Below are 114273 nucleotides of genomic sequence, written 5' to 3'. Positions count from 1 at the left end.
CGCCGATCGCATCGGCGAAATCGCCCGCATCCTGCGCCGCGATCATCCGGCGGTGCATGTCCTCCAGCGCATCGATATCCCCGGGCGCGGCCACCCGCGCCGCCTCGGCCGCGGCATTGCCCTCCAGATGCTCGCGGATGCTGCGGATCTCCATCAGGATGCCGCGGGTCAGATGCGGCACGCAGGTCCGCCCCCGCGCATCGAGCCGCAGCGCATTCTCGGCCACCAGCCGCATCAGCGCCTCGCGCATCGGTGTCGCGCTGATCCCGAATCGCTGGGACAGCGGGCGCAGCGTCAGCACCGTGCCGGGCTGCAACTCGCCCCGCATCAGCGCCTGACGCAATCCCCTATAGGCCTGTTCGCTCAGGCTTTGTTTCTCGACCGGCCTGATCCAGGCCCCTGTATCGGCCTCGCTCATCGCGTCCTCACCTCCGCTCCTCCCCGAAACTGTGTTGACATGTTGTTATAACAAATTACACATAACGTCGCAGGGCGGAAGGGGAGCCGCCGACGGCAAACGGGAGGTTGCATGTTCAAACTGTCACAGTCGCTGGAAACCGGGAAGGCAAAGCGCCACGCCCCTGACGGACCCGCCCGATGACCGGCGTCCTGTCCGTGACCGCCCCCGTTCCGGGGGGCCCCGAGGCGCTGACCCTTGAAACCCGGACCCTGCCCGCCCCCGGGCCGGGCGAGATGCGGGTCCGTGTCCATGGCGCGGGCGTGAACCGCCCCGATGCGATGCAGCGCGAGGGCAATTACCCGCCGCCGCCCGGGGCCTCCGACGTGCTGGGGCTGGAGCTGTCGGGCGAGGTCATCGAGACCGGCCCCGGCGTGACCCGCTATGCCCCCGGCGACCGGGTGATGGCGCTGGTCGCGGGCGGCGCCTATGCCGAAGAGGCCATCGTGCAGGCCGATGTCGCGCTGCCGGTGCCCGAGGGCCTGTCGATGACCGAGGCCGCGGGCATCCCCGAGACCTATTTCACCGTCTGGTCGAACCTCTTCATCCGCGCCGGGCTGAAACCCGGGGAAACCGCGCTGATCCATGGCGGGACCTCGGGCATCGGCGTCACCGCGACGCTGCTGGCCCGGGCGATCGGCGCCGAGGTGATCACCACCTGCGGCAGCGACGAGAAATGCCGCGCCTCGGCGCAGCTGGGCGCCAGGGCCTCGGTCAATTACCGCGACACCGATTTCGTCGCCGCGGTGCGCGATCTGACCGGCGGCAAGGGCCCCGAGGTGATCCTCGACATGGTCGGCGGCCCCTACATGCAGCGCAATCTCGATCTGGTGGCCGAAGACGGGCGGATCGCCCAGATCGCCTTCCAGCAGGGCTCGCGCGCCGATCTGGACATGGGCCCGGTGCTGTTCAAGCGCCTGACGCTCTGCGGCTCGACGCTTCGGGCGCGGCCGCTGGCGATGAAGGCCGAACTGGCCCGCGAGGTCGAGGCGGAGGTGCTGCCCCTGATCCTCGAGCAGGGCGCGCGGCCGGTGATCGATTCAACCTTTGCGCTGGACCGGGTGCAGGACGCCCATGCCCGGCTCGAAGCCTCGGCCCATACCGGCAAGATCGTCCTGCTGACCCCGGCCGCCTGAGCCGGGGACGCCCCCGAAACCCGGGCCGACCGGCCGCGCGATCCGACATGCCCGGGCGCGCCACCGGCCCCCACATGACGTCAATCGAAACGGGAGGAACCACCATGACCACCAGATCCATCCTGCTGGGCACAGCGCTCGGCCTGAGCCTTGCCAGCGGCGCATTCGCCGATGTCAAGATCGGCTCGCTTTACCCCTTCAGCGGCCCGCTGGCGCTTCTGGGCGAGGAAAGCGCGCGCGGGCTCGACCTTGCGGTCGACCAGATCAATGCCGCGGGCGGCCTTCACGGCGACCGGATCGTGCTCGAGCGCGGCGATGCCGTCGACAACAACCAGGCCATCGGCGAGGCCCGCCGGCTGATCTCGCTCGAAGGCGTCAAGGCGGTCTTCGGCACCTATTCCTCGTCGCGGGTGATCGCGGCCTCGCAGGTGACCGAACTGGCCGGCATCCCCTATTTCGAGCTCGGCGCCGTCGCCGACGAGGTCACCGGGCGCGGCATGACCTATCTGTTCCGCACCAACCCCACGGCCGAGAACATGGGCATCGCCGTCATCGACATGCTGGCCGACCAGATCGCCCCCGCCGCCGGCAAGGCGCCCGAGGATCTCAAGATCGGCATCATCTACGAAGACAGCTCCTACGGCACCTCGGTCGCCGGTCACGAGGTCGCCCATGCCAAGGAGCGCGGGCTGAACGTGGTGCTGAAATCGGGCTACCCGGCCAATATCGTCGACATGTCCTCGCTGGTGCTCGACCTCAAGGGCAAGGGCGTCGACGTGGTGCTGCAGACCTCGTATCAGAACGACACGGTGCTGTTCCTGCAGCAGGCCAACGAGGCGGGTTACAAGCCGATGGCGATCATCGGCGGCGGCGGCGGCTATTCGATGCAGCCGACGGCCGATGCGGTCGGCACCGATGTGATCGACGGCGTCTATGACGTCGATTTCACCCAATACGCCATCAACCCCGACTTCACCCCCGGCATCGAGACCTTCCTCGACGCCTATCGCGCCAAATATGGCGAAGAGCCGCGCTCGGGCCATTCGCTGACCAACTATGTCGGCGCGCTCGCGGTGCTTCAGGCCATCGGCGAGGGCGAGGGCTTCGAACCCGACCAGATCGTCGCCTCGGTCAAGGCGATGGACATTCCCGATGGCTCCACCGCGGCGGGCTATGGCGTCAAGTTCGACGACACCAACCAGAACGAGCGCGCGCGGATGATGGGCATGCAATGGCAGGACGGCAAGCTCCTGACGGTCTATCCGCCGGATGCCGCCGTCGCCGAGATCCGCCAGTCCGAGTGACCGTGTCGCGGTTGGCCGGCCCGGCGGACGGGTTCGGCTGACCGCATCGGGGGCCGACCGGCGGACCGGTCCGGCCCCCGGCTCCGGCCCTGTCGCCGGACGTCTTCCAGGATCTGCCCCGGCCCCGCTGGCCGCGCTGGCAGCGAACACCCCCCGAAACCGGCGGGGGCGGGTGCCGCCCGCCCTCCGAACGTGGCGGAGCCGACATGACGACATTCCTGCAAATCCTTCTGAACGGCCTGATGCTGGGCGGCCTCTTCGCCATCGTCAGCATCGGGCTGACGCTGATCTTCGGCATCATCAAGGTGGTCAACTTCGCCCATGGCGAATTCCTGATGGGCGGCATGTTCATCACCTGGCTGATCACCACCCAGATGGGGCTGCACCCCTATGCGGCGGTGATCGTCGTCGTGCCGGTGCTGTTCGTGATGGGCGCGCTGACGCAAAGACTGTTGATCCAGCCGCTGATGTCGGCCCGCGACGACCATATCCAGATCTTCGCCACCGTCGGCCTGTCGACCGCGCTGATCAACCTCGCGCTCCTGATCTTCGGCGCCGACATCGCCAACACCCCGCCGCATGGCCTGCGCGCGCCGCTCGAATTCGGCGAGCTGCGGCTGCTGACCGGGCAGGTGATGATCTTCGGCGCGGCCATCGTGCTGGTGATCGGGCTCGAGCTGTTCCTGAAATACACCCAGACCGGACGCGCCATCCGCGCCGTCGCCCAGAACCGCGGCGCGGCCGAGCTGATGGGCATCAATGTCAACCACATCTACGTGCTGACCTTCGGGCTCGGCGCCGCCTGCGTGGGCCTTGCCGCCGTGCTGATCGCGCCGCTTTACCCGACCTCGTCCAATATCGGCACCTATTTCGTGCTGACCGCCTTCGTGGTGGTGGTGCTGGGCGGGCTCGGCTCGATCCCCGGCGCCTTCCTCGGCGCGCTGATCATCGGCGAGGTCGATGCGCTGTCGGGCTATTACATCGGCTCGGACCTGCGCGAGGCCGTCGTCTTCGGCCTGTTCCTGCTGATCCTGATCCTGAGGCCCTCGGGCCTGTTCGGCGCCCGGCAAAACCTGTCGCACCTGTCCTGAGGCCTGTCCCATGAGCAACGAAACGACCTCCGGTCCCTCCGTGCCCGCCCCGTCGCTGCCCTGGCCCGCCATCGGCGTGGTCCTGGTGCTGGCCTCGCTCCTGCTGATCCCGCTGGGGATCGGCAACGCCTTCGTCACCCATATCTTCGTCACCATCTGCCTGATGGCGGCGCTGTCCTCGGCCTGGAACCTGGTCGGCGGCTTTGCCGGACAGCTCTCGCTGGGGCACGCCACCTTCTACGGCATCGGCGCCTATACCGCGGTGATCCTCGTCAATCTCGGCATCACCCCCTGGATCGGCATGTTCGCGGGCGCGGGCATCGCGGCGATCGTCGGCATGGCAATCTCCTATCCCTGCTTCCGTCTCAAGGGGCCCTTCTTCTCGCTGGCCTCGATCGCCTTTCTCGAGGTGTTCCGGGTCCTGACGCTGCATTTCTCGGACTTCACCGGCGGCGCCACCGGCAAGATGATCCCGCTGAAACTGGGCTGGACCTGGATGGTCTTCCGCGAACGCTGGCCGTCCCTGCTGATCATCTTCGGCATGCTCTGCGCGGTGCTGGTCGTGGTCTGGGCGGTGCGCCGTTCGCGGCTCGGCTTCTACCTGATCGCCACCCGCGAACGCGAATCCGCCGCCAAGGCCGCGGGCGTGAAGACCGTGCAGGTGCGGCTGGTCGCGGTCGCCATCTCCTCGGCGCTCTGCGCGATGCTGGGCACCTTCCACGCCATGTACCTGACCTTCATCGAGCCCTCGGCGATGTTCTCGCTGACCTTCTCGATCCAGATCGCGATGTTCGCGCTGATCGGCGGGCTCGGCACCGTCTCGGGTCCGCTTCTGGGCGCCGTCCTGCTGGTGCCGCTGACCGAATGGGCGCGGGCCTCGTTCGGCGCCTCGGCGCTGGGGCTGCATGGCTTCGTCTATGGCGTCGTGCTGCTCCTGGCGGTGCTGTTCATGCCGAACGGCATCATCGGCCTGTTGCAGAAGTTCCGCCGCGCGCCGCATCACGAGCTGGACGAGGACGAGCAGACCACCCAGACCGACAGCATCAAGGCCCCCGCACAGGCCACGACGCCCCCCTCGCCCGACCGTGAGGGCATCGGCCGCGACGTGATGCGGGTTCAGAACCTCAACAAGCGCTTCGGCGGGCTGCATGTCACGAAGAACGTCAACTTCACCCTGCGCGAGGGCGAGGTGCTGGGGCTGATCGGGCCGAATGGCGCGGGCAAGACCACGCTGTTCAACATGCTCTCGGGTTTCCTGACCCCGAATGAGGGCTCGGTCACCGTGCGTGGCCCCGATGGCGGCTATCACACCCCGGTCAACCCGGCAGATTTCGCGGCCCTCGGCGTCGGCCGGACCTTCCAGATCGTCCAGCCCTTCGCGGCGATGACGGTCGAGGAGAACATCATGGTCGGCGCCTTCTACCGCCACCATGACGAACACGACGCCCGCGAGGCCGCGCGCCAGACCGCCTGGCGGATGGGTCTCGGCCCGCTGCTGCAGGACGAGGCGCGCGGGCTGACCATCGGCGGGCTCAAGCGGCTCGAGGTCGCCCGGGTCATGGCGATGGAGCCGCGCATCCTGCTGCTCGACGAGGTGATGGCGGGCATCAACCAGACCGATGTGCGCCGCGCCATCGACCTGATGCTGTCGATCCGCGACAGCGGCGTGTCGATCATCGCCATCGAGCATGTGATGCAGGCGGTGATGTCCCTCTCTGACCGGGTGCTGGTCTTGGCCGCGGGCGAGGTCATTGCCGAGGGCGACCCCCATGAGGTGGTCCGCGACCCGCATGTGATCGAGGCCTATCTGGGCAAGGAGTTCGCCAATGCTCACCGTTGAAAACATCCATGCCGGCTACGGCCCGACCTCGATCCTGCAGGATGTCAGCCTCGACGTGAAGGAAGGCGAGATCGTCACCATTGTCGGCGCCAATGGCGCCGGCAAGACGACGACGCTTCGCACCATCGCCGGGCTGATCACGCCGACCTCGGGCAGGATCACCTTCTGCGGCGAGGACATCACCCGCCTCAGGGGCGATCAGGTCGTCGACCGGGGCATCACCCTGATCCCCGAGGGGCGCCAGCTTTTCCCCGACATGACCGTGCGCGAGAACCTTCTGATGGGCGCCTATCGCCGCGCCGCGCGCGATTTTCAGGACGAACGTCTGGAGGAGGTGCTGGACATCTTCCCCCGCGTCCGCGAGCGGCTGCACCAGACCGCCTCCTCGCTGTCGGGGGGCGAACAGCAGATGGTCGCCATCGCCCGGGGCATGATGGCCAATCCGCGGCTTCTGATGTTCGACGAACCCTCGCTGGGGCTTGCGCCGATCATCGTCTCGCAGGTCTTCGAGGTGGTGCAGCAGATCGCCGCCAAGGGCACCACCGTGCTGATCGTAGAACAGAACGTCTATTCGACGCTCAAGGTCGCGCAGCGGGGCTATGTTCTTGAAAACGGGCGCGTCGTCATTTCCGAAAGCGCCGAAGACCTGCTGCAGGACGACTATGTCCGGCAGGCCTATCTGGGGATATGACCATGACCCGCAGCGAAACTGTCCGCCCCGACTTCCGCACCCGCCTGTCGCATCAGGGCCGCCGCGTGCTGGTCACCGGCGGCGCCCGGGGCATCGGGCTGGCCATTGCCGAAGCCTTCGCCGCCCGCGGCGCGACTGTCGCGCTTTGCGATCTCGACCCCGAAGCCGTGGCCCAAGCGACCACGCAGATCGCGGCCTCCGGCACCGCCGGATCGGTCCTGCCCGTGACCTGCGATGTCTCGGATTACACCGCGCTTTCCGCCGCGCTCGAGGCCGCCGGAGGCAATTTCGACACCGTCATCAACAATGCGGGCATCTCGCCCAAGCATGACGGCGTCGCCCACAAGGTCTGGCAAATGGACCCGGCCGAGTTCCGCCGCGTGCTCGACGTGAACCTCACCGGCAGCTTCAACACCGTCCGCGCGCTGGCGCCGGGCATGGTCGCGGCCCGGCGCGGCTGGATCGTCAACATGTCCTCGGTCGCGGGCAAGACCTTCATGCCGGTGGTCGCCTGCCATTACGCCGCAACCAAATCCGCGATCCTCGGCTTCACCCGCCATCTGGCGGGCGAGCTGGGCCCCCATGGCATCCGCGTCAACGCGCTGGCCCCGGGCCGGATCGAGACGCCGATGGTGCTGGGCGTCGCCCCCGAGGTCAACGCGGCCCAGGTCGAGATGACGCCTCTGGGGCGTCTGGGCGAGCCCGCCGAGGTGGCCGAGGCCGCGCTCTGGCTCACGGATGCGGAATCGAGCTTCGTCACCGGCCAGACGATCGACGTCGCCGGCGGCCTTCTGATGACATGAGGGAAACGATGATCACCGGCAAGACCAGGGTCTGGTCCATTCTCGCCGATCCCATCGGCCATGTGAAAACGCCTCAGGAAATCAACGCGCTCTGCGCGGCCGAGGGGATCGACGGGGTGATGGTGCCGATGCAGGTCCATCCCGAGAACCTCGCCACCGTCGTCGCGGGCCTGAAGGGCATCGAAAGCCTTGGCGGCTTCGTCGTCACCGTGCCGCACAAGACGAAGATCGTCGCGCTCTGCGACCGGCTGCTGGGTGACGCGGGCCGGATCGGCGCGGTCAATGTGGTGCGGCGCGAGGCCGACGGCACGCTGACCGGCGCCATTCTCGACGGGCTCGGCTTCGTCGAGGGGCTGCGCTCGGAAGGGATCGAGCCGCGCGGCAGGAATGCCTGCCTTCTGGGCGCGGGCGGCGCGGGGGCTGCCATCGCCTTTGCCCTGGCCGAGGCCGGGGTCGCGCGCCTGACCATCGTCAACCGCTCGCACGGCAAGGCCGAGGATCTCGCCGCCCGGGTGGCCCTGGCCTATCCGGACGTGCCCGTCGCCGCCGGGGCGCCCGAGACGGCAAGCCGCGATCTGATCGTCAACGCCACCTCGCTGGGGCTGAAACCGGAAGATCCGCTGCCGCTCGGGGATACCGCCTTCCATGCCGGTCAGGTCGTGGCCGACGCGATCATGGACCCGGTCGAGACCCGGCTTCTGGCCGCCGCCCGCGCGGCGGGGGCGCGGGTCCATCCCGGCCTGCCGATGCTGCGCCAGCAGATCCGGCTGATGGCCGAGCATCTGGGCGCCCTTCCCGGCGCGGCCCGCGATGCATAAGCCCCTGCCCGACCGCAGCCGCTTCGATTACGTCATCGTCGGCGGCGGCACGGCGGGGTGCATCCTCGCCGAGGCGCTCAGCCGCTCGGGCCGCGCCTCTGTGCTTCTGTGCGAGGCGGGCGGCGAGGCCCGGTCGCCCTGGATCACCATCCCCGCCGGGTTCTACAAGCTTCTGACCAACCCCGCCTATAACTGGGGCTTCTGGTCCGAGGCCGAGCCCGCCACCCGGAACCGCCGGATCGCCATTCCGCGCGGCAAGGGGCTGGGCGGCTCGACCCTGATCAACGGCATGATCTACGTGCGCGGCCAGCCGCAGGATTACGACCTCTGGGCGGCGCGCGGCTGCACCGGCTGGGGCTGGGCCGATGTGCTGCCGCATTTCCGCGCGCTCGAACGCTGGGCGGGGCCCGACCCGGACGGCATGCGCGGCAAGGACGGCCCCCTGCCCGTCTGCGAGGTGGTCGAGAAAAACCCCGTCGGACAGGCCTTCCTCGACGCCGCCGCGGCCCAGGGCCAGCGCTTCAACCCCGACTATAACGGCGCGGGGCAAGAGGGCGTCGGCTGGTATCAGGTCAACCAGGAGCGCGGCGAGCGTCACTCGGCCGCCCGCGCCTGGCTGGCGCAGGCGCGCCGCCGCCCCAACTTGACCGTCCTGACCCATGCCCGCGCCACCCGCATCCTGCTGGAGGGCCGCCGCGCCACCGGCGTCACCCTGGCCCGCCCCGGCGGCCCGCTGACCATCCTGGCAAGCGAGGTGATCCTGACCGCAGGCGCCGTCCAGACCCCGCAACTCTTGGAACTGTCGGGCATCGGCGATGCCGACCGGCTGCGCGCGCTTGGCATCGAGGTCGTCCACGACCTGCCCGGCATCGGCGAGAACTATCTCGACCATTTCTGCACCCGGATGAACTGGCGCGTCTCGCACCCCGTCACGCTGAACGAGCTGACGCGCTTTCCCAAGGTGCTGGGCGAGGTCGCGAAATATGCGCTGAACCGGCGGGGCGTCCTGACCTACGGCACCGGGCTCGCGCATGGCTTCCTGCGCTCGCGCGAGGGTCTCGACCGGCCCGACGTGCAGTATTTCTTCATGCATGCCAGCTACGCCAATGCCGCCGAGCGCAAGCTCGACCGCTTCCCCGGCATGACGCTGGGCGTGACCCAGCTGCGCCCGCAATCGCGCGGCTCGATCCATGCCACCTCGCCCGACATCGCGGTGCAACCCAGGATCCGGCCGAATTTCCTCGATGCCGAAGAGGACCGCCGCGCCATGGTCGACGGCATGAAGCTGGGCCGCGCCATCGTCGGGCAGGCCCCCATGGATGCCTACCGGGTGCGCGAACTCAGCCCGGGACCCGATTGCCAGGGCGATGCCGACTGGCTGGAATTCGCGCGCGCCAACGGGCAGACCATCTATCACGCCGCCGGAACCTGCCGCATGGGCACCGACCCGGGCGCGGTGGTCGCTCCCGACCTGACGGTCCGGGGCATCGCCGGGCTGCGCGTGGCCGATGCCTCGGTCATGCCCGAGATGGTGTCGGGCAACACCCAGGCGGCGGTGATGATGATCGCGCAGAAGGCCGCCCAAGACCTGATCCCGGCGGGCTGAGCCCCGAAACAGCCCCCGAAACCGGATGGAGACCCATATGTATCCCGACCTGACCCTCATCCTCGGCGGCGAGGCCCGCGCCACCGCCAGCGAAGGCACGATGACCGTGTCGAACCCCGCCAACGGGCAGGACCTCGCGACGATCCCGCGCGCGGGCCGGGCCGAGGCCGAAGAGGCCGCGCGCCTGTCGCTGAAGGGCTTTGCCGACTGGTCGACGCTGTCGCCCTACGACCGCTCGAAGGTGATGCGCCGCGCCGCCGACCTGATGCGCGAGCGCGCCGACCGGGCCGCCCGTGTGATGACGCTCGAACAGGGCAAGCCGCTGGCCGAGGCCCGGGGCGAATGGCTGGGCTCGGCCGATCTTCTGGACTGGTTCGCCGAAGAGGGCCGCCGCGTCTATGGCCGGATCGTGCCCTCGCGCGCGCCCTCGATCCACATCAGCGTGCTGAAGAAGCCCGCCGGGCCGGTGGCCTGCTTCACGCCCTGGAACTTCCCGGCCTGGAACACCATGCAGAAGGTCGCCCCGGCGCTTGGTGCGGGCTGTTCGGTGGTGATCAAGCCGGCCTCGGAAACCCCCGGCAGCGCCTGGATGATCGGCCAGGCGCTGCTCGATGCGGGCCTGCCCCCGGCCACGATCTCGGTCGTCTGGGGCAAGACCTCCGAGATTTCCGACGCGCTGATCGCGGCCCCCGAAATCCGCAAGGTCTCGCTGACCGGCTCGACCCGGGTCGGCCGCATCGTCGCGGCCCAGGCGGGCCAGCACCTCAAGAAGGTGACGATGGAGCTCGGCGGCCATGGTCCCGTCATCGTCGCGGCCGATGCCGATCTCGACCGGCTGGTGCCGATGGCGGTGCAGTGGAAATACCGCAACGCGGGCCAGGTCTGCGTCTCGCCCACCCGCTTCATCGTCGACGATGCGGTGCATGACGCCTTCGTTGCCCGTCTGGCCGAGGGCGCGGCCGCGCTCAAACTGGGCGACGGGCTGGAAGAGGGCACCCAGATGGGGCCGCTGACCCAGAAGGCCCAGCTGACCCAGGTGGCCGAGATGGTCGCCGATGCCGAAGCCAAGGGCGCGAAGGTCGAAACCGGCGGCGCGCGCGTCGGCAATATCGGCAATTTCTTCGCCCCCACCGTGGTCTCGGGCATGACCCCCGAGATGCTGGCGATGACCGAGGAACCCTTCGGCCCGATCGCGCTGGTGATCCGCAGCGAGGGCCTTGAGGCATCGCTGGCCGAGGCCAACCGGCTGCCGGTGGGGCTGGGCGCCTATCTCTTCACCCGCTCGATGGAGGTTTCGCAAGCGGTGCAGGACCGGCTGAAATCGGGAATGCTGGGCATCAACCATTTCGCCCTCGCCCTGCCCGAAACCCCGTTCGGCGGCGTGCTCGATTCGGGCTACGGCTCGGAAGGCGGGATCGAGGGGATCGAGGCCTATCTCTCGACCATGACCGTCACCGCCGCGATCTGATCGCGGCCGGCAAACGGGCCAAAGCGGCGCGGCGCTCCCTCCCGGCCCGACCGGGCTTTCCGCGCCCCGGCCCGTCCCCCGGCGCCGTCCTTCCGACAGGGAGGGCGGCGCCCCCTTCCGGAGCTCACTCCGCGCCCGGCAGCCCCGCAAGCCGGGGGGCGTGCTCCAGCGCATCCTCCCAGACCGCGCGATCGGCCCAGCAGATATGCGCCCCGGGCGCGATCCCCGGATGGCCGTCAAGGCATCCGGCCGGCACCGCCAGCCCCGCGCCCTCGGTCTCCAGCGGCAAAGCCGAGCCGCAGCGCCCGCAAAAGGCCCGCCCATGGCGGGTACCCTCCAGCCGGAAGGTCCGCACCTGTTCCCGCCCGGCCAGCCAGTCGAGCCGCGCCGCCCCCGAGAACAGCGTCGCCGCGAAGGCCGAGCCGCTGTCATGGCGGCAGCGCGCGCAATGGCACAGGAAGAAATGCTCGAAGTCGCCGGTGACGCGGAACCGCACCGCGCCGCAGAGGCAGCCGCCCTCATGCACCCCGCTCATGCGCCGCGCTCCCGGTGCCGGTAAAGCTGGGTCCGTTCGGCCGCATTGCGCAGATGGCGCGCGGCGGCGGCGGCGGCGGCGTCCGGATCGCCCTCGGCAATGGCGCGGTAGATCGCCTGATGCTCGGCCTGCACCGCGTCCAGCAGATCCGACAGGTTGGCGCGGGTATTGGCGCGGGCCTTCCGGATCACGTCGCGCGCGCCGAATTCCAGATGCTTGCAGAGCGACACGAAATGCGGGTTATGGGTGGCCTCGACGATGGCCTGATGAAAGGCGAAATCCTCCTCGTCGCCCAGCTCGTCGCTGGCGATGGCATATTCCATCCCGATCAGCGCCCGCCGGATCGCCTTCAGATCCGCCGCGTCCCGGTGCAGCGCGGCCGAGCGCGTCGCCGCCACCTCGACCGCCTCGAGCAGTTCCATCACCTGCGCCAGCGCCTCGGTGCCATCGAGATCGACCCCGGCCATCCGGAACGCCCGCGCCTCGCGATTCCCGGTGACGAAGACGCCCGACCCCGCCCGGGCCTCGACCAGCCCGTCGGATTTCAGATGCGACAGCGCCTCGCGCACCACCGCCCGCGACACCCCGTATTCGGCCGCCAGCGCGCGTTCGCTCGGCAGCCGTTCCCCGGCCCCGAATTCGCCGCCCGCAAGCCTCTGGCCCAGCCGTGCCGCGATATCGTCCGGCAGGTCCCTGCCCATGCCACCGTCCTTCCTTCGCTGTGCCGTGCCAACCGGTCAGACCGGATCGGCCAAGCCTAACACCCTTGTTGCATTGGATGAAGATACAGTCTCCCGCCGGTCTTCCCGCAAAAGGACGCAGGAGCCATGTTGACTGGTCCGACCAATTTATGCAACTGTCCCGACCAACGGCAGCCATCAGGGAGGATCGGCGATGCCCGACCGCCACCGCACGCCCCGGGCGCGCGCAACCACCTCATTCGATTTCACCGGACGGTCGCTGATCCTGACCGGCGCCAATGGCGGCATCGGCCGCGAGGTCGCCCGGATCTTCGCCGCAGGCGGCGCGCATCTTCTTCTGGCCGATCGCGATCTCGCGCCGCTCGAGGCCTTCGCCGCCACCCTGCCCGGACCGGGCGCGCGGATCTGCCAGCAGATCGACGCCGCCGATCCCGATGCCGCCCAGGCGCTGGTCGACGAGGCCGTGGCCGCGTTCGGCGGCATCGACCACATCGTGCCATCGGCCGGCATCTACCTGGCCGAACCCTTCGCGGACATGACCGATGCCGCCTGGCGCCGGACGCTGTCGATCAATCTCGACGGGGTGTTCTACCTGCTGCGCCGCGCGGTGCCGCATCTGCGCGATGGCTCTTCCATCGTCACGCTCTCGTCGATGGCAGCCTATCGCGGCGCGCTGACCAATGCGCATTACGCCGCCTCGAAGGGCGCGATGGTGTCGCTGACCCGCAGCCTCGCCCACGAGCTGGGGCCCACGACCCGCGTGAACGGCATCGCGCCCGGCATCATCGAGACCCCGATGATCGGCGATTACATGAAGACCCGGGCCGAGGCGACGCTGGCCAACACGCCCCTGAAGCGGCTCGGCCAGCCCGGGGAAGTGGCCGCCGCCATCGCCTTTCTCTGTTCCGACGCGGCCGGGTTCATCACCGGCGAGACGCTGCAGGTCAATGGCGGCCTGCACATGGCCTGAGGAGAGACCCATGACCGATTTCCAGGGAAAAAGGGTGCTTGTCACCGGCGCGGGCCGGGGCCTTGGCGCCGCCATCGCCGAAGGCTTCGCCCAAGCCGGGGCCGAAACGCTTCTGGCCGATATCGAACCGGCAACGCTGGCCGCCACCGCCGAGGCGCTCAGCGCCCGTGGGCTGACGGCCCGCGCAATCCCGCTCGATGTCACCGACCGCGCGGCCGTCGAGGCGCTGGCGGCAACGCTTGACGGGCTCGACGTTCTGGTCAGCAATGCGGGCGTCGCGGGCCGCGCCACCTTCGACGACCCCGCGCAGGCCGAGGTCTGGGACCGGGTCATCGCCGTCAATCTGGGCGGCGCCTTCAACGTCGCGCGCGCCCTGACCCCGGCCCTGATCGCCCGGCGCGGCAATGTGGTGCAGCTGTCTTCCGTCGCGGGCTTCGTCGCGGGCGGCTCGACCGCCGGTTACGTGACCTCGAAGGGCGCGATCCGCTCGCTGACCCAGGCCATGGCGCGCGATCTGGCCCCGCACGGGGTCCGCGTCAACGCCGTCGCCCCCGGCATCATGGACAGCGAGATGGCCAATGCCCAGCTCGCCCGCCCCGGCGGCGCCGACTGGTTCCTGACCCGCGCCATGCTGGGCCGGATCGGGACGCAGGCCGAACTGGTCGCCCCCATCCTCTTCCTCGCCTCGGACCGCGCAAGCTTCATCACCGGCACCGTGCTGCCCGTCGATGGCGGCTTCCTCGCCGCCTGACCCCAATTTCCCGGAGCCCCCTCATGCCCGATTTCACCGACCTCACCCCGCTGGCCCCCTGGCGCGAGATCCGCGCGACCGAGGCCGACCGCACTGCGCTCGACCCCGAGACCGGGCGCACCATGCTGTCGCAGCTCTGCCTGATCCGCGCCTTCGAGGAGAAGGTGCTGGACCTCGCCGGACGCGGCCTCGTCCACGGCCCCGCCCATTCCGCCATCGGGCAGGAAGGCGGCGCTGTCGGCTCGGCGCTGGCGATGCGGCCGACCGACCAGGTCAACGGCTCGCACCGGGCGCATCACCAGTTCCTGGCCAAGGCGCTAGCCTATGTCGCCGAGGCGGGGATCGACCCCGAGGCCGAGTTCGACGGCGAGATCCGCGACCTGTCGAAGAAGACCCTGGCCGAGATCATGGGGCTGTCGCAGGGCTTCTGCCGGGGCCGGGGCGGCTCGATGCATCTTCGCTGGGCCGAGGCCGGCAATCTCGGCACCAATGCCATTGTCGGCGGCGGCGTGCCGATGGCCGCGGGCGCGGCTTGGGCGCATCAGCAGGCCGGAACCGGCGATGTCGTCTACACCTATTTCGGCGATGGCGCGGTCAATATCGGGTCGGTTCTCGAAACCATGAACCTGGCCGCCGCCTGGAAACTGCCGATCTGTTTCTTCATAGAAAACAACCGCTACGCCGTCTCGACCCATGTCAGCGAGGCCACCGCCGAGCCGCGGCTTTCGGCCCGGGGCCTCGCCTTCGGCATCCCCGCCTTCAAGGTCGACGGGATGGATGCGCTGTCGGTCCTGATCGCCTCGCATGAGGCCAACCGGATCATGCGCGCGGGCGAGGGCCCGGTGGTGATCGAGGCCGACCTTTACCGCTATTTCCACCAGAACGGCCCCCTGCCCGGCTCGGCCTTCGGCTATCGCGACAAGGCCGAAGAGGCCGAATGGCGCGCCCGCGACCCGATCGAGGGGCTGGCCGGGCTGTTGCAGACCCGCCAGATCATCGGCGAGGACGCGGTGGCGGGGCTGCGGGCCCGCTGCGCGGCGATGATGGAAGAGATCGCGGGCGAGCTGACCGAGACCGTCGAGGGCAAGACCCGGGTCATCCCGTCGCTCTGGCCCGAGGAAAGCTTCCGCGATGCCGGGCTGCGCGGCGATCTGAGCGAGATGGACGGCGCCCGCTACGAGGAAGAAGACAGCTTCTCGGGCGCGCTCGATGCCAATGCCAAATTCATCGACGCGGTGGCCAATGTCATGCACCGGCGGATGGACACCGACGAGCGCATCGTCGTGCTGGGCGAGGATGTGCACCGGCTGAAGGGCGGCACCAACGGCGCGACGCGGGGGCTGTCGCAAGACTTCCCCGACCGCTGCCTCGGCACCCCCATCGCCGAGAACGCCTTTACCGGGCTGGCCGCCGGCATGGCCGCCGATGGCCGCGTGCGCCCGGTGATCGAGTTCATGTATCCCGACTTCATGTGGGTCGCGGCCGATCAGGTCTTCAACCAGATCGGCAAGGCCCGGCACATGTTCGGCGGCGACAGCCCGATGCCGCTGGTGCTGCGCACCAAGGTCGCGATGGGCACGGGCTACGGCTCGCAGCATTCGATGGACCCGGCGGGCATCTTCGCCACCGCCCCGGGCTGGCGCATCGTCGCGCCCTCGACGCCCTTCGACTATGTCGGGCTGATGAATTCGGCGCTGCGCTGCGACGACCCGGTCTTGGTGATCGAACATGTCGATCTCTACGCCTCGAAAGGCGCGGCGCCGGTCGACGATCTCGATTACTGCATCCCGCTCGGCAAGGCCAAGGTCGTGCGTCCCGGCAACCGGCTGACGATCCTGACCTATCTGGCCATGGTCGAGAAGACCCGTGCCGTGGTCGAAGACCTCGGCGTCGATGCCGAGATCATCGATCTGCGCAGCCTCGACCGCGCCAGCCTCGACTGGGAAACCATCGAGGCCTCGATCCGCAAGACCAACAACGTGCTGATCGTCGAGCAGGGCGCGCGCGGCACCTCCTATGGCGGGATGCTGGCCGACGAGCTGCAGCGCCGGGTCTTCGACTGGCTCGACCAGCCGGTGCAGCGGGTGACGGGCGGCGAGGCCTCTCCCTCGATCTCGAAGGTGCTCGAGGCCGCGGCCTGTGCCCGCCCCGCCGATATCGTCCAGGCGATCCGGGCGGCGATGGCCGATCAGGGCCGCCCGCTCGCCGCCGAATGACCGCCCGCGCCCACAGAGCCTGAACCCACAGAGCCTGAGCCCACGGACAAGGAGACCGACATGGCCACCGAGCTTACGTTGCCCGCGCTTTCGGCCGGGATGGAAGATGCCGTCATCGCCGCCTGGCTGGTCGGCCCCGGCGACCGGGTCGAGAAGGGCCAACCTCTGGCCGAGGTCGAGACCGACAAGGCCACGATGGAGCTTGAGGCCGAGGCCCCGGGCCGCGTCGGCCGCCTCGCCGTCAAGGCGGGCACCCGGGCCGATGTCGGCCAGGTGATCGCGGTCCTGCTGGCCGAGGGCGAAACCCTGCCCGCGCCAGCCCCCGAGGCCGCTGCTTCTGCCCCTGCCCCCGCTCCTGCTTCTGCGCCCGCCGCGATGGCCCCCGCCATGGGTCCGGCGGCGGAGCCCGACCGCCCCCGCGCCTCGCCGCTGGCCCGGCGGCTGGCGACGCAGGCCGGGCTGACACTCGACGGGCTGTCGGGCTCGGGGCCGAAGGGCCGCATCGTCCGGGTCGATATCGAGCGGCTGATCGCCAGTGCGCCGAAGGAAACCACGGCCGAACCGGCGCCCGAACCAACAACGGCAACAGCCCCGATCCCGCCCGGCCTCGGCCCCTATGAGGCGCGGCCCGTCTCGCAGATGCGCCGCACCATCGCCCGCCGCCTCGTCGAGGCCAAGCAGACCATCCCGCATTTCTACCTCGAAGCCGAGGCCGATCTCGAGGCGCTGCTGACCCTGCGCACGCAGGTCAACGATGGCCGCGAGGGCGCTGCGCGGATCTCGGTCAACGACTTCATCGTCAAGGCCGCGGCCCGTGCGCTCGCCCGGCTGCCCGAGGCCAATGTGATCTGGCGCGGCGACGAGCTCTGGCAGCTTTCGACCATCGACATCGCGGTCGCGGTCGCCACCGATGGCGGGCTGATGACGCCGATCCTGCGCGGCGCCGACCGGATGAGCCTCGGCACGCTCTCGGCCGAGATGAAGGACCTGGCCGCCCGCGCCCGCGCAGGCAGCCTGAAACCCGAGGAGTATCAGGGCGGCGGCTTCTCGGTCTCGAATCTCGGCATGTACGGGGTGCGCAGCTTCTCGGCCATCGTCAATCCGCCGCAAAGCTGCATCCTCGCGGCGGGCGCGGCCGAACGGCGCCCCATGGGGCGGGGCGATCAGATCGTGCTGGCCCCGGTGATGAGCCTGACGCTGTCGGTCGATCACCGCTCGGTCGACGGCGCGCTCGGGGCGCAGCTTCTGGCCGAAATCCGGAAGGGGCTCGAAGACCCGATGTCGCTTTTGCTCTGAGCGGCCCCGGCCGATCAGACCGAGCCGGTCAGACCCCGTCGATCAGGATGTCGAGCGCGCGCTTCAGCGCGTCGCGCGCCTCGGCCAGCGACCCGACGCGGTCGCGCAGCTCGGCCCCCGGAACCGCGGCCAGTTCCTGCACCCGGACGATATAGGCCGCGCCCGCGATCTCGACGCGCGGCGTCAGGCCCGGAAAGGCGGCATAGCGCCCCGCCTCGCGCAGGGGCGCCACAAGGCGCGACGCCTCGATCCCGATCAGATCGGTCTGCAGATCGACCACAAGCAGGCCGCCCGCCAGGCGGTAGACATCGAACTGCGCCATCCCCTGCCCCGCTCAGAAGCTGCGGTAGCGCGCCAGCGGCAGCCCGGCCGTGCCGACCTCGTCCGCATAGGCCTCGATGGCGGCGCGGTTCTCTTCGCGCCAGTGCCGGTTGCGCTCGGCGCGCGCGGCGGCGGCGATGGCCTCTTCGGCCAGCCGCGACATGTTCAGCCCCAGCGCCCGCGCCTCTTCGGACACCGCCGCATCGATGGTCAAATTCACCTTGACGCGCCCCATCTATCCTCTCGCTTCATACGTATGGCCTGCAAGCATCCTACAGGCGTCCGCCGCGTCAGGCAAGATCCGCGCAAGATCGGGGCCGCGCCCCCCCGCCGCCGAAAACCTTCCCCGCGGGGAAGGTCCCTGCCCTGCCGCCGGGGTCACTCCAGCCGGTCCAGCATCTGCCGCACGGCCTCTTCCAGCCGCCGCCGGTCGATGGTCGAGAAGTCCCGGGGCAGGCGGATCTCCAGCCGCCCGTCGGCGGCGGTGCAGCGCGCCCGCCCCTCCTTGCGGTTCAGCTGAAAGCTGGTCTTGGCCTTGCTGCCGCCCGCCCGTTTCGGCGCGGGCTTCGGGGCGGCGCGCGGGTCCTCCTCGGCCCCGGCCTCGACACCAAGCTGCTGCCGGATCGCGGCCAGCTCGTCGGCCACGGTGCGCCCCTCCCAGCCCTTCAGCGTCTCGGCGATGGCGGCGCGGCACTCGGGGTCCTCCTCCAGCCGCTGCGCCAGCGCCAGCCCCAGCGCGCGCGGCAGCTCCTCGGGATAGGCCAGGATGCCCTTCATCCGCTCGACCACCTTGATGAAGCCGCGGATATAGCTGCGCTTCTGGTAGCGGGCCGACTTGAACAGCAAGGCCACCGCGCGGTCGGGATCGGTCTCGGGGGTCGCGGGATCGGCGGCGTAATCGACCGCAAGCTGGGCCATCTCGTAGAACGAGATGTCCTTGCGCACCAGGTTCTCGTCGACCATCCGGCGATAAAGCGTCTCGATCCCCTCGCCCTCCGGCATGACCGCGGCCGGGATCGTGCCCCAGGCCTCGGCATCGCCGGTCTCGGCCAGCAGCGCCTTGTAGGCCGCGAGACGCCGGTAGCCCTGGATCAGTTCATACCGCCCCTGCCCCGCCGCCTCGACCCGGATCGGGTTCGACAGCCCGATCGAGACGATCGAGGCCTTCAGATCCTCCAGCTCGGGGTCCGCGCCGGGCTTGCGGTCGCGCACCAGCTTGGCGGTATCGACCGCCTCCAGCGGAATGCTCTCCAGCACCAGGCCAAGCCGTTTCAGCCGCACATGCTCATGGGCCAGCGCGTCGTTCTCGGCCCGGATCCGGGCCTCGATCTCTTGCCGTTCGCGGGCTGAATGGGCGGTTTCGCCGATCGCCGTGGCCATCGGACCGCGGCGGCGCGCGGCCCCGGACGGGTCACCGACCTTCCCCGCGGGGAAGGTTTTCGTCTCTGGCGCGGCCGCGGGCGGTTCGGCGCCCGGCGGGTTCGGGACCTCGGCCGACCGTTCGGCGGGCATGTCCTCGGGCATGTCGATATCGAACATGCGGCGTTTCTTCCTGACCATCGGCGTCTCCTCAGATCTTGTCCCAGCCGGCCAGCACGGTACCGCGGAACTCTTCATAGGCGCGGTCGAAACTGGCCCTGGCGCGGCGCCAGGTTTCGCGGGTCATGTTGCGGTAGTCGATCTCGTAGACCGAACTCAGGAACCGCCCCGACTGCTCGACCGCGCGGGTCATCTCGACCGGATGCGTGGTCACATGATCGCCGAAAACCTTGCGGAAGGCTTCCAGCATCGCGCGGTGCAGGTCGTTGCCGGGCTCGTAGCGGGTCATCAGAAAGCGGATGTCGACGAAGGATTTCGGCAGCGAAACCTTCCCCGCGGGGAAGGTGCTTCCGAACCCGGCGGCCAGATCTTCGAGCGCCTCGGACAGCTGCCCGATAAAGGACGTGGTGCTGTCATATTCCCAGTAGCCCGGCCCCGAGGGGATATACAGCATGTCGGCCGCGAAGACCGCGTTCATCGACTGATAGCCGATGGCGGGCGGACAGTCGAAAAGGATCAGGTCGTAATCGTCGTCCGCGATCCCGTCGAGATAGCGCGAGACGGCGGCGAAGAAGGTCCATTCCGGGTTCAGGTGGCGGTACTGGGCGCTGGCGAATTCGACGAAGGCCGCGTTGGCACAGGAGGGCACGATGTCGATCGTCGACCAGCAGGTCTTCTGGATGAAATCGGCATGGCGCAGCTCGTCGAGCCCCATGTCGCGCAGCGAGGCGGGCAGCTTGCGCTCGGGCAGGGCGGTGCCGCTGGCCGCCCCCGTGACGGCCGAGTTCATCCGGTCGGTCTCGCGGATCAGGTCGCGCGCCATGATCCCCCAGACGGTGTAATCCTCGCTGACATCGGTCAGCCCCATCGAATGGCTCAGCGTCGCCTGCGGGTCGAAATCGACGACCAGCACCCGGTAGCCGTCGAGCGCCGCCGCATGCGCCAGATGCAGCGCCACGGTCGACTTGCCCGCGCCGCCCTTGAAGTTCGCGACCGCGGCGCGGAAGGCGCGCTTGCCCGCCGGGCGCGGCGGCATCAGGCTTTTCCGGTTGGCCTTCATCCGGCGGCGCAGCTCGTTGATCTCCTCGAGCGAGAACCAGCGCTGGCGCCCGTCCTCCTCGACCTCGCCGCCGGGAAGGCTCGGATCGGCGGCCAGTTTGCCGCGAAAGGTCGACTGGTTGATCTTCAGGATCAGCTCGGCCACCTCCCAGGACGAGAAGCGGCGCAACTGCTTGGAGTTCTCCGGGCTGAAGGTGTGCTGCCGGATCCATCCCTGCATCTTCAGGGACTGGGACTGGAGCCGGGCCAGATCCGTATGGGTGTACATGCTCTGCCTCAACGCAAATTGGGTTCTTATCCTGAAATACGCCCAATCTTGCAAAAATGCAAAATCCAAGTTACCTCTGTCGCAACCTTCCCCGCGGGGAAGGTTTGGCCTGTCGGTTGGGCACGGCCCCCGCGGCTCCGGGCGAATCGGCGTCCCGGCCGACCGGGGCAGCCGCCCGCCAAAGCGCGGCCGATCTAGGGGACAGCCGCGTGGCGACCTCTACGGATTGGGGGACAAAACCGCGATTCAAGGGGACAGTCTGGATGACCCCCAATACCAGAGATACCCTGAGTCAGTCTTTCGAAATCGGGATCGCAGGCCACCGTCGCGCCCGCCGCTTGACAGAATCGAAACCCCGGACGTAAATGGGCGACATCAATGAAAGAGCGTTGAATACGCCGTCGAAAACCAGAGGCACCACGCCCGGAGCAGTCGGACCCCCGTCGAAGATCCGGGGGCGAACAGGTAAGGCCATGCAGAGTGTCAAGCCCGTCGGAGTGCAGGCCGCATCGCGGAAGTACGATCTGTTGTCGGCCCTTGCCGCCCATGGCCTGGCGGGCGACAGGGCCACGCAGACCCGCACGCTGCGCCTCATGGCCCTGATCACCACGCGCTACAACTGGCAACGTGACGAGCTGTGCGTCGGCCAGCGCGAGATCGCGCGGCTCTGGTCCTGCGACGAGCGCACCGTCAAGCGCGAGATGGCCCGCCTGCGCGCCGCAGGCTGGCTGGTGCAGAAGACCCGGGGCAGCCGGGGCCGGATCAGCACCTACCGGCTCGACACGCTGCAGATCGCCGAGGACACCCGGCCGTGCTGGCCGCTGATCGGCGAGGATTTCGTCGCCCGTCTGGGCGCCCGTCCGCCCGAACCGGACCCCGCCGGCAAGGTCGTGCCGCTGCGGCCCGCGGTCAGTCTTACCGAAGAGGCAGAGGGGGTCTGGGGCCGCGCTCGGGCGATCCTGTCCGAGGAACAGCCCGCGATCTTCCGCGCCTGGCTCGCGCGGCTGACCGAGGTCGAAAGAGGGCAGGGGACCCTGGTGCTGTCGGCACCCTCGGCCTTCTGCCAGAGCTATATCGCGACCCATCTGATCCAGGCGCTGACCGCCGCGGTACGCCGGGCCGACCCGAGTATCGCCCGGGTCGAGGTCATCCATTGACCGGCCGGACCTTCCCCGCGGGGAAGGTCGGGGCAGAAAGCCGGGCAGAAACCGCGGGAATCGCGCTATCCTGCCCCCGGGAAACAGGGAGGGACAGGATGGAGAGGGAACCGCCCGCCCCGGAAGCGGGGCGTCGCATGACCCGGCGGCTGGTGCTGGGGGCCGGTGCTGGCCTGATCGCGGCCCGCGCCGCACCGGTCTTCGGGCAGGGGGCCGACGACTATCGCGCCCTGGCGCTGGCCATCGAAGAGGCGCGCAGGGTCCGGGATTTCGCGGTCGGGATCGCGCTTGAGGAAATCGACTTCGCCCTCATCGACTTCCTGAAGACCGATTTCGACGCGCGACGGCAGACATTGGCTCTGGCCCGCGAGACCGGCCGGTTCGCCACCGCCGACACGGCCACGGCCTATCTGGCGGGCCTTCCCGAAGCCTTGCCCGACCTCGTTCCGCTTGGCTTCGACCAAGGCGGGCTGGCCGCGCAGCGGACCGTGGTCGCGATGCTGGCCGCCGAGGGCGTGCCGCTGGCGCCGTCGCCCGATCTCGTGACCCCGGCAAGCATTCCCGCCATCCCGGCCTATGCCGGGCCCGTGGCCGGACGGCCCGATACCGATCTGATCGTCGCGGCCGATATCCTTCTGGAAACCATGGGCATTTCCATCGGCGATGCCAGCCTGATCGTTTCGCTGATCGACAGCGACCCGGGGTTGCGCACGGCGCTGGAAGACCTGGTCGCGCGTATTTCCAGCAAGGACTGGCAGGAGGTCGTCGAACTGGGCGAGGGGGTCTTCAAGCTGTTCGTCGCCAGCGCGGCCTGGGCCGAGATCAAGCGCCGGGCGATCCGGAAGCTTTCGTGGCGGCTGGCGCTGAAGGCCGTTCCGGTGGTCGGATGGCTGTATTGCGGGGCGGCCTTCATCGTGTCGGTGAAGAAGAACTATCACCGCTTCTCCTTCGCCTGAGCGCCGGAGGACCCCGGGATGACAGCGAGATGAAAACCGGCCGGGCATCGACCGTCAGGGCGGTCTTCCTGTCCGCCGCCGTCGTCGCGGCGGGGCATGCCCTTCTGTCCGGGGGCGCGGACCCGGCCGCCTCGGTGAGCTTCGGACTCGCGGGCGGCTTTGGCGCGCTGGTGCTTGATATCTGGCGCACGCTGGCCGCAGGGCGGTGCGGCCGCCGGAACGGCCCCTAGCCCGGCCGCGCCGGGGCAGGCGAGGGGAGGGGGGCCACAGGGACCCGCCCCCCGGGGCCGATCAGAAGGCGTAATGCTTTTCCAGATCGTCGAAGAAGTCCTTCCGGACCACGCGCTGGCGTTCGAGGAAGCCCGCGAGCGGGCCCGATTCGTCCATCCGCCCCTGTTCGCGCAGCTGACCCAGCGCCTTTTGCATGCCGTAGACCGCCGATTGCAGCGCGACATTGGCGTACAGCACCAGCTTGAAGCCCATCCCGTCCAGCTCGGCCAGATCGAGGATCGGGGTCTTGCCGCCGACCACCAGATTGACGATCTGCGGCGTGCCGGGCAGGGCCTTGGGGATACCGGCCAGTTCCTCGACGCTTTGCGGGGCCTCGACGAAGGTGATGTCGGCGCCGTCCTCGACAAAGGCCGCGGCCCGGTCCAGCGCCTCGGTATAGCCGTCGGTGGCGCGGGCATCGGTGCGGGCGACGATCAGCGTGTTCGCATCCTGCCGGGCATCGACCGCGGCCTTGATCCGCGAGCGGGCCTCGGCCAGCGGCACGACCTCCTTGCCCGAGAAATGGCCGCAGCGCTTGGGCGTCTTCTGGTCCTCGAGCTGGATCGCGCTGGCGCCCGCGCGTTCGAGGGTGCGGATCGTGTGGCGCACGTTCAGCGCGTTGCCGAAGCCGTTATCGGCATCGACCACGATCGGCAGGTCGGTCGCGTCGCGGATCGTCGCCGTATGCTGGGCGATCTCGGGCAGGCTGACGAAGGCCAGATCGGGCATGCCCAGATAGGTATTGGTCAGGCCCGCGCCGGACAGATAGACCGCCTCGAAGCCGAGATCCTCGATGATCCGCGCGGCCAGCGCATTGGCCGCGCCCGGCAGGAGCAGGGCGCCGCCCTGTGCGATCCGGTTCCGGAAGCCGCGGTTGACGTCGTGATTGAGCATGGTGCCTCGTCTTTCTGTGGTCTCTGTGCCTGGGAGCGGTGGGTCTTGGGGGGTGTCAGGTCCTGGCGGCGGGGCAGGGGGCGTAGACCCTGCCATCCATCAACCGCCGCTGGGTGCGCAGGATGCGCGCGGCAAGGATCTGGCCGCTGGCGGGGTCGCGGGTCGCGCCGACGGTGACGATGCCGCTGGGGGTGCCGATCCGCAGCTTCTCGGGGTCGGCCGCGGGGCCGCATTGCCCGGCCACCACCGACCCCGGCAGCACCGCCGCCGAGGCCAGCGCCAGCGCGCCGGTGACCGGCACCGCGCGATGCGCCTGTCCGGCCGAAATCATCCGGATCTGGAGGTCATGGCCCTCGGCGGGATGGATTTGCCCCGACAGGTCGCGATAGGCGGCCGGGGGTCCCACCATCGCGACCTTGGGCGTCGCGATGCGCGCCGCGGCGGCCGCCATGTCGGGGGCAAGCCGCATCGCGACCGAGGCGCGCTGGCGGATCTCTTCCAGCCGGTCCATCAGCGCGGTATCGGCGTCGATGGCCTCGGGATGGGCGCAGGTGTCGCCGCCCGGATCGGCGGCGGCCACGAAGACCGAGGGCACGGCGGCGTCGATCATCGTCACCGCCACCGCGCGCCCGTCCGACAGGACCATCCGGTCGCAGATGCGCCCGGTCGGCAGGGCGCCATGGCCGCACGTGTTCGCGGGGTCGAGGAAATCGAGCGCGACCGGGGCGCCGGTGCCGGTGACGCCGGGGATTTCCAGATCGCCCGAGACCGTTGCGCGGCCGCCCGCCACGGCGAACCGGGCGCGGATGATCTTGCCGGAATTGGTGTTGTGGATGCGCACCACGGCCTCGCCGTCGCGGGGGCCCGCGACCAGCCCCTCGTCATAGGCGAAGGGGCCCATGGCGGAACTCATGTTGCCGCAATTGCCCGAGAAATCGACGGCGTCGGTGGTCACGCCGATCTGCGCGAAGGTATAGTCGATATCGGCATCCTCGCGGGTCGGCGGGCCGATCACGCAGACCTTGCTGAGCGACGAGATCCCGCCGCCCATGCCGTTCAGCTGCCGCTTGTTCGGGTCGGGCGAGCCCATGATCCCGGCGAAAAGCGCGGGCCAGGCGGTTTCGTCCGCAGGCAGGTCGGCGCGTTTCAGCACCACGGCTTTCGAGGTGCCGCCGCGGAGGAAGGCGGCGGGAATGGCGGTCTGGGTCAACGATCTTCCTCCTCGGGGCCGGACAGTTGCGCCTCGAGCGCGGCCCAGCTGTTCTGGATATGGCGGTGCATCAGGATGCCCGCGACCTCGGCATCGCCCGCGGCGATGGCCTCGGAGATGCGTTCGTGTTCGCGCAGCGCGGTGGCGCCCCGGCCGGTCACGTTGCGATGCTTGAGCCGCAGCAGCAGAAGCTGCGGATAGAGCTCGCGGGTCAGGTAGCGCAGGATGATCGGGTTGCCGGCGACGCGGGCGATGACGATGTGAAAGTCCCGGTCGCCGCTGCCCTGCAGATAGGCGCCCTCGGGATGGGCGGCCACGTCGCGGGCGTGCTGGTCCAGCAGGGCGCGGAACGACCCGGCGCTGACGGCATCGGCGCGGGCGGCGGCCAGCCGGGCGGCCTCGGCCTCGAGGGCGGCGCGCACCTGATAAAGCGCGCGGGCATCCTCGCGCCCGACCTCGCGCACCCGCGCGCCGCTGTTCGGCACGATGGCGACGAGCCCGCTTTCGCAGAGGTCCTGCAACGCGGCACGCACCGGGCCGCGGCTGACCTGAAACCGGCCCGCAAGCGCCACCTCGCCCAGACGGGCGCCCGGTTGCAGCGTGCCGGACAGGATCTCGGCCCGCAGGGAGGCCGCCACGCGCTCTGTCGCCATGACCTTGCTTTCCGCCGTCTGCATGGGGGTCTGCCGTCCTTGTCCTGGGTGGACCCTTGCATGGGTCCGCGCTGCATGCGCGCAAAAATTGTACTACAAACTTGTCCATTGCAAGGCGCATGTCAACATGAACGGGTTGCTTGACAAGCGGATTGTAATACGTTCGAGTGACGAAATCGGCTTATAGTCAGAAAATTGTGCTACAAAATCTGGCGCAATCGGAGGAGGATCATCCATGAACATGAAACGCCGGCAGTTTGCCGCCGCGGCGCTCGGGCTGTCGCTGGCCACCGCCCTTGCCCCGCTGGGCGCGAGCGCGGACACCGCCTGGCCGCCCCGCAAGATCACCTTTGTCGTGGCGCTTGGCCCCGGCGGGTCGGCGGACCGGACGGCCCGGGCGCTGGCGCAGCGGATGCAGCAGGAACTGGGGGTGCCGATCTCGGTCGTGAACCAGGAAGGCGGCGGCGGCCATGTCGGGCATACCTATTTCATGAACATGCCCGATGACGGCAGCTACTTCCTGGCCTCGTCGATCCATCCCTATATCTCGAACGCGATCCTGCGCTTCGATGCGGATTATTCGCTGAAGGATTTCGCCTTCATCAACGCCCAGTGGAACGATTACGACCTGTTCGCGGTCAACGCCAAGACGCCCTACGAGAGCCTCGGGGCGTTCATGCAGGCGGCGAAGGACAATCCGGGCACGCTGAAAGCCTCGGTGGTGCCGAACTCGACCGGGGCGATCAACCTGGCGCTGGCGATGGAGGCCTTCGGCCTGTCCGAGGGCGATATCAACGTCGTGACCTACCAGTCGGGCGGGTCGGCGCGCACCGCGGTCGCGGGCGGGCAGGTCGACCTGACGGTGCTGGCCGCGGACGGGACGCTGTCGATCGCGGAATATGTGCGCCCGCTGGCGGTGGCGGCCGATGCGCCGCTGAAGGACTGGGACGCGCCGACGCTGAACGCGGTGCTGACCGAGAACGGGCTCGACAAGGCGCCGGTGCTGGCCGGGTCGATGCGCGGCCTCGCAGCCCATGCGAGCTTCCGCGACAAGAACCCCGAGGCCTTCGAGAAGATGGTCGAGGCCTATCACACCGTGCTGCAGGACCCGGACTTCGTCGCGAGCCTCGAGGCCCAGGACATCGGGACGGAGTGGCTTGGCCCCGAGCGGACCACCGAGATCATCGAGTCGAACTTCGAGATCCTCAAGCGGTTCCAGCCGACCGAGTGATCCGGCCCGCCTGACCCGCTTGTCCGACCCGGACAGCCGCGGGGGCCCTGCGCCCTCGCGGCGTTACCGCCCCGAATTCGGAGACCGTCCATGATCCGGCGCTTCGCCCCGACCCATGCCATCACGCTTGGCCTCGTGCTTTGCGTCACGGGCTATATCACCTGGAGCGCGGTCTCGGCCTCCAGCACGCTGAACAACCTTGTCGTCGTGGCGCCGGTCGCGGTGCTGCTGGTGGTGCTGTGCCTGATCATCGTGGCGACCGCGCTGCTGAGGCCCGAGCCCGACCCGCAGGAGGCGCATTATTCGGCCTGGGGCGATCTGGCCTTGCTGGCGGGCTTCGCGGTGTTCTGCTTCGGGCTGACGACGGTCGGCTTCGATGTCGCGACCTTCCTGTTCGTCTGGGCAGGCGTCGTGGTGTCGGGCGGGCAGGGCAAGTGGCAGCCGCCGCTTTACGCCGCCCTCTTCACGGTGCTGATGGTCGAGGGCTTCGGCGCGCTCTTTCCCTATCCGATGACGACGCTGGTGCTGTGACATGATCGACCATTTCGCGCTGTCCCAGGCTTTCGATCTGCTGTTTTCCAGCTTCTCGCCCTGGCTCTGGGTGATCCCGGGCCTGCTGATCGGGCTGATCTTCGGGTCGATCCCGGGGCTTCAGATCTCGATGGCGATGGCGATCTTCCTGCCGGTGACCTTCGGCATGGATTTCCTGCAGGCGATGCTGTTCCTGACCTCGATCTTCACCGGCGGCGCCTATGGCGGAGGGGTGACGGCGATCCTGATGAACATTCCCGGGTCGTCCTCGTCCATCGCCACCGCCTTCGACGGCTATCCGATGGCGCGGCAGGGCAAGCATAACGAGGCGCTGGGGCTGGGGCTTGCGGCCTCGGTCGTGGGCGCCTTCGTGGGCTATATCCTGCTTCTGTTCCTGATCGACCCGCTGGCCGCCTTCGTGCTGAAGATCGGCCCGATGGAGATGGTCGTCGTGGTGCTTTGGGGGCTGACGCTGATCGCGACGCTGAACACCACCAGCATGCCCAAGGGGCTGCTGGCGGGGATGTTCGGGCTGATGCTGAGCCAGATCGGCATGTCGACGACGGGCGTCATGCGCACGACCATCGGCAATCCCTATCTGATCGACGGCATTCCGGTCGTGCCCGCGATGATCGGGATCTTCGCGGCCTCGGAACTGTTGCGCCTGCGCGGCAGCAATTTCCTGGTCGAGGACAAGGCCCAGCGGGACATCTCGATGCGCCGGATCCTGCTGGGCGGCGCGCAGATCTTCCGCCATCCCGGCGTGCTGATCCGGGGCAGCCTGATCGGCGCGCTGATCGGGGCGATCCCGGGCGTCGGGTCCTCGGTCGCGAACCTCGTGTCCTATGGCGAGGCGCGGCGCAGTTCGCGCCATCCCGAGCAGTTCGGCAAGGGCGCGCCCGAGGGCGTGATCGCGGCCGAGTCGGCCAATTCCAGTTCCGAGGGCGGGTCGATGACCGCGCTGCTGGCGCTGGGGATTCCCGGCGGGGCGGCGACCGCGGTGCTGCTGGCGGCCTTCTCGTTTCACAACATCGTGGGCGGGCCGTCCTTCATCCGCAACCAGACAGACGTGGTCTATTCGATCATCATCGGCAATCTGGGGCAGGTGGTGTTGCTGGCCATTGTCGGGTTGCTGATGCTGCGGGTGCTGGGGCTCGTCGTGCGGGTGCCGCTGCCCTATCTGGTGCCCTCTGTGCTGGCGCTCTGCGCCTGGGGCGGCTACGGTATCACCGGCACGATCGCCGGGCCGCTGACCGTCGCGGTCTTTGCCGGGATCGGCTGGCTGATGCGGCGGAACGGCTATCCGGTGGCGGCCACGGTGATCGGGCTGCTGCTGGGGCGGATGATGGAGGGCGAGGTGGTGCGCACGTTGCAGATCTCGGGCCGTCATCCGATGGCCTACCTGCTGGAGCGGCCGATCGCGCTGGTGCTGTTCGTGATCATGGTGCTGGTGCTGGTGGGCGTGCCGGTGCTGAAAGCCTGGCGCAGGCGCCGCGCGGCCGCCGCATGAGCCTCGCGGGTCTGTCCGCGCCCGCGCGCGGGGCCGTCACGCTGGGCATCGGGGCGCTTGGCGGGGGGCTGTTCTTCGCGCTCGACCTGCCGCTCCCCTGGGTTCTGGGCAGTCTCGCGGCGACGGCGCTGGCCGCGCAGGCGACCCGGTTCCAGCCGGTCCTGCCCCGGCCCTGGCGCGGTTATGCCATGGTCGGCATCGGCACCATGCTGGGCACCGGTTTCACTCCCGAGGTGGTCGCGCGCGCCGGAACCTGGTGGTCGAGCCTGCTGGTCATGTCGGCGCTGTCTTTGGCCGTCTGCCTGGTCGCCTTCGGCGTGTTCCTGCGCTGGGGCCGGATGGACCGGACCACCGCGCTGTTCGCCTCGATGCCCGGGGGGCTGTCGGTGGTGTCGATCCTGGTCGAGGACTATCCGGCCGAGATCAACCGCGTGGCGCTGTGCCATACCGCCCGGCTGCTGGTGCTGCTGGTGCTGACGCCCGTGATCATCCAGCTTCTGTCCGGCACCGATCTTGCCGATGCGAACCGCGCGGCCTTCGCCCATGCCGAGGCGCTGGACCCGCTGCGCCATGGCGCGCTGGCGCTGGCAGCGCTGGCAAGCTGGGCGGTGGCGCGGCGGATCAACTTTCCCTCGGCGCTGCTGCTGATCCCGCTGTTCGCCTCGGCGGCCTTGCATGCGACCGGGCTGCTCGACGTGCATGTGCCCGCGGTGCTGTCCTGCGCCGCCCAGATCGTGATCGGGGCGGGCGTCGGCGGCCGCTTCGCCGCCTATACGATGCGCGAGATCGCCCGCGACGGCTGGCTGGCGGCGCTGGTGGGGGGCTTCATGGCGCTGGGGGCTCTGGTCGCAGCGGTCGCCTTCGCCCCGGTGGCCGGAGCGGACGTGTCGGCGTTGTTTCTGGCCTATCTGCCGGGTGGGGCGCCCGAGCTGGGCGTGGTGGCGCTGGCGCTGATGATCGACCCGGCGATGGTCATCGCGCATCATGTGCTGCGGGTCTTCCTGATCGTCGCGCTGCTGCCTGCCGCCGCGAACCTGACCCGACGGGGGCGCGGAGGTCCCGGACGATAGCCGCGGGGCAGGGGGCACGGGTCTTGCCGCCAAGCGCAGGTGCCGGTGACGCGGCAATGGCGCCGCCGGACCTCGCGCTCGGGCAATCCGGGTTGGGAAGAAGAGGCGGGCCAAGCCCATGAAAGACGGCCGGATCGTTCCGCTGGCGCGGGTGATCCGTGAGCCGCGCCGCGCAGTCCAGATTGTGGCCGGGGACTGCAGGCAGCGTGCCGATGTCCGGAAGCCCGCCGCTTCGATGTGCGGAAAGGAAGATTGTCCGGGCAATGCGCCATCTCGAGCGTCCTCGGCTCGCCCGGGACCGCGCTGGTTCCCTCTGCCGGGGTCGGATCTCGCCACGAGGCGAAGGCCGCGCCGTTCGAAGGCGTCGCCATCTCCGGCATTGGCTTTCGGCCTGGAGAGCCGCGTGGCATCGGCAATCTCCGTCCGGCTCGAAGGGGGACGGATCCGGCGCCTTGCCGAAGCGTCGCTGGCGAAGGGAAGGTCATCGACATCTTCCGCCCCGGTCGCCCCCGCGCAGGGTTGGCGCGGCGCGGGGCCGGGATGGCCCAAACCGGCGGACGGTCCCTTGACAGATCGCGTTCGTCTAGCCATCTGTCTAGCCAGATGATGCGGAGGTCCGTCCCATGTGGACATTGCAGGATGCCAAGAACCGGTTCAGCGCGGTCGTCGAGGCGGCTCTGGCCGGGGTGCCCCAGGAAGTCACCCGCCGCGGCAAGCCCGCGGTCGTGGTGCTGTCGGCCGATGACTACCGGCGCCTTTTGAAAGGCGCCGCCGCCGCCCGCGAGAGCTTTGCCGAACATCTGCTGGCCTTCCCCGCCCCGGAGAGCGAGACCACCGGGATCGGGCGCGCCGAGGCCCGCCCGCGCGATGTCCGCTTCTGATGTATCTGATCGACACCAATGTCATTTCCGCGGTGCGCCGCCCCGACCGCGCGCCGCAGGTTCGCGCCTGGCTGGCCGCACGGCCCGAGCCCGAGCTGTTTCTCAGCGTCATCACCCTGGGCGAGATCGAGCGCGGCATCCGCCAGCAGGAGGCCCGCGACCCCGGTTTCGCCCGCGACCTGCGGGTCTGGCTCGACCGGACCATGCTGGTCTTCGCCGACCGCCTGCTGCCCTTCGGCGCCGCCGAGGCGCGGATCTGGGGCCGGCTTTCGGCCGAGATCGGCCATCCGGGGGCCGACCTGATGATCGCGGCGACCGCGCTTCAGCACGGCGCGACCGTGGTCACCGGCAATGTCGCGGATTTCGAACCGACCGGGGTGCGGATCGAGAACCCGTTCTGAGCCCCGGCACAAGTCGGGCCCGTCACAGGGGCCCGGGTGCGGCGCTTTCCGGAAGGCGGCGTGACATGGCCGGACGCCGCACGCAGCAAGCGCCGCCGGCCGGGGAGCTGAACCGGATCGAGGAGGCGTGTCGCCGACAAACCGGGGCAGGGGCGGCGGCCCGGTCTGCGCGATCCCGCCCATTGCGGCGGCATCCGGCGGCAAACCCTTGCACCCGGGCGTTGCGGCGATAGCTTGCGTATCGCGGACTGGGACGAGACGAGTGGGGACGGTCATGGCAGCATTTTTCGATCAGAAGGCGCGGATGGGGCGGCTCGAGACCGCCCTTGGCGAGAACGAGCTGGTGCTTCAGCGCGTCGAGGGCAGCGAGCGGGTCAACGGGCTGTTCGATTTCGAAGTGGGGTGCCTTGGCGCCCGCGCCGATCTGGATTTCGACGCCTTGCTGGGCACCCATGCCACGGTGACGCTGGTCGCGCATGACCGGGCCGAGCGCGATTTCGACGGCATCGTCACCGAGGCGCGCTGGCTCGGGGCGGGCGAGAACGGGCATCGCTACCGGCTGCGGCTGCGCCCCTGGCTGTGGCTGGCCGGGCTCAGGCGCAACCAGCGGATCTTTCACAACCGGACCGTGGTCGAGATCCTCGAGGAGCTGTTCGGGTCCTATGCCTCGGCGGGCCGGCTGTCGGTCGAGCTGTCGGGCGAGTATCCCGAGCTGGAATATACCGTGCAATATGGCGAAACCGATCTGGCCTTCGCCTGCCGGATGATGGAGCGGCACGGGATTTCCTATCATTTCCGCCATGCGCGCGGCAGCCACGAGATGGTGCTGACCGACATGGCCGAGGCCCATGGCGCGATCGGCGCGCGGCCGTTCCGGCCGGTCGACGGGCATCATCAGGAGGATGTCGAGCATTTCTGGGAGTGGCGCCCGGCGCGGCGGATCACGACCGGCGCGATCCGGCTGACCGATTACAACTTCAAGACCCCGGTCGCGGCGATGGAGACCGACCGCACGGGCGATGCGGGCTTCGAGCATGGCCAGATCGAAAGCTTCGACTGGCCGGGCGATTATCTCGATCAGGGCCGCGGCCAGCAGGTGGCCGAGCTGCGGCTGGGCGCCGAACGCGGCCAGGACCGCCGCTTCGAGGCGGTGGGTGACATTCCGGCGCTGGCGGCGGGGATGCGGGTCACGCTGGAGGGCGATGACGTGCCCGGCACCGGCGAGGACTATCTCTGTCTCGTGGCGACCCACAGCTACACCTCGGACAATTACGGCTCGGGCGGCGAGGGCAGCAACGGCTATGCCTATACCGGGCGCTATGTGCTGATGCCCGCCGAGGCGCCGCTTCTGCCCGAACTGAAGACCCCGCGCGCCGATGTGCGCGGCCCCCAGACCGCGACGGTGGCGGGCGAGGGCGAGGTCGATTGCGACGAATACGGACGGATCCTGGTGCGGTTCCACTGGGATCTCGACGAGGATCTGTCGATGCGCTGCCGGGTCAGCCAGAGCTGGGCCGGGCCGGGCTGGGGCGGCATGGTGATCCCGCGCGTGGGGATGGAGGTGGTGGTCGAGTTCCTCGACGGCGATCCCGACAAGCCGCTGGTCACGGGATGCGTCTATAACGGCCGCAACGCCCCGCCCGCCGCGCTGCCCGAACACAAGTCGCGGTCGGTCTTCAAGACCAAGAGCCACGAGGGCGAGGGCTTCAACGAGCTGACCTTCGAGGATCAGGCGGGCGAAGAGTTCATCTACATGCATGCGCAGAAGAATCTGGACGTGCATGTCGAGAATTCGGCGCAGCGGCGGGTCGAATTCGACGATACCGTCTCGGTCGGCAACGATTCGATGCTGGCGGTCGCGGCAAACCGGACCGAGACTGTCGAGGGCCGGATGGATGTCACCGTGACCGGCGCGGTCAGCGAGAAGACCGAGGCCGGGCGCGGCATGGATGTGGCGGCCGATCTGGCGGTCCGGGCCGGGGGCGATCTGACGCTGAAGGCGGGCGGCGAGATCGTGATCGACGCGTCCAAGATCACGCTGGTCGCGGGCGGCGCGGCGCTGACGCTGGAGGGCGGCGCGGTCAATGCGGTGCCGGTCCTGAATGTGGGCTCGGCCTCGCCCGGGGCGGCGGCGGTTCCGGCGATCCCCGAGGTCTTGAAGGCGGCGGCGGGCGAGGGCACCCCCTTCGTCAGCCATTGTCCGCTGGCGGATGCATGAGAAGGATCAGGCGATGAAACCTGTGGCGCGGCTGGGCGATCTGCATGTCTGCCCCAAGCATGGCAAGGGCGAGATCGTGACCGCCTCGGGCAAGACCTTCTGCGACGGTCGCCCGGTGGCGCTGGTCGGCGACAAGATCAGCTGCGGCGCGGTCATCGTCGACGGTTCGGATGTGGCGTTCTGCGACGGGCGTCCGGTGGCGCGGATCGGGTCGCGCACCGATCATGGCGGCCAGATCACCACCGGGTCCGAGCTGAAGACCTGCTGACGGGCCGGGCGCGGGGGCGGACCTGCGCGCAGGACGCTCTGGAACGAGCGGCGGGGCCGGGGTATCTGGAGATCCGATGATGTTGATCTTGCGGATAGAGAATGCCGAGCGGCTGGCCGATGGCAGCCCGACCTGGATCGGGCTGGACGGGCGCGATCTGTGCGTCGGACGGCGGCGCGGCATGGACTGGGTGCTGCCCGATCCGGCGCGGCATGTCTCGGGCCATCATTTCGACCTGAAATTCAGCGAGGGGCGCTATTGGCTGGTCGATCTGTCGACCAACGGCACCTTTCTCGACGGGCATCCCCATCGGCTGCAGGGGCCGCATCCGCTGGTGCCGGGCGACCGGTTCCGGGTCGGCCCCTATGTGATCGCGGTGGCGGAGGGGGCCGAGGGCCCGGCGACCGGCGCGGGGGGCGGTGGCGCCCTGCCGGCCGAGGACGACCCCTGGGATTTCGGCGCGCTGGCCGCCGCCCCGGTCGCGTCTCCGGTGTCGGGGCCCGCGCGTGCCCCGTTCGGGCCGGTGGCCGGGCGCGATGACGGTCTGCACGGCTTCGTGCCGCTGGCGCCTGCCGCTCCTGCGGCGCCGGGTCCGTTCGCGCCCGCCGGGACTGGCGCAGGCGCAGGCGCCGGGGCTGGGGCTGGTGGGCACGCACCCCGGCGCCCGCCCTCGGGCACCCCGCCGGTCGCGCCCGAGCCGCAGCCCTTCCACCCGCCGGGCCGCGATCCGGCCGCCGCCGCGTCGCCGTCTTCGTCTGCGGCGGGTTCCGGGCGGGACGAGGCCTTCCTGCGGGCGTTCTGCGAGGGGGCGGGGCTTGACCCGGATCTGGCGCAGGGCGCGGATGCCGAGGCGCTGGCGCGCGATCTGGGCCGGGTCGCGCGGGTCGCGACCGGGGGCGTGATGCGGATGCTGCGCGACCGCGCCAGCGTCAAGCAGTTCACCCGGTCGGGCGAACGCACCATGCGCAGCGCCAGCGGCAACAATCCGATGAAGTTCCTGCCCGATACCGACGCGGCGCTGGAGGTGCTGTTTCTGGTCCCGCGCGACGGCTTTCTGGCCGGGCCCGAGGGATTCGAGACCGCTCTGGCGGATCTTGCCCGCCATCAGCAGGGCATTTTCGCGGCGATTCAGCCGGCGCTGGCCGCGGTTCTGGAGGGTCTGGCGCCCGAGGCGGTCGAAGCCGGGACGACCGGCGGAAATCTGCTGGCCGGCTCGCGCAAGGCGCGAGCCTGGGACAGCTATGTCGCGCGGTGGGATGCCCTTGCCGGGAAAGGCGAAAATGGCATGCTCGACGCCTTCCTCGATGCCTTTGCCGAAGCCTATGCCCGGGCGCAGGGGGCAATGCCGGATTAGCGTAGGTTGATCTGGTGCAAGCTCGCCTACATATCTGTGCTGACGGTCTTGCCAATGGATTTGGGTCGCAAAGCGCGGTCGACGGAAATTTTAAGAGGTGCCTCATGGGTCTTGATTCCCTCGCGGAACCGATGGTCGACGACGGCCCCTGCGGGCCCGATCTCAACGCGCGGATGGATCCGGATTTCGACGCCTATTATTTCGCGGCGCTCGGCCGTCTTCCCGATGCCTATGCCCGTCCGGGGGTGACCCGGCCCGATGGCTCGGTCTCGCCCGACAGGGTCTTCGATCCCGGCACGCTGGATCTGGCCGCGGAGCTGCGCCAGATCGATGCGCTGCTGGGGCGCAGCCGCGATCTGCGGCTGTTGGCGCTGCGGGTGCAATGGCTGGCGCTGGCGGGGCGGGTTCCCGACGTGGCCGAGACGCTCGAGACGGTGGCGCTGCTGCTGGAACGCTATCCGCGCGAGGTGCATCCCGGGGCCGAGGGCGATCCGGCCGAACGGCGCGAGGCGCTGGCCGAGCTGGCCGCTCCGGCGACGGTGATCCAGCCGCTGACCTGGGCCGGGCTGGCCGGAAGCGCCGAGGTGACGCTGCGCAAGCTGCGGGTGGCGGCCGGGCAGGCGACGCCGCTGCAGGGCGAAAGCGGGCTGTCGACCGAGTCGCTGACCGCGGTGCTGGCCGATCCGGGCAACGGGGCGCGGCTGACGCGGACCCTCACCGCGCTCGACCGGGCGATGGCGGCGGTGACGCGGATCGTTGCCGCCTGCGCGGCCGATCCCGAGGCGCCCTTCACCCCGCATCTGGACCCGCTGACGGGCGTTCTGGCCGAGATGCGGGGGGCGATCGTCGCGGTCCGCCCCGATCTGGCCGCGCCGGTGCCGATCCCCGAGGCGCCTGCGCCCGAGCCGGTGCCGCACAGCGCCCCGGTGCAGGTGCCGCCGCGTGATCGCGCGCTTCCGGCCGGGGCGCCCGAGGTGCGCGACCAGGACCATGCAAGGCGGCTGCTGGAGGCCTGCGAGGCCTATTACCGCCGCGCCGAGCCGTCCTCGCCCGCGCTGCTGCTGGTGACGCAGGCGCGGCTGCTGATCGGGCGGCCGCTGATCGAGGCGCTGGAGGTGCTGATGCCCGGCCGCGCGGCCGAGGCGCAGATCGGCTTCGGTCCCGAGACCGGCTTTGTGCTGGACAGCGCGCGGCTGCGCAGCCTGACCGAGGAGGCCGGGCCCGCCGACCCGGCCCCGGCGCGGGCCGAATCGACCCTGCGCCCGCCGCCGCCGGCCATCGACAGCGCCGAACAGGCCGCAGGAACGATGCGCGCGGTCGAGGATCATTTCCGCCGCACCGAACGTTCAAGCCCGGTCCCGATGCTGCTGGAGCGGGCGCAAGCCTATCTAGGTAAGGATTTCCCGTCCATCCTGCGGGAATTGCTGCCATCGGCGGAGGGAGGACGTTAAGGTATGTTGAAATGGTCGAAGTTCCGCCGATCTTCTGACGCAGTGCATCTCTGCGTTGACAATTTCGATCAGGAACGGTTCCAAGCAACAGGCGGCGCGTTCCGGTGGAATGACGACAAGAGACTGATAAAGGAAGGAAAATAATGTCATCGAACTCCGGTTCCGGTTTCATCAAGCGCAATCGTCCGCCGCGGGTCCAGATCCAGTATCAAGACCCCTACGATAGCGAGAAGATGGTCGAGCTGCCCTTTGTCATGGGGGTGATGTCGGACCTGTCTGGCAACAATCCGGGGGTCGAGAAACCGGCGGTCGAGGATCGCAGCTTTACCGATGTGACCAAGGACACGCTGGACGATTACATGGCCTCGGTCGCGCCGGGCGTCACCTTCACCGTCGAGAACCGGCTGCAGCCGGGGTCGGGCGAGAAGCTGGCGGTGAACCTCCAGTTCGAGAAGATGGAGGATCTGGAACCGGCCGCGGTGGCCCGTCAGGTGCCCGCGCTGCGCCAGCTTCTGGAAGCGCGCGAACAGCTTGCCAACCTGCAGCGCTACATGGGCACCAAGCCCCGCGCCCAGGAACATATCAAACGTCTGCTGGCCGATCCCGAACTGATGGCGGCGCTGGCGGACCGGGCGGCGCGCGACGACGCGTCGTCGGAAGACACGTGAGCTTCCGGGGGGAATGGGGTAAATGACTCAGAACGCAGAACGGCAGGCGGGTGCGGCCGAAGGCGCGCTCGACGAGCTTTCGGAATTCCAGGACATCCTGAAGCAGACCATCAAGCCGCGCAGCGACATTGCCGCGCGCGAGGTCGACAATGCGGTGACGGCGCTGGCGCGCGAGGCGCTGGGGTCGAGCGAGCTGATCGCCGAGGACGTGATCGACACGCTGGACGCGATGATCGCGCGGCTCGACGAGAAGCTGAGCGATCAGGTCAACGAGATCCTGCATGCGGCCGAGTTCCAGCAGATCGAGGCTTCGTGGCGCGGGCTGGCCTACACGCTGAACAATGCCGAGACCGATGCCTCGCTGCGGGTCAAGGTGCTGAACATCTCGAAACCCGAGCTGCAGGCGATGATGCGGCGCTATCCCGGCGCCAAATGGGACAAGTCGCCCCTGCACACGATGATCTACGAGCAGAACCTGGGCACGCTGGGCGGCAAGCCGTTCGGCGCGCTGGTGGGCGATTACTATTTCGACCATTCCTCGCCCGACGTGAACCTGCTGCAATCGGTGGCCAAGATCGCCGAGGCGTCGCTGGCGCCCTTCATCTCGGGCGCGGCGCCCGATCTGCTGGGACTGGACAGCTGGAACGAGATCTCGGTGCCGCCGGATCTGTCCGAGATCTTCGAGACGCCGGAATACGCGCAGTGGAACAGCCTGCGCGACAGCGAGAATTCGCGCTTCGTGGCGCTGGTCGCGCCGCGCGTGCTGGCGCGCGAGCCCTACGGGCCGAATTCCAACTCGGTGGTCGAGGAGTTCAACTTCGTCGAGGAAACCGACGGCCATGACGGCAAGCGGTACGCCTGGATGAACGCGGCCCATGCGATGGCGGCGAACATCAACCGGGCGTTCAAGGAATATGGCTGGACGGTGCGGATCCGGGGCGTGACCTCGGGCGGCGAGGTGGCGAACCTGCCGACCCATCTGTTCGATACCGGCGACGGCGCCAAGGACATGAAATGTCCGACCGAGGTGTCGATCACCGACCGGCGCGAGGGCGAACTGTCCAAGGCCGGGCTGATCGGGCTGATCCACCGCCAGCATACCGACAAGGCCGCATTCATTGGCGCCCAGTCCCTTTACCGTCCAAAGAAATATGTCGATGACCGGGCGACCGCCTCGGACAACATGTCCTCGCGGATCCCCTATATTTTCGCAGTGTCGCGCTTTGCCCATTACCTGAAGGTCATGGTGCGCGACAAGATCGGCCAGAGCCCCGACCGGCTGCAGCTTGAAAAGGACCTGCAGGCCTGGATCAACAAGTATGTCTCGGGCAATCCCGAGAGCGCCAGCGAGATGGAGAAGGCTCGCAAACCGCTGGCGGGGGCAAAGGTCGAAGTGATCGAGGATGAACTGAACCCCGGATATTACCAGGGCAAGTTCTATCTCAGGCCGCATTTCCAGCTGGAAGGCATGGATATCGGCATGAGCCTCGTGTCGAGGCTGCCAGTCGGCAAATAACCGGCCGGCAAATAAAAGGCCTCGACCCCGACCGCCATCCCTGAACGCGCAATTAGAGTGAGGTACCGCGCAATGGCCATCGATTGCTTCCTAAAGCTCGAGAACAACATCAAGGGCGAATCCCTTGATGACAAACACAAGGACTGGATCGACGTGCTGTCCTGGAACTGGGGCCTGAGCCAGTCGGGCACGACCCACATGGGTCACGGCGGCGGCGGCGGCAAGGTCGATGTCCAGGACATCACCCTGACCAAATACGTCGATGCCGCCACCCATGACCTGATCAAGCGCTGCTGCTCGGGCGAGCATATCACCGGCGGTCAGCTGGTGGTGCGCAAGTCGGGCGGCTCTGCTCCGGTCGACTATCTCAAGATCGACCTCAAGGACGTGATGATCACGTCCTATGTCACCGGCGGCTCGAAGGACGGTCTGGACCGCGTGCAGGAAACCCTGACGCTGAACTTCCGTGCCTTCCAGGTGACCTACACCATGCAGGAGGAAACCGGCGGCGCCGGTCCCGAAAGCACCGCCGGCTGGGAGATCGCCGAGAACAAGGAATGGGCGGCCTGAGGCGGAAACGCCCCAGCGACAGCCGCGGAGGCCGGAGTTCCGGCCTTCGCCTTTCGCCCTGACCGGCCGCGGGCCGGGTCTTGCAACCAGCATCGGGAGAGGCAATGGCCGGACCTCCGCAGGAGACCGGGCCCGGGGCCCGTGAGGCCTGGCGCGACCGGGACCGCGCCAAGATCTCGATTTTCCAGATCTTCCGTTCGGCCCATGAGGACCATGACGCCCGCCGCGCGAACCGGCCCGCCGAGGATGGCGAGACCGAGGTTTCGGCCCGTGCCAAGCCGCGCCGCGAGGGCATATCGGCCAGCATCCTGCGCGCCCATCTGCAGGCCGATCTGGATGCGCTGCTGAACACCATCCGGCTCGATGCCGCGATCGATCTGAGCGATGCGCCGCATGTGGCGAACTCGATCCTGAATTACGGCTTCCGCGACCTGTCCTCGGTCTCGCCGGCCGAGTTTCACAGTCCCGCCATCGTCGAATCGATCCGCGAGTCGCTGTTGCGCCACGAGCCGCGCTTTCTGCCCGGTACGCTCGAGGTCCGGGTGGTCGATGCCGATGGCGACAGCGGCCAGCGCCTGTCGGTCACGGTCGAGGGCGAGCTGACCGGCGACCCGGTCGACCTGTCGGTGGGCTTCGATGCCGAGGTCGATCTGGGCGCGGGCAAGATGGACATGTCGGATCTGAGGATGCGGTCGTGAACCCGGCGCTGCGCGACACCTATAACCGCGAACTGGCGCTGCTGAAGGAACGCACCGCCGAATTCGCCCGCGACTATCCGGGCCTGGCCGACCGGCTGGGCGGGCTGATGGCCGACAATCTCGACCCCACCGTCGCGGGGCTGCTGGAGGGCTCGGCCTTCCTCGCCGCGCGGGTGCAGCTCAAGCTGCAGGACGAGTTCCGCGGCTTTACCGAGGCGCTGCTGGATCAGGTCTTTCCCGATGCGCTGGCGCCGACGCCCTCGGCGATGCTGGTCGAGGCCTCGGTTCCGGCCGGGAATTCCGACATCGTCAAGGGGCTGCGCTTCGACCCCGGCGCCTATATGGATGCGCGCTTTCGCGATGCCGACAAGCGCATCGCCTGCCGGTTCTCGCTGGCCGCGCCGCTGACGATCTGGCCGCTGAAGCTGTCGGGGCTGCGCTACCTGTCGGGGGCGGGGCCGGTCGGCGCGCTGGGGCAGGAGATCGCCGAGGGCACCAAGGCCGGGCTGGTGCTCGATCTGGCGCGGATCGCGCCGTCCGGGCTGGCCGACGGGTCGGCGCCGCTTGCCGAGCTGGAGCTCGACCGGCTGGATCTGCACCTGACCGGGCCGATGGCCGAGGCGGTGGCGCTGTATGAACAGATCTTCGCGCGCAGCCTCAGGGTCTCGTTGCGCTGGCTCGATGCGCAGGGCGATCCGGTCTTCGCGCGGCTGCCGCCCGATTGTCTGGAACAGGTGGGCTTCGACCCCGACGAGCGGCTTTTCCCGCATCACACGCGGCTGTTCGACGGCTTCGCCCTGCTGCGCGAATATTTCGTCTTCCCGCGCAAGTTCCTGGGCTTCCGCATCCGGGGGTTGGCCGACCATCTGCCCCGGCTGCGCGGGTCCGAGGTTCAGGTGATCGTCGAGTTCGACCGCGCCGATCCGCGCCTGGCCGAGCGGCTGTCCGAGGGCGATATCGCGCTGAACTGCGCGCCTGCCGTGAACCTGTTCGAGGAGATGTCCTCGACCGTGCGGATCGACGGCAAGCAGCATGAATATGTGGTCACGCCCAATGCGACGCCGGTCACCCATTACGAGCTGCTCGATATTCTCGACGTCCATGCCCATTACGCCACTCATGGCAGCAAGGAGCGGGTGCAGCCGCTTTACGCGCTGCCCGAGGGCGGACAGGACCCGCGCCGGACGCTGTATTACACCGCGCGGCGCAAGCCCCGCCGCCTGACCGCGCGCGAGCTTCGCTTCGGCCCGGCGCGCAACCGCTATCGCGGCACCGAGACCTTCATCTCGGTCTACGAGCCCGATGGCGGCGACGATATCCAGCGGCTGCAGGTCCGCGCGCTCTGTTCCAACCGGCATCTGCCCGCCGAGCTGCCGATCGCGGGCAGCGAGGGCGATTTCCACATGACCGACGATGTCACCGTGTCGCTGGCCTGCCGGGCCGGGCCGACGCCGCCGCGCAACCCGCTGGGCCGGGCCGATCCGGGCGCGGGGCCGCGCGCGGGGGCGGGCGATGTCTACTGGCGGCTGATCTCGTATCTGTCGCTGAACCAGTTCGGGCTGGGCGGGCGGCAGGACGGCGACAGCGCGGCGGCGCTGCGCGAGATGCTGGCGCTGTTCGCCGATTTCTCGGACAGCGCGGCCGAGGCCGGGGTGCGCGGGCTGCGTTCGGTCGAGACCCGGCCGGTGACGCGCTCGGTCGCCATGGCCGACGGCTATCACCTGGCGCGCGGCACCGAGATTTCGCTGAGCTTCGACGAAAGCGATTACGAGAGCACGGGCGTGATGCTGATCGGCGCGGTGCTCGACCGCTTCCTGTCGGAATATGCCGCGGTGAACAGCTTTACCCAGGTCCGTGTCGCGTCGGTTCAGCGCGGCGCGATCCGGACCTGGCCGCCGCGCTCGGGCAGCGGGCCGATCCTGTGACGGGCGAGAGCTTTTCCGACCGCCGCGCGGCCGAGGCGACTGCGGCCGAGGGGGTGGGGCTGTTCGCGGCGCTCCGGGCGCTGGAGCGCGCCGCCCCTGACGCGCCCCGGATCGGGCGCAATGCCCGCGCCGCCGAGGCGGTGGTGCGGCTGGGGCAGGACCCGTTCCTGGCCTTCCCGGTCTCGGATCTGTCGCGGGCCGGGCGGGACGGGCGCGGAAGGCCGGTCCTCAGGGCCCAGTTCCTGGGCTTTTACGGTGCCTTCGGCGCGCTGCCCCTGGCCTGGACCGAAGAGGTCCGGCGCTGGTTCGATGCGGGCGATGAAAGCTTCACCGCCTTCACCGACATCTTCACCGAACGGTTTCAGGAGCTGTTCTTCCGGGCCTGGTCCGATGCCCGCCCGATCACCCAGTTCGACCATCCCGACGACCGTTTCCAGGGCTATCTGCTGGCCTTTGCCGGGACCGCGACGCCGGCCTTCCGCGACCGGGGCCGGGTGCCCGACACCGCGCTGGCCCGGCTGGTGCCGCTGGCCGCGGGCCGGGTCAAAAGCCCGGTCCGGCTGCGCCAGATGCTGGGGCTGCATTTCGAGGGCCGGGCGCGGGTCGAGATCGAGGAGATGGTGCCGGGCTGGCTCGATTTCGAGCCCGGGACCGAAACCCGGCTGGGGCTGGGGGCGGCCAGTCTGGGGCGCGACGCCCATCTGGGGGCGCGGGCCCGCACCATCAGCGACCGGATCCGGGTCCATCTGCATGTGCCCGACATGGCCGCCTTCGACCGCTTCCTGCCCGGCGGTCCCGACAATCGCGAGCTGGCCGAGCTGTGCCGCTGGTATCTGGGCGAGACGCTTGAGATCGAGGCCGCGCTCTGGCTGCCGCAGCCCAAAGTTGTGCCGGCCGTGCTGGGCCGCTCGGCCCGGCTGGGCTGGATGGCCTGCCTCGCGCCCGATCCCGACAACCCCGACCAGATGGTCCATATCGCGCGGTTCGACCTGAATCGCGAGCACGATGCCCCCCGGCCCGCAGCGGCGGCCCCGGCCGCCGTCGCGGCCTGACACGAAGATCCGAAAGAGCCTGACGAGACATGACCGAGATCACCATCGAGACCTATGCCGGCAAGATGAACCGTGCCGGATACGACGCCTTCCTGCAGGGCATGCGCCATGCCCGGGGCGAGAAGAACCGCCATGTCGATCTTTGCCACTGGCTGTTCCATTCGGTCTCGAACCAGAATGCCGACATCTCGGTCACGCTGAACGAGCTGGGGCTCGACCGTGGCCGGGTGCTGCGCGATCTCGACGGGGCGATGGCCGCCTTGCAGAAGAACGTGACCGAGACGCCCGGCATTTCCGAGGTGCTGTCGGATGCGCTGAACCATGCCTGGACCTATGCCACGCTGTTCTTCGGCGAGGCCCAGATCCGGACCGGCCATGTGCTGACCGCGCTTCTGAACGATCCGGGGCTCAAGCGGCACCTGCTGCAGCTGTCGAAGGTCTTTGCCGAGATCTCGGTCGACCGGCTGGGGCAGGAGTCGCGCAGCCTCTGGGCCGCCTCCGAGGAAGAGGGCATGCGCCCGATGGATGGCTCGGGGCTGACCGCGCGCGGCGAGGGCGCCGAGGGGGCGGCCGGGCGTGGCGGCGGGCAGTCGGCCCTGGGCCGGTTTGCCCAGGACATGACCGCCGAGGCCGAGGCCGGGCGGCTCGACCGCGTCGTCGGGCGCGATGACGAGATCCGGCAGGTGATCGACGCGCTTCTGCGCCGCCGCCAGAACAACCCGATCCTGACCGGCGAGGCCGGGGTCGGCAAGACCGCCGTGGTCGAGGGCTTTGCCCAGAAGCTTGCCGCGGGCGAGGTGCCGCCCAGGCTGAAGGGCACGCGGCTTTACATGCTCGACATCCAGTCGATGCAGGCCGGGGCCTCGATGCGGGGCGAGTTCGAGCAGCGGCTGAAATCGGTGATCGACGAGGTGCAGGCCTCGGATGTGCCGATCATCCTGTTCATCGACGAGGCCCATACCCTGATCGGCGCGGGCGGGCAGGCGGGCACAGGCGATGCCGCGAACCTGCTGAAACCGGCGCTGGCGCGGGGCACGCTGCGCACCATCGCCGCGACCACCTGGTCGGAATACCGCCAGCATATCGAGAAGGACCCGGCCCTGACCCGGCGCTTTCAGCCGGTCACGGTCGACGAGCCCGATGTCGGGACCTGCTGCGCGATGCTGCGCGGCATTCTCGGCCCGATGGAGGCCCATCACGGCGTGCGGATCTCGGACGAGGCGGTGGTGGCCGCCGTCCAGCTGTCGCAGCGCTATATCCCGGCGCGGCAGCTGCCGGACAAGGCGGTCTCGCTGCTGGACACGGCCGCGGCGCGGGTCGCTGTCAGCCAGGCCTCGGTCCCGGCGCGGATCGAGGATCTGAAGGCCCGGATCGACGCGCTCGACAGCGAGATCGCCGCCAAGCGCGCGGCGCTGGATCTGGGCGAGGAGGCGGGCGAGCGGATCGCCGAGCTGGAGGCCGAACGCGCCGAAGCCGCCGAGGATCTGGTCCGGCTGGAAGAGCTTCATGACGAGCAGAAGGTGCTGGTCGAGCAGATCCTGGGGTTGCGTGCCCGGATCGCGGGCGCGGGTACGGCGGGTGAGGGCGAGACCGGCGACAGCGAGAGCTGTGAAAGCGAGGCTGGTGAGGGCGACGCGCCGCTCGATCTCGACGCCTTGCGGGCCGAGATGCATGAGCGTCTTGCCACGCTTCAGGCGGGCGATCCCGAGACCCGGATGGTCGAGCCCCATGTCGGCGCCCAGACCGTGGCGCAGGTGATCTCGGACTGGACCGGCATCCCGACCGGGCGGATGGTGCGGGACGAGCTGCAGGCGGTCCTGACCCTGAAGGATCATCTGCGCGAGCGGGTGGTGGGGCAGGACCATGCCCTGGCCGCCATCGCCCGGCGGATCGAGACCTCGCGCGCGGGGCTGGCCAATCCCGAGAAGCCGATCGGGGTGTTCATGCTGTGCGGGCCTTCGGGCGTCGGCAAGACCGAGACCGCCATCGCGCTGGCCGAGGCGCTGTATGGCGGCGCGCAGAACATGATCACCATCAACATGTCCGAGTTCCAGGAGGCCCATACCGTCAGCCTTCTGAAGGGCGCGCCGCCCGGCTATGTCGGCTATGGCGAGGGCGGGCGGCTGACCGAGGCGGTGCGGCGCAAGCCCTATTCAGTGGTACTGCTCGACGAGGTCGAGAAGGCGCATCCCGATGTGCACGAGATCTTCTTCCAGGTCTTCGACAAGGGCTGGATGGAGGATGGCAACGGCCGCCGCATCGATTTCCGCAACACCCTGATCCTGCTGACCTCGAATGTCGGCACCGACACCATCATGGCGATGGCCGAAGAGGGCCGAACGCGGCCCGATCTGGACGAGGTCACGGCGGCGCTGAAGCCGCGCCAGCTCGAGATCTTCCCGCCCGCACTGCTGGGCCGGGTGGTCTCGATCCCCTATCTGCCGCTCTCGGCCGAGGGGCTGGCGGCCATCGTCCGGCTGAAGCTTGCGGCGGTCGAGGCCCGGATGCGGGGCGCCCATGGCGCCGAGCTTGTCTATGGCGACGCCGTCATGGACCATATCGTCGATCAGTGCCGCGACCCCGACAGCGGCGGTCGGATGATCGACAACATCATCACCAATACCATCCTGCCCGACCTCTCGCGCGAGGTGCTGGGGCGGATGGTGTCAGGCGAGGGCATCGCGCGGGTCGAGATCCTGCTGCAAGACGGCGCGCTGGCCTACAGTTTCGAAGGAGGAAACGCGTGACCCAATGTTTTGTCGACGATGCCGGCGTCAGCTGGAGCTATGACCAGCAGGCCGCGCTGCGCCTGATCGCCCATTATGCCCGGCTGAGGGCGATGAACGAGACGACCCGGGTCGTGACCTCGCGCGACAGCCTGATCCAGAAGCTCTATCTTGCGCGCGAGCTGGCCAATGTCGAAACCGACGTCAACCGGATGCTGGCGCGCAAGACCGAGATCGAGGAGGTCGAGGGCCGCCGCTTCGCCACGCTGATGCTGGGCGCGGCCGATGACGCCCAGGCCTATCTGATCGGGCTGAGGCGCGAGACCGACCGGCTGATGAGCGCCAACCAGTCGATCTACCGCTCGGCCCAGGATATCAACCAGGCCGCCATCGACCATGCCGAAACCGCGATCAAGGTGGCCAAGGGGGTGCGCGACAGCTCGGTGCTGACGCTGGGCGTGATCGCCACCGTGGCGACCGGCGGCACCACCATCGCCGTCGCTTCGGGCGCGGGCGCGGGGCTGTCGGCGACGGCGACCTATCAGGATACCGGCTCGGCCTCGAAGGCGGCGATCAAGGGCGGGCTGTTCCTGCTGCCGCTGGGCACCCGGCAGATCACCGGGGCGGCCACGGCGGCGGGGGCCTCGCCGACCATGACCGCGGCGATGAGCCTTGCGATCGACACCGGCGCCGAGACCTTCGAGGGGGTCTATGTCAACGATGCCACGCTGGAACGGGCGCTGAGCGCGGCCCTGATCAACCAGGTCAGCGGTCGCTATGTCGGCGCGCTGGCGAAGGAGAACAGCCGCTGGATGGGGCAGCGCCTGCGCGGCGCGGTCCGGCTTCTGGACAATCATGGCGGGCAGATGTCGAACCGCGCCTATCCCTTCCTGTCGGAGATGGGCGGCAAGCTGACCCAGGAGGCGATCAAGGTGAGCCCGGGCGAGACGCCCGCCGGCACGAGCCCGAACCCGAGCCCCGCCGCAAGGGCCGCGCAGGCGCAGGCGCGCGATACCGCCAGCCTCTGGGTGATGCGCGAGGTGATGCGGCGGCTCTGAGGCCCGCGTCTCAGCCGGTCGCGAGGATCGCGTCGACGGTTTCGCGGTAGCGGCGGATCTCGGGCGAGATCACGGCGGGCGCGGCGGTGCCGGTCATCTTGCGGTCGGCCCAGGCCAGCAGCTCGCCGATGGTCTTGCCGGTGAGGAACGGGTTCGCGCTGACCACGGCCGGGCCCATGATTTCGGCCACCCCGGCCGCGGGATCGGCGGAAAGCGCGCGGTTGGCGCCCTCGGCGCCGAGGAAATGCGCCAGATACAGCCGTCCCGGGGTCAGGCCATGGCCCCGGGCGGCCAGGTAGGCGGCATTCTCGCGGGCCAGCGCATAGACCATCTCGACACTCAGGACCGGATCGGTCCGAAGCGCCAGAAGTGCGGCACGATCCATCCGCGCGGTCAGCTCGGGATGGTGCTCGCGCATCATCCGCAGCCAGGTCGAGGAGATGAACTGCCCGAGCCCGAGCGCGCTTGACAGCGGGTTCCTGGCATCCGCCCGGCCGCCGCTTTCGACATGGACGATGCGGGCGACGAGGGTCTCGACCGCGGCGGCGTCGTCGATCCCGGCGGTGGCGCCCGCCATCGATCCGGCCAGCGATCCGGCCAGCGATCCGGCTCCGGCGCAGGCATGGCCGCCCGCGGGCATCGGCAGCACATAGCAGCCGCTGTGCCCGCCCAGCCCGACATAGAACAGCCGCGCCGCGCCGCCGGGCCCCGGCCGGGTCGCGTAAAGCACCCGCAGCCGGTCGTCGGGCGCGGCCGGGCGGCCCAGATCCATGCGCTGCGCCAGCAGCACGATCATCTCGCCGGTCAGGTCGGGGCCGAGCCCGGCGCCGAGCGCCGCGCTGTAGACCGCGTCCAGCAGACGCGGCGGGGCCTCGGGCGCGGTCCGGCCCTCGCTGGCAAGGTCGCGGTCGGCCCAGGGGTCGGCGGCGCGGGCATAGCGCCCGGCGCCGAGCCGGGCCAGCGTCGTCAGATAGCCGTCAGCGCCGTAAAGCGAGAGTTGCAGCAGTTCGGGTTCGGCCTCGGTGCCGCTGCCGGGCCGGAGTCGCAGCGCGGCCAGCCGGGGCGGATCGGCCAGCGTCGGCAGCGCCCCGGCCGCGGCGCGGGCGGCCTCGGCCCCGAGCCCGGCGCCCGTCAGCGCCGTCGCCAGATCGGCACCGGGACCGAGCCTCAGCAGGCTGTCGGCGAAGAAGGGGCGCCGGGCGGCCTCGGGCTGAAGGCTCAAGGCAAGATCGCCGGGCGCGGTGCTGCTGCGCCGGGCAAGGGCGCGGCTGCGGCGGGCCTGGTAAAGCGCCAGATCCTCGCGGCTCGAGGGCGGGTCGAGCGCGCGCGGCCCGCTGCCCGGGCCGAGCCCGACCTTAATCAGGGTCAGCCGGTCGGGGGCGGGCGGGCCCGCGCGTCCGGGTTCGAAACCCGGCGGGCCGGGCAGGGTGCGGGCGGGGGCCGAAGGCCTGGCCGAGAGCCGCAGCACCATCGGATCGCGCGGCAGACCGCGCAGCGCCAGCGACGGGTCGGGCGCGGTGGGCATGTCCGGGTCGGGCTCGGCCTCGGGCACCATGGCAAGATCGTCGCCGGTCGCGATGGCGGGCGGCGGCGTTTCGGGGCGGTCGCGGGCCAGTCGCCATCCGGCCGTCGCCAGCCCCAGCGCAAGCAGGCCCAGCAGGATCGGCCGGACCAGCCGCCGCCGCCGCCGGGCCCGGGCGCGGGCGGCGGCGGCGCGGAAGGCGGGATCGACGCCGAACCCGGGCGGGTTCACCGGAACACCCCCAGCGCGGGCGAGAGCCGGATCGGCGGCGCGGGCCCGCCCGAGGGCTCGGGCGCGGTCTGGCGGCGGGGCGCCTGCGCGCGCGCGGTCGTTGGCGCGGGCGGGGCGGGGCAGGCCACGTCTTCGGCCGCGACGATCCGGCGGAACAGCCCGGGCGAGGGCGCGTCCGGGGCCGGACCCAGCCCGCGTTCGGCGAAATAGCGCGCGACGGCGGCGCGCGAGCCCTCGCCCCAGAGCCCGTCGATGCCGCCGCGATAGCAGTTCATCCGCGCCAGTTCGGTCTGGATCGCGCGGGGCAGGGCATCCTCGGGCGGATCGAGTGCGCCCGCGGCGACGAGACGGGCAAAGCCCTCGGGGTCGTCCTGCCTCAGGCGCGTGCGGGTGGCGAGGTCCGACCAGACCGGAAGGTCCTCTGTACCGGGGTTGAGCAGCCCGACGATGACCGAGGGCTCGGGCAGGCCCTCGGCCCGGGGCAGGGCGGCGAGGCTTTCGCGCGGGGGCGGGGTGAAGATCTCGACCGCCGGGACCTCGGGGCGTGCGGTCAGGACCGGGGTGACGGGCGCGGCGGGCACGACCCGGACGGGGGCGACGCGGCGCGGGGCGGGCGCGGTCTCTGCCGGATCCGGCGTTTCGCTGGCAAGCGCGATGGCGGGCAACAGCCACAGGGCCAGCCCGGCCGCGGCCGGCCAGCGCGTTCTGGCATGGTTTCCGATCCTCATCCCGGCTGTCGTCCTGCCCTCGTTGCCTCAGAGGTCATAGCGCAAATCCGCGCGGGATGCAGCCGGGTCGGGTGCCGCGATCATTCGGCCGGTCACTGGGCGGCGGGGTGCAGCGTCAGCGTGAAATCGGCGGCATTGCCGGTATCCACCTCGCGGAACCGGGCCTCGAGATAGCCGCGGGTCAGGCAATCGGTCGCGCCGCGGATCTCGAACCGGCCGGGACCGACGCACATCGGGGTGGCGCCCTCCAGCAGCACCCGGCCGAAGGCGTCCAGCGCGAAGACATAGAGAAAGCGCGCATCGAGCGGCCGGTCGAGCGGGCTGGCGCATTCGCCGGGCCCGATCAGCCACCAGCCCGAGGTCTCGAAGCCGTCCTCGCCGGGCTGGCCGAGCGCGAGGTTGACCTCGTCGAGGCTGCGGTTGCAGACCGAGAACCCCGCCAGCGCGGGGGCGGCCGCCAGCAGCGCGCAAAGCGGGGCGCAGAGCAGGGCAGGACGGGCGAGCGGGGCGCGGGGCATCGATGATCCTCGGGGCGCGGGCGGCTTCCGGCAAAGCACGGGGGCCGGGACCAAGGCAAGCCCCCGCGCGGGCCGCGGTTGGCAAAGACCGGCCGACGGGCGGCGGGTCCGGTGCTTGCCCGCTGTGCGCGGCGACGGGATCTGCTAGATATTGCTGCATGATACGCGCCACTGCACTTGGTTCGCTGCTGGTCGGCCTGACGGTCGCGGGCGGCATCGCTCTGGCCTTCGGCCATGGTCTGGTTTCGGAGCGTCGCGTGGCCGTTTCGGCGCCCGCCGCCGTGGTTCCTGCGGCTGTCGTTCCTGCGGCCGTCACGCCTGCGGCCGATCCGGCCTTGCCGGTGTTCCGGCGGCGGACGGTCCCGGCGGTTCCCGCAGGGGCGGGAGAGGCCGCGCGGCCGGAACCGGCCCTGCCCGTCGCGGCCGCGCTTCCCGAATCCGTGCCGGTGCCCCAGGGCCCTCGGCTTGTGTCGATCGAGACGCCCCGGCTCGGTTCCGGGGTCGGTCCCCGGCTGGGGCCTCGCCGCGGTGCGGCGGCCGATATGGCGCCGCCGCCGCGCCCGCCGTTCCGGCAGGAGGCCGCGGCCGAGGTCGGCTTGCCCGAGCAGGTCGACAGCGCGCATTACCTGATCGGGGTCTATCGCTGATCCCGTCCCGCTCGGCGGCACTGTTGCGGTTGACTCGGGCGCCGGTTTCTTTTGCAAAGGTTGCGAGACCCGCCCGATCCGAGAGGCTTCCATGATCCGTATCCCGCGTTTCGTTCCGGTGCTGACCGCGCTGGCCCTGGCCCCGATACTGGCCCCGATACTGGCCTCGGCCGGACCCGCCCGTGCCCAGGGAAGCTCCGAGGCCGCCTCCGGCATGCTGGTCGAGCTGAACGCCGCCGCCGAGACGCCTGCGGGCGCCTGCCGCCTGACCTATGTCGCCACCAACCGCAGCGAGACCGGCCTGTCCGAGATCGCCTATGAGGTCGCGGTGTTCGATGCCGAGGGGATCGTCAGCCAGCTTCTGGTGCTCGATTTCGGGGCGATGGCCCCCGGCAAGACCCGGGTGGTGCAGTTCGACATGCCGGACCAGCCCTGCGACGCGATCTCGCGGATCGTGGTCAATGCCGCGCCCGGCTGCGTCCGGGCCGAGGACGGCGCCGAAAGCCCGCTTTGCCTCGACGGGCTCGAGACCCGGGCCCGCGGCGCGATCCAGTTCGGTCTCTGATACCCCCCCCCCGCGTCCCCCACCGAGCGCCGAGGAGAATCGCGCATGTCCAACCTGTCCGACTCCGGTCTGCTGATGCCGGCCACGCTTGCGGTCTTCGCCGCGCTCGGGGTGCTGTCGGTGATGGCGCTGACCATCTCGATCTGGAAGGCCTGGCAGTTCCGCCGCATGGGCGTCGGCCGCCGGGCGCTGGCGGAAACCGTGCTGGACTGCTGGCTGTCGGGCCGGGTCGAGGAGGCGATGGAGCGGGCCGTGGCCGGGCGCGCGGTGCTGGGCCGGGTGCTGCGCGCGGTGATGTCGGCGGCGCAGGCGCGGCCGGGCGAGACCGGCTATGCCGAGGAGCTGGGCCGCCAGACCGCGCTGATCGAGCTGGCGCGGATGGGCGAGCGGATGCGCGCGCTGGAACTGATCGTCAGCTCGGCGCCGATGCTGGGGCTGCTGGGCACCGTGGTCGGCATGATCGACGCCTTCTCGGCGCTGTCGCTGGCGGCCGAGGCCGCCGATCCGGCCAGCCTCGCGGGCGGGATCTGGACGGCGCTGACCACGACCGCGGCCGGGCTGGCGCTGGCGCTGGTCGCCAATGCGCTGGCGACCTGGTTCGAGGGCCGGATCGAGGCCGAGCGCACGCTGCTGGAGGCGGCGATCTCGGCCGCGATCTATGGCCGGGTCGATTCCGACGGCGGGGTCTGACCCGCGATGGCGCGGCCGCCGCTGCTTGGGGCGCCCCGCAGGGTGCGCCGCCCGCACTTTGCGCTGACCGCGCTGGCCGACACCATGTTCCAGCTTCTGATCTTCTTCATGCTGTCCTCGGGGCTGACGCCCTATGCGCTCTTGCCGCTGACGCCGGCCGCGGGCGACCGGCTGGCCGAGACCCGGGCGCCCGGCGGGGATGCGGGCGCCGAGACGGCGGGGGCGGTGCTGCCCGCGGGCACCCGGCTCTGGCAGATCGGGCCGGGCAGCCTGATCGCGGGCGGCCAGCGCTTCGGTTTCGACGAGATCGGCGCGCTGGCACGGGCGCTGGCGGCGCGCGATCCGGTGCCGCCGGTGGTTCTGCTGGCGGGGCCGGGCGCGCGGGTGCAGGACCTGACGACCGCGCTCGACCGGCTGCGGGCGGCGGGGCTGACCGAGGTCCGGCTTGGCCTCGGCGGGGAGGGCTGAGCCGATGCGACGGGGGACGATCCTGCCGGTGCGGCGGCGCCGGGACGGGCCCGACACGGCGATTGCCATCGTCAATCTGGTGCTGCTGCTGATCCTGTTCTTTCTGGTCAGCGGCGGGCTCTGGAACCGCGACGCGCCGACCGGGCTGCGGCTGGCCGAGACCCGGGCCTTCGACCCGGCGCGGCTGCCCCGGCCGTTGCTGGAGCTGACGCCCGACGGCCGGTTGGCGCTGGACGGGCAGGCGGTGACGCTGGCCGGGCTGCCCGAAGCGCTGGCGGGGGCCTCACGGGTGCATCTGCTGATCGATCGCAGCGCCCCGGCCCGGCAACTGCTGCATCTGCTGGGCTCGGCCGGGTTCGACGGGCGCGAGGTGGTTCTGGTGACGGTGCGCGCGGGCGGCGGCGGGGCAGGGCGATGAGCTATCTGCCCTATGGACCCGAGCCCCGGCGCGGCTGGGCCCTCTCCGGGCTCGCGGCGCTGGCCGCGCATGCCGTGCTGGGGGGAGCGGTCGCGCTCTGGATCGCGCGCGACCCGGTGTCGCGGGACCGACCCGCGCCGCGGTTCCAGGTGACGCTGGAGCGGCTGGACAGCGACACGCTGGCCGGGCTGCGGCTGAGTGAAGGCCGGGCCAATGCCGCCGATCCGGCGCTGGGGCCGGGCGAGGACACCGCGGACGGCCCCGAGCCTGCGAGCGGACCGGACAGCCCGCCCGGGCGCCGCGCCGCGATGGGGGGCGGGACGGTCGGGCGCGCGCCATCGCCGCCCGCCCCCTCGGCCGCCCCGCTGGCGGCCGCCGTGCCGCAGCCGGTGGCGCCGCATCGGGTCTCGCCGGTGATGGCGCGGTCGGGGGTGGCGGCGGTCGCGGTCGCGCCGAACCGAATCGCCCCGGTCGGCATTGGGGCCGGCTCAGGGCCCGGCACGGCCAAGGGGACGGGCACGGGCATCGCGCGGCGTCCCGCCGCCGGGCCGTCCGAGCCCCGCGCCCGCGATCTGGCGGCGGCGGACCTGATTCGCCGAATCCGCGAAACCCCGGCGCCCGACTGCCTTCTGGCCTTGCCCCGGCGCGATACGGAAGGCGGTGCCGGGGTCGACCTGCTGGCGGCGTCAGAGGCGGCGATGGCCGACTATGCCGGGCGGCTTCTGACCGGCGATCTGGCCGGAACCGCCCAGCGGCGCCGCCTGATCGATCCGCGGCAATGCCCGGTGCTGGAGCTGCTGCGCGACAGTCCCGATTATCCCGCGACGCGGCTGGGGCTGGGGCTCGACCGGACCGAGGTCGCGTCGGGCGGGCGGCTGACCGGCGGCCTGCGCGGGGTCGGCGGGCGCTATGTATTGTTGCTTCTGATCGACAATAACGGCGTCGTCCAGGACCTGCAGCGGTTCCTGTCCTTCGCCGGAAACCGGGCGCGGTTCGACGTGCCGGTGACCCTGGCCGGACCGGCGCGCGACACATCGCAACTGCTGCTTGCGGTGGCGACCGACCGGCCGGTCTCGGGACTGCGCGCCGAGATCGGGCGGCGTGCCGACCAGGTCTTCGCCCGGGGGCGAGGGGCTGCGCTGGGGGCGGCGGCGCTGGCGCTGGCGGGATTCGATTTGCGGTGAATCCGACACAGTCGGATCGCCCAAAAGGGTATTGTGGGCGAATAAGTTCATAAAGAAGGCGAAATGACGGCTATGGGTTGTCCCTGCCGCCTCAACTATTAAGACCAAAGCGGAGCAATATGCCGCGGCGGTCTGGCTGGGTCCATGGATTTGTAATTGAGTCGATTCACCAAGGGGTTGTTATGGTATTGGTCACGGAGGCCGGCTTGGTCCGGAGCGAGAGTATCGGGCGGCCGTTTTCGCCGCAAATCGGAAAACTCCTGCGACAGGCATTGCGAAGCACCACCGCATTGGCGGCCGGGCTCACTCTGGGTGCCGCAATGGCCGGGGCCGATACGGTCCATTGGAACGGCACGGGCGTAGACGGTGTCTGGGCCGATCCCGGAAATTGGGAAGACTCGGCGGGCATCCCGATCGGCGGCGGTGCGCCGGGTCTCGACGGCGTGCCGGCCGATGTCGTTCTGGGGGATGCCGCGGCGGGGGCGATCGATCTCGAGGCCGGCCGCGCCACGCTGAGCGCGCTCGATCTGACCGGGGGCTCCGACGCGGTGCTGACCGGGGGCACGCTGGCCTTCGCCCTGCCCGGCGGCGCCTCCGGGAGTGCGGCGCGTTTGACCGTCGCGGGCAGCGGCGGCTTCATGGACGAGACGCTGGCCTTTGTGCTGGAGGACGATCTGCTGGTCGAGGCGGCTGTCGATACCGGGCTTGCGGGCGACATCTCGGGGACCGGGACGCTGCGGCTGCGCGCCGCGCCGGGCGCCGAGATCGCGCTTTCGGGAACGAACAGCCAGACCGGCGGGACCGTGCTGGAAGAGGGCAAGGCGGTGGTTTCGGGCGGGGCGGCGCTGGCCGACGATGCCACGCTTACGCTGTCGGGCGGGATCGACGGGCGGGCGGCGTCGGTGCTGCGGATCGAGGATGACGAGACCGTGGGCGGGCTTGCCTCGGCCGCGGGCGCCGCGGGGGCGCTCGAGCTGACCGGCGGGGGCCTGACGGTGGCGGGAGGCGGCAGCTCGGACTTCGGGCTGGCGATCACCGGCAGCGGCGGGCTGACCGTGACGGGCGGCAGTTCGGTCGCGCTGGAGGGGTCGCTGTCGGGATTTCAGGGCGGCTTCCGGGTCGAGGACGGGCGGCTGCGGATCGGCGATGCCGCGGGCGCGCTCAACGACAATGCGGTCGCGCTGGCGGGCGGGACGCTGGTCGCCGACATCGCCGACGATTTCGGCGGGGCGATCTCGACCGAGGCCGGAACCGCGAGCGGGCTGGTCGCCGCGGCGGGCTCGAGCCTGACCCTGACCGGGACGATGGATCTGGCGGGCGATCTGTCCTTCTCGGCGGAAGCGGCCGGCGCCACCGTCGCGTTGCAGATGGCGTCCGTCGCGATGGCGGACGGCGTCACGCTGGGCTTCGACTCCGCCACTTTCCAGGTGGGCTCGGACGCGGCGGCGGCGGCATTTGCCGCGGCGGCGGGTACGCGGATCGGGTCGGACGCGGTGCTGGACCTGGCCGGACGCGACGCCGGTATCGCCGCGCTGACCGGCAACGGCACGATCCTGAGCGGGTCCGGAGACGCCACGGTGAGCCTGGGCGAGGGCAGCGATTTCGGCGGCGTGCTGGCCGATGGCGCGGCGGGCCGGCTGTCGCTGGTCACCGACGGCACGGTCCTGCTGACCGGGCAGAACACGCTGTCGGGGGGCACGTCGGTTTCCGGCGGCACGCTGACGCTGGCCGGCGACGGGCGGCTCGGCGATGTCGAAGTGGCCTCCGCGGGGCGCTTCGTGCTGGACGAGGGCTCGGCCGGGGCGGTTGTCAATTCCGGCACCGGCAGCGCCAATGCGGACCGGATCGCCGCCCTGACCCAGAAGGCGGGCAGTTTCGACAACAGCGGGACGGTGACCGGTGCGACATCGGTCGAGGGCGGCACGCTGAGCAATTCTGGCAGGCTGTCGGGGGCGGTCACGGTGTCGGGCGGCACATTGTCCTCGGACGGGCAGATCGACGACACGCTGACGGTTTCGGGCGGCATGGCCGAGATCGACGGCAGCGTGACCGGCGCGGTCGAGGTGAGCGGCGGACGACTCGAGGCGGGCGAGGACAGCGCGCTGAACGGGGGGCTCGCCGTCTCGGACGGCGACGCCGAGACGGCCGGGACGGTCTCGGGCGGGGTTTCCGTCACCGGCGGCCGCTATGACAACAGCGGCAGCGTGACCGGCGGGCTGGAGCTTGCCGCGGGGACGGTCGGCAATACCGGCAGCATCGGCGGCGCGGTCACGGTCGCGGGCGGTGCGCTGACCAACAGCGGCACGCTGTCGGACGATGTTTCGGTCGAGGGCGGCTCGTTGTCCTCGAGCGGCAGGATTGGCGGCGCGCTCGACGTGTCGGGGGGCACCGCCACCAATGGCGGCACGGTCGGGGGCAAAAGCACCGTCGGCGGCGGCGGGGTGCTGGTCTCGGAGGGCGGCAGCTTCGGCGACGATCTCTCCATCGAGGGCGACACGGGCAGCGGCGCGGGCACGCTGCGGCTGTCGGGCACGACCACGGTCGCGGGAAATGTCACCAATGACGGCCGCATCGAGACCGCGGGCGGCGCGGCTGCCGCGCTGACCCTGACCGGGGGCGGCGGCTTCACCACCAATGGCAGCATCGCGGCCCGGAATGGCGCCCTGACCGTGTCGGCCGACACCATCACGATCGGCGACGGCGCCTCGATGACGGGCGATATCGACTTTGTCGGCGCGGTCGTGAACGACGGCGAACTCGATCTTCAGAACGATCTCAGGGATACGCTCGAGACCGGCCAGGGCGGGTTGACCCGGATCGTCGAGTCGCTCGACGGCGCGGGCAACGATGTCGAGAATGCCGGCCGGCTGGAGGTCGGCGACGGGGTCGCCCTGACCGGGGTCGGCACGGTGTCGAACAGCGGCACGGTCGAGGTCGGCGCGGGCGGGCGTCTGGAGGCCGACCGGATCGAGAATGACGGCACGCTGACGCTGGGCGCGGGCGCCGCGCTGGAAGGCACCGGCAACACGCTGATCAATACCGGGGACATCAATGTCGCCGATGGCGGCAGCGTCACCGATACCGGTGCCATCGAGAACCTCGGGACCGGGCTGATCGCGTTCGCGGGCGGGGGCACGATTGCCTCGGACAGCGACGGGGCCGGCGACGAGGCGATCACCAATGCCGGCCGGATCGTCACCACCGACGGCGGCAATGACACCATCACGCTGGGCGGCGCGACCCCGAATGTGCTGTCGAACACATCGACCGGCAGCATCGAGATCGGCGACAGCGACAGCGTGACCGGCACCGAGACCACGCTGGACAACGCCGGATCGGTCACGATCGGCACCGGCGCGACGCTGGGCCTGGCCGCGCTCGACACCGCGACGGGCGGCAGCGTGACCAATGACGGGCGGCTTGAGGCGGATACCGTCACCTCGGCGGGCAGCCTGACCAACACGGCGGGTGCCGAGATCGCGGCGGATGTCACCAGTTCGGGCACGCTGGGCAATGCCGGCACGATCTCGGGCGATCTGAGCGTGACCGGCGGCACCGCCACCAGCAGCGGCAGCCTGCAGGACGTGTCGGTCTCGGCCGGGGCGCTGACGGTGACGGCGGGCAGCCTGACCGGGCTGTCGGTCTCGGGCGGCAGTGCCTCGCTGGAAGGGGGCGCGCTTTCGGGCGATCTCGACGTCTCGGGCGGCACGGCCGATGTCGATATCGCGGTCGGCGGTACGGCCGATGTGACCGGCGGCACGCTGGCGATCGGCGCCACCGGCTCGGTCGCGGCGCAGACCACGGTCGGCAGCGCGGGCCGCCTGGAAACGGCGGGAACGCTCGCCTCGCTGACAAGCGCGGGCCAGGTCGAGAATACCGGCAGCATCACCGGCGATGCGGCGGTGACGGGCGGCCAGACCGGGAACAGCGGCACGATCGGCGGATCGGTCGCGGCCTCGGGCGGCACCTTCCTGTCCTCGGGCACGGTCTCGGGCGATGTCGCGGCGACGGGCGGGGCGCTGGCCTCGGTCTCGGGGCGGATCGGCGGGGCGCTGACGGCCGGAAGCGGCTCGGAGGCGCGGGTGACCGGCGATCTGGCGCTTGACGGCGGTCTCGGCATCGCCGGGGGCGGCACCTTGGCCCTGCAATCGGGCACCCTGACCATGGCCGACAGCACCGATGCGGTGAATGACGGCACCGCGACCATCGCCGCCGGCACGCTGAAGGGCGGCACCGGCGGCAGCTTCCGGAACCGCGACGGCGCCCGGCTGAGCGTGGCCGCGACCGGCAGGCTGGAGACGGATCTGGTGAATGCCGAAAGTGCGGAGGCCGAGATCGACGGCACCGTTGCCGGGGCGGTCGACAATGACGGCGAGATCCTGCTTGGCGGCACCATCGACGGCACGCTTGGCAATGACGGCACGGTCCGGGTGGCGGCGGGCGATGCGGCCGGGATCACCGGCGCCATTGCCGGGCTCGGGTCCTATCTGGTGGCGGGCAGTCTCGATTTCGGCAGCAGTTTCGATCTGGGCCGCGGGGGCACGACCGACGGCAGGCTGAGCCTTGGCGAGAATGCCACCGTCACCGGCGGTCTGGTGACCAGCTACGGCACCGTCACGCTGGCCGATGGCAGCCGGCTCGAGGCCGATCTGACCTCGTCCGGCCTGCTGCGGGCCTCGGGCAGCGCGACCGTCGACGGCGATCTGAGCCTGTCGAATGGCGCGGCGCTGAGCCTGTCCGACGGCACCACCGGCGACCGTCTCCAGGTGACGGGCAATGCGGACCTGAACGGCACCATCGGGATGGATATCGACCTGACCGACGGCGCCCAGAGCGCCGATGCGATCTCTATCGACGGGGTCGCGAGCGGCAGCGTGGTGCTGGCCTTCAACGACCTGACCGCGGGCGATTACGGCCAGATCAGGAACCGGCTCGACCTGCTGTCCTACGGGTCCGATGGCGGATTGTCGGTCAGCTCGACCGGATTGCCCTCGAGCGGCAGCATCCTCTACCGGCTCGACCGCAATGCCAGCGGCGACGGCTGGGGGCTGATCTCGGGGGCGAACCCGGCCTTCGGCGGTCTGGCCAGCGGTCTGGCGCTGACCCAGTCGCTGATCGGCTCGGTGGTGAACCGGCCGACCAGCCCCTATGTCTCGGGGCTGGCCTCGACCGAAGGCTCGCCCTGCGGCTGGGGCAGCTGGGGCCGGGCGATGGGCGGGAAGGCCACCGCCAGCGGCAGCTCGCACACCGATCTGGGCAGTTTCTCGACCGAGATCGACGCCAGCTATGGCGGGGTGCAGGCCGGGCTCGACTACAGCTGCTTCGATGGCGGCGAGGGGGGCTGGAACCTCAGTTTCGGCGCCATTGTCGGGCTCAATGACGGGTCGATCCGGCAACCCGTCTATCTGTTCGATCCCGATACCGGCACCGTCAACGCGGGCATCCAGACCAGCCGCAACCAGACCGATTTCCAGCAGCTTTACGGCGGGGCCTATGTCGGCGCCTCCCGGGGCCGGTTCTTCGCCGACCTGCAGGTCACGCTGAACCGGACCGAGTTCGATCTGGAGAACCGGGTGGCGCCGGGCGCCTTTGGCGAGCGGCTGGGGGTCGACGACCAGAGCTATGACAGCACCGGGCACACGGTTTCGGGCACGATGGGCTATGCCTTGCCGCTGGGCCGGGACAGCGGGTTCAGCCTGATCCCGTCGCTTGGCTTCTCGATCAGCCGGACCAAGTCGGACGATCTGTATTTCGGCAACGATCCGGCCGATGACGCCGATGACGGGGTGCTGAAATTCGACCCGATCACCAACCAGATCGGCTTTGCCTCGGTGACGCTGTCGCGCAGCCGGGTTCTGCCCTCGGGGGTCTCGGCGCTGAACCTTTTCGCCACCGCTACCGCCTATCACGACTTTTCCGACCGCTCGGTGGCGAAGTATTACGAACTCGACTCGAACGGCGTGCCGCTGGGCGCGCCGATGCTGTCGGAGAATGACGGGCTTGGCGACTATCGCGAGCTCAGCGCGGGGTTCAACTATACCCGCGTCTTCGGCAAGGGTCAGGCCGGGCCGGCCCGGCAGATGGACGCCTCGCTGCGGGTCGACAGCCGGTTCGGCGACGATCTGGATGGCTGGGGCGTGACCGCGCAGATGCGGTTCCAGTTCTAGGCCCCGGGCCGGGGCGGGCGCCTTCGCGGGCGCCTGCCCGAGAAACACGACAAAGAGATAGGAAGCCATTCGAGCCATGTCCCGTTTCAGCAAGGTCGCCTGGAAAGAGGGTCTGTTCCTGCAGCCGCATCACCTGCAGCAGGCCGACCGTCATCTCGAACATCTGATCCGCGCGCAGGTGGCCGCACTGTCGCCCTATCCCTGGGGCCTGGCCGAGCTGCGCTTCGACCGCGACATGCTGCAACAGGGCCGGATCGGCCTTCTGGCGGCGGCGGGCACGATGCCTGACGGCACCGCCTTCGAGGCCCCCGGCGCCTCGCCCCTGCCGGTCGCGGTCGAGGTGCCCGAGGACGGGGCCGGGCTCGATCTCTGGCTGACCCTGCCCGATGCGCCGGTCGACGGCCAGGAGGTCGCCCCCGCCGCCGCCGATGCCGCCACGCGCTATGTGCTGGGCCGCGAGACGGTGGCCGACAATGCCGCCGCCGCGCGGTCGGAACAGGTGCTGGAAGTGGCCCATCCGCGGCTGGAGCTCGTGCTGCGCAAGACGCCCAGGCCGGGCTATCAGTGCCTGAGGCTCGGCCGGGTGCTGGATCTGCGCGACGGCATCGTCACGCTTGACGACCGGGTGCCGCCGACCGCGCTGCGGCTTGCGGTGCATCCGGCCTATGACGGCTATCTGGGCCGGGTGATCGGCTGGATCGAATCGAAGCTCGACACGCTGGCGCGCTATGCGGCCGATCCCTCCTCGGGTGGCGGGATGCAGGCGGGCGACTATCTGATGCTGATGCTTCTGAACCGCGAGCTGCCGGTGCTCCGGCACCTGAAATCCATGGCGACCGTGCATCCCGAACGGCTGTATGAAAAGCTGGTCGGGCTGGCGGGCGAGCTTGCGACCTTCGATCAGGGCGAGCGCCGCGCGCCGGCCTACGAGGCCTATCGCCATGACGACCCCAAGGCGAGCTTTCCGCCGGTGGTGGCCGATATCCAGCGGCTGCTGGCGCGTGACGTGGGCCGCGCGGTCCGGCTGCCCCTGCAGGAGGTGCGCGCCAATTCCTATGCCGCGCTGATCAACGACCGGAACCTCTTCGCCCAGGCGACCTTCGTGCTGGAGGTCGGTTCCGGCCTGCCGCTGGCCGAGGTCCAGCAGCAGTTCCCGCAGCTTTGCAAGGTCGGTCCCTCGACCCAGATGAAGACCATCATCAACAACAACCTTCCGGGCATCGGGCTGGTGCATCTGCCCAACCCGCCGCGGCAGATCCGGGTGGTCTCGACCAATGTCTATTTCCTGCTCGACCGCTCGACCCCGCTCTGGAGCGAGTTTTCCAGCGCGCCCGCGATCGGGATGCATTTCGCGGGCAACTGGCCCGATCTCAAGCTTGAACTCTGGGCGGTGCCGGAGGGGGCGTGATGGCAGACAGCGACGACGACGACGACAAGACCGTGTTCGGGCAGCCGCTGCCGCCGCCGCCGCTGCCCCCCCATCCGCTGACCTATCCGCCGGGCTCGGGCTGGACCGTCTATCCGCAGACCCCGCCCGAGCGCACCGCCACCGGCCAGCCCCCGCGCGGGTCGGGCGTGCCGCCGATGCCCCCCTCGCCGGGGCCGCATCCCTTCTACCGGCCGGGCACCGGACAGCGCAGTGCGGCGGCCGGGATCTTCCCCGAGATCCGCCGCCCCGAGGCCGATCCGCGCCCGATGGCCCAGGCGCGGATCGCGCTGGACGACGCGCTGCGGGCGGCCGATGCGGACCGCGGGGCCGCCTCGAACCCGCTTCTGGCCGAGGCGACCCAGCTTCTGATCCTGCTGGGACGGCTCCGGACCGGGCTGGTCGAGATGCAGGCCGGGCCGCTGATCGACCATGTCACCCGCGAGATCGACGATATCGAGCGGCGCTGTCTGGCCGCCGGGCTGCCCGCCTCCGAGGTGCGGGACGCCAAATATGCGCTTTCGGCCACCGCCGACGACATCGTGCAGAACCTGCCCGGCGCCGACCGGGCGATGTGGCTGCAATATTCGATGGTGGCGCGGTTCTTCGGCGAACGCTCGTCGGGGATCGGCTTTTTCCGCAAGATGGACGAGGCGATGAAGGCGCCCGGGCAGCGTTATCACCTGCTTGAACTGATGCTGGTCTGCCTGTCGCTGGGCTTCGAGGGGCAGTACCGGGCGATGCCCTCGGGCGCGGCCGAGCTGGCGCGTATCCGCAGCGCCATCTACGAGACCCTGCGCCGGATCTCGCCGCGGCCCGATGACGATGTCTCGCCGCACTGGACGCCGGTGCCGCTCGATGCGCGCAGGCGCGGCGGGCAGACCCCGCTCTGGGTGATCGCGGCCATCGCCGCGGCGATGCTGGTGGCGCTGTTCGCCACGCTCTCGACGCTGCTGACCCGGCAGGGGGCGACGGTGCGCGACGACATCCTGGCGCTGCATGCCGGACAGCCCGAGATCGCGATCGAGCGGACCGAACCCGTGATCGCGCCCTATGAGGCGCCCGAGACGACGCAGATGGACCGGATCCGCACCGCGCTGGCCGAACCGCTGGAGGCGGGCCGGGTCGAGGTCGATCAGGTCAATGACTGGGTGCTGGTGCGGCTGCGCGAGGCGCTGCGCTTCGCCACCGGCTCGGCCGATCTCGAGGACGGGTCCGGGCCGCTGCTGGCCGAGATCGCGGCGATGCTCGATGGCGAGACCGGGCCGGTGCGGGTGGTCGGTCATACCGACAGCGTGCCGATGTCGGGGCGCGGCCGGTTCCGCAGCAACCAGGACCTGTCGCTGGCCCGGGCCGAGACGGTGGCCGAACGGCTGGGCGGTCTGGTCGCCGATCCGGCGCGACTGAGCGCCGAGGGCAAGGGCGCGACCGATCCGGTCGCCGGGAACGACACGCCCGAAGGCCGGGCGATGAACCGGCGTGTCGAGATCATGATACCTCGGGAGGACTGAGCGGGATGCGAAGAGCTCTTCGGGCGGTGGGCGCCGCCTTCGCCGCCATGTGGCGGGCGCGCTGGATGCGCGTCCTTCTGATCGTTCTGGGGCTCGTGGCGCTTGGCGCCGCGATCTGGTTCGGGCTGCCGATGACCGGATCGGCGCTGCTGGCCTCGGTCTGGTTCCGGGTCGGGCTGATCGCGCTGATCGCGGGCACGCTGGGGCTGGTCTATGGCCTCGGCTGGCTGCGCCGCCGCCGCCGCGCCGAGGCGCTGGAAGACAGCCTGATGGCCGAGCCCGCGGGCGATGGCCGGGTGCTGGCCGAGCGCATGCAGCAGGCGCTGGCCAAGCTGCGCCGCTCGGGCGGCAAGAGCGCGCTCTACGATCTGCCCTGGTATGTGATCATCGGCCCGCCGGGCGCGGGCAAGACCACCGCGCTTGCGAATTCCGGCATCGGCTTTCCGGGCCAGGACGGGCCCGGCTCGGGCGTCGAGGGCTTCGGCGGCACCCGCAACTGCGACTGGTGGTTCGCCGAAGAGGCGGTGCTGATCGACACCGCCGGGCGCTATACCACCCAGGACAGCGATGCCGAGGCCGACCGCGCCAGCTGGACCTCGTTCCTGCAGCTTCTCAAGAAGGGCCGTCCCGACCAGCCCGTGAACGGCGTGATCCTGGCGTTTTCGGTGGCCGACATGATGACCGCCTCCGAGGCCGACCTGACGCGCCATGCCGAGACCGTGCGCAGCCGGCTGGCCGAGCTGCACGAGACGCTCAAGATCGACGTGCCGGTCTATGTGCTGTTCACCAAGGCCGACCTGATCTCGGGGTTCCGGGAATATTTCGGCTCGTTCAGCCAGTCGCGGCGGCGGCTGGTCTGGGGCACCACCTTCCAGACCCGCGACCGCAGCGCGCGCACCTGCGAACTGGTTCCGGCCGAATTCGACGCGCTGGTGGCGCGGCTGTCGGACGAGGTCAGCGACCGCATGACCGAAGAGCCCGACGGCGCGGCCCGGATCGCGATCTTCGGGCTGCCCGGGCAGATGGCGATGCTGCGCGACACCGTCTCGGACTTTCTGCGCCGGGTCTTCGCGCCGACGCGCTATCAGTCGAACGCGATCCTGAGGGGCTTCTACTTCACCTCGGGCACCCAGGAGGGCACGCCCATCGACCAGGTGCTGGGGGCGATGGCCAAGGGCGGCGACGAGGCCGCCTTCCAGCCCGCCTTCCTGTCGGGCAAGGGCCGCAGCTACTTCCTGCATGACCTGCTGAAGAAGGTGATCTTCGAGGAGCGCGACTGGGTCGGCTTCGACCGCCGCGCGGTGCGCCGCCGCCAGATCCTGCGCAGTGCCGCCATGGTGCTGATCGCTGCGGTCACGCTGGGCGGCATGGCGGGGTTCGGCTACAGCTTCTGGCAGAATGCCAGCCTGCTGGCCGCCGCCGATGCCGATGCCGCCGCCTATCGCGACGCGGCGCGCAACGAGCTGGCGCGCACCGTCATCGACGATCCCGATGCCTCGGTGGTGCTGCCGCAGCTGCAGCGGCTTCGGCAGATGACCGCGGGCTATGTCGATCCGCGCCGTCCGGGCCTGTTCGAGGGGCTGGGGCTGTCGCGCCATGACGAGCTGCACGCCGCCGCCGACCGCGCCTATTCCGACGGACTGGAACGGATGCTGCGGCCGCGGCTGATCCTGGCGCTGGAAAACAGCCTGCCACAGCTCATCGCCGAGGACGACACCGCCGCGATCTACCGCGCGCTCAAGGTCTATCTGCTTTTGGGCGGGCAGGGCGGGACGCGCGGCGCCGAGGACGATGCCGTCGTCGCGGGCTATTTCGACGAGATCTGGCGCGCCCGCTTCGCCGCGCCGGGCGAGTTTCGGCTGCGCGAGGAGCTGACCCAGCATCTCGAGGCGATGCTCGATCTCGACGGCGATCGCCGGATCACCATCGGCATCGACCCCGAGATCGTGCGCAAGGCGCGCGATGCCATCGTCACCTTGCCGCTGGCCGATCAGGCCTATGCCTCGATCCGCGACCGGGCGCTGACCTCGGGCCTGCCGGCCTTTGCGCCGGCCGAGGCCATCGGCGGCCAGGTCGAGCGGGTGCTGGCCACCACCGACGGCACGCCGCTGGATAGTCTTTCGGTGCCGGGGCTTTACACCTTCGAGGGCTATTGGGGCTTCTTCCTCGACGAGCTGACCAATGCCCGCGCGCGTCTGAAGGATGACCGCTGGGTGCTGGGCGAGGCCGCCGACCGGGTCGATTACGACCGCCAGCTGGGCAGCCTCGAGCGCGATCTGCACCGGCGCTACCGGCAGGAATTCGACGCCGCCTGGACCGGGCTGCTGTCGCGGCTGACGCTGGCGCGGATGTCGGCCGACCCGCCGCGCTATGACGCGCTGGCCGCCGCCGCCTCGCCGGTCGATTCGCCGCTGGCCCGGCTGGTCGAGGAAATCGGCCGCCAGACCCGGCTGAGCCGGCTTTACGACGAGATCGACGCGATGGCGCCCGAGGATGCGGCCAAGGCCGCCGCGGGCGGCGATCTGGCGGGGAACATGGGCGATGCGGCCTTCTCGCGGATCTATTCGCGCTCGGGCGTGTTCCAGCGCGTGGTGCTGGATGCGGTCCAGGCCCGCGGCAAGAGCCAGGTTCGGGCGGGCGCCGTGTCCGAGGACTCGCAGCGTGCCCAGGTCCAGCGGATCTCGGACGATTTCGCCGACTGGCAACGGCTGCTGACCGGCGAGCCCGGCGCCCGGCCCATCGACGCGGTGCTGGCCAATCTGGCCGCGCTGCGCGAGAACCGGCGCAATGCCGCGCTGGCCCCCAGCCCCGCCGACGAGACCCTGCTGCGCCAGACCCTGTCGGCGCTGACCATGAACAACAGCGCCCTGCCGCCCGATCTCGGCCGGATGCTGAGCGCGGTCGAGGCCGAGTTCCGCTCGGAGGCGCAGGATGCCAGTCTGGGCCAGATCGAGCGGGCGATGAATGACGAGGTCGGCGCCTTCTGCCGCGAATTCATCGAGCCCTATTTCCCCTTCACCGAGGGCGGGCGCCATGTCTCGCCCGCCATTTTCGGGCAGTTCTTCGCGCCGGGCGGCCGGGCCGACCGTTTCTTCACCACCTATCTGCAGCCGCATGTGACGCGCGGCCCCGACGGGCTGGAACCGGTCCCGGGCAGTTCCATCGGCGAACGACTCTCGCCCGACCTGCTGAAGGCCTTCGACCGGATCGAGGCGATCCGCATGGCCTTCTTCGCCTCGGGCGCCTCCGAGCCGCGGGTCGACATGGCGGTGACGCATATCTCGTCCTCGCCCTCGGTCAATCTGGCGGTGCTGGCGATCAACGGGTCAGAATTGCGGACCCAGCCCGGCTCGACCCCGGGCGAACTCAGCTGGCCGGGCCCCGGATCGGGCGTGTCGCTGGGGCTGTTCCCGCAGCAGTCGGGGCGGCCGAACGGCATCCGCTTCGATGCCGGCCGCTGGGACATCGTGACCTTCCTGCGCACCGGCCGGAGCCGGGTCAACGGCACCTCGGTCGAGGTCACGCAGGATGTCGGCGGGCGCTCGATCACCTACCGTTTCTCGTTCGATTCGACGACGGTGCCCTTCCTGATGCCCGAGCTGGCGCAATTCTCCTGTCCGGTCTCGGTCGAGGACCGGCCATGACCGGGACGGGACGGGCAAGCATCGGGCTTCTGGGCAAGCATCCGGGCTATGGCGACTTCCTGCGCGCGGGGTTGTCGGACGAGGTGGCCGACGGGTTGACCGGCTGGATCGATGCCACGCTGGCCGAGCTGCGCGACGAGCTGGGCCAGGACTGGGGGCCGTTCTGGGACGGCGCGCAGGAGCTGCGCTTCCGGGTCGGGCGCGCGGTTCTGGGGCGGACGCTGGCCGGGGTCCTGCGGCCCTCCTGCGACCGGGTCGGGCGGCGCTATCCGCTGCTGCTTCTGACCGAGGGCGCCGAGGTCGCGCCGCCGACCGCCTCCGATGGCAGCCAGGATCTGTGGGCGGCGCTGTCGGCGCATCTGGACCGGGCCGAGCCGGGGCACGGGGCGCGGGCGCTGCTGCGCGGGCTCGATCTGGCCATCGAGGCCGAACCGGCGGGGCGGGCGGCCGAAGGTCCCGTGGTCTGGGCGCATCGGCCCGATGGCGATCTCGGCGCGCTGTTGCGCGCGGCGCGGTCGGTCGAGGCCGAGCGGGCCGGGCTTGTGCGGGCGCAGTTCTGGACCCCGGGCAACGGGCGCTGCGCCGCGCAATGGCTGGCCGGAACCGGGCTGCCCGAAGCGAGGGCGCTGGCCTGGATGCTGGCGGGGGTGCCCGCCGATGGCTGCGACGCGGGAGCGCAGCAATGAGGCCAGCGGCGCATTGGAACGGCTGCTTCCTGCTCGAGACCGGGATGGCGACCGATGTCGGCTGCCGCCGCGAGATCAACGAGGACGACATGATCGCCCGGCCCGATCTGGGGCTCTGGGCGGTGGCCGACGGCATGGGCGGGCATGCGGCGGGCGAATTCGCCAGCCAGGCCATCGTCGCCGAGCTGGCCGAGGCCGGGCTGCCCGCCTCGGCGGTCGATCTGCAGGCCCGCTTCATGGAGCGGCTGATCCGCGCCAATGACCGCATCCGCGCGCATTCGGCCGAGCTGGCTGCGGGGCCGATCGGCTCGACCGTGGCGGCGCTGCTGGTGCATGCGGATGGCTATGCCGTGGTCTGGTGCGGCGACAGCCGGGGCTATCTGCTGCGCGACGGCCATCTGGTGCAGCAGAGCCGCGACCATACCGAGCTGCGCGCCGCGCTGGAGGCGGGGCGGATCACGCCGGAAGAGGCCAGGACCTGGCCCCGGCGCAATGTCATCACCCGCGCCATCGGGGTCGGCCCCGCCCCGGAATGCGACATCGTCTCGGGCCGGATCGCGCCGGGCGATCTGTTCCTGCTCTGCTCGGACGGGCTGACCGAGCATCTGGACGATGCCGAGATCGCCGACATCCTGCTGGATCTGCCGCCGCAGGCCGCCTGCGACGCGCTGATCGCCGAGACCGTGGCGCGGGGCGCGCGCGACAATGTCACCGCCGTGGTGCTGGCCTGCCGCAGCGGCGATGACGATGACGAGAAGACGGCGCCGCCGCTATGACCGGAGCCGACGAACCGCGGAACGGGGGGCAGGACGGGACCGGCCCCGACCCCGACCGCAGGGAGATCTCGTCCCCGCCGCCCGCAGAGGAGGGCGCGGCGTCCGACCGGACGCGCCTCTCGGCCGCGCCGGTCGCGCCCGAGGCCGCGGATGACGAGCGCACCGCCTTCGTGGCGCCGGGCGGCGCAGAAGACGCGACCCGGATCGCGGCGCCCCCATCCCCGGCCGGGCCGGATGCGTCCCCGGCGGCGGCGGAGGCCCGCGTGCCGATCCTGTCGGCCGGAACCGTCATCAACAACAATTACCGGATCGCCGGGGTGCTCAACGCGGGCGGGATGGGGGCGGTCTATCACGGCGTCGAGATCGGCACCGGCGATCCGGTCGCGATCAAGGCGATCCTGCCGGATCTGGCCGCCGATCCGCGCGCGGGCGCGCTGTTCCGCAGCGAGGCGCGGATGCTGCGCCAGCTCGCCGACGATGCCATCGTGCGGTATTACAACTACGTCCACGACCATGCGCTCGACCGCTATTTCCTGGTGATGGAATTCATCGAGGGCATCACGCTGTCGGACCATATGGCGCGCTCGGGGCCGTTGCCGCCGGCCGCCGCCGAGGCGCTGATCCGCAGGCTGGCCCGGGCCCTGTCCCGGGCGCATGCCCTGGGCGTGATCCATCGCGACCTGTCGCCCGACAACGTGATGCTGCCCGGCGGCGCGGTGGCCGAGGCCCGGCTGATCGATTTCGGCATCGCCCGGTCGGCGCGGCTGTCCGAGGACGAGGCGCCGGGCACCTTCGCGGGCAAGCTGAAATATGTCGCGCCCGAGCAGCTTGGCCATTTCGGCGGCCATGTCGGCCCCGAGACCGATATCTACGGGCTGGCGCTGCTGGTGGGGGCGGCGCTGTCCGGCCGCGCGCTGCCGATGGGCAACAGCATCGAGGAGGCGGCCGAGCGGCGGCAGCGCGTGCCCGACCTGTCCGGCGTGTCGCCCGGGCTCAGGCCGCTGCTGAGCCATATGCTCGAACCCGACCCGGCGGCGCGCCCGGCCTCGATGGACGAGGTGCTGCGGCTGATCGAGCATCCGCATCTGTTGCCGCCGCGCTATGGCGGACCCAGCGTGGCGGTGCCCGGCGGGCTGACCCTGCCGCCCGGGCTGGGACGGCCGGGCGCCGCGCGCGCGGCCGGGTCCGGGCGGGGCGCGGGGCCCGCGTCCGATCTGGTGCCCGATCCGGGGCCCGAGCCGCCCCGCGACCGCGCCGCGCTGCGGCTGATCGGCGGGCTCGCTTTGGTGTTTCTGGCGCTTCTGGGCGCGGCCGGCTGGTATGGCTGGACCACCGGGCTGATCGGTCCGGGCAAGCCCCCCGAGGGCGGGATCGAGGCCCGGCTGCCGCCGCGCCAGGAGGCCGGTCGTGCCGGGTTCCTGGCCGCCTGGCAAAGCGGGCCCTGCAGCTATCTGACCCGGGTCGAGACCGGGCCGCGCGCCGGCGTGGTCGAGCGCTACGGGCACCGGCGCGGGGACGCGGCCACGGACAACGCCACGGACAATGCCGCGCTGGCCGAGGCCTACGAGGCGCAATTCGGCAGCCGCCCGGCGGTGCTCGACCGGCCGGTCGCCGAGGCGCAATGCGCCGTGCTCGATTTCGCCCGCAGCCTTCAGGCCCGGCCCGGCCCGTTACCGGTGCTGTCGGCGACGCCCGAGCGGGTCGCGAGCGGCGAGGAGGTTCTGGCCGCGGTCGCGGCACCCGGTCCGGCGCGGCTCTGGGTGGCGCTGGTCGCGCCCGACGGGGCGGTCTACGACCTGACCGACCGGATCGGGCCGGATGGCAACCTGCGCTTCGGCCTGAGCCTGCCCGAGGGCGCTCCTGCCGCGCCACAGCTTTTGCTGGCGGTGGCCGCGACCCGGCCGCTGGCGTCGGCCGCGACCGCTGCCGACGGCACCCCCGCCGCGCGCCTGCTGCCTGCGCTGCTGGAGGAAATCGCCGGGCGGGGCGACGGGGCCGGGGTCGCGCTGGCGCATCTCGAGCTGGTGCCGCCGGGACCGGAGGCAGACGAATAGGCGCCGGACCGGGCCGGCAGGATCTCGCCGAAAATCCGGCCCGCGGCGATTGCTGCTGCCTGGAATGCCTCTATGTTGCCGTTGCGCCGACCTGGCACGACTGTGACGAGTGAGAACCATGCTGTTCGTTTCAAAGGAAAACCAGCGGTCCGATGCGGTGCTGCGCCGCACGGAGCCCGGGCTGTGACACGTCCCTCCGACCCGCTTCTTGCGGCCCGCTACACGGCCCGCGATCGCCTTGCCGCCGAGGTCGGCGGACAGGTCGCGATGCGCGCGCCGGACCATCCCGAATTCAGGGCCCATGTCGCCGAGGCGCTGCTGGCCCAAGGCTACCGGATGACCGGTTTCGAGCCGCTCGACCCGCAAAGCCTTTCGATCGATCCGGCGGCGAGCGTCTCGCTCGGGCGCGGGCGTCCGGTCTTTCTCGACAGCCCGGCGCCGAGCCGCGAGCGCCCGCAAGCGGCCGGGCTCAGGGCGCTCGATTTCGCGGAATGCGGCTGGCCCGCGCTGTTCGAGGGGCCCGGCCCGGCCTGGGCGCTGATCGACCCGGTCTGCTGGCCCGATGCGCTGGAGCTCTTGCGCGACCGCGCGCAGGGCGCGCTTTGCCTCTATGCCACGCCCGATGCCGACCGTCAGGCCGCCGCGCCCTGGCTGGTGCCGCTGTCGAGCCGCGATCCGGTCAGCCGCGCGCTGATGGCGCTGGCGCCCGACCGCCATGCCGGGATCTGCTTCCAGAGCCAGGCCGGGGCGATGGCGCTGCGGGCGCATTTCCGGCGCTACACCATGGCCTGGCTGCCCGGGCGCGAGGCGGCGCCGCTGTATTTCCGCTTTCACGATCCGCGGGTGCTGTCGGACATGGCCCAGGCGCTGGAACCCGCGCGTTTCGCGGGCTTCGCGGCCCCTGTGCGGCGCTTTTTCCTGCCGCTTTCGCCCGAGCTGTCGCTGGCCGCGCATCTGCCCGGCGACCCGGTCGGGCCGCTTGACGATCCCGCGACGCTGCAGGGCAGGCTGGTGCGGCTGGCGCCGCGCGGGCGGGCGGTGGCACCCGGCAACCTGCATGTGACCGAGGCCGAATTCGCCCGCTTCGACCGGCTCAAGCGGGAACGCACGGCGCAGTCGGTGGCGCGCGGGCTGTACCGTTCGCTGGGGCAGGACAAGGGCCCCGAGGCCTGCCTTGAGGCCGCCAGCCAGGCAATGCGGCTGGGCGAACTCCACGACATGCCGTCGCGGGCGCAGGTGGGCGCGCTGGCTCGCGCGGTGCTGTTCTTCGGCGCCGATTTCGCGGACAGGGATCGCCGGGCCGCGGCGATTCTCGAGGATCGCCGCGGCCTGCCGTTCCAGCGCAAGGACCGGCTGCTGCGCTGGCTGGCGATGGCGCTTGGCGAACGCGGGGGCGCGGTTCTGGCCGCGCCTGCACTCAGGACAGGACAGGGATGATGGCGGGACCGACGATGAATGCCGAAGAGGCGCTGCTTTGGGCCCTGGGGTCCGACATGCCGCAGCCGCCCCTCATGCTGAACACGCTGACGATGAACCCGCCGATGATCGCGGCCGAGACCTCGCCCGGCCACCGCCGGATGCTGCAGGAGCAGCTTGACCGGGCGGTGGAGCAGGCCAACGCGCTGCGCGCGCGGGAAGAGGCCGAGGTCTTCGATCTGGCCAATGGCGGCGCGGCCTGCGACTGCGCCCCGGGCGAGCCCTGTTGTCTCAAGGAATTCGTGATCGAGGATGCCGGGGATGCCAGCCGCAAGGTGACCTGGCCCGTGCCCGAGAACGGACCGCGCACGCTGTTTCTGACCTGCAAGGACCCTTATGGCGGCCAGCCCTCGGCCAAGGCCAGGCTGAAGATCACCAGCAAGGAGGACTGCAAGCAGGGCAAGGCGGGCGTGCCCTCGCTGCGGCCGTCGAATTTCGCCGACGACAATTCCGACATTCCCGACAGCGACGAGCGGATCGTCACCACGCCGTTCCAGATGCCGGCGCTGTCGGGCAAGATCCTGCCGCCAGAGGTGATCACCGCAGTCTATATTCTGGGGCTCGCGATCCAGAGCTCGACCTATCGGGCGCAGCGCAGTCCTGCGGCCGGGGCCAACCAGTGCGTCGGGACAGGCTTCGGCGGGCTGACGGTCTGCCCGCTGCCGCATGCCAAGCTCGAGGCCGAGCTCGAGGGCAGCGTCGGCATCACGATCTTCTCGAGCCGCCTGCCGACGCTGTCGGCCAAGCTGACCGGCAAGATCACCGGCGAGGTCGGCAACCAGACCCTGGAATTCGAGAAATCCGGCGAGGCCGAGGAGAAGCAGGCCCCCGCGACCCGGGCGCAGGAGCGGCAGCAGCAGGGCGAAAGCACTCCTCTGATCTCCTTCATCGAGGACATTCAGGACGCGATGAACGGTCTGGCCGGCGAGTCGGGTTCGCCGGATGCGCTGCGGGCGCCGCAATCGGATGCCTTCGGCTCGTCGATCGGGATCGAACTCAAGCTGGGGCTGAAGATCGGCACTCTCGAGCTGAAGGGCAAGGAGGCCTCGCCCGATCTGTCGCTGGCCCTGTCGGGCTGCGAGGTGACCTACGGGCTGTCGGTGACCGGCAAGATGGACCTGTTGGATCTGTTCCTGTCGCGCTTCCCCAGGGGCCCCGAGATCCGGCGGCGTCTGGCCAATCCGGGCAATGCGGTTTCGGCCTCGGCGCAATGTGCCATCGAGGTCGGCGGCGCGGGCGATCTGAGCTATGGTATCGGCGATATCGCCAGCCTCACCATCGGCAATGCCGATGATTGGGAGGCCCGCCTGGAAGAGATCGAGCATACCTTCACCGCGAAGGCCAGGATCACCGGTAAGGTCTTTGCCGACGCAAGGCTCGAGGCCGAAACCTGGTTCTTCAAGGCCGAAGCGGCGGCCGGGGCCTCGGTCAGCACGGGCTGGCATTTCGGCGGTCGCGTCGTGCGGAGTCAGGGTGGCGGCCGAAAGACCGAGAAGCTTTATCATTTCGAGGGCGTCGTCTTGCGGGCCTATGCCACGGTGTCGGTGTCCGCAGCGGCGTCGAAATCGGACTCGAGCAGCGATGTCTTCGGCGATTACGCCTCGACAAGCAGCGTTTCGGGGGGTGTCACCGCGAAAAGCAACCTCGCCGAACCGGATTACACGCTCGAGATCATGTCGCCCGAGGGAGAAAAAGATGGCTGGATCTGAACGGCAGCCGGGCCGGCGCCGGTTTCTCGCCGCTGCCGCGGCATTCGCCGGCATGGGCGCCACAAAAGTTTTTGCGAGAGGAAAGATGACTGATTATCCGACGAATGCCTATTCCCTGATCTGCATGGGGCATCATGCGGTTCTGGAGGTCTATCTGAACGGCGCGCCGACGATCCTGCATGCCAGCCCCGGGGATCTGGTCTTTTCCTTCCCGGCGACCGAGCTGCTGCGCGACGGGGCGAACCGGCTGGATGTGGTCTATGAACCCCTCGATGTCGAGAAGCGCAGCTATACGCCCACGCCCGAGGTCTCGGTGCAGATCCAGCTGTCGCAGGGGCGCCTGGGCGAGGCCACGCTCCTGAACGCGCGCTACGGCATGGAGGAGGAACGGCTGGTATCCGAGCCCCTGACGGTGTTCAGCGGGCGGCCGGTGCAGCCCGATCTGGGCAATATCTCGCGGCCCAGACCCGAGGCCGAGCGGCCCTTCACGATCTGGTTCGGCGACGGCAAGCCCTCGCGGGAGTTCACGCGGATCGTCCCGGTCGAGTTTCGGATCGACGATGCGCCGCTGGGCGACGTGGCCTGGGCCGGGACCGAGCCGCTCGAGGATGACGGCGACACCCGCGACGCGCTGTGGCAGGCGATGGCGCGGCTGCATCAGGCCGTCGAGCGGCGCGACCGCGAGGGCTTCGTCGAGATCGCGGGGCCCTATCTGGCGCGGATGGCGCATATCTGGGGCAAACCCGATGCGGGGGCGGCGGCCGACACGATCCTGGCCCGGGCGCCCTGGGCGTCGGAGCGTGCCGCGGGAATGGTGCCGCTCTTGTCGCGCCAGGAAGCGCGGAGCGCCACGCTGGCCTTCGGCTCGGACCGGCGGCTCGTGGAATTCTCGGACCGCCGGGTTGCCGCGACCGATGCGGGCGGCGAGGTGCTGTCGGCCCTGCCGCTCTATTTCGCGCGGCAACCGGGTGGCCCGTTCCTGGCCTGCTTCTCGAGGGATATGGCGTGACCCTCGAGTCCCCGGCCCTTGCGCTCCGTCGTCGCTTTCTGGGCGGAGCGCTGGCTGCAACTGCGGTGGTTGTGCTGCCGTCGAGGCCATGGGCGCAAGGCTCGGAGGGGCCGCAAAGAAATTACGGGCTTTCCTGTTTCGCTGAAAACGCGACGGTCGAGCTATTCATCAACGGTGCGCCGACGGCGCTTCATGCGTCTCTGGAGAAGATGGTCTGGAGTTGGCCCGTGCGCGACTTTCTGCGCGACGGCACGAACCGGATCGATATCGCCTACGAGCCGATCAATCCGGCCGAGCGAAATTACACGCCCAATCCGGACGTGGCGATCCAGATGGAATTGTCGCGGGGAAGGCTGCCGGCAGCCGTTCTCTTCAACGCCAGTTACGACATGGAGCAGGGCCGCCTCGCGCTCCGGCCGAAGACCATCTTCGGTGGCAATCCGGTGCAGGGCGACGTCGGCAGCATTTCCCGACCCCGGGTCGGCCCCGAAGAGCCCTATGTCATGGAATTCGGTTTCGGAAAGGGGACGCGCCCGGAGTATTCGCGCATGCTGGGCGTCGAGTTCCAGATCGACGATCCCGCGCTGCGCGATGTCGCCTGGGCCGGAACCGAGCCGCTGACCGACACGCCCGAGATGCGCGATGCGCTCTGGCAGGCGATGGCGCGGCTGCATCAGGCGGTGGAACGGAAGGATCGCGCGGCCTTCGTCGAGATCGCCCGGCCGTTTCTGGCGCGCCTGGCCTACATGCTGGGCAGGCCCGATGCGGCCACGATGGCGGATTTCCTTTTCGGCAAGGTGGCCTGGGCCTCCGACAGAGCAGCAGGCATGCGCCCGCTGCTGTCGCGCGAAGAGGCCCAGAAGGTTGCGCTGCATTTCGGGTCGGACCGGCGGCTGGTCTGCTTTGCCGATTACCAGGTGGCGGCGCTCGATCACGACGGTGATTTCCTGTCGATGCTGCCGGTCTATTTCGCGCGGCAACCGGGTGGCCCGTTCCTGGCCTGCTTCTCGAGGGATATGGCGTGACCCTCGAGGCCCCGGCCCTTGCGCTCCGTCGTCGCTTTCTGGGCGGAGCGCTGGCTGCAACTGCGGTGGTTGGGCTGCCGTCGAGGCCATGGGCGCAAGGCTCGGAGGGGTCGCGAAACACCTACACGCTTTCCTGCATGGCCCGGAACGCGACGGTCGAACTGTTCGTAAACGGCGCTCCGACGGCGCTTCACACCTCGCTCAAGGACATGGCCTGGACGTTCTTCGTGCCGGATTTCCTGCGCGATGGCGCGAACCGGATCGACATCGCCTATGAGCCGCTCAATCCCGAGGAGCGCAACTACACCCCCAACCCGGATGTCGCGATCCAGGCCGAACTGGCGCAGGGACGGCAGGAGCCTGCCATCCTGTTCAATGCCAGCTACGATATGGACGAGGGCCGGCTCGCGCCGCGCGAGACGGAGATCTTCAGCGGGATTCCGGTGCGCCGCGATGCGGGCACCATTTCTCGGATCCGTGCCGGAGCCGAAGAGCCCTTCGTGATCCGGTCCGGCAAGGGCAACGCCACGCGTCCCGAATACACGCGGATCCTCGCCATCGAGTTTCAGGTCGACGATCCGTCGCTGGGCGATGTCGCCTGGGCCGGAACCGAGCCGCTGACCGATACGCCCGAGATGCGCGATGCGCTCTGGCAGGCGATGGCGCGGCTGCATCGGGCAGTGGAACGAAAGGATCGCGTGGCCTTGGTAGAGATCGCCCGGCCGTATCTTTCGCGGTTGGCCTACATGCTTGGTAAGGCCGATGCGGACGCGGCGGCGGCCATGATCCTCGACTCCGCGCCATGGGCGTCGGATAAGGTTGCCAGCCTGCGTCCGCTCCTGTCGCGAGAAGAGGCCAGGGGCGCGGCGCTGCTTTTCGGATCGGACCGGCGGCTGGTCTGCTTTGCCGATCACCGGGTGACGGCTCTTGATCGCGACGGGAATTTCCTGTCCACGTTGCCCTTCTATTTCGGGCGTCGACCCGGGGGGCCGATGCTTGGCTGTTTCTCGCGGCACATGAAGTGAAGCCTGCCGCTAGAACCGTTGCGGCCCCGCCGGGGCCGACCGTGCCGGAACGCGGCCGATCAGATGTCGGCCGCCGCCATTTCCTCGTCCCTGCGATGGGCATGGCGGCGCTGTCGGGGGGGGGCGGCTGTATCGACCGAGTGAAAAGCTGCTCATGCCACAAGGGAGAACGTAGCAATGAGCATGACGATGGACGACAGCATCAAGCGTTGGACGGCGAAGCGGAGTGAGGCTGCAATCCGCCATCGGTCCGAGGATGCATCCGAACGCTCTGGTGATCGAGATCATCCAGGGCAAGACGACCGTGTCGGAGGCAAGTCGATCATTCGACCTCACACCCTCCGAGATCGAGGGCTGGGTCGAGGATGCGAAGCGGGGTATGGAGAATTCCCTGCGCGCCAACCCGCTCGACATCCGCGAGCAATACGAGAAGCAGCTCCGGCACCTGTAAGGCAAGCCTATGGCGAGGCCATGCTGGAGCTACGGGCCCGAAAAAAGCTTCAGGCCTTGCTGGATGCGCAGGACGGGAATTGATCCGTCGCATCCAGCAGGGCCTCTTGGCGGAGCGCCTTGCGGTGTCGATCGCCAAGCTCTGCACGTGGTTCGGCATTCCCCGGCGCATGGTCTGCTACACACCGGTGAAACCCGCGCCGAAGGTCGATCCCCGCTTTGCCGATCCGATCAGGAAGATGATCGAGGAGGAGCCGTCCTTCGGATATCGGACCGTGGCCTGGCTCCTGGGCTTCAACAAGAACACGGTGCAGAGGGTTCGGCATCTCTCTCGGACCGATGGCGTTCGATGCCTCACTCCAGATCAAGGGTTGGCAGGTTCGCAAGCGCGCCGTGGGCATGCGGCCCCGCATTCAGGCCGTTCCTTCAGTCGCAGCTGCGCCGAACGAGAGATGGTCGACCGATCTCGCCCGCATCTGGACCGGCAAGGACGGCCGGGCTTCACTGGCCTTGGTGGTCGACTGCCACACCCGCGAGCTGTTGGGCTGGCACCTGTCGAAGTCGGGCAAGGCCACGACCGCCAGCGCCGCGCTGGAACATGCCGTGATCGCGAGGTTCGGCACCCTGGGCCGGGTCGAGGAGGGGTTCCTGCTGAGGTCGGACAACGGCATTCGCCATCGGGCTCGAACCAATGGCGCCTCAATGGCTCATTCTTCACCAGCCACCACTTCACGGCCATCGTCCGCAGCTACGGGCTGAAGCAGGAGTTCATCACCCCGCACTGCCCGCAGCAGAACGGCATGGTCGCGCGCATCATCCGGACGCTCAAGGAGCAGTGCGTGCATCGCCACCGTTTTGAGACCATTCAACATGCGATGCGTGTGATCGGTGACTGGACCGCATTCTACACCCACCGCCGCCCTCATCAGGCGCTTGCCATGCGCACGCCTGTCGAGGCATGCAGATTAGCGGCCTAACCTGAGCAGAGTCCGCTGGGTCGATACAAATAGCGGTTTTCGATTGCAGCCAACCCGTAAGCGGACAGTCCGCTTACGGCAGAGAGTGATCTTCCCGGGGATAAGGCACGGTCCGCTCGCAAATTCTCAACGCGCCAGAACAGTGCAGCTTTTTAAAAGGAACCTTGGCGTGTCTATGGGCGATCAAGGCAGAAGATCGTTCGGTGGGCCTGATCGGCAATCAAACGCATCCCACCCGCGCGCGCGGTCCGGTTGGCGACGGTGTTCTCCTTCGCTATTTCTGCGAGGACGACTGTATTGGCATCGTTCGGCAGCTGCGTGAGAGCGCGGCGCAACGCCACTTTGCCCCAGCCGCGCCCCCTTAGCCCGGGCGAGAGCCAGAAACCCAATTGCGCGACGGACTGGTGATAGAGGAGCAGAAAGCCTTCGCTCTCGGAGGCAGAGGCCCACCATGCAAAGCTGCGGATGCGCGCATCAAGGCCGCTCCACAGCCATGCGCGCAATTCTGCTGGCGTCTGCGCGGTGGTGAGGACTTCCGGGGGATACCATCCAGCGGGCCAGAGATCAGGCGCGCCGTCCCCTATTTCGCCAGCCATTCCGCCTCCAGCTCGTCGCAATAGGCCTGCATATCGGCAAGCGGGATGTCCTTCAGCAAGAAGAGACGCGCTGCCTCGGCCACGGCATCCGCGACCGCAGGGTCTGTGTCTGCGATCACCACCAGCTCTTCCATGCGGTCGACGGCCGGAGCGCTCTGGCCATCGGCAGGCAGCTCCCATCCGGGAGGTTGCTGCCGGATGGCGGCCGAGGCAAAGAGCTGGCTTTCGGATCGGCTCTCCCCGTCCGGCGGGTCGTTGTGAAGCAGCCGCAGCCCGCGTCCGATCCGCGGGATCCAGAAGCTCAGAAGCACCGGCGTTCCGAAATTCTGGCTGTCCTGGTCCGCCTCGGCCAGCGGCACCACCAGTGCGCCCGCCTCGGGGCCGATTGCTTCGCGGATCACCGCTGGCCAGTAGAGTTCGAGCAGGAGGAACTCGGCCTCGCTGGTGCGGAAGCGGGAAAAGGGAAAGTTGGGGAGTGCCTCAAGTGCGCTGCGATCCATGCGCTACACCGGGAAATTCGGCGAACAGCCGTAATTGTCGATGTCCATCCGCTTGCCGCCGGAGCGGTCGCTGGCAGGAAACGAGCGCTGTCCCAGCGGAGGATTGGAATTGATATAGCGCTCGAGCTTTGTCTTCGACTGGACGCGGATCGCCTGTTGGTGCTTGTTCAGCAGTGCCCAGGTGGCATTGGAAAGCGCAATCCCCTCGGCGTGGGTGACCGGAGCACTGGTCTTGACGATGGGCGGTGCGCCGATTGTCGATGACGAGGTGCCGCCGCAGTCGTTGCCCTGGGCATGCACCCGAACCGTCCATGGCCGGTCGCAGGTTTTGGTCTGGGTGTCGGTCTCGGTGCGGGGGACTGCCGGCGCGCGCTCGCGCGTTGCTCCATACCAAAGGAGTGTGCCGAGGCCGACCACGCCAAGGACGGCCCAGCCCGGCCGACCGGCGAATGTGAGGGGAAGTGCGGCAGGAGCCATCTCAACTCCCCTTGCTTCTGGAAATCATCTGATAGGCGGTAATCAGTTGTCGGGCCTTCGCCCGCCCTGACAGGAAAGGATTGCAAGTTGCATAGAAGAACGCTGGCTCGCGCAAAAGCTTCATCCCGGTCATCACGGTTATCGATACCAGGGCTGCCGCTTCGCGGATGTCGCGGATGCCCGAAGGGCGTCGTTGTCAAGACCTGCATGGCCATTCACGAGGCAAAGCTTTCCGGCCCGCCCGCAACTGCGGCGGTTGAGAGATGTCAACTCATGGCCCAGAATCGAAGGTGCTGGACAACGATAGGGGCCTCTCGGGATGCGTCCTCGGAGGCTTCTTCTTTTGGTCCTTCCTGTCTCGTGCCTCCTTTTGGTGTTTACGCTGCTCTTCTCAGTCCTCGCGCCCGTCCTGCCAGTCGCCATGCAGATGGGCGAGGTTCTCGACCAGCCACTTCTCGAACCCGGCCGACACGCCATTGTCGACGCTGAGCACGGTGCGGCCGCGCTTGCGCGCCACCTCGGCCAGCGCGCGGCCATCGGCGACGGTCACGATGCGGGGGCGCGGGGCAGGGGGGCGAGGTTGGGCCAGAGCCGCCATCACCGCCTCGAACCGGGCGTCGGAACTCTCGCCCACTGCCCGGTCGGCCAGATCGCGGCCCTTGAGCTTGTCGGCCAAGGCCAGCCAGCGGTCGCGCCCGATGCCCGGCGCCGACCCGATCACCTCGATCAGGACCCGGTCAGCTACGGAAAGCATTTGCGAAATCAATATCTTGTCGACATGGAGCGCGTCGCAGATGATCTTGCGGTCATAACCCGCGTCGCGCATCTGGCGGGCGAAATTGGCCCGTTCGATGAAGGTCAGATCGCGCCGCGCGGCGTTTTCCTGGCCCTGCGCGATCACCAACCCGCAATCGTCCAGCTCCCGCACCATGGCCTTGATCGGCAGGTGCAGCGCCTTCAGCGCGGCGACCCGCCCTTGAAGTTGATGACGGTGATGACCTGCAGATGGTCGCCCTCGCGCCGTCCGGGCAGGTAGGTGCCGGGCGTTTTCGTCCCGGCCTCGAGGAACTTGCGCAGCTCCTGGATGTTCTCGGGGCTGTAATAGCGGTGGCCATTGGCGCGAATCTCTGGCGATGGGCCCTTGCCGTCCAGATGCAGCTTGCGCAGATAGGCATCCTTGACGCCCAGAAGCTGGGCGACCTCACCCGAGGGGAATCGGCGCAGGGTCCGCTTGGCGTCCGGGGGGAAAGAGCTGTGCCCTATGTGCCTGTAATCTTTCGGAAAGCTCTTGCGCGTGCTCTCCGCCCAACAGGTCGATGCGTTCCTGCCTGCGGACCATTTCTGCCCTCGGACCCGGAACCGTTTGTTACGGTTTCCCGCGTTTTGTTCCCTTTTTTCCGTATATTGCTGGCCGAGCTTCGGGATTCGGGCAAGCGGTTTCTGCCGGGGCGCCGCCCTGCGGGTCGGGACGAGGATCGGTCGCGCCGCGGTTACGGCTTTGCCATGCCTGTTGCCAAGCGCCTTCGCCAGGGGAAATCCGGGGCAGCGGCGCGCGCGTCCCGCCCGGCATCGCCCCCGCGCCAGTCCCTGCAATAGCCCCCGCATCAGCCCGGGCCGCGAGGCTTGAATTTCCCCCGCCGGGCCGCCATTGTCACCCGGAAATATCCAGCCACAAGCCCGCCCGTCAGGCTTTCAGCCAGCACATGCAGATCGACGGCAAGGCAGGCATATGGCGATGGATGGACAGGCCCTCGGGCCGCGGCAAGACACGTCCCGGCAGGACACTTCACCGCAGGATGCGCCGCCCGCAAGGCGCAGGCGGGTATCCCCTTGGGGCATCCTGAAGCCGGTGCGCCCCCGGATCTGGCTGGCGATGGCGATCTCGGCCGGCTCGGCGCTGTTCACGCTGGCGGTGATGGTGCTGCTGATGGCAGCGGTCGGGCAGCTGGCGGCAGAGCCGGGCAGCCTGCCATGGGGGCTGTTCGCGGGTGTCGTGATCTGCACTATCGGGGCCTATGTGGCGCGGCTGGGGGCCTTCAATCAGGCCCATTACGCCGCGTTCCGGCTGGAACGCCTGTTGCGCAACGGGCTGGCCGCGCGGCTGGCGCGGGTGCCCTTGGGCTATGTCGAGACCCAGGGCGCGGGCGCGCTGGCCAAGGTGATCCATGACGACGTCAAGGCCTTGCATGTCTTCGTGGCCGACAGCACGCCGCTTTATGCCCGCGCCTATGTGACACCGGTGGTGACGCTGGCGGTGCTGCTCTGGCTCGACTGGCGGCTGGCTCTGGTGACGCTGGCGGTACTGGGGCTGGGCTATGGCATCCTGACGCGGGCGCAGCGCCGGCGGCGCGACATGGTCCGGGCCTATAACGCCGCCCGCGAGAAGGTCAGCGCGGCGGTGGTCGAATATGTGCAGGCGATGCCGGTGGTCCGTAATTTCGACAGCGGACAGCAAAGCTTCGGGCGCTATCAGGCGGCGCTGGACGGCTATCTGAAAGTGATGCTCGACTGGTACCGCGCGGCGGGCTTTCCGGCACGGTTCTCCTGGCTGGTTCTCAGCCCGATGCCGACCCTGACGCTTGTGCTGGGGGCGGGGCTGATCCTGACGGCCGCGGGCGATCTCGAGATGTCGCGCTGGCTGGGGGTGCTTCTGATCTGCACCGGCATGGCCGAGGCGATGATGCCGATGATGATGCTGCGCCACATGATCGAGAAGGTGAGCCTCAGCGTTGCCCGGATCGAAGAGGTGATGCAGGCCCGCGAGCTTGAGCGCCGCGCCGATCTGCCTGTCGCAGCCCCCGAAGGCGCCCCGGCGCTGAGCTTCGAGGGTGTGCGTTTTGCCTATGGCCCGGATCTGGCGCCCGCCTTGCGGGATGTCAGCTTCGCGGTGGCGCAGGGCAGCGTGACCGCGCTGGTCGGGCCCTCGGGCGCGGGCAAGACCACGGTCGCGCGGCTGATCCCGCGTTTCTGGGATGTCACGGCGGGGCGGATCTGCCTTGACGGCACCGATATCCGGGCGCTTGCCCCCGACGATCTTCTGGAAAAGGTGGCCTTCGTCTTCCAGGAGAGCTTCCTTTTCGCCGACACGATCGCGGGCAATATCCGGATCGGTCGCCCCGATGCCAGCGACGAGCAGGTGATCGCGGCGGCGCGCGCGGCCCAGGCCGACGGCTTCATCCGCGCGTTGCCGCAGGGCTATGACACGCCGGTGGGCGAGCGTGGCGTGTTCCTGTCGGGCGGCCAGCGCCAGCGCATCGCCATCGCCCGCGCGCTGTTGCAGGACCGGCCGCTGCTGGTGCTGGACGAGGCCACGGCCTTTGCCGATCCGGAAAACGAGGCCGAGCTGATCGCGGCGCTGTCGGAACTCATGCGCGGGCGCACGGTCATCATGGTGGCGCACCGACTGGCGACGATCCGCGATGCCGACCAGATCCTTGTCTTCGAGCGGGGCCGGATCGCCGAAAGGGGCAGCCATGACGCGCTGCTGGAGGCCGGGGGAACCTATGCAAGGCTCTGGCAGAATTACGAAAAGGCACAGAGCTGGTCGCTGGGCGCGGCCCGGGCTCCGGTGACCGCGGAGGTGGCCCGATGAACGCGCCAGCAAATGCCAAGGCAGCCCCCCGCAAGGCAGGAAAGACGGGCGCCACCTCCTTTCTCACCACCTTCCGCCAGCTGGCCGACAGCGTCGGACCCGAGGATGCGCCGGGGCTGCGCCGGGCGCTGGCAGGCCTGATCGCCGCGGCCGCGCTTCAGGGCTTCGGGCTGGCGGCCATCGCGCCCTTGTTCACGGCAGCGGCCACCGGGCCGGGGCTGGGCGAGGCGCTGGTCTGGTTCGGGGTGATGGTCGTCCTGATGGGCACGGCCTCGGCGCTGCGCTGGGTCGCACAGGGGTTCGACTTCGACGGGCGCATGGTGCGCGCGACCTGGCGGCTGCGCAGCCGTCTGGGCGCCAAGCTGCGGGAAATTCCGCTCGAGCAGCTTCAGGACAGGCGCGCGGGAGAGCTGAACTCGATGGTGCTGGGCAATGTCGACGAGAACCTGCTTTATGCGCTGACGGTGCTGAACCTCGTCTTCACCGCGGTGGTGACACCCTTCTGCGCGGCGCTGGGGATATTGCTGTTCGACTGGCGGCTGGGGCTCTTGCTGCTGCTGGTCTTCCCGGCCATCGTGCCGCTTTACCGTTGGCGGCGCCCGGCACTGGGGCGGGGCAAGCGCATCCTCGGACAGGCCCACCAGGAGGCCAGCGCCGATGTGCTGGAATATACCCAGGGGCTGCCGATCCTGCGCGCCGTGGGCCGGGCGGGCGAGAAGGCCGAGCGGCTCTCGGCCACCTTCCGCAAGCTCGAACAGATCCAGATCTTCGGCCATCGCAAGGGCGCCAAGCCCAACATCATCGTGGCCAGCGTGGTCGAACTGGGGCTGGTCGCGGTGCTGGGCGTGGGCGTCTGGCTGGTGGTCGCGGGCAGCCTGCATCCGGCGGCCCTTGGCGCGGTCTTCGTCATCGTGGTGCGGCTGTCGGAACCGCTGTCGACCTTCATCCTCTATACCGCCATGCTCGAGGTGATGGAGGCCGCGCTGGAACGGATCGCGGCCCTGATGGCGATCCGCCCGGCACCGCAGATGGACCCGCCCGCCATGCCCGAGAGCCATGAGATCCGGTTCGAGGGCGTGGGCTTCACCTATGCCAATGCCGACAGCCCCACGATCCGCGATTTCGACGCGGTGCTGCCCGAACGCTCGCTGACCGCGCTGGTCGGGCCCTCGGGCTGCGGCAAGACCACGCTGACCCGGCTGCTGCTGCGCCATTTCGATCCGCAAAAGGGACACGTCACCATCGGCGGGGTCGATCTGCGGCAGATCCCCGCGGACCGGATCGACGGGCTGGTCTCGGTCGTGTTCCAGGACGTCTACCTGTTCAACGACACGGTGCTGGCCAATATCCGCATGGGCCGCCCCGAGGCCAGCGATGACGAGGTCCGCGCCGCCGCCGCCGCCGCGCAATGCCTGGATTTCATCGAGCGGCTGCCGCAGGGCTGGCACACGCCCCTGGGCGAGATCGGCGGGCGGCTGTCGGGCGGCGAGCGTCAGCGGATCTCGATCGCGCGGGCGCTTCTGAAGGACGCGCCCATCGTGGTGCTGGACGAACCGACGGCGGCGCTCGATACCGAAAGCGAGCTGGCGGTGCAGAGCGCGCTGGATGCGCTGGTGGCCGAGAAGACGGTGATCGTGATCGCGCACCGGCTGTCGACCATCGTCGGGGCCGACCAGATCCTTGTCATCGAGAACGGTAAGCTGGTGCAGGCGGGCCGCCACGGGGCGCTGATCGGGCAGGGCGGGCGCTATGCCCGGATGTGGGCCGCGCAGGGCGCGCGCAAGCGCTGGTCGGTGGCGGGCTGATCAGCGCGCCACGATCAGCGGCGTATGGCTGACCGGATCGTCGAGGATCAGCGCATCGAGCCCGAAGACCCGGCGCAGCAGCTCGGGCGTCATCAGATCGCGCGGCGTGCCCTCGGCCACCAGCGCGCCCTCGGCCATGACGATCAGGTGGTCGGCATAGCGGCAGGCCTGGTTCAGATCGTGCAGCACCGCGACGATGGTGCGCCCCCGCTCGCGGTTGAGCCGTTGCAGCAGGCGCAACAGGTCAAGCTGATGGGCGATGTCGAGATAGGTCGTGGGCTCGTCCAGCAGCAGGATCGGGGTTTCCTGCGCCAGCACCAGCGCGATCCAGACCCGCTGGCGCTGCCCGCCCGACAGCGCGTCGACATCGCGCCCGGCCAGATCGGCGATGCCGGTGGCGGCCATGGCCTCGGCGACGATCCGTTCGTCCCTCTCGCTCCATTGCCGGAACGGGCCCTGATGGGGATAGCGGCCGCGCGCCACCAGATCGCCCACGGTGATGCCCGCGGGCGCCTGCGCGCTTTGCGGCAACAGCCCCACCTGGCAGGCCAGCGCGCGCGCGGGCATCCGGGCGATGTTCCGCCCGTCCAGCAGCACCTGCCCGCTTTGCGCCGGCAGAAGGTTGCAAAGCCCCCGCAACAGGGTCGATTTCCCGCAGCCATTCGGCCCCAGGATGACCGAGACGCGGCCCTCGGGCACCTCCAGCGTGATGTCCCGGCAGACCGGCTTTCCGGCATAGCTGAGGCCCAGGGCATGGGCGGTCAGCCGCGGGCCGGTGGCGGGGTCATCGGCAGGGATCTGGCCGGAGATCTGCGCAGAGATCTGGGCGGTGAACGGGCCGGGATCGGGTCGGGTCATGGGAACCTCGGGCTGGCAATGCGCGGGCGCGGTGGGGTCAGGACAGAAGCGCGTCGAGGGGCAGGTCGGCGGCCCCCTCGCGGGCGAAGGCGGTGCAGCTGCGGGTCACGGCGGCCACCAGCCCGGCGACGTCATCGGCGCTGTAATGGGCGTGGCGATAGCTCATCATCATGCGCAGGCCCCGCTCGCCGCCGATCACGTCCTCGACCACCTCGAATTGCAGCCCCAGCACCGAGTCGGTCTTGTCCGGGTCCACCTGGCGAAAGCGGACCGGGCCGTCGGGGCCCTCCAGCGCGCCGTTCAGGGCGTTGCGGGCATGGATCTGGATGAAGACCTCGAACATATGCGCGCCGGGGGCGGATGTGCCGTCGGACAGCCTTTCCTCGACCAGGTCGATGGGGATCTCGCAATGGGGCAGCGAGCCGTTGATCATGTCGCGCACGGTGCCGATCAGGGCGCGCGGGGTCAGATGGCCGGGCGCGCGCAGGCAATGCGCGGTGACAGTGGTGAAATAGCCGATCGTGTCGAAATAGTCGGGATCGGTCCGGCCCGAGGCCGAGGTCCCGACGGTCAGCGCGTCCAGCCCAGCAAGTCGTTGCAGTGCCACCGAAATCGCCGCGTAGACGGTGTTGAACAGCGAGGCCGAACAGGCCTTGGACAGGGCATAGAGGCCGTCCGAGACATGGGGCTCCAGCGCGATCTCGCACCACGCGCCCCCCGCATCATTGGCGGCGTCCGGATCCCGGGGCAGCGGCGGCGCATCGGGACGGCGGATCGGGCAGGGCGGGGGCGCGTCGCGCAGCGCGTCGAGCCAGTAACTCAGCGCGCGCGGATCGGGGCCTCTGGCCGCCTGGCGGCGGGCAAAGGCGTGGAAGGGCGCGGCAGGCCCGGCCCAGAGCGGCGGCCGCCCCGCGGCGCGGGCGGCATAGGCGCGGGCCAGCTCGTCCATCATCAGGTTGACCGACCACTCGTCCAGAACGATGTGGTGGAAGAGAAAGGACAAAAGCTGTCCCTCGCCGGTCCGGATGAAGCGGAGCCGGACAGGCAGCTCGCGCGCCAGGTCGAAATCATGGGCCGCCTCGGCGGCCAGCACCGGGGCCGGATCCTCGACATCGCCCGAGGGCATGAACCAGCCCATGCGGTCGAGCTCTGCCATCGGAACGGCCTCCTGCAGCACCCCGTCGGGGCTGTCTGCGAACCGGCTGCGCAGCGCCGGGTGACGCTCCATCACGTCGCGAAAGGCGGTGGCAAAGACTGTCTCGTCGACCGGGTCGAGGAAACGCAGGACGAAGGGGATGTTGAAAACCGGGCCGAAGCCGAGCGCCTCATAGATCTTCCACAGCGAGGCCTGGGCCAGGGAAAGCGGCGCCCGGTCTGCGGGGGCCGCGGAACGGGCCGGCACCGGAGCGAGGCCGGTCCCGGTCCGGCGCGCCAGCGGGGCCAGCGCCGCGGCCGTCGGGTGGAGGAAGAGATCGTTCAGGCGCAGCTCGATCCCGTGGGTCGCGGCCAGCCGGCCGATGACCCGGGTGGCGGTCAGGGAATGCCCGCCCATGTCGAAGAAATCGCAATCGGCCGTCATCTGCGGCGCCTCCAGCGCGCTGCGGAATTCCGTGAGGATGAGCCGGGTGATGGCGTCGCCGGTCGCGGTCCCGGTTTCGGATGCGGGCTGCGCCCCGGGGACCAGCTCGGCCAGCAGCGTGGCGCTGTCGGGCAGATCGTCGGCCACCGGGTGACGGATCAGGGCCAGCCGCGCGGCGCCGGGGGCCAGCACCAGCACGACGCGCAGGGGCGGCTCGTGCGACAGATCCCAGGGCGCGGCGGCGCAGCTGTCGATAACGGGGCCGATCCCGTCCGCGCTTGCGGCCCAGCGGAGGCGCAGGTCGGGACGGCCGCGGCCGGGCGTCACCAGCAGCCCGCACGCCTCGTCGAAGCGGTAGAGCCGCGTCAGCTCGGCCCGCCCGGCCAGCCGCCCGGCCAGGGCGACGGCCACCGCGCCCGGTTCCAGGTGATCGGGCAGCGAAACCTGGGCGATCCGGGGGGCGAGCCCCTCGTCGGATTGCTGATGCGCCAGCCAGGCGCGTCCCTCGCCGGGCCGGGACGGACGGGTGTGCAGGGCCTGTTCCGGGCCGTGGGTGGTCATGCTCTGTCCTCCTTGCTGGGATGGGGCATCGCCTATCCCCGCCGTCTTTTGCGGGTCAGCAGCCAGATCAGGTAAAGCCCGCCGATGACGCCGGTGACCTGGCCGATCGGCAGGATCGCGCCCCAGGGGGCGAGGCGGCTGAGCAGGTCCGCGCCCAGCATCAGCGCAGCCCCCATCAGCGCGGCGCCGATCAGGGGCTGATCGGGCATGCGCGCAAGCCTCCGGACCAGTTGCGGCGCGGCCAGCGCCACGAAGGCTATGGGGCCCGCCGCCGCCGTGGCCAGCGCGGCCAGCGTCACCGCGCCCGCCAGCATCCACCGCCGCGCCCGCTCGACCGGCACGCCCAGGGGGCCGGCCAGATCGTCGCCCATGGCCATCAGCCCCAGCGGGCGCATCCCCAGCAGAAGCGGCGGCATCAAAAGCCCCAGCCCCAGCCAGAGCGGCCAGACATGGCCCCAGCTGCGGCCCTCGACCGAGCCGGCAAGCCAGAGGTTGCCGGAAATCGCGGCGTCGAGGTCTCCGCGCACCAGCAGAAGCGCGTTGAAGGCGCTGAGGATCGCGCCGACGCCGATGCCGGTCAGGACCAGCCGGTAGGCACCGACCCGCCCGTCCTTGCGCGCCAGCAGGTAGACGCAGATCCCGGTCAGAAGCGCGCCCGCCAGCGCCGCGGGCACCACGCCCGCCCCGGATCCGCCGAAGCCGATGATCCAGACCAGCGCGCCGCTGGCCGCGCCCGCGGTGAAGCCGATCACGTCGGGCGAGCCCAGCGGGTTCCGCGACACCGTCTGGAAGATCGCGCCCGAGGCCCCCAGCGCCGCCCCCGCGCCCAGCGTCACCAGAAGACGCGGCAGGCGGATATCCATCACCACATGGTCCAGCATGCGCGAGGGCGCCTCGCCCGCCAGCACCTGCCAGATCTCGGCCGGGCCGATGGCGATCCGCCCCAGTCGCAGCGAGACCAGCGCCCCGGCCGCGAGCAGGAGCATCAGCGCGAGATTGACCCAAAGCGCCCGCCGCCCGCTCCGGAGCGACAGGCCGCGCCAGCGCCAGACGATATGCGCGGCCCCGCTCACAGCGCGTTCATCCGCATCCGGCGGGCCAGCGCCACGAAGACCGGCCCGCCGATCAGCGCGGCCATGATGCCGACATCGATCTGGCTCGGTCCGCCGATCACCCGTCCGGCCAGATCGGCGATGCCGACCAGCGCACCGCCGAGGATCATCGAGGCCAGCAGAAGCCCGCGATGGGCGGGGCCGACGATATGGCGCGCGAGATGCGGGGCCGAGAGGCCGACAAAGGCGATGGGGCCCGCGGCCGCCGTCGCCACGCCGCCCAGCACCACGATGACGCCCGCGGCGGCCAGCCAGATCCGGCGCGGATCGGCCCCGAGGCTCTGGCCGAAATCCTGCCCCAGCGCCAGCGCGTCGAGCGGACGGGCAAGCGCCAGCGCGGCCAGCGCGCCAAGGCTGACAAGGGCCGCGGCAGGCCCCAGCACCTGCCAGTCGCGGCCCTGCAGCGAGCCGACCGCCCAGTGGCGGAACTGGTCGAAGACATGGGCCTCGACATTGACGGTGACAAGCCGGGTCAGGGTCAGCAACACGATCGACAGCGCCGCCCCTGCCAGCACCAGCCGGACCGGATCGCGGGTCTGCGCCATGCCGCCAAGCGCGAAGACCGCCGCGCCGCCAAGCCCGGCGCCAAAGATCCCGGCCCAGAGCGAGCCCGCGATATCGATCCGCCCGGTCAGCGCGATCAGGCAGACGATGGCCAGCGTCGCCCCGGCCGAGACCCCCAGAAGCCCCGGATCGGCCAGCGGGTTGCGGGTCAGCGTCTGCATCATCGCCCCCGCCGCCCCGAGCGCTGCCCCCACCACCAGCGCCAGCAGGGCGCGCGGCAGGCGTTGTTCGCGCACCAGAAGATGCGCGCCGTCGGTCGGGTCGAACCGAAGCAGGGCCTCCAGCGTGACATCGGTCGTGATCTCGCGCGGGCCGAAAAACAGGCTTGCCAGCGTCACCGCCACCAACAGCCCGAGGGTCGGCCAAAGCCGTCTTGTGCGGGCCACGGGCTCAGGCCCCGCCGAACTGGCGGGCGATGCCGTCGACGACCTCGCGGGCGCTGTAATAGTCGATGCGGAACGAGTTCTTCCCCAGCCCGTAAACCTGTCCGCGCTGCACCGAGGGCAGGTTGGCAAGGATCGGGTCGGCCATGAAGCGCGCGGCATCGGCCTTTGTGCCCGCCAGCAGGAAGGTGGTCTCGGCGCTCAGCTGGGTGAGATGCTCGTATGAGGCGCGCACCACATCGGCCGAGGCGGGCATCGAGGCGCTTTGCCAGCCGGTCGGCGGGTCTTCGAGATCGAAACCCAGCCCGGTCAGCAGGCGGCCATGGGCGCCCCCGGCCCGGGCCACGGGATTGGGCGCGCCGGGGCCGTTATAGCTGACGATATTGGCGCGGCCTTCAGGCAGGGTCAGAACGGCGCGGGTGGCGTCGAGCGTCTCGGCAAAGCCCGCCAGCAGGGCCTCTGCCTCGGCCTCGCGGCCGGTGGCCCGGGCAAGCCTTGCAGTCAGGTCTTCCCAGGCCATCGCACCGTAATCGAGAACCAGCACGGGGGCCACCTCGGCCAGGGCCGCACGCTGCGCCAGCGCGGAATCGGCGCCGCCCGCCGAAACCAGGATCAGGTCGGGCTGCAACGCCCAGGCGGCCTCGAGATCGATCGAGCCCGCGCGCCAGAGCTTTTCGACGCCGCGGGTCCGGGCCACCGCCTGCCACTGGTCGAAGAAGCCGCCGCGCACGGTGGTGGCGCTGGCGATCACCGGTGCGCCGATGGCCAGCAGGCTGCCGGTCAGCGTGACCGAGGTCGACAGGATCCGGGCAGGCACCCGGGGCAGGTCGGTTTCGCTGCCATCGGCATTGGTCAGGCGACGCGGCCAGCCCGTGACGGCCCCGGCAGAGCTGCCAAGTGCTGCGGCGCAGGTGGCAAGGGTCAGGAAGGAACGGCGGTTCATGTCTTCTCCTGTCGGCTGGCAATGGGGCGAGCGGTACGGGGGGGGCGGCATGGCGCGGGACCGGCGGGGCCCTCCGCAAGCAGATCCGCGAGGGGACGGTCCCGCGCGCCCGGGGCGCAGGCGCGCGCAAGAAAGGGAACAAGCGTGCGGGCAGCAGCGGCAACCTCCTCGGCAGCGGCAGGATCGGCGTCGATCGACAAGGCCAGATCCGAGCCGTCGGTGCGGGCGGTCCAGGTCAGGTTGAAGCCGTCGCCGGGACCGGCGGCCAGCACCTCGCTGCGCGCGCTGCAACCGGAGAATTCGGGCGGATCGAAGGGCAGCACATTGACCAGCGGCGAGAAGAAGAACCGCTCGCCCGCCCGCAGGCCGCGATCGGCGGCCAGCTGTTCGACCCGGTAACGGCCGTGGCGGCGCAGTCCGCGCAGTGCCCGCCCGCTGCGCTCGAGATAGGCCCCCAGCGTTTCCTCCGGTCGATGCGAGACGATCAGGGGCAGGATGTTCACCACCATCGCCGGAATGGCGGCGGCAACGCTGCCCAGACGGCTCTGATAGGGCAGCCAGACCGGCAGCCCCGGCGCGCCGTCGGGGCGATCGCGCGCGATCCAGGCGGCGCTGAGCAGGGTCAGGAGGTCGGGCCAGCCCATCCCCGCCGCGCGGGCCGCCCGTTGCAGCCGGGCGTCCAGCCCGGCGGGCAGGTCGGGCGCGACGGCAACCGGTGTGGGGGCGTAGTCCTCGGCCCCCTTGGGCAGGACGACCAGGTCGGGGATGTCGCGCAGGACCTCGGCCCAGTGGGCCCGGTCGCGGTCATGGCGGGGGCCCGCGCGATAGACGGTTTCCTCCTCGAGGTAGCGGGCGAAGGGCAGGAACGGTCCGGGACCCGCGCATTTGCCGAGCGCCTCGGCGTAAAGCGCCCCGGCGCGCCGCTCGATCAGCGACATGCCGTAGCCGTCCAGCACGATATGGTGGCCGCGCAGGTACCACAGCCAGCGGCGCGGCCCCACCCGCAACAGCCAGAGCGCGGCAAGCGGATCGCGTTCCAGGTCGATGGGCCGGGCGATGTCGTCTGCCATCATCCGGCGGGCACGGGCCTCCGGATCGGCGGCGCCCCGCAGGTCCTGGACGCGCACCGCCGGAACGCCACCGGGATCGACCCGCTGGCGCGGCCCGCCCGGCCCGTCGCGAAAACGCAGCGCCAGCACCTCGGCCTCGCGCGCAAGCCGGGACAGGGCGGCGACAAGGGCGATCTCCTCCGCCGCGCCCTCGATCTCGATGCAATGGGCCACGGTAGAGAGCGGCCGGTCCGGGTGAAAGCGGAACTCCTCCCAGAAATCGAGCTGGGCGAGGGTCAGCTCCAGCCAGGCGGCGCCCGGGGGCTCTGCGGTCATCGGAGATCCTCCGGTTCGGGACGGGGCGGGATCAGCTGCGCGGCCTGCCGGGCAGTGCGCGCCGGGATCAGCCGGGAGGGGCGCAGCGCCGTGCCGAAGCGGGCATTCAGCGCCGCGGCCACGGGGATCAGGTGCTCGGGCAGCAGACCCAGCTCGATCAGCGGGCTGTCGATGGTGGCCTCGGGGTCCGGGCCGGTCTGCCGCAGGTAGATGTCGAGGACCTCCCGGCCCAGCCTGTCGGAACATGGCGCGGCGGGGGACAGGGCCAGCGCCCGGGCGGCGCCACGATCGGGCTTGCCGTTGGACGAGAGCGGCAGCGCCGCCACGGCCAGGAACCGGTCGGGCAGGTGCGATTGCGGCAGCCGACCGCGCAGCCAGGCGCGCAGCTCCGCGATGCCGGGGGGCTGACCGTCGCGCGCCGCATAAAGCGCCGCCAGCGTGGTCTCGCGCCCGTCGCCCGGGGCCAGGTCGACCACCATGGCCTGGGACAGGGCGGGGTGATCGGCCAGCGTGGCCTCGATCTCGCCAAGGCTCACGCGGACGCCGCGCACCTTGACATAGCCGCCGACCCGGCCGGCAAACAGGATCTGTCCCGGCCGGTCGGGGGACCATTGGCCCAGATCGCCGGTGCGGAAGGCGCGACGGGGCGTGCCGTCCGGGTCGGGCAGGGTGACGAAACCGTCCTGGCTCAGGCCGCCCGCCTCCAGATAGCCCAGCGACAGGCAGTCGCCCATGGTGTGGATGCGCCCGGTAACGCCGGGCGGGCAGGGCTCTCCCAGCGGGTTGCAGATCCGGTACCCGGCCCCGTCGAGGGGACGGCCATAGGGGACGGGGGCAGTCCCGGGGGCAGGTCCGTCGTCGGGCTCGAAGCCGGGACCGATCTCGTGCCAGATGCTCCAGATCGTGGTTTCGGTGGGGCCGCCCAGCGAGATCAGCCGCGCGGCGGGGCAGAGCCTGCGCAGCTCCGCCACGGTGGCGGGTTTGATGTAGTCGCCGCCCTGGGCGATCAGGCGCAGGCTTTCGATCTGTCCGGGACGGGCGCAGGCCAGCAGCATCTCCAGGATCGCCGGCACCGATACCCAGAGCGTCACCCGGTGCCGCGCGACCAGCCGGGCCCATTCCACCGCGTCCTTCTCGTGCCCGGCGGCGGGCAGCACCACGGAGGCCCCGGCGGCAAGCCCGCCGAAAAGATCGAAAAGCGACATGTCGTGATGCAGCGGCGTGACCGAGATCAGCACGTCTTCCGGGCTGACCCGCCAGGCCGACAGGGTCTGGTCCAGCACATTGGCGGTGGCGCGGTTCGACAGCACCACGCATTTGGGCGCGCCGGTGGTGCCCGAGGTGAAGAGGTAATAGCCTGGCCCGGTATCGAGGCTGCGCGCGCGCAGGCTGGCCGCGTCCGGCAGCGTGCCGCCGGGCCGGGGCAGATCGCCGGGGCGCAGGCAGCGCCGCCCCGGAAGTTCCTGCTCCGAGACGATCAGAGCGGGTGCCGCGCGGTCCAGCAGATACTCCCGGCGGGCAGGCGGCGCGGTTGCATCGACCGGCACCCAGACGATCCCGGCCATCGCCGCGGCCAGTTGCAGGACCACGTGATCGATCCCGCGCGGCAGGTGGAGGGCCAGCACGTCGCCGGGGCCGATCCCCTGCGCGGCGAGCCCCGCAAGGGCGGCGGTGACCCGCGCGCGGAGCGCGGGATAGTCGAGGCTTTCCTCGCCGCAGATCAGCGCGGGGCCCTGCGCGTGGTTCAGGGCCTCCGCGATCCTGACCAGATGCGGGGCAGGATCGGGCACATGGGGGCGGTCGGGCGGCAGATCCACGGCGATCAGCGGGTCGGGCAGGCTCAGCGCGCCGGTGTCGGCCATGCTTTCCAGCGCGCGCAGGGCGGCCTCCAGCATGGCGGTCACGGTTGCGGGGGCAAGGATATCCTCGGCATGGTCCGCGGCGATCTCGATCCCGCCGCCGGGCGCGCGCATCAGGCGGATGTCGAGCGCGACCTGGGGCGTCTGGGTCAGCCCGTCCACCTGGCGCATCGGCGCGCCCGCGGGCAACCCCTGCCAGTCCAGCCCGTTGGTCAGCACCACCGGCAGGGCCAGCGGCCCGCCGGTCTGTCCCATGAGCTGGCGCGCCAGATCCACCCCGGAAAAGCCCATATGCCCGAGCCCCGCCATGGTCTGCGCCTGAAGCGCCGCGGCCCGCTCGCGCGGTGTGCCGGAAGTCGCGTCATGGTCGATCACGATGAAGGAGGCGCGGTTGCCCAAGGCCTCGCGGTCAAGCGCCGGGGCGGTGGGCAGGCCCGCGCAGATCCGCAGATCGGGGGTGAAGCGGGCCAGCACCTCGAGGATCGCAAAGCCGAGAAGCGTGTTCAGGAACAGCCCCTCGCGGGCGGCCGTGCGGCGCAGGGGGGCGATCAGTTCGGGCGCAAGGATCCGCGAGGCACGCCGGTAACGCGCCGGTCCCGGCCGGTCGGGCGGTCTGCGCCAGGGCAGGCGCGGCGCGCTTTCGACGCGGGCCAGGGCCTCGGCCCAGTAGGCGGCATCGGCGGCCCGCTCCCCGGCCGGAACCGGCGGCGGAACGGGCAGGCGAGCAGCGGCGGGGGTGTGGGCAGACGGCGGGTCGGTGGCGAAAAGCTCGGCGCAGATCTGGGCGATGGCGGGTCCGTCCAGCCCGAGGCCGTCGAACTTGACGGCCAGCGCGTCCTCCTGCCCCTCGGGCAGGAGCAGGGCGCAGACCTGCCAGAGCGGGCCATCCAGCGGGCCATCCAGCGGACAGGGGCTGCGGGCGAAATCCTGCCAGACCGCCTGCAGCCGGGCCTCGGCATCGGGCGCGGCGCGCAGGTCGTGGGTCACGAGCGGCAGCTTGGGGTGCCGGGCCAGATATTGCCGCCCGGCCTCGGCATCGATGCGCAGCCGCAGTGCCGGATGCGCGTCGCAGAGCGCCTGAAGCCGCGCGCCGAGGGCCGCCTCGTCCAGCCTGCCGCGAAAGAGCCGCGCCTCGTGCATGGCGACGCCGCCCAGCGGCAGCACCTCCTCGCGGCCCGCCAGATAGGCACGCTGCAGGGGGGTGAGAGGCCAGCTTTCCGGCGCAGGCGGGGCATCTGCCAGAGCATGAAGGCGATCCATGAAGATCCTGAAAAGGCGGGTAATCCAGTCCTGCTCGATCAGATCCAGCCGGATGTCCCAGTTGACGAGCAGCCCCTCCCCCAGCCGCGCGATCTGCGCGTCGAGCGCCACGCCCGGCCCCTGCGAGACCGACCAGACCAGATCGCCAAGGCAGCGCCGCGCGCGGTCGGACAGGATCGAGCCGCGCGGGTGATCGAACCCGGCGGTGAAGACCACGGGGGCCTCGGGGACATGGCCCAGATGGCGGGCCAGATCGCGCATCTGGCCGGGGCCCGGATGGGCGCTGTGGGTGATCGCGCCTGCCAGATCGGCCTGCACCCGGCGGGCAAGGACGGACAGGTCGGGCTCTGCGCCCGCGACCCCGAAAAGCGCAAAATCGGAAAAGTCGCCGATGATTGCGGTCTCGCCTTCTGGGCGGTGGAACATCGGCACGGTCAGGCGCAAGGCGGGCTGGCCGCAGGCGCGGGCCAGTTCCTGTGCGAAAAGCGCCAGCGTCAGCGCGGTGGGCGTGACCCGCATCTCGCGGGCGCGGCGCATCAGGTCCCGGGTCCGGGCTGGGTCCAGTCGCTCGGCCAGGCGGGCGGTGCGGGGGGGCTCTTCCCGCCGTCCGGGCGGGCGCGGCAGATCCGGGGCCGCGGGCAGGGCGGCGATGCGCTCCTGCCACCAGGCCCGGGCGGCGGCGGCGCGGGCGGGGCCGTCCGGGTCGCTGCGCCGCGCCTCGAGATGGGCGGCGAAATCGCCTGCCTCCGGCAGCGCAGAGCCGGGTCCCTCCTCGTAGAGCCGGGCCAGATCTTCCATCAGGTCGGGAAAGCAGGAAGGATCGGCCGCGATCATGTCCAGATCGACATGCAGCCGGCTGCCGCCGCCGGGCAGCAGGCTGAGGGAAAACGCCACGGCCTCGCCCCGCTCCAGCGCCAGCCGCTGATGGCTTTGGTCCGCGCGGATGCGTTCGAGGGCCAGCTGGCAATCGAGCGCGTCAAGTCGGCGGAGATCGTGCCGGTCGAGGAAGGGCCCCGGGCGCGGCGGCAGGATCCGGGCCGTGCCATCCGCCGTGACCGCCAGCCGCAGATTGGCATGGCGGGCGATCAGGGCGGCAATCGCGCGCTCCAGCCGGTCGGGATCGAGGGCGCGACCGGTGCGGTCGAGTTCGACATAAAGATGTGCCGAGGGGCCCGGGGCCCCTTGCCCCCCGGCATGTCCGCCGGACCAGCAGGCCGCCTGCATCGGCGTCAGATCATACATCGGCAACGACCCTGTTGACAGTTCCTGACATAAATACTCAACTATCAGCGCCCGTCAACCGGAGCAAATCGGCGCAAGCCGGGCGCCGCGCCCGCGCGGGCCGGGCGGCAGACAGGGTATTGATTTCCGGCCGATTTCGGCCGCCGCACAAGGACCGGATCTTGATGGACGATTTCACCCCCTGGCCCGAGGATCTGGCGCGTCGCTATCGCGAACGGGGCTATTGGCTGGGCCTGCCCCTGACGGAAGGCGTGCGCCAGCAGGCGGCCACCCGGCCCGATGCCACGGCCATCCTCTGCGGCAATCGGTCCTTCAGCTATGGGGCGCTCGAGCGGATGTCCTCGGTCCTGGCCGGGCGGCTGATCGCGGCCGGGCTGGGCCCGGGCGATCACGCGGTGGTGCAGCTGCCGAACCGGGCCGAGTTCTACATCACCTTCCTTGCCCTGCTGAAGGCGGGCATCCGCCCGGTGAACGCGCTTTACAGCCACCGCGCCCATGAGATGCGGGCCTATGTCGAGCAACTGGAACCGGCGCTGCTGGTCGGCGCCCGCACCCATCCTCTGTTCGCGGATGACGGCTTTACCGACGCGCTGCGGCGGGACGGGCTGGCACCACGCCTCGGCCTGTGGTTGGACGAGACCGGACCCGATCATGACATTGCGCGCTGGATGGACCCCGGGGCCGATCTGCCCGGGGCGCCGCTGCCTGCACCCGATCCTGCGGGCGTCGCCTTCTTCCAGCTGTCCGGGGGCAGTACCGGCACGCCCAAGCTGATCCCGCGCACCCATGACGATTACGACTATTCCGTCCGCGCCAGCGTCGAGATCTGCGGCGTCGATGCACATACGCGCTTTCTGGTCGCGCTGCCCGCGCCGCATAACTATCTGTTGAGTTCGCCCGGCGCGCTGGGGGTGTTCCGGGCCGGTGGTACCGTGGTGATGGCCGAAAGCCCCGAGCCGCATCTGTGCTTCGGTCTCATGCGTCGTCACCGGGTGACGATGGCCGCGCTGGTCCCCTCGGCGGTGGCGCTCTGGCTCGAGGCCGCGCGCGAGGGCCTGCCGGTGCCCGACAGCCTGCGTCTGGTGCAGGTCGGCGGGGCGAGCTTTGCCGAGGCGCAGGCGCGGCAGGTGCCCGAGCTGCTGGGTTGCGCGCTGCAACAGGTCTTCGGCATGGCCGAGGGGCTGGTCAATTACACAAGGCTCGACGATCCGCCCGGGCGGGTCTTTGCCACCCAGGGCCGCCCGATCAGCCCCGATGACGAGGTCCGGGTGCTGGATGCCGATGGCCGCCCCTGCGCGCCCGGCCAGACCGGGCGGCTCTGGGTGCGCGGGCCCTATACCTTCCGGGGCTATTTCCGCAGCCCCGCGCAGAATGCCGCGGTGTTCGATGCCGAGGGCTTCTATCACAGCGGCGATCTGGTGCGGCGCGATGCCCAGGGCTATCTCAGCGTCGTCGGCCGGGTGAAGGACCAGATCAACCGGGGCGGCGAGAAGATCGCGGCCGAAGAGGTCGAGGGCCTTCTGCTGCGGCATCCCGACATCCTGCAGGCGGCGCTGGTGGCCCAGCCCGATGCCCGGCTGGGCGAGCGCGGTTGCGCGGTTCTGGTGGCGCGCAAGAAGCTGCGCGCAGTCGAGCTGCGCCGCCATCTGATCGCGCTGGGGGTTGCCGAATACAAGCTGCCCGACCGTTTTGCCTTTGTCGAGACGATCCCGCTGACGCCCGTGGGCAAGCCCGACAAGAAGGCCCTGCGCGCCGCCATGCTGCCCCCCCAATGACGCCCCGAAGGAGAGGATGACATGACCCTGACCACCACGAGCACGGTCCCCGATCGCGACTGGCTGAGCGCCCGGCTGAACAGCCTTCTGGAGGATGAAGGCCCGATCGATCCGGCCGAGAGCCTGATCTATTACGGGCTCGATTCCCTGCGCGTGATGAAGCTGGCGGCCGAACTGAAAGCCCATGGCATCCATGTCGGCTTCGAGGATCTGGCGAGAGAGCCGACGCTGGACGCCTGGACCGCGCTGATCGACGCCCGGCGCGATGGCTGAATGCCTGCGAGGGCCGGCCAGGGTCGAGGCCGCGCTGGCCCGGCTGGGCGCGGCCCTGCCCGATTGCCGGGCGGCGGTGGTTCCGGTTGCCCGGACCGAGGGACCGAAGGCGCGCCGGGCGGCCGAGTTCCGGGCCGGCCGGCTGGCGGCGGCGGCGGCCAGCGCGTCCCTGACGGGCATGCCCTGCCTGGCCGGGCGGGGCGCGGATGGCGCGCCGCTCTGGCCTGCGGGACTGACCGGCTCGATCAGCCATTCCGGCGGGCAGGCGCTGGCGCTGGTCGGGCCTTCGGCGCGCCGGGCCGGGCTGGGCGTGGATATCGAGGGCCCGCTTTCGCCAAGGGTCGCGGCCGAGATTGCGCCCGTGGCCCTGACGCCGGAAGAGCGCGCCTGCTTCGGCACGGACCCGGTCTGGGTGGGGCTGATCTTTTCGGCCAAGGAAAGCCTGTTCAAGGCGCTGAGCCCGAGGATCGGGCGGCGGTTCGATTTCGACGCGGCGCGGCTGTTGCCCGGCGGCGCGACGCAGCCGCCGCTGCTGTGCCTGACCTGCGATCTGGCCCCCGGCTGGGAAGCCGGGCGCCGGATCGAGCCGGTGCTGATCGCCCATGAACAGGGCGTGATGACGGCGGTCGCGCTCTAGCCCCGCAGGGTTGCGCCGCCATCGACGTAGAGATCGGCCATGGTGACATGGCCCGCCTCCTCGGACAGGAGGAACATCGCCGCCCGTGCGATGTCCTCGGGCGTGGCGAGCTTGCCCAGCGGGATGCCCGCGCGATAACTTTGCGGATCGCCCGCGATGACCCGCCCGGCGCCGTCCTCGTCCTGCCACATGCCGGTCTGCATCGGCGTCAGGGTCGAGCCCGGCGCGATCACGTTGCAGCGCACCCCATGGCGGGCAAGCTCGAGCCCGAGGCAGCGGGTCAGCATGGTCAGCGCCGCCTTCGAGGCGCAATAGGCGCCCATGTCGAGCCGGGGAATCCCGCCGCCATTCGAGCTGACCACCACCAGCGCCGCCCCCGGCCGACGGACAAGCCGCCGCCCCAGCGCCTGCAGCAAATGGAAGCTGCCATCGAGATTGATGCCCTGCACCCGCCGCCAGTCCTCGGCCGACATCTCCAGAAGCGGCCCCGTCGCCAGCACTCCGGCGGCATGAATGCCAAGGCTCAGCGGCCCGGCGCGGGTCTCGGCCGCCTCGACCATCGCGCCCACCGCCTCCGGATCGCGCAGATCGCAGGGCAGCCAGGCAGCGGCCCTCGGGCGCTCGGCAAGGGCCTCGATCGCGGCGGCGGTATCGGTCGCCACGACCCGGGCGCCCGCTTGGCTCAGCAGCTCGACGCAGGCCCGGCCGATCCCGCCCGCGGCCCCCGTCACCAGGGCCGTGCGCCCCTCGAACCCGCTCAGGCGCATGCGGCCTCCGCGGGCAGGGTGGCCAGCGCGTCGCGGGTGGCGATCACGCCGCCGCAGCATCCGGCGACCCAGCGCAATGCCATGTCATGTCGCGCGGCGTCGAAATCGGCCTGTGCATCGGCCAGGGCAAAGGGCTGGATGTCGCGCTGAAACGCCTCGGCGGCGGTGGCGAGGCAGCCGATATGGGCATAGACGCCCGCAATCATCAGCTGGTCCCGGCCGCGCGCCCGCATCAGGCTGTCGAGATTCGAGCGCTGAAAGGCGCTGTAGCGGTGCTTGACCAGGACGATGTCGCCCTCCGCCGGGGCAAGCTCGGACAGGATGTCCTGATGATCGGGGTCGCGCGACATGCCGGGCCCCCAGAGATCGGCCTGCAGGCCGCGGTCGGCGCGAAGCTGATCGCCCTCCTGCGCGGTGTAGAAGACCGGCACCCCCGCGGCCCGCGCCGCCCGCGCGAGGGCGGCGATATTGGCGATGACGCCCGGCAGCGGGGCCGCATCGCGCGGGTAGGGGGCACAGAAATAGCGCTGCATGTCATGGATCAGAAGGGCGGCGCGGTCGGGGTCGAGCCGCCAGGGCGCGCGGGAGCGGGGCAGCGAGTCGGGCGCGGGCAGCGGGTAGGAAGCAATCTCGGGAAGGGCCATGGGTCATCCGTTCGGCTGGTTATGCAGGGAAGGATCGGACAGCGCCGCGTCGGGGGGCAGCCCCAGCGCGCTGAGGAAGGCGCCGAACTTGGCGCCGGTCTCGGAGGCTTCGGCCCGGGGGTCCGAGCCCAGCACGATCCCCGCGCCCGCGAACAGCCGTGCGCGCGCGCCGCAAAGCTCGGCGCAGCGGATCGCCACGTACCAATCTCCGTCGCCCCGCCGGTCGCACCAGCCCACCGCGCCGGCGTAGAAATCGCGCGCCACCGGTTCCAGGTCGCGGATCAGCCGGGCGGCACGGTCGCAGGGCAGGCCGCAGACGGCGGGCGTCGGATGCAGCGCGGCAGCCAGCAGGATGGCGGGCGTCTCGGGGTCCTTCAGCCGGCCCTCGATCCGGGTTCCGATATGCCACATCGAGCGGGTGGTGGTCAGCGCCGTGCCCTCAGGCGTGCCCAGCCGTTTGCAGACCGGCGCGAGCATGTCGAGGATGTATTCGACCACCAGCCCGTGTTCGCGGCGGTCCTTTTCCGAACGGGCCAGGGCGTTGGCGTTGCGCGCGTCTGCCTCGGGGTCGTCGAGCCGGCGCGCAGAGCCCGCCAGCGGATGCGAGACGACGCTGTCCCCGCGCTTGCGCAGCAGCAGCTCGGGCGTGGCCCCGACCAGCTGGCGGGGGGCGCTGCCATCGGCGTCCTGCGGCAGGGCCACCTGGAAGACGGTCACGGCGGGATCCTCGGCAAGCCGCGCCATCAGCCCGGGCAGCGCGAAAGCCATCCGGTCCTCGACCAGCAGGCTGCGGGCGAGCACGACCTTGGTCAGGGCATCGGGCAGGCCGCGTTCGGCGCGCATGATCTCCAGCGCGCGGGCGACGCTGTCCATGTAGCCGGTCGCCGGAGGCTGGGGACAGGGCCGTGTCGGCCTTCGCTCTGGAACCGACCGGGCCGGGCCCCCGGCGTTGGCGCCCGGCCAGGCCCCGTGGCCGCCCGCGACCTGCCACAGGCAGTCGGGCCGGGCCTTGTCGAAGGGCAGCGCTCCGCCGATCAGCGCCCCGTCGTCGTCGGCATCACGGGCGGCCCCGAAGAAGGGGGCGACCCGGTCCGCCAGGGTATCCGCTCCGGCCCGGTCCAGCGGCCGGACCGGGCCGGTCGCGCAGACCTGACCCCGGACCTGGTCACGGGCATTGCGAAAGCTGAAGGGCTGATCGGGCGGCAGCGAGGGCGCCTCGGTCAGGGTGGCATCAGGAAGGGGCAGGGTCACGCATCAACCTCCGCGGTCTGCTTGAAATAAGGTTTTCGCACCGGGATCGGGGCTTCCGGATCCGGGGATAGTCCGCCCGCAACGGAAACGGATGGACCGGGAAAAAGGAGAAGGAGGTCGCGTGATGCGCGCCGCGAAATCCCCGGCCAATCGGGGGGAGGCCGCTGCGCATCGACCCGGACGGGCCTGGCTGCCGGAGAGCAGAATGTCACAGCGGCGGGAGGGGTCAACAGGAAATATTAGCGTTTCAGTCAGGTATAAGGCCGCAACCTGCGACAGAGCGGCGCAAACCTGAGTGTTTTTATATACTATATTGCATTCAGGGGGCCATGCGCTAGAAATTGCTCACGTGAGCTAACGATTCCGCGCCCCCGCACGGGCAGACCACCACCATCTCGTCGCCAGCCATATCGCAAGCACGAAAACTCTAGGGCATTTGACATGGTACAGCGACGAGTCGCACGCCTGTTCGGCGGCGCCAGCATTGTTGCGCTTTGCGCAGTTTCCCCCACCGCAACCAGGGCGCAGGATCTGTCCGACGACGCCTATTCCCTTGGCACCCTCTTCATTATCGGCGACACCCTGATCCGCAGCTTCCAGAAGACGGCCGCGTCGGTAACGGCGGTGGAAGAAGCCGATATCGAGGCGGCGCAAGGCAAGGACAGCGTCAAGGACATTGTCCGCGACATGGCCAACGTGACCTATGCCGCCTCGGGCGGGCAGGGCGGCGCGCCCACGATCCGTGGCCAGGACGGCGAGGGCCCGAACTCGGGTGCGCCCGCCTTCTTCGGCGGCTCGGTGCCCCGGCTCGCGGTCAACCTCGACGGGCATTACCTCAGCTACAACGAACTGGTCTATTCCACGACCTCGATCTGGGACGTGGACCATATCGAGCTGTTCCGCGGCCCGCAGACCATCAGCCAGGGCGCCAACAGCATCGCCGGCGCGCTGGTCGTGAAGACCAAGGACCCGACCTTCGAGCGCGAGGGGGCGGTGCGGCTGGAATACGGCTCGGGCGGCAAGCGCCGCGCCTCGCTGATGGCCTCGGGCGCGGTGGCGCCGGACCTGGCCGCGCGGATCGCGCTGGATTACTCCGCGCGCGACAATTACATCGACTATGTCAATCCCGCCTTCTCGCTGGGCGGGACCGATCAGGACCACCTGTCGCAGACCGCGCGGTTCAAGCTCTTGTGGACGCCCGCGGCGATGCCGGGCTTCGAGGCGATGCTGACCTTCTCGCATACCGACGGCAACCGCCCGACCTGGGAAGCGGCGACCGTGCCGTTTTCAGACTATGACAGCACCGTCACCCAGAACCCCAGCTGGAAGCAGTTCACCAACACCACGATCCTCGATCTGAAACAGGAATTCGATAATGGCGTGACCCTGACCAACCAGTCGCAATTCTCGTCGCTTTATACCCGGCGCACCACCTCGCCCGAGACGGCGGGCTCTGCGACGATCGATCAGGACAGCTATTCCAACGAGACCCGGCTGACCTTCGGCAATGAGGCCACTGCGCTGAGCGGGGTCGCCGGGCTTTACCTCTCCCATACCGACAGCGACGAGACACTGAACCTGCGCGGCGCGACCGCCTTTGACGACACCAAGGACAGCCTCGGCGTCTTCGCCGGCCTCGATTACGATTTCGCCGACCGCTGGACCATCAGCGGGTCGGTCCGCTACCAGCGCGACCGGGTGCAGCGCGAGGGGTCGAGTTCGTTCGCGACCGATGATCTGGATTATGACGAGACCTTCGACGACTGGCTGCCCAAGCTGTCGCTGTCCTATGACGTGAATGACACGACCACCATCGGCGCGATGGTGTCCAAGGGCTACAACCCGGGCGGCGTGACGCTGGGGCTGACCTCGGGCGAATGGGTCACCTTCGACCCCGAGACCTCGACCGATTACGAGCTCTTCGCGCGCACCCGGGTACTGGACGACCGTTTGGGGTTGAGTGCCAACCTGTTCTACACCGATTTCAAGAACATGCAGCGCTACGTCACCTCGGAGGCCGTGGCCGGCTATTTCGAGGCGGTGACGGTGAATGCCGAAGAGGCCAACGCCTACGGGCTGGAGCTGGGCTTCGATTACGAGGCAAGCCAGACGCTGCGCCTTTACGGCAGCCTCGGCCTGCTTTCGACCGAAATCGAGAAATTCTCGAGCGCGGGTGCCGATTACAGCGGCAACGAGTTCGGCCGCGCCCCCGGCCAGACCATCAGCCTAGGCGCCGACTGGAAGATCCGTCCCGATCTGACGCTGTCGGGTAATGTGCGCTACAGCGGGTCCTATTTCTCGGATGACGACAACCTGTCGGCAAGCTTCGTCGATTCCTACACGGTGGCGAATACGCGCATCGCCTATGATCTGCAGGACAACCTGCAGCTCTACGGCTATGTCAACAACCTCTTCGACGAGGACGCGGTCACCTATCTGCGCGCCAGCCGCGCCGTTGTCGGCGGCTACGAGGCGACGCTGGTCGAACCGCGCGAGATCGGGATCGGGGTGAAGATGACCTTCTGACCGGCCCGTGCCGGTCGCCGGAAGGGCCGTCCGGCTTCGCTGTGGCGCCGCGCCGCTCCGACAGACCGAGATCGTCCAGCCGGTCCGCAGGCTGCCCGCCTGGGGCCCGGCGCCTGGGGGTGCCGTATTCTATGCTGATCAGCAACGGCGTGGCATTCTCGTCTTCCAGCCACCTGACAGAGCATGGCACATCGTGCCACGGCTGTGGCATTTTCCGCTATCGGCGTACAAAATCTTGCAAAAACAGATAGTTCGCCCCCAGGCGCAAAGGCGGCAGTCATATCGAAAGAAAATTGATATTTTATAATGACTTGACGGCAATGCGCAGCTTGCTGCTTCAGCCGTCTAAAATTCTGCGTGGGCTTACCCGCCCCGACCTTCGGATCCAAGGCGTCCGTCGATGCAGGACGATCTTCGCGCCTTTCGCAAGAGACCTGCTCCGGGGCGATGACGTCGATCAGCCCGTCGGGCAGGACACAAACCGCAAGAGTTTTCCTGGCGCGTCGTCCCAACACATCGGGAATATCTCGTTCACCATAGATGAAGGTTCGAACTGCCACGAGGCCAAGGCCCGGGCAGCCGAGGTTATGGAAGTTGCTCGCGAGTTGGCCGGGGCAATCCGACTTGGCGCTTGCCGGGGGCCGCGAAAGGCGAGCACGGAAACCCGACCTTGCCACGCGGGTGGCCGCGGCGCGTGTCGTATGCTCCACCGGCGGTGACTGTTGCGATCTCTTCGCCAGCGGGGATCTGCGACAGGAGCTCCGGCGGGACTGGGCTGTCGCCGTGCCTGCTGGAGGTGAATTCGACCGCGCGGATGTCGCCATTGGCCGTGTCCATCGCCAGATGCACCTTTCGCCATTCGCGTCTGCGCGTCGCGCCATGCTTGCGCGAAAGCCATTCGCCGTCGCCGCGGAAACGAATCCCGGTGCTGTCAATCAGCAGGTTCAGAGGCGCCCCGGAGCGCCGATAGGGACTCTGCACCGCGATCCGGGCCTGGCGCCTGCACGGCGGCGAATGGTCAGGCACAGGACACCCGCGTGGTCCAGAGCCGCCACGGCCGCTTTGGCTCGCCCGGAAAGGTCTTCGCGGTGGCGCTTGGCTGCGACATCGCCCATGCCGGGCGGCTGGTCTATTCCCAAGGGTTGGATCTGGGCGATCGGGCGGCGGTGACGCCGATCGGGGCGGGCTGCAAGATCTGCCCCCGCGAAGAGTGTTCGCAACGCGCCTTCCCGATGCTGGGCCGCCCTCTGGCCGCCGATCCCGGCCGCGCGCAATTCTCGCCCTATGCCCCGGCCCGGGCGCCGAGCGCCTGATCGGCGCAGCCCTCCGCGCGAAACGGCTGGCGGCGCGAGGGCGGCAGGCCCAAAGCGCCAAGCTCGGCATCGACCCGCGCCAGATCCGCAGCGCTCAGAAGCGCGGGATGAACCGTGGTGCGCGGATCGAGTGCGACCCCGCTGTCGCGCAGCAGGATCAGGCTGTCGCGCGCCTTCGCGCCGCTGCCCGGAACGCCGGTGATCCGGTCATAGGCCCCGAAAGGCGCCTTGACGTCGAACCCCACCCAGTCGAGCAGGGGCGCCGCCTGCGCCAGCCGGGCCGGATAGGGTCCGCCGGTATGCAGACCGGTGCGGAATCCCAGTGCCCGGATCTCGGACAGGGCGGCCGCCAGATCCTTCTGCAATGTCGGCTCGCCGCCCGAGATCACGACACCGTCGAGCAACCCGCGGCGGCGGCGCAGGAAGGCCATGACCTCGGCCCAGGCGATGCTGCCCGGTCCCGCCGCCAGCAGCGCCGGATTGTGGCAGTAACGGCAGGCCCAGGGGCAGCCCTGACAGAAGACCGTCGCCACCAGCTCGCCCGGCCAGTCGACCGTCGAATGCCGAACGAACCCCGCGACCGCGATCTCAGCCAAGCCGCGCCGCCGTCTCGTCGAAATAGACCCGCTCGGCGGCCTCGCCCTTCTTGCCGGTGTTGAAGGACGCCATCGGGCGGTGATAGCCCATCACCCGGGTCCAGACCTCGCAGCGCGTGCGCTCCTCGTCCGTCAGGACGATCTCGGCATCGCGGGCGGTCAGGGTCTTGTCGATCAGGGTCATCGGATAACTCCTTCAGCTGGCTTTCGCGTGCTTCGCCGCGATCAGCTCGGCGTCGCATTTGGGGCAGAATTCGTGCTCGCCCGCGAGATACCCGTGTTTGGGGCAGATCGAGAAGGTGGGCGTCACGGTGATATAGGGCAGGCGGAACGACGACAGCGCCCGGCGGACGAGCTTCTTGCAGGCCTCGGCCGAAGAGATCCGCTCGCCCATGTAAAGATGCAGGACCGTGCCGCCGGTATAGCGCGCCTGCAGCGGCTCCTGATGTTCCAGCGCCTCGAACGGGTCGGAGGTATATCCCACGGGAAGCTGGGTCGAGTTGGTGTAATAGGGCTGATCGTCCGTGCCCGCCTGCAGGATGCCCGGGAAGCGCTTCCGGTCCTCGCGGGCAAAGCGGTAGGTCGTGCCCTCGGCGGGCGTGGCCTCGAGATTGTACATGTGCCCGGTCTCTTCCTGGAATTCGACCATCCGGGCGCGCAGGTGATCCATCAGCCTGACGGCAAGCGCCTGGCCCACCTCGGTCGCGATGGTCTCGCGATCATCGGTGAAGTTCCGGATCATCTCGTTCACGCCATTCACGCCCAGCGTCGAGAAATGGTTCCTGAGCGTTCCGAGATAGCGCTTGGTGTAAGGGAAAAGCCCCGCCTCGATATGGCGCTCGATCACCTTGCGCTTGAGTTCCAGACTGGTCTTCGCGATCCCCGCCAGCCGGTCGAGCGCAGCCAGCAGTCCCGCCTCGTCGCCCTTGTGCAGATAGCCCAGCCGGGCGCAGTTGATGGTGACGACACCAAGCGACCCGGTCTGCTCGGCCGACCCGAAAAGCCCGTTGCCGCGTTTCAAGAGTTCGGTCAGGTCCAGCTGCAACCGGCAGCACATGGACCGGACCATGTGCGGCTCCAGTTCCGAGTTCACGAAGTTCTGGAAATAGGGCAGCCCGTATTTCGCTGTCATCTCGAAGAGATAGCCAGCATTCTCGCTGTCCCAGGGGAAATCGGGCGTGATGTTGTAGGTCGGGATCGGGAAGGTGAAGACCCGGCCACGGGCGTCGCCCTCGGTCATCACCTCCATGTAGGCGCGGTTGATGAGGTCCATCTCGGCCTGCAACGCGCCATAGGTGAAATCGACCTCGCGCCCGCCGACGATCGGCACCTGGTCCGCCAGATCGGCGGGACAGGTCCAGTCGAAGGTGAGGTTCGTGAAGGGTGTCTGGGTGCCCCAGCGCGAGGGGACGTTGAGGTTGTAGATGAATTCCTGCATCGCTTGCCGCACGGCGGCATAGTCCAGCCCGTCGAGCCGCACATAGGGCGCGAGATAGGTGTCGAAGGAACTGAAGGCCTGCGCACCGGCCCATTCGTTCTGCAGCGTGCCGAGGAAATTGACGATCTGGCCCAACGCGCTGGTCAGATGCATCGGCGGGGCGGATTCGATGGTGCCGGGCACGCCGTTCAGCCCCTCGCGCAAGAGCGTCCGCAGCGACCAGCCCGCGCAATAGCCCGCGAACATGTCGAGATCGTGGATATGGATATCGCCCTCGCGGTGGGCCCGGCCGACTTCCGGCGGGTAGATATGGCTCAGCCAGTAATTGGCCGTCACCTTGCCCGAGGTGTTCAGGATCATGCCGCCCAGCGAATAGCCCTGGTTCGCGTTGGCGTTCACCCGCCAGTCGGACCGGTCGAGATATTCGTTGATCGAGCTTTCCACATCGACCAGCACCCGCCGGTCCTCGCGCAGCCGCGCATGCTGGTCGCGATAGACCGCATAGGCGCGCACCGTCACCATCCGGTTGGCGCCGATCAGCGCCTGTTCGACCGCATCCTGGATCTCTTCGACGCCGGGCGCGCCGCCCGCATGGCGGAAGCTCAGGACCCGCACCACCCGATCGGTCAGGCGCGCGGCCTCCTCGGCGCCGAACTCGCCGGTGGCCTCGCCCGCGCGGGCGACGGCCCGCGCGATGCGGCCGCTGTCGAAAGGAACCACCTGCCCGTCGCGGGTCACGACGGATTGGGGGAGAAGAGCGGTCATCGCATCACCTGTCTGCATCATCGGGACGTCCGGTCCTTTTCATCTGCAGGGGCGGTCGCGTCGGTGCCGGTCTGAAATAGACGGTGATGGTCATGTCTCGCCCCATTGTCTGCCGTTTCCTGTCGGACCTTGGGACACGAGAGCCATGGCGACGGACCTGCCCGCCGCGGATCGCAAACGCACCCCGAGGCCCTCCGCCTCTGGTTGTTGCCGTCCGTCATGGCAGGTCTCCTGGCTTGCGGGTCGACACTCGGCTGGCCTTCCCGGGCCCCGGTCTTTCGACGGGTGGACCCAGTGGCGTCGTCAGCTTCGCTCGCCGCTCACAGTTGCGGGGGCAGCGCCGGATTTGACCCAGACGGGTCTGCACCGGCTTCCCTCTTTCGTCCCCGGATCGCCCCGGGAAACCATGACGGCGCCACCATCTATCGATCCTTGTCGGATGTCAACATGTGGTGGTCCTGGACTGCAAATTAACCACTTGTTGCGTGCGGGGCAGCATGCACGGGCGCCCAAAAGCCCATCCGCGGTGATGCCCCGGGGCGTGGTGACGCTGGCGGTGGCCATTGGGTCTCGGTGTGAATTCGGGGGGCGCCCCCGACCTGAACCCGGGCCCTATCGGCCGAGCAGGTCCGACATCCGCTCTCTGGCGCGATCCGGCAGACCATCCGGAAGAGGCGCCGCCCCGTCGACCTCTCCCACATCGACGATCATCACCATGCCCATGGCATAGTGCGGCGAGCACTTGATGCCGTAGCGCCCCTCGACCTCGAAGATCACCGCGATCTCTTCGTCGATCTGGCCGATGAAGCGATCCGCACCCTCTGGCAGCATCTCGGGGATGGAGGCCGCGTTGTGGCCACGCTGCGCGGGAAGGAAGCGCACGGTATCGCCGGGTGCGATCTCGAGATAGGCGGGCTCGTAGATCATGGCGCCGGTCTCGCCGCGGGTCAGCATTCTGACGTCATGGGTCTCGGCGTGTCCCGCAAGGGGAACCAGGGCAAGCAGGCCGGCGAACAGGCGCATGGGGCGATCCTTTAGAGGGCATGAGAGAAGTGAAGGCGTGGCGATCCGTCCGGAGCGGCATGGCGCGTCGCAGCGACGCCGAAGACCTCGGCCAGAAGATCCTCGTTCAGCACGTCGCGGGGCAGACCCGTCGCGACAAGCCTGCCCCCGGACAGCACGCCGATCCGGTCGCAGGCCGTGGCCTGGTTCAGATCGTGCAGCGCGATGACACGGGTGATGGGCAGTGCCCGGACCAGCGCCATGAGCGAGAGCTGATGCCGGATATCGAGATGGTTGGTCGGCTCGTCGAGGAGCAGGAGCCTTGGATCCTGCGCGAGGGCGCGCGCGATGTGGACGCGCTGGCGTTCGCCACCCGAGAGGGTATGCCAGAGACGACCGGCGAAGGCGGTCATCTCCACGGCCGTCAGAGCGGCCTCGACCGCGGTCTCATCGGAACGCCCCCATCCCCGCAGGGCAGAGAGGTAGGGGATGCGCCCCAGGTCCACCGCTTGCCGAACGGTCAGACGGTCCGTCGTATCGGCCTGTTGTTGGACGAAGGCGATGCGCCGCGCGCGGTGCCGGGCGGGCATCCGCGCAAGATCTGCATCATCCACCAGAATGCCGCCCGAGGTCGGACGCTGCAGCCCCGCGAGACAGCGCATCAGCGTGGATTTGCCCGATCCGTTGGGGCCGACGAGGCCGAAGAGTTCCCCGCGGTCGATGCGGACCGAAATATCCTCCAGCAAGGGCGCGCGGTGGATCCTGGCCGACAGGTGCCGCAGCTCGACCTTCATTTGCGCGCTCCGTGCACGAGGATCAGCGCGAAGGCGGGGGCGCCCACAAGCGCGGTCACCACCCCTATGGGCAAAACCTGGCCCGGTACGAGACTGCGGCTGATCACGTCGGCAGCGACCAGAAACACCGCCCCGGCCAGCGCCGAGGCAGGCACCAGCCGGTCGTGACGGGCGCCCACGAGAAACCGCATGGCATGGGGCACGACGAGGCCGACAAACCCGATGGCACCCACTTTCGACACGAGCACTCCGACCATGACGGCGGTCGCGGCGATGAGGCTGCCGCGCAGCGCCGGGACGTTGATCCCCAGAGAGGCGGCCCCGTCTGCCCCGAAGGTGAAGGCGTCAAGCCCGCGCCGGTGCCACAGGCAGAGGGCGACGCCCGCAACAGAGACGGCCATGCAGGCGCCCACGTCGTCCCACCTGATCCCCGAAAGGTTGCCCATCAGCCAGAACATGATGCCGCGCGCCTGTTCGGCATTGGCAGACCGGGCGATGATGAAGGCGGTCAGCGCGTTGAACAGCTGCGAACCGGCGATCCCGGCGAGGATGAGGGCGGCGGCGGCCTGTGTTGCGCGTCCGCCTCCCACATCCCCGCTCACGGCTCGGGCCAGAACCGCGACACAACCGAAGGCAAGAAGCGCCCCGGTCAGTGCGCCAAGCGACATCGAGATCGCGCCGCCGCCCAGGCCCGCGACCGTCACCAGCACCGCCCCGGTCGAGGCGCCTGCCGAAAGGCCCATCAGGTAGGGATCCGCCAGCGGGTTGCGCAAGAGCGCCTGGAGAACGACGCCGGTCAGCGCCAGCCCTGCCCCGCAACACGCCGCCACCAGGGCGCGTGGCAGGCGATAGCTCCAGATGATCCCCGCCTCGATCCCGTCCACCGGATAGCCAGCGCCCCACAGGTGGTTTGCCAGCGTCCTGAGCACCGTGACGAAGGGCAACCGGGTCTCGCCGATTGCCGTCCCGGCCAGGATCGTCATGCCCAGAACGACAGGCGCCAGCCAGAGGCCGCGCCATGTCACGGCACGCACGGGCGCAGCCTCCATGGTCATTCGAAGGACATCTTCGAAAGCGCCTCGGACAGCGCCTGCAACCCGTAGATCGACCGCATCGTCGCGCTCATCGCGTGGGCGTCCATCTGCACGATCCGCCCGTCCCGCACGGCTGTCATCTGGCGCGCGACCGGGTCGGTGCGCAGGAACTCCAGCTTCTTCTCCACGTCGTCTGCCGGGAAGCGGCGGCGGTCCATGGAGGCGACGACGATGATGTCGGGATCGGCGCGGGCGATGCTTTCCCATCCGACCGTCGGCCATTCCTCATCGGACTCGATGACGTTCTCGATCCCAAGCTTCGCCATCATGTAGCCCGGCGCCCCGAGCCGCCCGGCGACATAGGGGTCGATCTCGAGATCCGCCGAAGAAAACCAGAACACCGCCGACAGATCTTCGGGCAGTTCAAGGTCTTCCGCGCGCGCGATCGCGGCGCTTTCGGTGGCCTGCAGATCCGAGACCAGCGCATCGCCCGCGGGCTGCACATCGAAGATCGCCGCCAGTTCGCGGATCCCCTTGTAGACGGACGCGGTCTCGAAGGCGCCGGTGCGCGTTCCATCGCCGCCGGTGGAATTGTCCTTGGTGTCGCAATCGGCGGGCAGGATGTAGGTCGGGATGCCGATGTCGTGGAACATCCCGCGCGTGGCCACGATGCCGCTTTCGCCGACGTGCCATTCGTACTGCACGGCGACCAGTCCGGGTTTCTTGCCGACCACGCTCTCGAAGCTGGGGTCGTTGTCGGCCAGCCGCTCGATCCCGTCGTTCACCTCGGCGTATTCCGGCAGGACCGGATTGAACCAGACGGACGTGCCGGAAACCTTCGGCGCGAGGCCAAGCGCGTACAGGATCTCGGTCGCCGACTGGCCGATGGTCACGACACTGTCCGGGGCGGCGTCGAAAGAGACCTCGAGCCCGCAATTTGTCAATGTCAGGGGGTATTCCGTTTCCTGCGCGTGCAGGGGCAGGGCTGTGCCGACCAGCAGCGCGGCGATCATGAAAGTCGGTTTCATCCGATCCGTCCCGTCAGACAGGACCATCAGGGACGAGACGCGAACCGAATACGGCAGGGCGGCCACATAAGGTATCCCGCCCCGGCACACCCCGTCCGGTCGTGGTTTCACTCTCGTCGGCAGGTCTCCTGACTGACGGGTCGCTGCGCCTCTCGCCTTCCCGGGTGTGACCCCAGTGGCCTATCGAGAGATGCTCGCCGCCTACAGTTGCGGGGGCAGTTCCGTTTCCCGACCGAGATCGGCACGGATTCCCTTTTCATTCCCGAAGGAAACCGACGCGTCGATCACTGGCAGCTTTCCGTCCGCGGGGCAAGAGGCCGGAGACGAGGCCTTCGCAATGGGCCGCCACTGCCAGACCTGTCGTCCGCTCGGCCGGGGAAATTGAAACGTGGGACCCCGAGGCTGCGCGGCTTGGCCCCCGAGCAAGCCTGGCAGTTCGCTGCCGATTGCCGACGATCACTCAACAATCCCGGTGGACAGGTCGAAAGCGAAAAGCGGGCATTCATTCTCGCGCCTGCGATATTGGACAAGTCCAGCATATATGGTTGCGAGTTTCGGGATCGCGCCTGTCTCAGTCCATCCCGTTCGCCCTGCGGCGGAGCGCTTCGCGTGCTTCGGCCACGGCCTTCTCTTCGGCGGCACGGATCTCGAGATGGTGTCGGATCATCTTCCGGGTCCGGCGCGGCCACCAGGCGGGCAGCAGCGAGAAGGTCACGACCCTCAGAGCCAGACGATGCGCCCAGAAGAGGGGCGAGGGCTGCCGTTCCAGTGCATCGCACCAGTCCGGGCGCACGGGATTGGTCAGGAAATCGCTGATCGCAATTGAAATCTGACTGTTCTGGCCGATGCAAGCCGGGGGGAATACGCCGAGAGCCCAGCTTTCCTTGTGGCGTGTCCACCGGTGGTGGCGCAGCCTCACGACAAGCGCACCGATGCTGTGGCTGTCCGGGGTGCCCATGCCTGCCGTGACAATGGTGAGACGGCGGAGCATGGGCTCGAAATCTCCTACCCCCCGGCCCAGCCCCAAAGACGGATCACTCCGGCTGAGGAAGAAGCGCCCCCAGGACCAGGTGCAGGCGATCCCGAGTTTGCGGTTGAACCGGATGGGCCGGTAGCGGGGCCAGATGCAGGCGGCGATGAAGAAGAAGCAGGGCAGCGCGAGGAAGATGGCGCCGCCGATCCAGCGGTCGCCGTGCATTTCCATCATTCTTTTGTAGAAAGAAGTGAAGTCCTCATTTCCATAAACTTCGGGGCTACGCTTGACAAGGCGTTCGAGCGCAGCCCTGAAATACGCCTCTGAATTCAGCCAGATCTGAATATTGTCCCACAGGATGTTCTGCTCACACCAGGACAGCACCACGAAATACATCAACAGGAAAAAACAGAACCATGCTCCCAGCCTGAGCCAGCCATTGTCAAACCGCTGCACCTCCAGCGTGCCCTCATCAACCATGCGCAAGGAGTACCGTAATGCAGGAAGGTTCAGGTCATCGCCGATGGTAGGTGCATTGAGATGGCCCCATGTTCGCAGCGCGCGCCAAATCGACATGTCAGAGGTTCCTCACTTTGATGCTCTGCTCTGTTCCCTGAAAACTGGACCGTTTGAAGCTGGAGTTTTCGGCTAATCTTTCCTGGCTGGGAGAGGAGCGGAAACGCATGAAGGCATCGAA

General features: G+C 69.7%; 95 protein-coding genes, 3 pseudogenes and 2 riboswitches (1 of these 100 only partly in view). Of the genes and pseudogenes, 62 read left to right on the top strand and 36 right to left on the bottom strand.

The annotated features are described in order from the left end of the window. A protein-coding gene (locus C8N38_RS14695; RefSeq protein WP_108027912.1) for a GntR family transcriptional regulator crosses the window boundary here: on the bottom strand, nt 1–418 show its 5' portion. 272 nt of this gene lie to the left of the window's left edge; only the first 418 of its 690 coding nucleotides appear in the window; it begins with the start codon at nt 416–418; the stop codon falls past the left edge of the window. 179 nt (nt 419–597) lie between these two features. On the opposite strand from C8N38_RS14695, the gene C8N38_RS14690 reads away from it, so the two are divergent. From C8N38_RS14690 to C8N38_RS14650, 9 genes are all read left to right on the top strand, one after another. Continuing rightward, nucleotides 598–1593 carry an NAD(P)H-quinone oxidoreductase gene (locus tag C8N38_RS14690; protein ID WP_108027911.1) on the top strand — a complete coding sequence of 332 codons (996 nt, stop codon included), beginning with the start codon at nt 598–600 and terminating at the stop codon, nt 1591–1593. 104 nt (nt 1594–1697) lie between these two features. Beyond that, nucleotides 1698–2897 carry an ABC transporter substrate-binding protein gene (locus C8N38_RS14685; RefSeq protein ID WP_108027910.1) on the top strand — a complete coding sequence of 400 codons (1200 nt, stop codon included), beginning with the start codon at nt 1698–1700 and terminating at the stop codon, nt 2895–2897. Nucleotides 2898–3103: 206 nt separating this feature from the next. Continuing rightward, nucleotides 3104–3988: a branched-chain amino acid ABC transporter permease gene (locus tag C8N38_RS14680; protein ID WP_108027909.1), complete on the top strand. Its 885-nt coding sequence runs from the start codon at nt 3104–3106 to the stop codon at nt 3986–3988. 10 nt (nt 3989–3998) lie between these two features. After that, nucleotides 3999–5828, top strand: a complete 1830-nt coding sequence (locus C8N38_RS14675; protein WP_108027908.1) for a branched-chain amino acid ABC transporter ATP-binding protein/permease — start codon at nt 3999–4001, stop codon at nt 5826–5828. After that, the gene (locus C8N38_RS14670) at nt 5815–6519 is read left to right on the top strand and encodes an ABC transporter ATP-binding protein (RefSeq protein ID WP_108027907.1); all 705 of its coding nucleotides are present in this window, start codon (nt 5815–5817) and stop codon (nt 6517–6519) included. The genes C8N38_RS14675 and C8N38_RS14670 overlap by 14 nt, the downstream gene beginning before the upstream one ends. Before the next feature lie 2 nt (nt 6520–6521). Beyond that, nucleotides 6522–7322: a 3-oxoacyl-ACP reductase FabG gene (gene fabG, locus C8N38_RS14665; protein WP_108027939.1), complete on the top strand. Its 801-nt coding sequence runs from the start codon at nt 6522–6524 to the stop codon at nt 7320–7322. Nucleotides 7323–7330: 8 nt separating this feature from the next. After that, the gene (locus C8N38_RS14660; RefSeq protein ID WP_108027906.1) at nt 7331–8140 is read left to right on the top strand and encodes a shikimate dehydrogenase family protein; all 810 of its coding nucleotides are present in this window, start codon (nt 7331–7333) and stop codon (nt 8138–8140) included. Beyond that, nucleotides 8133–9746: a GMC family oxidoreductase gene (locus C8N38_RS14655; protein WP_108027905.1), complete on the top strand. Its 1614-nt coding sequence runs from the start codon at nt 8133–8135 to the stop codon at nt 9744–9746. The genes C8N38_RS14660 and C8N38_RS14655 overlap by 8 nt, the downstream gene beginning before the upstream one ends. Before the next feature lie 37 nt (nt 9747–9783). After that, the gene (locus C8N38_RS14650; RefSeq protein ID WP_108027904.1) at nt 9784–11214 is read left to right on the top strand and encodes an NAD-dependent succinate-semialdehyde dehydrogenase; all 1431 of its coding nucleotides are present in this window, start codon (nt 9784–9786) and stop codon (nt 11212–11214) included. Nucleotides 11215–11338: 124 nt separating this feature from the next. Here C8N38_RS14650 and C8N38_RS14645 read toward each other — a convergent pair whose 3' ends face one another. After that, nucleotides 11339–11749 (bottom strand): GFA family protein, encoded by a 411-nt coding sequence (locus tag C8N38_RS14645; RefSeq protein ID WP_108027903.1) that lies wholly within the window; start codon nt 11747–11749, stop codon nt 11339–11341. Then, nucleotides 11746–12450 carry a FadR/GntR family transcriptional regulator gene (locus C8N38_RS14640; RefSeq protein ID WP_108027902.1) on the bottom strand — a complete coding sequence of 235 codons (705 nt, stop codon included), beginning with the start codon at nt 12448–12450 and terminating at the stop codon, nt 11746–11748. The genes C8N38_RS14645 and C8N38_RS14640 overlap by 4 nt, the downstream gene beginning before the upstream one ends. Before the next feature lie 193 nt (nt 12451–12643). Here C8N38_RS14640 and C8N38_RS14635 point away from each other — a divergent pair, with 193 nt between their 5' ends. Genes C8N38_RS14635 through C8N38_RS14620 form a run of 4 tightly spaced genes read left to right on the top strand, consistent with a single transcriptional unit; the run spans nt 12644 to nt 17683 of the window. Beyond that, nucleotides 12644–13420: an SDR family NAD(P)-dependent oxidoreductase gene (locus C8N38_RS14635; protein ID WP_108027901.1), complete on the top strand. Its 777-nt coding sequence runs from the start codon at nt 12644–12646 to the stop codon at nt 13418–13420. Between the two features lie 10 nt (nt 13421–13430). Continuing rightward, nucleotides 13431–14171, top strand: a complete 741-nt coding sequence (locus C8N38_RS14630) for an SDR family NAD(P)-dependent oxidoreductase (RefSeq protein ID WP_108027900.1) — start codon at nt 13431–13433, stop codon at nt 14169–14171. Nucleotides 14172–14194: 23 nt separating this feature from the next. Next, nucleotides 14195–16387: an alpha-ketoacid dehydrogenase subunit alpha/beta gene (locus C8N38_RS14625; protein WP_108027899.1), complete on the top strand. Its 2193-nt coding sequence runs from the start codon at nt 14195–14197 to the stop codon at nt 16385–16387. Nucleotides 16388–16447: 60 nt separating this feature from the next. Continuing rightward, a complete protein-coding gene (locus C8N38_RS14620) occupies nt 16448–17683 on the top strand; it encodes a dihydrolipoamide acetyltransferase family protein (RefSeq protein ID WP_108027898.1) in 1236 nt (411 codons plus the stop codon). 28 nt (nt 17684–17711) lie between these two features. Here C8N38_RS14620 and C8N38_RS14615 read toward each other — a convergent pair whose 3' ends face one another. From C8N38_RS14615 to C8N38_RS14600, 4 genes are all read right to left on the bottom strand, one after another. Then, nucleotides 17712–18005 carry a CcdB family protein gene (locus tag C8N38_RS14615; RefSeq protein ID WP_108027897.1) on the bottom strand — a complete coding sequence of 98 codons (294 nt, stop codon included), beginning with the start codon at nt 18003–18005 and terminating at the stop codon, nt 17712–17714. Nucleotides 18006–18017: 12 nt separating this feature from the next. After that, on the bottom strand, nt 18018–18239 hold the full coding sequence (locus C8N38_RS14610) for a type II toxin-antitoxin system CcdA family antitoxin (RefSeq protein ID WP_075787731.1): 222 nt from the start codon (nt 18237–18239) through the stop codon (nt 18018–18020). Between the two features lie 143 nt (nt 18240–18382). Next, on the bottom strand, nt 18383–19564 hold the full coding sequence (locus tag C8N38_RS14605) for a ParB/RepB/Spo0J family partition protein (protein ID WP_108027896.1): 1182 nt from the start codon (nt 19562–19564) through the stop codon (nt 18383–18385). A 10-nt stretch (nt 19565–19574) separates the two neighbouring features. After that, complete coding sequence (locus C8N38_RS14600; protein WP_108027895.1) at nt 19575–20870, bottom strand: AAA family ATPase; 1296 nt, start codon at nt 20868–20870, stop codon at nt 19575–19577. 473 nt (nt 20871–21343) lie between these two features. Here C8N38_RS14600 and C8N38_RS14595 point away from each other — a divergent pair, with 473 nt between their 5' ends. The 3 genes from C8N38_RS14595 to C8N38_RS14585 all read left to right on the top strand — a co-directional run bounded on the left by C8N38_RS14595 (nt 21344) and on the right by C8N38_RS14585 (nt 23213). Beyond that, the gene (locus tag C8N38_RS14595) at nt 21344–22027 is read left to right on the top strand and encodes a hypothetical protein (protein WP_108027894.1); all 684 of its coding nucleotides are present in this window, start codon (nt 21344–21346) and stop codon (nt 22025–22027) included. 137 nt (nt 22028–22164) lie between these two features. After that, complete coding sequence (locus C8N38_RS14590; RefSeq protein ID WP_108027893.1) at nt 22165–22983, top strand: hypothetical protein; 819 nt, start codon at nt 22165–22167, stop codon at nt 22981–22983. Between the two features lie 29 nt (nt 22984–23012). Beyond that, nucleotides 23013–23213, top strand: coding sequence for a hypothetical protein (locus tag C8N38_RS14585; RefSeq protein WP_108027892.1), 201 nt, complete (start codon nt 23013–23015; stop codon nt 23211–23213). Between the two features lie 61 nt (nt 23214–23274). Here C8N38_RS14585 and C8N38_RS14580 read toward each other — a convergent pair whose 3' ends face one another. From C8N38_RS14580 to C8N38_RS14570, 3 genes are read right to left on the bottom strand one after another with little or no spacing between them, the layout of a single operon-like run. Then, nucleotides 23275–24147 (bottom strand): isocitrate lyase/PEP mutase family protein, encoded by an 873-nt coding sequence (locus C8N38_RS14580; RefSeq protein ID WP_108027891.1) that lies wholly within the window; start codon nt 24145–24147, stop codon nt 23275–23277. A gap of 55 nt (nt 24148–24202) precedes the next feature. Further along, nucleotides 24203–25357 (bottom strand): PrpF domain-containing protein, encoded by a 1155-nt coding sequence (locus C8N38_RS14575; protein WP_108027890.1) that lies wholly within the window; start codon nt 25355–25357, stop codon nt 24203–24205. After that, on the bottom strand, nt 25354–26034 hold the full coding sequence (locus C8N38_RS14570) for a GntR family transcriptional regulator (RefSeq protein WP_108027889.1): 681 nt from the start codon (nt 26032–26034) through the stop codon (nt 25354–25356). The genes C8N38_RS14575 and C8N38_RS14570 overlap by 4 nt, the downstream gene beginning before the upstream one ends. 211 nt (nt 26035–26245) lie before the next feature. On the opposite strand from C8N38_RS14570, the gene C8N38_RS14565 reads away from it, so the two are divergent. The 18 genes from C8N38_RS14565 to C8N38_RS14480 all read left to right on the top strand — a co-directional run bounded on the left by C8N38_RS14565 (nt 26246) and on the right by C8N38_RS14480 (nt 47138). Continuing rightward, the gene (locus C8N38_RS14565; protein WP_108027888.1) at nt 26246–27241 is read left to right on the top strand and encodes a tripartite tricarboxylate transporter substrate binding protein; all 996 of its coding nucleotides are present in this window, start codon (nt 26246–26248) and stop codon (nt 27239–27241) included. A gap of 90 nt (nt 27242–27331) precedes the next feature. Beyond that, nucleotides 27332–27772 (top strand): tripartite tricarboxylate transporter TctB family protein, encoded by a 441-nt coding sequence (locus C8N38_RS14560; RefSeq protein WP_075787741.1) that lies wholly within the window; start codon nt 27332–27334, stop codon nt 27770–27772. Nucleotide 27773: 1 nt separating this feature from the next. After that, complete coding sequence (locus tag C8N38_RS14555; protein WP_108027887.1) at nt 27774–29282, top strand: tripartite tricarboxylate transporter permease; 1509 nt, start codon at nt 27774–27776, stop codon at nt 29280–29282. Continuing rightward, nucleotides 29279–30352, top strand: coding sequence for an AbrB family transcriptional regulator (locus C8N38_RS14550; protein WP_108027886.1), 1074 nt, complete (start codon nt 29279–29281; stop codon nt 30350–30352). The genes C8N38_RS14555 and C8N38_RS14550 overlap by 4 nt, the downstream gene beginning before the upstream one ends. A gap of 623 nt (nt 30353–30975) precedes the next feature. Next, nucleotides 30976–31233: a type II toxin-antitoxin system Phd/YefM family antitoxin gene (locus C8N38_RS14545; protein WP_108027885.1), complete on the top strand. Its 258-nt coding sequence runs from the start codon at nt 30976–30978 to the stop codon at nt 31231–31233. Continuing rightward, a complete protein-coding gene (locus C8N38_RS14540; protein WP_108027884.1) occupies nt 31233–31634 on the top strand; it encodes a type II toxin-antitoxin system VapC family toxin in 402 nt (133 codons plus the stop codon). The genes C8N38_RS14545 and C8N38_RS14540 overlap by 1 nt, the downstream gene beginning before the upstream one ends. Before the next feature lie 274 nt (nt 31635–31908). Beyond that, nucleotides 31909–33852 carry a type VI secretion system Vgr family protein gene (locus tag C8N38_RS14535; RefSeq protein ID WP_108027883.1) on the top strand — a complete coding sequence of 648 codons (1944 nt, stop codon included), beginning with the start codon at nt 31909–31911 and terminating at the stop codon, nt 33850–33852. A gap of 13 nt (nt 33853–33865) precedes the next feature. Continuing rightward, complete coding sequence (locus tag C8N38_RS14530) at nt 33866–34120, top strand: PAAR domain-containing protein (RefSeq protein ID WP_108027882.1); 255 nt, start codon at nt 33866–33868, stop codon at nt 34118–34120. Between the two features lie 76 nt (nt 34121–34196). Continuing rightward, complete coding sequence (tagH, locus tag C8N38_RS14525) at nt 34197–35474, top strand: type VI secretion system-associated FHA domain protein TagH (protein WP_108027881.1); 1278 nt, start codon at nt 34197–34199, stop codon at nt 35472–35474. Nucleotides 35475–35578: 104 nt separating this feature from the next. Next, a complete protein-coding gene (locus C8N38_RS14520) occupies nt 35579–36925 on the top strand; it encodes a type VI secretion system protein TssA (RefSeq protein ID WP_108027880.1) in 1347 nt (448 codons plus the stop codon). Between the two features lie 143 nt (nt 36926–37068). Beyond that, nucleotides 37069–37593: a type VI secretion system contractile sheath small subunit gene (tssB, locus tag C8N38_RS14515; protein WP_108027879.1), complete on the top strand. Its 525-nt coding sequence runs from the start codon at nt 37069–37071 to the stop codon at nt 37591–37593. Nucleotides 37594–37615: 22 nt separating this feature from the next. After that, the gene (tssC, locus tag C8N38_RS14510) at nt 37616–39109 is read left to right on the top strand and encodes a type VI secretion system contractile sheath large subunit (protein ID WP_108027878.1); all 1494 of its coding nucleotides are present in this window, start codon (nt 37616–37618) and stop codon (nt 39107–39109) included. Nucleotides 39110–39181: 72 nt separating this feature from the next. Next, nucleotides 39182–39679 carry an Hcp family type VI secretion system effector gene (locus C8N38_RS14505; protein WP_108027877.1) on the top strand — a complete coding sequence of 166 codons (498 nt, stop codon included), beginning with the start codon at nt 39182–39184 and terminating at the stop codon, nt 39677–39679. A 104-nt stretch (nt 39680–39783) separates the two neighbouring features. Beyond that, nucleotides 39784–40377, top strand: a complete 594-nt coding sequence (gene tssE / locus C8N38_RS14500) for a type VI secretion system baseplate subunit TssE (RefSeq protein WP_108027876.1) — start codon at nt 39784–39786, stop codon at nt 40375–40377. Further along, nucleotides 40374–42302, top strand: coding sequence for a type VI secretion system baseplate subunit TssF (gene tssF, locus C8N38_RS14495; RefSeq protein WP_108027875.1), 1929 nt, complete (start codon nt 40374–40376; stop codon nt 42300–42302). The genes tssE and tssF overlap by 4 nt, the downstream gene beginning before the upstream one ends. Beyond that, nucleotides 42299–43354: a type VI secretion system baseplate subunit TssG gene (tssG, locus tag C8N38_RS14490; protein ID WP_158272359.1), complete on the top strand. Its 1056-nt coding sequence runs from the start codon at nt 42299–42301 to the stop codon at nt 43352–43354. Before tssF ends, tssG begins: the two co-directional genes overlap by 4 nt. A 29-nt stretch (nt 43355–43383) precedes the next feature. Beyond that, on the top strand, nt 43384–46101 hold the full coding sequence (gene tssH, locus C8N38_RS14485) for a type VI secretion system ATPase TssH (RefSeq protein WP_108027873.1): 2718 nt from the start codon (nt 43384–43386) through the stop codon (nt 46099–46101). Beyond that, nucleotides 46098–47138 (top strand): hypothetical protein, encoded by a 1041-nt coding sequence (locus tag C8N38_RS14480; RefSeq protein WP_108027872.1) that lies wholly within the window; start codon nt 46098–46100, stop codon nt 47136–47138. Before tssH ends, C8N38_RS14480 begins: the two co-directional genes overlap by 4 nt. Nucleotides 47139–47148: 10 nt before the next feature. Here the strand turns inward: C8N38_RS14480 and C8N38_RS14475 are convergent, their stop codons facing one another. From C8N38_RS14475 to C8N38_RS14465, 3 genes are all read right to left on the bottom strand, one after another. Then, on the bottom strand, nt 47149–48891 hold the full coding sequence (locus tag C8N38_RS14475) for a lysozyme family protein (protein ID WP_108027871.1): 1743 nt from the start codon (nt 48889–48891) through the stop codon (nt 47149–47151). Beyond that, nucleotides 48888–49619 (bottom strand): hypothetical protein, encoded by a 732-nt coding sequence (locus tag C8N38_RS14470; protein WP_108027870.1) that lies wholly within the window; start codon nt 49617–49619, stop codon nt 48888–48890. The genes C8N38_RS14475 and C8N38_RS14470 overlap by 4 nt, the downstream gene beginning before the upstream one ends. A 92-nt stretch (nt 49620–49711) precedes the next feature. Next, on the bottom strand, nt 49712–50137 hold the full coding sequence (locus tag C8N38_RS14465; protein WP_108027869.1) for a DUF1036 domain-containing protein: 426 nt from the start codon (nt 50135–50137) through the stop codon (nt 49712–49714). 158 nt (nt 50138–50295) lie between these two features. Here C8N38_RS14465 and C8N38_RS14460 point away from each other — a divergent pair, with 158 nt between their 5' ends. The 21 genes from C8N38_RS14460 to C8N38_RS21995 all read left to right on the top strand — a co-directional run bounded on the left by C8N38_RS14460 (nt 50296) and on the right by C8N38_RS21995 (nt 78044). Then, a complete protein-coding gene (locus C8N38_RS14460; RefSeq protein WP_108027868.1) occupies nt 50296–50784 on the top strand; it encodes a hypothetical protein in 489 nt (162 codons plus the stop codon). A 91-nt stretch (nt 50785–50875) separates the two neighbouring features. Continuing rightward, the gene (locus C8N38_RS14455; protein ID WP_245895762.1) at nt 50876–51349 is read left to right on the top strand and encodes a hypothetical protein; all 474 of its coding nucleotides are present in this window, start codon (nt 50876–50878) and stop codon (nt 51347–51349) included. Between the two features lie 45 nt (nt 51350–51394). Beyond that, a complete protein-coding gene (locus C8N38_RS14450; RefSeq protein ID WP_181498034.1) occupies nt 51395–52039 on the top strand; it encodes a MotA/TolQ/ExbB proton channel family protein in 645 nt (214 codons plus the stop codon). Between the two features lie 42 nt (nt 52040–52081). Next, a complete protein-coding gene (locus C8N38_RS14445; protein WP_158272358.1) occupies nt 52082–52507 on the top strand; it encodes an ExbD/TolR family protein in 426 nt (141 codons plus the stop codon). A 4-nt stretch (nt 52508–52511) separates the two neighbouring features. Next, nucleotides 52512–52925, top strand: coding sequence for an ExbD/TolR family protein (locus C8N38_RS14440; protein ID WP_108027866.1), 414 nt, complete (start codon nt 52512–52514; stop codon nt 52923–52925). Beyond that, nucleotides 52922–54109, top strand: coding sequence for a hypothetical protein (locus C8N38_RS14435; RefSeq protein ID WP_108027865.1), 1188 nt, complete (start codon nt 52922–52924; stop codon nt 54107–54109). Before C8N38_RS14440 ends, C8N38_RS14435 begins: the two co-directional genes overlap by 4 nt. A 320-nt stretch (nt 54110–54429) precedes the next feature. Next, nucleotides 54430–60276: a hypothetical protein gene (locus C8N38_RS14430; protein WP_108027864.1), complete on the top strand. Its 5847-nt coding sequence runs from the start codon at nt 54430–54432 to the stop codon at nt 60274–60276. A 76-nt stretch (nt 60277–60352) separates the two neighbouring features. Beyond that, the gene (gene tssK, locus C8N38_RS14425) at nt 60353–61684 is read left to right on the top strand and encodes a type VI secretion system baseplate subunit TssK (protein WP_108027863.1); all 1332 of its coding nucleotides are present in this window, start codon (nt 60353–60355) and stop codon (nt 61682–61684) included. Then, nucleotides 61684–63213 carry a type IVB secretion system protein IcmH/DotU gene (gene icmH / locus C8N38_RS14420; RefSeq protein ID WP_108027862.1) on the top strand — a complete coding sequence of 510 codons (1530 nt, stop codon included), beginning with the start codon at nt 61684–61686 and terminating at the stop codon, nt 63211–63213. Before tssK ends, icmH begins: the two co-directional genes overlap by 1 nt. A gap of 5 nt (nt 63214–63218) precedes the next feature. Beyond that, nucleotides 63219–66857, top strand: coding sequence for a type VI secretion system membrane subunit TssM (gene tssM / locus C8N38_RS14415; RefSeq protein WP_245895761.1), 3639 nt, complete (start codon nt 63219–63221; stop codon nt 66855–66857). Continuing rightward, on the top strand, nt 66854–67543 hold the full coding sequence (tagF, locus tag C8N38_RS14410) for a type VI secretion system-associated protein TagF (RefSeq protein ID WP_108027861.1): 690 nt from the start codon (nt 66854–66856) through the stop codon (nt 67541–67543). Before tssM ends, tagF begins: the two co-directional genes overlap by 4 nt. Next, a complete protein-coding gene (locus C8N38_RS14405) occupies nt 67540–68319 on the top strand; it encodes a PP2C family protein-serine/threonine phosphatase (RefSeq protein ID WP_108027860.1) in 780 nt (259 codons plus the stop codon). Before tagF ends, C8N38_RS14405 begins: the two co-directional genes overlap by 4 nt. Beyond that, nucleotides 68316–70373: a serine/threonine-protein kinase gene (locus C8N38_RS14400; protein WP_108027859.1), complete on the top strand. Its 2058-nt coding sequence runs from the start codon at nt 68316–68318 to the stop codon at nt 70371–70373. The genes C8N38_RS14405 and C8N38_RS14400 overlap by 4 nt, the downstream gene beginning before the upstream one ends. Before the next feature lie 183 nt (nt 70374–70556). Continuing rightward, nucleotides 70557–71810 (top strand): DUF4123 domain-containing protein, encoded by a 1254-nt coding sequence (locus tag C8N38_RS14395; protein WP_158272357.1) that lies wholly within the window; start codon nt 70557–70559, stop codon nt 71808–71810. After that, a complete protein-coding gene (locus C8N38_RS14390) occupies nt 71810–73558 on the top strand; it encodes a hypothetical protein (RefSeq protein ID WP_108027857.1) in 1749 nt (582 codons plus the stop codon). Before C8N38_RS14395 ends, C8N38_RS14390 begins: the two co-directional genes overlap by 1 nt. 85 nt (nt 73559–73643) lie before the next feature. Then, nucleotides 73644–74567 (top strand): hypothetical protein, encoded by a 924-nt coding sequence (locus C8N38_RS14385; protein WP_108027856.1) that lies wholly within the window; start codon nt 73644–73646, stop codon nt 74565–74567. Next, complete coding sequence (locus C8N38_RS14380) at nt 74564–75592, top strand: hypothetical protein (RefSeq protein ID WP_146176286.1); 1029 nt, start codon at nt 74564–74566, stop codon at nt 75590–75592. Before C8N38_RS14385 ends, C8N38_RS14380 begins: the two co-directional genes overlap by 4 nt. Next, nucleotides 75589–76617: a hypothetical protein gene (locus C8N38_RS14375; RefSeq protein WP_146176285.1), complete on the top strand. Its 1029-nt coding sequence runs from the start codon at nt 75589–75591 to the stop codon at nt 76615–76617. Before C8N38_RS14380 ends, C8N38_RS14375 begins: the two co-directional genes overlap by 4 nt. A 226-nt stretch (nt 76618–76843) precedes the next feature. Next, nucleotides 76844–77068: a hypothetical protein gene (locus tag C8N38_RS22000; protein ID WP_245895760.1), complete on the top strand. Its 225-nt coding sequence runs from the start codon at nt 76844–76846 to the stop codon at nt 77066–77068. Nucleotides 77069–77406: 338 nt separating this feature from the next. Continuing rightward, nucleotides 77407–77826 (top strand): DDE-type integrase/transposase/recombinase, encoded by a 420-nt coding sequence (locus C8N38_RS21725; protein ID WP_342750307.1) that lies wholly within the window; start codon nt 77407–77409, stop codon nt 77824–77826. Further along, entirely contained in the window at nt 77805–78044 is a 240-nt protein-coding gene (locus tag C8N38_RS21995) for an integrase core domain-containing protein (protein WP_281258234.1), read from the top strand. The genes C8N38_RS21725 and C8N38_RS21995 overlap by 22 nt, the downstream gene beginning before the upstream one ends. Nucleotides 78045–78217: 173 nt before the next feature. Here C8N38_RS21995 and C8N38_RS14360 read toward each other — a convergent pair whose 3' ends face one another. The 5 genes and pseudogenes from C8N38_RS14360 to C8N38_RS14340 all read right to left on the bottom strand — a co-directional run. Next, nucleotides 78218–78640, bottom strand: coding sequence for a GNAT family N-acetyltransferase (locus C8N38_RS14360; RefSeq protein ID WP_146176284.1), 423 nt, complete (start codon nt 78638–78640; stop codon nt 78218–78220). Beyond that, nucleotides 78625–79140 carry a hypothetical protein gene (locus C8N38_RS14355; RefSeq protein WP_108027852.1) on the bottom strand — a complete coding sequence of 172 codons (516 nt, stop codon included), beginning with the start codon at nt 79138–79140 and terminating at the stop codon, nt 78625–78627. The genes C8N38_RS14360 and C8N38_RS14355 overlap by 16 nt, the downstream gene beginning before the upstream one ends. Before the next feature lie 3 nt (nt 79141–79143). Beyond that, nucleotides 79144–79617, bottom strand: coding sequence for a hypothetical protein (locus C8N38_RS21165; protein ID WP_146176283.1), 474 nt, complete (start codon nt 79615–79617; stop codon nt 79144–79146). A 391-nt stretch (nt 79618–80008) separates the two neighbouring features. Beyond that, nucleotides 80009–80548 (bottom strand): plasmid partitioning protein RepB C-terminal domain-containing protein, encoded by a 540-nt coding sequence (locus tag C8N38_RS14345; RefSeq protein ID WP_108027850.1) that lies wholly within the window; start codon nt 80546–80548, stop codon nt 80009–80011. A gap of 35 nt (nt 80549–80583) precedes the next feature. Continuing rightward, nucleotides 80584–80956, bottom strand: a pseudogene (locus tag C8N38_RS14340) (MerR family DNA-binding transcriptional regulator); the annotation flags it as partial. Between the two features lie 534 nt (nt 80957–81490). Here C8N38_RS14340 and C8N38_RS14335 point away from each other — a divergent pair. Both C8N38_RS14335 and C8N38_RS14330 read left to right on the top strand, forming a co-directional pair. Next, on the top strand, nt 81491–83209 hold the full coding sequence (locus tag C8N38_RS14335; protein WP_245895758.1) for an ABC transporter ATP-binding protein: 1719 nt from the start codon (nt 81491–81493) through the stop codon (nt 83207–83209). Then, nucleotides 83206–85014: an ABC transporter ATP-binding protein gene (locus C8N38_RS14330; protein WP_108027849.1), complete on the top strand. Its 1809-nt coding sequence runs from the start codon at nt 83206–83208 to the stop codon at nt 85012–85014. Before C8N38_RS14335 ends, C8N38_RS14330 begins: the two co-directional genes overlap by 4 nt. On the opposite strand, the gene C8N38_RS14325 is transcribed toward C8N38_RS14330, so the two are convergent. From C8N38_RS14325 to C8N38_RS14295, 7 genes are read right to left on the bottom strand one after another with little or no spacing between them, the layout of a single operon-like run. After that, nucleotides 85015–85872 (bottom strand): ABC transporter ATP-binding protein, encoded by an 858-nt coding sequence (locus tag C8N38_RS14325; RefSeq protein ID WP_108027848.1) that lies wholly within the window; start codon nt 85870–85872, stop codon nt 85015–85017. It abuts the gene before it with no gap. Nucleotides 85873–85909: 37 nt separating this feature from the next. Next, the gene (locus tag C8N38_RS14320; RefSeq protein ID WP_108027847.1) at nt 85910–88012 is read right to left on the bottom strand and encodes a condensation domain-containing protein; all 2103 of its coding nucleotides are present in this window, start codon (nt 88010–88012) and stop codon (nt 85910–85912) included. Between the two features lie 32 nt (nt 88013–88044). Beyond that, complete coding sequence (locus C8N38_RS14315) at nt 88045–89085, bottom strand: FecCD family ABC transporter permease (RefSeq protein WP_108027846.1); 1041 nt, start codon at nt 89083–89085, stop codon at nt 88045–88047. Then, nucleotides 89082–90074, bottom strand: coding sequence for a FecCD family ABC transporter permease (locus tag C8N38_RS14310; protein WP_108027845.1), 993 nt, complete (start codon nt 90072–90074; stop codon nt 89082–89084). The genes C8N38_RS14315 and C8N38_RS14310 overlap by 4 nt, the downstream gene beginning before the upstream one ends. 4 nt (nt 90075–90078) lie before the next feature. Next, nucleotides 90079–91014, bottom strand: coding sequence for a Fe2+-enterobactin ABC transporter substrate-binding protein (gene fepB, locus C8N38_RS14305; protein ID WP_108027844.1), 936 nt, complete (start codon nt 91012–91014; stop codon nt 90079–90081). Next, nucleotides 91011–92399 (bottom strand): condensation domain-containing protein, encoded by a 1389-nt coding sequence (locus C8N38_RS14300; protein ID WP_108027843.1) that lies wholly within the window; start codon nt 92397–92399, stop codon nt 91011–91013. The genes fepB and C8N38_RS14300 overlap by 4 nt, the downstream gene beginning before the upstream one ends. Next, nucleotides 92396–96760, bottom strand: a complete 4365-nt coding sequence (locus tag C8N38_RS14295) for an AMP-binding protein (RefSeq protein WP_108027842.1) — start codon at nt 96758–96760, stop codon at nt 92396–92398. The genes C8N38_RS14300 and C8N38_RS14295 overlap by 4 nt, the downstream gene beginning before the upstream one ends. Nucleotides 96761–96924: 164 nt before the next feature. Between C8N38_RS14295 and C8N38_RS14290 the strand changes: the two genes are divergently transcribed. Genes C8N38_RS14290 through C8N38_RS14280 form a run of 3 tightly spaced genes read left to right on the top strand, consistent with a single transcriptional unit; the run spans nt 96925 to nt 99445 of the window. Continuing rightward, a complete protein-coding gene (locus C8N38_RS14290) occupies nt 96925–98535 on the top strand; it encodes a (2,3-dihydroxybenzoyl)adenylate synthase (RefSeq protein WP_108027841.1) in 1611 nt (536 codons plus the stop codon). Between the two features lie 21 nt (nt 98536–98556). Further along, on the top strand, nt 98557–98808 hold the full coding sequence (locus C8N38_RS14285; protein WP_108027840.1) for a phosphopantetheine-binding protein: 252 nt from the start codon (nt 98557–98559) through the stop codon (nt 98806–98808). After that, on the top strand, nt 98801–99445 hold the full coding sequence (locus tag C8N38_RS14280; protein ID WP_108027839.1) for a 4'-phosphopantetheinyl transferase family protein: 645 nt from the start codon (nt 98801–98803) through the stop codon (nt 99443–99445). The genes C8N38_RS14285 and C8N38_RS14280 overlap by 8 nt, the downstream gene beginning before the upstream one ends. Here the strand turns inward: C8N38_RS14280 and C8N38_RS14275 are convergent. From C8N38_RS14275 to C8N38_RS14265, 3 genes are read right to left on the bottom strand one after another with little or no spacing between them, the layout of a single operon-like run. Continuing rightward, nucleotides 99442–100212 carry an SDR family oxidoreductase gene (locus C8N38_RS14275; RefSeq protein WP_108027838.1) on the bottom strand — a complete coding sequence of 257 codons (771 nt, stop codon included), beginning with the start codon at nt 100210–100212 and terminating at the stop codon, nt 99442–99444. The genes C8N38_RS14280 and C8N38_RS14275 overlap by 4 nt on opposite strands. Continuing rightward, complete coding sequence (locus C8N38_RS14270) at nt 100203–100856, bottom strand: isochorismatase family protein (protein ID WP_108027837.1); 654 nt, start codon at nt 100854–100856, stop codon at nt 100203–100205. Before C8N38_RS14270 ends, C8N38_RS14275 begins: the two co-directional genes overlap by 10 nt. Nucleotides 100857–100859: 3 nt before the next feature. Beyond that, nucleotides 100860–102107, bottom strand: coding sequence for an isochorismate synthase (locus C8N38_RS14265; protein ID WP_245895757.1), 1248 nt, complete (start codon nt 102105–102107; stop codon nt 100860–100862). Between the two features lie 441 nt (nt 102108–102548). Here C8N38_RS14265 and C8N38_RS14260 point away from each other — a divergent pair, with 441 nt between their 5' ends. Continuing rightward, the gene (locus C8N38_RS14260; protein ID WP_108027836.1) at nt 102549–104633 is read left to right on the top strand and encodes a TonB-dependent receptor; all 2085 of its coding nucleotides are present in this window, start codon (nt 102549–102551) and stop codon (nt 104631–104633) included. Between the two features lie 681 nt (nt 104634–105314). On the opposite strand, the pseudogene C8N38_RS14255 reads toward C8N38_RS14260, so the two are convergent. Beyond that, a pseudogene (locus tag C8N38_RS14255) lies at nt 105315–105662 on the bottom strand (transposase); the annotation flags it as partial. Nucleotides 105663–105670: 8 nt separating this feature from the next. On the opposite strand from C8N38_RS14255, the gene C8N38_RS14250 reads away from it, so the two are divergent. Next, nucleotides 105671–105946 carry a short-chain fatty acyl-CoA regulator family protein gene (locus C8N38_RS14250; protein ID WP_108027835.1) on the top strand — a complete coding sequence of 92 codons (276 nt, stop codon included), beginning with the start codon at nt 105671–105673 and terminating at the stop codon, nt 105944–105946. On the opposite strand, the gene C8N38_RS14245 is transcribed toward C8N38_RS14250, so the two are convergent. The 7 genes and pseudogenes from C8N38_RS14245 to C8N38_RS14210 all read right to left on the bottom strand — a co-directional run bounded on the left by C8N38_RS14245 (nt 105916) and on the right by C8N38_RS14210 (nt 114152). Continuing rightward, complete coding sequence (locus tag C8N38_RS14245) at nt 105916–106542, bottom strand: anaerobic ribonucleoside-triphosphate reductase activating protein (RefSeq protein ID WP_108027834.1); 627 nt, start codon at nt 106540–106542, stop codon at nt 105916–105918. The genes C8N38_RS14250 and C8N38_RS14245 overlap by 31 nt on opposite strands. Beyond that, nucleotides 106535–108745 (bottom strand): annotated as a pseudogene (locus tag C8N38_RS14235) (ribonucleoside triphosphate reductase). Before C8N38_RS14235 ends, C8N38_RS14245 begins: the two are co-directional and overlap by 8 nt. Before the next feature lie 204 nt (nt 108746–108949). Next, nucleotides 108950–109169: riboswitch (cobalamin riboswitch) on the bottom strand. Between the two features lie 188 nt (nt 109170–109357). Continuing rightward, a complete protein-coding gene (locus tag C8N38_RS14230; protein ID WP_108027832.1) occupies nt 109358–109768 on the bottom strand; it encodes a pseudoazurin in 411 nt (136 codons plus the stop codon). Nucleotides 109769–109779: 11 nt separating this feature from the next. Beyond that, complete coding sequence (locus C8N38_RS14225; protein ID WP_108027831.1) at nt 109780–110541, bottom strand: ABC transporter ATP-binding protein; 762 nt, start codon at nt 110539–110541, stop codon at nt 109780–109782. Continuing rightward, on the bottom strand, nt 110538–111596 hold the full coding sequence (locus tag C8N38_RS14220; RefSeq protein ID WP_425440048.1) for a FecCD family ABC transporter permease: 1059 nt from the start codon (nt 111594–111596) through the stop codon (nt 110538–110540). Before C8N38_RS14220 ends, C8N38_RS14225 begins: the two co-directional genes overlap by 4 nt. Then, nucleotides 111593–112588, bottom strand: coding sequence for an ABC transporter substrate-binding protein (locus tag C8N38_RS21720; RefSeq protein WP_425440049.1), 996 nt, complete (start codon nt 112586–112588; stop codon nt 111593–111595). Before C8N38_RS21720 ends, C8N38_RS14220 begins: the two co-directional genes overlap by 4 nt. 116 nt (nt 112589–112704) lie before the next feature. Then, a riboswitch (cobalamin riboswitch) is annotated at nt 112705–112895 on the bottom strand. A gap of 279 nt (nt 112896–113174) precedes the next feature. Beyond that, nucleotides 113175–114152: a hypothetical protein gene (locus C8N38_RS14210; RefSeq protein WP_108027828.1), complete on the bottom strand. Its 978-nt coding sequence runs from the start codon at nt 114150–114152 to the stop codon at nt 113175–113177. Nucleotides 114153–114273: the final 121 nt, after the last annotated feature.

It is taken from the genome of Rhodovulum kholense, from assembly GCF_003053725.1.
Taxonomy (GTDB): Bacteria; Pseudomonadota; Alphaproteobacteria; order Rhodobacterales; family Rhodobacteraceae; genus Rhodovulum; species Rhodovulum kholense.
The sequence above is the reverse complement of the archived record's forward strand: the minus strand, read 5'-3'. Positions and strand labels throughout refer to the sequence as shown.

Excerpts from the sequence above, each read along its gene's own strand:
- C8N38_RS14650 (WP_108027904.1), top strand. The coding sequence starts at position 9,784 with ATGTATCCCGACCTGACCCTCATCCTCGGCGGCGAGGCCCGCGCCACC.
- C8N38_RS14225 (WP_108027831.1), bottom strand. The coding sequence starts at position 110,541 with ATGAAGGTCGAGCTGCGGCACCTGTCGGCCAGGATCCACCGCGCGCCC.
- C8N38_RS14640 (WP_108027902.1), bottom strand. The coding sequence starts at position 12,450 with ATGGGCAGGGACCTGCCGGACGATATCGCGGCACGGCTGGGCCAGAGG.
- C8N38_RS14635 (WP_108027901.1), top strand. The coding sequence starts at position 12,644 with ATGCCCGACCGCCACCGCACGCCCCGGGCGCGCGCAACCACCTCATTC.
- C8N38_RS14565 (WP_108027888.1), top strand. The coding sequence starts at position 26,246 with ATGAACATGAAACGCCGGCAGTTTGCCGCCGCGGCGCTCGGGCTGTCG.
- C8N38_RS14620 (WP_108027898.1), top strand. The coding sequence starts at position 16,448 with ATGGCCACCGAGCTTACGTTGCCCGCGCTTTCGGCCGGGATGGAAGAT.
- tssE (WP_108027876.1), top strand. The coding sequence starts at position 39,784 with ATGGCCGGACCTCCGCAGGAGACCGGGCCCGGGGCCCGTGAGGCCTGG.
- C8N38_RS14390 (WP_108027857.1), top strand. The coding sequence starts at position 71,810 with ATGGCGGGACCGACGATGAATGCCGAAGAGGCGCTGCTTTGGGCCCTG.
- C8N38_RS14580 (WP_108027891.1), bottom strand. The coding sequence starts at position 24,147 with ATGCTCAATCACGACGTCAACCGCGGCTTCCGGAACCGGATCGCACAG.
- C8N38_RS14430 (WP_108027864.1), top strand. The coding sequence starts at position 54,430 with ATGGCCGGGGCCGATACGGTCCATTGGAACGGCACGGGCGTAGACGGT.
- C8N38_RS14470 (WP_108027870.1), bottom strand. The coding sequence starts at position 49,619 with ATGAGGATCGGAAACCATGCCAGAACGCGCTGGCCGGCCGCGGCCGGG.
- C8N38_RS14540 (WP_108027884.1), top strand. The coding sequence starts at position 31,233 with ATGTATCTGATCGACACCAATGTCATTTCCGCGGTGCGCCGCCCCGAC.
- C8N38_RS14550 (WP_108027886.1), top strand. The coding sequence starts at position 29,279 with ATGAGCCTCGCGGGTCTGTCCGCGCCCGCGCGCGGGGCCGTCACGCTG.
- C8N38_RS14260 (WP_108027836.1), top strand. The coding sequence starts at position 102,549 with ATGGTACAGCGACGAGTCGCACGCCTGTTCGGCGGCGCCAGCATTGTT.
- fabG (WP_108027939.1), top strand. The coding sequence starts at position 6,522 with ATGACCCGCAGCGAAACTGTCCGCCCCGACTTCCGCACCCGCCTGTCG.
- C8N38_RS14385 (WP_108027856.1), top strand. The coding sequence starts at position 73,644 with ATGACTGATTATCCGACGAATGCCTATTCCCTGATCTGCATGGGGCAT.
- C8N38_RS14230 (WP_108027832.1), bottom strand. The coding sequence starts at position 109,768 with ATGCGCCTGTTCGCCGGCCTGCTTGCCCTGGTTCCCCTTGCGGGACAC.
- C8N38_RS14645 (WP_108027903.1), bottom strand. The coding sequence starts at position 11,749 with ATGAGCGGGGTGCATGAGGGCGGCTGCCTCTGCGGCGCGGTGCGGTTC.
- C8N38_RS14300 (WP_108027843.1), bottom strand. The coding sequence starts at position 92,399 with ATGACCGCAGAGCCCCCGGGCGCCGCCTGGCTGGAGCTGACCCTCGCC.
- C8N38_RS21725 (WP_342750307.1), top strand. The coding sequence starts at position 77,407 with ATGGCGTTCGATGCCTCACTCCAGATCAAGGGTTGGCAGGTTCGCAAG.
- C8N38_RS14520 (WP_108027880.1), top strand. The coding sequence starts at position 35,579 with ATGGGTCTTGATTCCCTCGCGGAACCGATGGTCGACGACGGCCCCTGC.
- C8N38_RS14345 (WP_108027850.1), bottom strand. The coding sequence starts at position 80,548 with ATGGTGCGGGAGCTGGACGATTGCGGGTTGGTGATCGCGCAGGGCCAG.
- C8N38_RS14590 (WP_108027893.1), top strand. The coding sequence starts at position 22,165 with ATGACCCGGCGGCTGGTGCTGGGGGCCGGTGCTGGCCTGATCGCGGCC.
- C8N38_RS14615 (WP_108027897.1), bottom strand. The coding sequence starts at position 18,005 with ATGGCGCAGTTCGATGTCTACCGCCTGGCGGGCGGCCTGCTTGTGGTC.
- tagH (WP_108027881.1), top strand. The coding sequence starts at position 34,197 with ATGATGTTGATCTTGCGGATAGAGAATGCCGAGCGGCTGGCCGATGGC.
- fepB (WP_108027844.1), bottom strand. The coding sequence starts at position 91,014 with ATGAACCGCCGTTCCTTCCTGACCCTTGCCACCTGCGCCGCAGCACTT.
- C8N38_RS14460 (WP_108027868.1), top strand. The coding sequence starts at position 50,296 with ATGATACGCGCCACTGCACTTGGTTCGCTGCTGGTCGGCCTGACGGTC.
- C8N38_RS14330 (WP_108027849.1), top strand. The coding sequence starts at position 83,206 with ATGAACGCGCCAGCAAATGCCAAGGCAGCCCCCCGCAAGGCAGGAAAG.
- C8N38_RS14610 (WP_075787731.1), bottom strand. The coding sequence starts at position 18,239 with ATGGGGCGCGTCAAGGTGAATTTGACCATCGATGCGGCGGTGTCCGAA.
- C8N38_RS21720 (WP_425440049.1), bottom strand. The coding sequence starts at position 112,588 with ATGATCGCCGCGCTGCTGGTCGGCACAGCCCTGCCCCTGCACGCGCAG.
- C8N38_RS14210 (WP_108027828.1), bottom strand. The coding sequence starts at position 114,152 with ATGTCGATTTGGCGCGCGCTGCGAACATGGGGCCATCTCAATGCACCT.
- C8N38_RS14270 (WP_108027837.1), bottom strand. The coding sequence starts at position 100,856 with ATGGCCCTTCCCGAGATTGCTTCCTACCCGCTGCCCGCGCCCGACTCG.
- C8N38_RS14545 (WP_108027885.1), top strand. The coding sequence starts at position 30,976 with ATGTGGACATTGCAGGATGCCAAGAACCGGTTCAGCGCGGTCGTCGAG.
- C8N38_RS14530 (WP_108027882.1), top strand. The coding sequence starts at position 33,866 with ATGAAACCTGTGGCGCGGCTGGGCGATCTGCATGTCTGCCCCAAGCAT.
- C8N38_RS21165 (WP_146176283.1), bottom strand. The coding sequence starts at position 79,617 with ATGGCTCCTGCCGCACTTCCCCTCACATTCGCCGGTCGGCCGGGCTGG.
- C8N38_RS14290 (WP_108027841.1), top strand. The coding sequence starts at position 96,925 with ATGGACGATTTCACCCCCTGGCCCGAGGATCTGGCGCGTCGCTATCGC.
- C8N38_RS14505 (WP_108027877.1), top strand. The coding sequence starts at position 39,182 with ATGGCCATCGATTGCTTCCTAAAGCTCGAGAACAACATCAAGGGCGAA.
- icmH (WP_108027862.1), top strand. The coding sequence starts at position 61,684 with ATGGCAGACAGCGACGACGACGACGACAAGACCGTGTTCGGGCAGCCG.
- tssC (WP_108027878.1), top strand. The coding sequence starts at position 37,616 with ATGACTCAGAACGCAGAACGGCAGGCGGGTGCGGCCGAAGGCGCGCTC.
- C8N38_RS14685 (WP_108027910.1), top strand. The coding sequence starts at position 1,698 with ATGACCACCAGATCCATCCTGCTGGGCACAGCGCTCGGCCTGAGCCTT.
- C8N38_RS14605 (WP_108027896.1), bottom strand. The coding sequence starts at position 19,564 with ATGGTCAGGAAGAAACGCCGCATGTTCGATATCGACATGCCCGAGGAC.
- C8N38_RS14280 (WP_108027839.1), top strand. The coding sequence starts at position 98,801 with ATGGCTGAATGCCTGCGAGGGCCGGCCAGGGTCGAGGCCGCGCTGGCC.
- C8N38_RS14355 (WP_108027852.1), bottom strand. The coding sequence starts at position 79,140 with ATGGATCGCAGCGCACTTGAGGCACTCCCCAACTTTCCCTTTTCCCGC.
- C8N38_RS14440 (WP_108027866.1), top strand. The coding sequence starts at position 52,512 with ATGCGACGGGGGACGATCCTGCCGGTGCGGCGGCGCCGGGACGGGCCC.
- C8N38_RS14535 (WP_108027883.1), top strand. The coding sequence starts at position 31,909 with ATGGCAGCATTTTTCGATCAGAAGGCGCGGATGGGGCGGCTCGAGACC.
- tagF (WP_108027861.1), top strand. The coding sequence starts at position 66,854 with ATGACCGGGACGGGACGGGCAAGCATCGGGCTTCTGGGCAAGCATCCG.
- C8N38_RS14680 (WP_108027909.1), top strand. The coding sequence starts at position 3,104 with ATGACGACATTCCTGCAAATCCTTCTGAACGGCCTGATGCTGGGCGGC.
- C8N38_RS14285 (WP_108027840.1), top strand. The coding sequence starts at position 98,557 with ATGACCCTGACCACCACGAGCACGGTCCCCGATCGCGACTGGCTGAGC.
- C8N38_RS14295 (WP_108027842.1), bottom strand. The coding sequence starts at position 96,760 with ATGTATGATCTGACGCCGATGCAGGCGGCCTGCTGGTCCGGCGGACAT.
- C8N38_RS14675 (WP_108027908.1), top strand. The coding sequence starts at position 3,999 with ATGAGCAACGAAACGACCTCCGGTCCCTCCGTGCCCGCCCCGTCGCTG.
- C8N38_RS14320 (WP_108027847.1), bottom strand. The coding sequence starts at position 88,012 with ATGACCACCCACGGCCCGGAACAGGCCCTGCACACCCGTCCGTCCCGG.
- C8N38_RS14595 (WP_108027894.1), top strand. The coding sequence starts at position 21,344 with ATGCAGAGTGTCAAGCCCGTCGGAGTGCAGGCCGCATCGCGGAAGTAC.
- C8N38_RS14220 (WP_425440048.1), bottom strand. The coding sequence starts at position 111,596 with ATGACCATGGAGGCTGCGCCCGTGCGTGCCGTGACATGGCGCGGCCTC.
- C8N38_RS14690 (WP_108027911.1), top strand. The coding sequence starts at position 598 with ATGACCGGCGTCCTGTCCGTGACCGCCCCCGTTCCGGGGGGCCCCGAG.
- C8N38_RS14655 (WP_108027905.1), top strand. The coding sequence starts at position 8,133 with ATGCATAAGCCCCTGCCCGACCGCAGCCGCTTCGATTACGTCATCGTC.
- C8N38_RS14465 (WP_108027869.1), bottom strand. The coding sequence starts at position 50,137 with ATGCCCCGCGCCCCGCTCGCCCGTCCTGCCCTGCTCTGCGCCCCGCTT.
- C8N38_RS14400 (WP_108027859.1), top strand. The coding sequence starts at position 68,316 with ATGACCGGAGCCGACGAACCGCGGAACGGGGGGCAGGACGGGACCGGC.
- C8N38_RS14450 (WP_181498034.1), top strand. The coding sequence starts at position 51,395 with ATGTCCAACCTGTCCGACTCCGGTCTGCTGATGCCGGCCACGCTTGCG.
- C8N38_RS14630 (WP_108027900.1), top strand. The coding sequence starts at position 13,431 with ATGACCGATTTCCAGGGAAAAAGGGTGCTTGTCACCGGCGCGGGCCGG.
- C8N38_RS14275 (WP_108027838.1), bottom strand. The coding sequence starts at position 100,212 with ATGCGCCTGAGCGGGTTCGAGGGGCGCACGGCCCTGGTGACGGGGGCC.
- tssM (WP_245895761.1), top strand. The coding sequence starts at position 63,219 with ATGCGAAGAGCTCTTCGGGCGGTGGGCGCCGCCTTCGCCGCCATGTGG.
- C8N38_RS14360 (WP_146176284.1), bottom strand. The coding sequence starts at position 78,640 with ATGGCTGGCGAAATAGGGGACGGCGCGCCTGATCTCTGGCCCGCTGGA.
- C8N38_RS14405 (WP_108027860.1), top strand. The coding sequence starts at position 67,540 with ATGAGGCCAGCGGCGCATTGGAACGGCTGCTTCCTGCTCGAGACCGGG.
- tssB (WP_108027879.1), top strand. The coding sequence starts at position 37,069 with ATGTCATCGAACTCCGGTTCCGGTTTCATCAAGCGCAATCGTCCGCCG.
- C8N38_RS14560 (WP_075787741.1), top strand. The coding sequence starts at position 27,332 with ATGATCCGGCGCTTCGCCCCGACCCATGCCATCACGCTTGGCCTCGTG.
- C8N38_RS14570 (WP_108027889.1), bottom strand. The coding sequence starts at position 26,034 with ATGCAGACGGCGGAAAGCAAGGTCATGGCGACAGAGCGCGTGGCGGCC.
- C8N38_RS14670 (WP_108027907.1), top strand. The coding sequence starts at position 5,815 with ATGCTCACCGTTGAAAACATCCATGCCGGCTACGGCCCGACCTCGATC.
- C8N38_RS14325 (WP_108027848.1), bottom strand. The coding sequence starts at position 85,872 with ATGACCCGACCCGATCCCGGCCCGTTCACCGCCCAGATCTCTGCGCAG.
- C8N38_RS14455 (WP_245895762.1), top strand. The coding sequence starts at position 50,876 with ATGATCCGTATCCCGCGTTTCGTTCCGGTGCTGACCGCGCTGGCCCTG.
- C8N38_RS14600 (WP_108027895.1), bottom strand. The coding sequence starts at position 20,870 with ATGTACACCCATACGGATCTGGCCCGGCTCCAGTCCCAGTCCCTGAAG.
- C8N38_RS14555 (WP_108027887.1), top strand. The coding sequence starts at position 27,774 with ATGATCGACCATTTCGCGCTGTCCCAGGCTTTCGATCTGCTGTTTTCC.
- C8N38_RS14435 (WP_108027865.1), top strand. The coding sequence starts at position 52,922 with ATGAGCTATCTGCCCTATGGACCCGAGCCCCGGCGCGGCTGGGCCCTC.
- C8N38_RS14660 (WP_108027906.1), top strand. The coding sequence starts at position 7,331 with ATGATCACCGGCAAGACCAGGGTCTGGTCCATTCTCGCCGATCCCATC.
- tssK (WP_108027863.1), top strand. The coding sequence starts at position 60,353 with ATGTCCCGTTTCAGCAAGGTCGCCTGGAAAGAGGGTCTGTTCCTGCAG.
- C8N38_RS14625 (WP_108027899.1), top strand. The coding sequence starts at position 14,195 with ATGCCCGATTTCACCGACCTCACCCCGCTGGCCCCCTGGCGCGAGATC.
- C8N38_RS14585 (WP_108027892.1), top strand. The coding sequence starts at position 23,013 with ATGAAAACCGGCCGGGCATCGACCGTCAGGGCGGTCTTCCTGTCCGCC.
- tssH (WP_108027873.1), top strand. The coding sequence starts at position 43,384 with ATGACCGAGATCACCATCGAGACCTATGCCGGCAAGATGAACCGTGCC.
- C8N38_RS14335 (WP_245895758.1), top strand. The coding sequence starts at position 81,491 with ATGGCGATCTCGGCCGGCTCGGCGCTGTTCACGCTGGCGGTGATGGTG.